Source organism: Flavobacterium sp. CF136 (assembly GCF_000282055.1).
GTDB lineage: Bacteria > Bacteroidota > Bacteroidia > Flavobacteriales > Flavobacteriaceae > Flavobacterium.
This window is the reverse complement of record NZ_AKJZ01000032.1, coordinates 1-103644: the sequence shown is the minus strand read 5'-3', so window position 1 is coordinate 103644 and position 103644 is coordinate 1. Positions and strand designations below refer to the sequence as shown.

Here is a 103644-nt window from a genome sequence, read left to right as displayed (position 1 = left end):
AGCTTGCCAGCAGGCGGAACAGCAATTGCACCAACAACAGCTTTGGCAAGCGGTATTTATTACGGAGCTATTGTGGATCCGGTAACAAGTTGTCAAAGTGCTGTCAGATTGTTGGTTACTGTCACTGTAACCAATCCGGCTACACCAACAACTACAGATAACACACAAGATTTCTGTATTTCAAACACACCAACAGTTGCTAATATTCAGGTAAATGAGTCCAATGTAGTTTGGTATAGCTTACCGGCAGGAGGAACTGCAATTGCATCAACAACTGCTTTGACAAACGGAATCTATTACGGAGCTATTCTGAATCCGATGACGGGTTGCGAAAGCAGTACAAGATTGCTGGTAACTGTAACTATTAATAATCCAACAGCAACACCAACTACAAATTCAGCAACTCAAAACTTCTGTTCAATAAATACACCAACAGTGGCTAATATTCAGGTAAATGAGTCCAATGTAGTTTGGTATAGCACGCCAACAGGTGGAATGGCATTACCAGCAACAACAGTTTTAGCAACAGGTTTATATTATGGAGCGATTTCAAGTGCAATAGGTTGTGAAAATGCTGTACGATTAGTAGTTACAGTAAATGTAAACACTCCAGGTGTAGTGACTACAACAAGTACAACGCAAACATTTTGTTTATCAAAAACGCCAACAATTGCTAATATTCAGGTGAATCAGTCAAATGTAGTTTGGTACAGTACTCCAACCGGAGGAACACCATTAGCAGCAAATACACCACTTACTGCCACAATTTATTATGCTACATTACTAAGCAATACAACAAATGGTTGTACAAATGCGGCACGTTTAGCAATAACCGTAGGTTTTGAAAACGATGCATTGTATCAAATTACTTCAAGTGATGATACACCATGTGTGTTCCAGGGAGTAACATATTCAATAGCAAATGGAAAATCAAATTATGTATGGTCTGTTACTAACGGTACAATAACTTCCGGTGGAGGAGTTACAGATGGATCAGTAACAATTTCATGGTCTGATATTGGCTCGGGAACAGTTACCGTAACTTACGTCAATACATGTGATGAAACTACTACAAAAACACTAAATGTGACAGTAGCAACATGCTCAGATCTTACCATAACCAATACAGTTAGTAATCCTACACCTAATTTTGGTGATGAAATAGTTTTTACAATAACAGTAAATAATGTTGGTCAGGGGACTATCATAAATACGCTTGTTAGTGAATTAATTCCAAGCGGATACGAATTAGTATCCTCTTCTACAACTGCCGGAGTATATGATCCTGCAACTCAGGTTTGGACAATCCCAACCTTAAATGCCGGAGAAAGTGAAACTCTTGAAGTTAGAGTTATTGTATTGCCAAATGGTAATTACTTAAACGTAGCAACAATTGAAATTTCAACTCCTTTAGATGTTGATCCTACAAACAATACAGCTTCAGCTTCTGTAAATCCTATCTGTTTAACGGTTTATAATGAGTTCACGCCAAATAGTGACGGAGCAAATGATCTTTTCAGAATTGATTGTATCGAATCATATCCAAATAACGAATTAAAAGTCTTTAACAGATATGGTTCTTTGGTATACAGCAAAAAAGGTTATGAAAACGATTGGGACGGAACAGCCAATGTATCGGGAGTTATAAATAGAGGAGATATGCTGCCAACCGGTACTTATTTTTATGTGATAGACATTGGAGACGGAAAAATTAAAAAAGGATGGTTATCTATAATGAGATAATCACCATTTATTAATCGTCTAATTAATTAAACTAAATAAGTATCGTTATGAAACTATATATAAAATCATTAGAAACGTATTTAATCTTAATATGTTCTATTATCACATTTAGTGCGAGTGCACAACAAGATCCGGAGTACACACAATACATGTACAACACTATGGCTGTAAATCCGGCTTATGCCGGTTCTACAGGAGTTTTGGAAGCTACACTTTTACATCGTTCGCAATGGGTTGGAATTTCAGGTGCGCCGGAGACACAATCATTTTCTGTCCATACGCCGCTTCGAAACGAAAAGGTTGGTTTAGGATTAAGTGTCGTTAATGATAAAATTGGTCCGTCGAGCGAATTATACCTTGATGGAAACTTTTCTTATTCTTTGGCATTGGGCTATGAAAAAAGACTGGCCTTTGGTTTAAAAGCCGGTATGCGAATGCTAAACGTAGATTGGTCTAAAGGAAGATACTACAATCCTAATGATGTTCTGCTAAATCAAAATATTGACAATCAGATGAAATTAGCGGTTGGGGCAGGGGTTTATTATTATACTGACAAATGGTATTTAGGTTTTTCAATTCCAAGCTTTATCGCAAATGATTATTATGATGATGTTCAGGAATCTATAAACTACGATCGTTTGCATTATTATTTGATGGGAGGTTATGTGTTTGATTTGAATCCGAATTTGAAATTCAAACCTGCATTTTTAGTAAAAGCAGTAAGCGGTGCTCCGCTTACTGCTGATGTTTCGGCAAACTTTATGCTTTACGAAAAATTTGTTATTGGCGGTTCTTACCGTACAGATGATTCAGTAAGCATTTTGGCAGGGTTTCAAATATCAAAAAGTTTTTATCTCGGATATGCTTTTGATTACACAGTAAGTGAATTGAATAAGTATAATGATGGTTCACATGAGTTCATCTTACGTTATCAGTTTAATAAAAATCAAAGTAAAATCAAATCTCCTCGATTCTTCTAAAAAATAAATCTTATGAAAAAAATATATTTCCTAAGTCTGGTATTGAGCTTTACGGTTTGTTTTGCTCAGACTAATTTAAAAAAGGCAGATGCACTCTTTAAAAACTATTCTTATGCTGATGCTTCAAAAGCATACGAAGAAATTTTACAGAACGTCAAAAATCCTTCGGCACAAACATTAAAGAATGCCGCCGACTCCTATTATTTTATTTCCGATTCCAGAAATGCACTCAAATGGTACGGAAAATTGTATGAAGCTCAAGGTAATAATTTAACTGATATCTACTATTTGCGTTACATTCAATCAATGAAAGCGGTGATGGATTATGATGAAGCAAATAGGATTACTAAAGAATATCTGGATAAAAAAGGCGATAAAAACGAGATAAACAAATACCTCGCTCAAAAAAAGCAAACGGACAGTCTCTCCAAATCGAAATCGCTTTACGAAATAAAAGACATGGATATTAATACCGGTAAATCTGATTTTGGAGCCACTTTTTTTCAGGATAAAGTTGTGTTTACTTCAGCAAGGGATACAACAAAATTCAGCGAAAAATTGTATACCTGGAACAATCAGCCTTTTCTGAATTTATATGTTGCTGAAAGGAATGCGGCTGATGGAAGTCTGTTCAACGAAACAGTTTTTTTGCCAAACGTAATGACAAAATATCACGAAGCAACGGCCACCTTTGATTCTACAGGAAAAACAATTTATTATTCGACCAACATCGTCAAAAACAATAAATTGGTTGTTGACGAGACAAAGACTAATAATTTTCAAATCATTAAGGGGTCTATAGTCGACAACAAATTAGAAAATCCTCAAAAAGTATTTTTCAACAGCGATGATTATTCTGTTGGACATCCCTCTTTAAGTGAAGACGGGCAATGGCTTTTCTTTGCCTCCGATATGCCCGGAGGATATGGGGAAACGGATTTGTATGTAGTAAAAATTGCTGCAGACGGAACAATGAGTTCACCTAAAAATCTGGGGCCAAAGATTAATACTATTGGGAACGATCTTTTTCCGTTTTTCAGTAAAGATGTACTTTATTTTTCTTCTGATGGTCATTACGGATTGGGTGATTTGGATGTTTACGAAAGTAAATTTTTATCTGACGGAAGCTTTTCGAATCCACGAAATCTGGGTGCTCCGATAAACAGTAATAAAGATGATTTTGCTTTTATAATTGATAGAACAGGTCATTTTGGTTATATGTCTTCCAATAGAGAAGGAGGAAAAGGTGATGATGATATCTATTCTTTTACCAAAGGAGATCCTGTTTGCAACCAGACTATTTCAGGGATGGCAATAGATCACAAATCAAAATTACCTCTTACCGATGTTGTAATTATGGGATATAACTCTTTTAGTGATGTTCTTGGTGAAACAAAAACAAATTATGAGGGCAAATATGCTTTAATCGTTCCGTGTGGAAAAATAGTTAAAATGATGGCGGCAAAACCGAATTACAGCAGCGACGAAAAAACCGTTGAAACTACACTGGAAAACGGAGGTGAGATTCCAAATATTAATTTTGAGCTCAGTAATTATGATGATTTGGTTGTGAAAAAGAAAGGGGTTGAAAAGGTAGATGTGAAACCAATTTATTTTGATTACGATAAATATGATATAACACCTTTGGCAATCGAAGAATTAGCTAAAGTAGTTTTTATCATGCAAAAATTTCCTAATATCCGAATCAAAATTGAATCACATACGGATTCCAGAGGAAAAGATATTTATAACCTGAAACTTTCTGATAACAGGGCAAAATCAACCCGTGATTATCTTATTTCACAGAATATTGATGCTTCAAGAATCGAAAGTGCTATTGGTTATGGCGAAAGCCGGTTAATAAATAAATGTAAAAATGGTGTGAAATGTACAGAGGAAGAACATTTATTAAACAGACGTTCTGATTTTATCATTATTCAAAAATAAGTATATTCAATTATCAGTCCTCAATATAAATGTAAAAACCATTTGGAAGTTGGTTTTTGTTTAATTCTTTTTTAAGAATAATGGACAAGAAGAAAATCAAGTTGCATGTTTTTGCAACTTGATTTTTGATTTTTTAAAACTTTCGGTTTTTAGTATTTTTTTCAACGAAAATAATCCTAATTTTGATATTCAGTTATTCTAAATTACAATCAGTATCATTTTAATATTTTATGAGTATTCAAGAGACAATTCAGGCTTTACGAAACGAACTTAATCAGCACAACTACAATTATTATGTACTTGATAATGCCACAATTTCAGATTATGATTTTGATATTAAATTAAAAGAGCTTCAGGATTTAGAAAACAAATACCCTGAGTTTTTTGATGACAATTCCCCAACACAGCGAGTAGGAGGAACAGTTACCAAAAATTTTAAAACCATTCCGCACCAATTCAGAATGTATTCTTTAGACAATTCCTATTCTAAAGATGATTTATTAGATTGGGAAACCCGAATTCAGAGAGTTCTTGGGAATGTTGATTTGCAATATACTTGTGAGCTAAAATATGATGGAGCTTCAATAAGTATTACATACGAGAACGGAAAGTTAGTTCAGGCTTTAACACGTGGAGATGGATTTCAGGGTGATGAGGTTACGAATAACATTAAAACTATTAAATCAATTCCATTACAGCTAAAAGAAAATTATCCGGATAAATTTGATATCCGGGGAGAAATTATTCTGCCTTATGCCGGTTTCGAAAAAATGAATCAGGAATTAATCGAAATAGGCGAAACACCGTATTCAAATCCAAGAAATACAGCTTCCGGAAGTTTAAAATTACAGGATAGTGCTGAGGTTGCCAAACGTCCATTAGAATGTTTATTATATTCGGTAACGGGTAACAACCTGCCTTTTTTTACTCAGTACGAAGGATTAGAATCTGCCAGAAAATGGGGATTTAAAGTGCCAAATGAAGCCAAATTGGTCAATAATATGCAGGAAGTTTTTGACTTCATTGATTATTGGGATGTGCACCGTCATAAATTGCTTTATGAAACTGATGGGGTAGTCGTAAAAGTAAACAGTATTCAGCATCAGCAAGAGCTAGGTTATACGGCAAAATCGCCTCGTTGGGCAATAGCCTATAAGTTTAAGTCAGAACAAGTTTCAACGAAATTAAAGTCAATTACTTATCAGGTTGGCCGTACAGGCGCAATCACGCCGGTAGCAAACTTAGAACCCGTACAATTGGCAGGAACAATTGTAAAAAGAGCTTCTTTGCATAATGCCGATCAAATTGAAAAATTAGATATCAGAATTAATGATACTGTTTTTGTTGAAAAAGGCGGTGAAATTATACCTAAGATTATCGCTGTAGATTTAGATAAACGACCTGAAAATTCTGAACCTACAAAATATATCACACATTGTCCGGAATGCCAAACAGAATTAGTTCGAAACGAAGGCGAAGCCAATCATTATTGCCCTAATTTTTATGGCTGTCCTCCGCAGATTATTGGCAGAATTCAGCATTATATTTCCAGAAAAGCAATGGATATTGAAGGTCTTGGAGGAGAAACGGTTGCTTTACTTTTTAATAACGGATTAGTTCATAATTATGCCGATCTTTATGAATTAACGGTTGAACAAATTTTGCCTTTAGAGAGAATGGCACAAAAATCTGCTGAGAATTTGGTAAATGGAGTTCAAAAATCGAAAGAGATTCCGTTTGAGAGTGTTTTATTTGCCTTGGGAATTCGATTTGTTGGTGAAACTGTGGCTAAAAAACTAGCCAAACATTATAAAAATATTGATGCATTAAGTCAGGCTTCTTTAATGGAGCTAATTTTAGTTGATGAAATTGGTGAAAGAATTGCCAGAAGTGTCATTGAGTTTTTTGAGAATGAAGAAAACAAAAAAATTATTGAGCGTTTAAAAAGCTACGGCGTTCAATTTCAAATTGTAGAAAAATTCAACCCGGATGCAACCGAAAAATTTATTGGAAAAACATTTGTTGTTTCCGGTGTTTTTACTCAATTTTCAAGAGACGAATTAAAGAAAACCATTGAAGATAACGGTGGAAAAGTTGGAAGTTCAATTTCTGCTAAAACAGATTTTGTGGTTGCCGGAGATAACATGGGGCCAGCCAAATTAGAAAAAGCTAATAAATTAAATATCCCGATATTATCTGAGGAGGATTTTATAAACAAACTCAATGAAAGCGAATAGACCTTCACTGATTTTATATTTTACGGCACTTTTTTTTACAATTTTGTTTGATATATTTCAATATGATTATCTCACAATTTGTATGAAATCAATTGTGGTGCCTTCTATTTTCTTTTATTTCTATTCTTCAAATAATTTTAGAATTAATAAAATCCAAATCCTGGTTTTTGCTTTGTGCTTTACAGGCGAAGTTTTTCATCTTATGAATGTAGAAATTTCAGATTTGGGATCAATGTTATGCTTTTTACTGGTTTATTTAACATTGCTTAAAATGATTGTCATTGATGAAAGGAGAAAGATAAAGTTTAAAAAAAATGATGTATTGCCAATTGTTTTAGTTGTATTGCTGATTGTATATTTATTGTTTTCCGTTTTAAGTTTACAGTTTGATAAAATGCGTGATTTCCATTTTTTTTATGGTTTATATGGTATTGTTTTAAGTGCTCTGGGGATTATTTGTTATGCAAAATATATAACCAGAGGAACTTATTTAGGACTGTTGCTTACATTAATGGTAACTTGTTTTATATTTTCGGATATCTTTTTTATTTTTAATGAATATTTTTCTTATTCTTTGGTGTTAACCCTGATTCGGGATGTAACGCAAATTTTATCCTATTTATTTATGGCTAAATACTTTATTTTATGCTCAAAAGGCAAGAGAAGTTCTAAACTATAATTGACTTTGCTTCATTAGTATGTGATTTGCTTTTGTCGAAGTAAAAATCTATTCGTCCTAAATTTATTCCATAACACCCAACCTGATTCACTAACACATTTTCACCCGCTTTATTTTTCACTATCGTTGGTTTATCTAAAAAGGTATGGGTATGTCCACCAATAATCAGATCAATATCCTGTGTTAATTCTGCCAATTTTAAATCACAAATCTTAGAATCATCCTCTTTATATTTGTATCCTAAATGCGAAAGACAAATAATCAGGTCGCATTTTTCTTCTTTTTTTAATAATTGTGTCATATCCTGTGCTATTTCCACAGGATTATTATAAACAGTTTCCTTGTAATTTTTTTTATCAACCAATCCGTCAAGTTCGATTCCTAATCCAAAAACACCAATCTTAATTCCGTCTTTGTTAAAAATTTTATATGGTTTTACAAGTCCATTCATGATTGTATTTTTAAAATCATAATTAGAGTTGATAAATTCGAAACTTGCGTGAGGCATTTGAGCATACAATCCATCAAGACCATTGTCAAAATCATGATTTCCAATTGTAGAAGCATCATATTTCATCATGCTCATTAATTTAAATTCAAGTTCTCCTCCGTAATAATTAAAGTATGGAGTTCCCTGAAAAATATCGCCGGCATCCAATAAAAGTACATTTGGGTTTTCTTTACGAATGCTCTCAATAAGCGCTGCACGACGAGATACTCCGCCTTTATTGGGATTACGGGGATCATCAGCAGGAAAAGGGTCTATATGACTATGAACATCGTTGGTATGTAAAATAGTCAGATGTTTAATATCATCAGTTTCAAAACTGCTTAGTGATACTCGAGGCGCAGCCGAACAGAGCGGAGCTAAACCTAAACTTAATAAGGCTGTACCTGCAGCTGTTTTTTCTATGAATTCTCTTCTTTTCATTGTGTATATTTTATGCGAAACTGTCAGTCTTTTGTAGATTCAATAGATTATTCTTCAGTAATTCGGATGTCTTTAACAATCGGAATTGTGTCTGTTTCTTTAAAATAATCAATCAATACATTTCGGAGTTTATAATTCAAATCAAATTTCTGAGTGTTTTTTAAGAAAAAATTCATGCTGTCGCCGCCATTTGCCAAATAATCATTGGTAGCTACATAATAAATCTTGTTGCTGTCAAGGGGTTTTCCCTGGATTAGAATATTTTTTGCAGTGTTGTCTTTTGCAATAGTAAAAGTCATTCCTGACAAAGGATGCGGTTTTTTTTCTTTAATAATATAAGATGTCATCTCTAAAATCTGTTCTCCTTTTAAAGAAAGTACAACTAAATTATTTTCAAAAGGCATAATTTCAAAAGCCGTTCTGGTTGTCACATTCCCTTTTGGTAAAATCGCTCTGATACCTCCGTGATTCAGGAGACATAAATCAATATCTTTTTTCTCTCTTGATTTAAAAACAAGGTTTCCTCTTTGTAAACATACATCAGCCAGTAAATTGCCAATATTGGTTTGCCATTTTCCCATACTTTTATCGAGAGTTTCAGGACAATATGCCAATACGCTGTCTAAATCTTTATTAATATGATTGCGATAAGGGGCAATAAAATTTTCAATTTCAGCAGTTTGAGTATTGTTTTCAGTTACCGGAATTTGCTTTCCTTCAATCTTAGTAAGGGTGTAATTTTTTTGGCTGCAAGAAATTATAAAAAAAAGTGTTAAGAATATAACAAAAAGTTTTAAAAATCCGTTATACTTTTTTAGTTTTACCATCTTAAATGCATCTTAAATAATTAATTTTGTAATTGGTAAAAGTACTATGTTTTTAAATTATCTAAAGTATTTTTTTATAAAAAAAACATTAAAAAATAATTTACTGAATGTAAAGAATGAAGCTTTTACGAGCAACATACAAAATATTGGGTTGCTGATTGACGAAAGTGATTTTCAGCATTCAGAAGCACTCAGGAAAGAATTAGTTTCTAATGGAATTGATTCTGACAAGATAGAAATTGTTGTATACAGAAGTAAATTTAAAAACAAAGAAACATATGCGCTTCCGACCTTTGGAAAAAAACATATAAACTGGAAAGGAGATGTTTCAATAGATTTTCTGAATGACTTTGCAGAAACAGAATTTGATCTTCTGATTGGTTATTATGATGTTCAGAAACCGGTTTTGAAGTTGGTAACCAGTAAGTCAAAAGCTAAATTTAAAGTTGGATTTGCATCAATTGATAAAAATTTAAATCATTGGATGATAGATACTCCTTTAGAAAATTATAAACTTTTTGTTTCAGAATTGTTTAAGTATTTAAAAAGAATAAAATAAAATATAAATTAGAATATGCAATCATTAATAGGAACTGGTGTTGCCCTTGTCACTCCATTTAAAAGCGATTACTCAATTGATATCGAAGCATTACAGCGAATTGTTAATTTTTCGATTGACGGGGGAATTGAATATCTTGTTGTTATGGGGACAACTGCAGAAAATGCAACCCTGACACAAGCCGAAAAAGAATTAGTTATTACTACAGTAATTGAAGTTAATAATGGGAGGTTGCCTTTGGTTCTTGGAGTTGGGGGCAATAATACGATGCAAATTGTTGAGGAATTAAAAACCAGGGATTTTTCAGCATTTGAAGCTATTCTTTCTGTTTCTCCTTACTATAATAAACCTACGCAAGAAGGAATTTATCAGCATTTTAAAGCAATTTCAGAAGCGTCTCCAATTCCGGTAATTTTATATAATGTTCCGGGAAGAACATCAAGTAATATGTTGCCGTCGACAGTGATTCGTCTGGCAAATGAATTTGATAATATTGTAGCTATAAAAGAAGCTGCAGGTGATATAGTTCAGGCTCTGCAATTGATTAAAAACGCCCCAAAAGATTTTTTGGTTATTTCCGGTGATGATATGATTGCTTTACCGATAGTTTTGGCCGGTGGAGCAGGAGTAATTTCTGTGATTGGACAAGGTTTTCCCAAAGAATTTTCAGAAATGATTCGTTTAGGTTTGAACAGAAAGGTGAATGAGGCTTTTAAAACACAATACTTTTTGTCAGATTGTATCGATATGATTTTTGAACAAGGTAATCCGGCTGGAATCAAGCATGTGTTTCAATCTCTTGGTATTGCTGATAATACAGTGCGTTTGCCATTGGTTTCCGTTGATGAATCATTAGCCGGCAGGATCGATAAATTTGTAAAAAACAGCATTAAATCAGAGTAAAAGCAACGGTATTTTATTATACCAAAAAATATTTTGTAGTAGCTAAATTAATAACTAAATTTGCCACCGAAACTTCGGTGTGATTTTGCTTTGGCATAATTGTCTAAGAAATCATAATAAAAGTAAGAAAATGAAAAAAATAGTATCTCTATTAATTGTTGTTGTCCTTTTTTGTTCTTGTAGTGATTACCAAAAAGCATTGAAAAATGATGATGTTGCTGCAAAATTTGAAATTGCAACAAAAATGTATGATGCAGGGAAATATAACAAAGCAATCAGGCTTTTTGAGCAATTAGCACCAACATACAGAGGTAAGCCTCAGGCGGAGAAATTATTTTATATGTTCTCACAATCATATTATAAAACAAAACAGTATTATTTAGCCGGATATCAATTTGAAAGCTTTGTTTCAGGTTATCCACGAAGTGAAAAAGTTCAGGAAGCTGCTTTTCTTGGGGCTTACAGTTATTCAAAATTATCACCTGTTTATAGTTTAGATCAGGCGGATACAGTTAAAGCTCTTGATAAACTTCAGGCATTTATAGATAATTATCCAAATTCAGAATATCTTCCCCAGGCAAATGAAGCAGTGAAGAAATTAACCGAGAAGCTGGAGAAAAAAGCATACGAGAACGCAAAAGGATATAATACTATTTCAGATTATAAATCAGCACTGGTTGCTTTTGATAATTTTATTGCAGATTATCCGGGTACATCTTTTAAAGAAGATGCCTTATTTTACAAATATGATTCGGCATATCAATTAGCTATAAACAGCGTTCCGTCTAAAATGGAAGAGCGTTTAAATGTAGCCAAAGTAGCTTATAATAATTTATTGAAGTTTAAAGGCGACACTAAATACAAAAAACAGGCGGACGAAATGAATGCCCGCGTTGAAACAGATTTACAAAAATTTACTAAATAAATAAAGTCATGGATTTAAAAAAGACGAATGCTCCTGTAAATACAATAACTTACAATAAAACAGTTATTGAAGAGCCAACAGGAAATGTGTATGAGGCAATTACCATTATGGCTAAAAGAGCAAACCAAATTAATTCTGAAATCAAAAAAGAATTAACAGAAAAATTAGAAGAGTTTGCTACTTATAATGACAGTCTTGAAGAAGTTTTTGAAAATAAAGAACAAATTGAGGTTTCTAAATTTTACGAAAAATTGCCTAAACCACACGCTTTAGCCGTTCAGGAATGGTTAGATGGTAAAACATACCACAGAGGTTCAAACAAATAATATAGTATAATGTCAGTTTTAAACGGAAAAAAGATTTTACTGGGTGTTTCCGGTGGAATTGCAGCGTATAAAACAGCATCATTAGTACGACTCTTTATAAAAGCAGGTGCACATGTCCAAGTGATAATGACACCTGCTTCTAAGGATTTTGTAACCCCACTTACTTTATCTACGTTATCAAAAAATCCTGTTTATTCTACATTTTATAATGAAGATGATCAAAATGCAGAATGGAACAACCATGTTGAATTAGGTCTTTGGGCCGATTTAATGCTAATTGCTCCTGCGACTGCAAATACCTTGTCTAAAATGGCTAATGGAAATTGTGATAATCTTTTAATCGCAACTTATTTATCAGCCAAATGTCCTGTTTATTTTGCACCTGCAATGGATCTGGATATGTACAAACATCCTTCTACAATTGCCAGTTTTTCTGCTTTAAAGCAATTTGGTAATAGTATGATTCCTGCAGAAAATGGGGAATTGGCAAGTGGACTGTCGGGTGAAGGAAGAATGGCAGAACCTGAAAATATAATTGCATTCTTAGAAGCCGATTTAGAAAGTAAATTACCATTAAAAGGGAAAAAAATTCTAATTACTGCTGGCCCAACATACGAAGCTATAGATCCTGTGCGTTTTATAGGAAATCATTCCTCAGGAAAAATGGGATTTGATATTGCAAATGAAGCAGCTAACTTAGGAGCATCGGTTATATTGGTTTCCGGACCAACAAATTTTAAAGTCAGGAATACTTCGATTGAGGTTGTTAATGTAATGACTGCTCAGGAAATGTTTGATGCTTGTCATTTGTATTTTAATGATGTTGATGTGGCTATTGCAGCCGCAGCGGTTGCAGATTATAGACCGAAAGAAGTAGCTTTGCAAAAAATAAAGAAGACCTCACAGGAATTTTCAATTGAATTAGAAAAGACAAAAGATATATTATTATCGTTAGGGGAAATCAAAAAAAATCAGTTTTTAATTGGCTTTGCTTTGGAAACTGAAAATGAAATTGAAAATGCCAAGCTGAAAATTCAGAAAAAAAACTTAGATTTGATTGTTTTAAATTCTTTACAGGATAAAGGGGCTGGTTTTAAAATGCCAACTAATAAAGTTACTTTTATAAGTAAAGATTTTAAAATTGAACCAATGGACTTAAAATCGAAAGAATCTGTTGCAGTTGATATTTTAAACAAAGTTATAGAACATTTTTATGCGTAAATTAGTTGTCTTTTTAGCATTTTTGATTTTTAGTTTTGCACAAGCACAACAGTTAAGCTGCACAGTAACAATTAATACCGAGAGATTGCCAAATCCGAACCAGCAGGTTTACAAAACGCTTCAGTCATCATTGTCTGAATTTGTTAATAAAACGGATTGGAACGGGGCAATTTTAAAACAAAACGAACGCATTAACTGTTCGATGTACATTACACTTTTTACAAATAGTTCAGACCAGTTTAGCGGAACAATCCAAATACAATCATCAAGATTAATTTATAATTCAACCTATTCTTCACCTGTTTTCAATTTTAATGATAAAGATTTTAATTTCAGATATACAGAGTTTGAACCTTTATTATACAATCCAACTTCTTTCGAGTCTAATTTGGTTTCTGTGATATCATTTTACAGTTATATGATTTTAGGTATTGATGCAGATACATTTCAGTTCGGAGGAGGAACCTCTTATTTTGAAACTGCACAAAATATTGCCAATATAGCCCAGCAAGGAGGCTCTAAAGGCTGGAGTCAGTCTGATGGTGTTCAAAATCGTTATTTTCTGATAAATGATATGATTTCTCCAACTTATTCTGATTTGAGACAAACAACTTTTGCTTATCATGCAGGATTGGATATAATGAATCAGGATCTAAAAGGAGCAAAAGAAAAAATTAAATCTTCGTTATTGTTAATAGGTAAATTGAATTCGGTTAAACCAAATGCTTTTTTAACAAGAGTATTTTTTGATGCGAAATCAGACGAAATAGTCTCTATTTTTTCTGGAGGGCCAAGTATTACAATTACAGATTTGACAGAGACTTTAAATAAAGTTTCGCCGTTGAATTCTACTAAATGGTCACAAATTAAGTATTAATTGATTTTTATCAATTTATTACCTACTTCAATAATTTTTACTTTTAAAACTATATGATTACTTCGCTGTCAATTAAAAACTATGCACTGATTGAAAAACTAACAATAGATTTTTCGAAAGGTTTTTCTATAATTACAGGAGAAACGGGTGCTGGTAAATCAATTATTTTGGGAGCTTTAGGATTGGTTTTAGGAAAAAGAGCCGATTTGACCTCTCTTAAAAATAAAGAAGAAAAATGTGTGATTGAGGCACAATTTGAAATTTCCAAATATAATTTAAAAGAATTTTTTGAGACAAATGACCTGGATTATGAAGATGAAACTATTATTAGGCGTGAAATTCTTCCTTCTGGAAAATCACGCGCATTTATTAATGATAGCCCGGTAAACCTTCAGGAATTGCAGGATTTAAGCCTTTTTTTGATTGATATTCATTCACAGCAGCAAACTCAGGAGCTTTCGGAAGAAGGTGTTCAATTTAAAATTATTGATGCTATTGCGAATAATTTCGAAACAATTTCATCTTATCAAAAATTGCTTAAAACATATAAGTCAGATAAATCTAAACTGAATGCTTTGCTAAAAAAACAAAGTGATTCAGGAAAAGAACAGGAATACAATACTTTTTTGTTAAATGAATTGGTTTCAGCTAAATTAAAATCAGGGGAACAGGAAGAATTGGAAGCTGATTTTGAAAAACTGAATAATGTTGAAACAATAAAAGAATCAATTGATAAATCTTTGGTAATTGCTAATGAAGAGCAATTTGGAGTTTTTCATAACCTGAATGAAATTAAAACTTCATTGCAAAAAATAGCTCTTTTTTCGCCGGAATATCAAAGTTTATTTGAAAGAATTACAAGTGTAGCAATCGAGTTTGATGACATTTCGAGAGAATTACAAAATGCTTCTGAAAAATTATTAAATGATCCTGAGAAGTTAGAACTGACTAATCAAAAGTTACAATTGATTTATAATCTTCAAAAAAAGCATCAGGTGATTTCAGTTGATGAGTTACTTCAGATTCAGGCTGATTTAGAAAGTGCTGTTGTTGAACTTGGCAATATTGAAGAAGAAATAGTTGTGTTGTCACAATTAATTGAACAAAAAACACAAGAATTGGATGCTTTAGCGGCAACAATTCACCAAAATAGAAAGAATGCAATTCCGGTTTTAACAAATCAATTGATTTCAATTCTTGAGACATTAGGAATGCTGAATGTTCGTTTTAAAATAGAACTTTTACCATCTGAAACTTATTTCCAAAATGGGAAGGATGAATTACAATTTTTGTTTTCTGCCAATAAAGGAACTGACTTTGGATTGCTGAAAAAAGTAGCTTCAGGTGGAGAAATGTCACGTATTATGTTGGCAGTTAAAGCAATTTTGGCACAATATTCTAAATTACCTACCTTGATTTTTGATGAGATAGATACAGGAGTTTCCGGTGAAATTGCCATCAGAATGGGAGAAATTATGAAAGGAATGAGTAATAACATGCAAATATTTGCGATTACGCATTTACCCCAGATAGCTGCAAAAGGGGATTCGCATTTCAAAGTTTTCAAATCTACAGTTGATGATGATACACAATCAGAATTAAAATTATTAGCTCAGGAAGAAAGAATTCTGGAAATTGCCCAAATGCTTTCGGGAGCAAATATTTCTGATTCTGCATTAAATCACGCAAAAGAATTACTAAATTAACATAACTTCAAATATGGAAAGTTTAAGTTTTTATGAAAATCAATTTATTAAAGCTGATTCATTGATTTCTGAGGGAAATATTGCTGACGGAAAAGAAATGCTTGAAGAAATATTATCTCAATATCCTGATTTTGGCAAGGCTCATAATCATCTGGGGTGGATTTATTATAATAAGTTAAGTAATTATGATAAAGGGATTTATCATTATAAACTGGCTATGAAATTCGAGCCAAAATATCCTGCACCTTATTTAAATTATACTTATCTGCTTATTGATATTGGTCGGTATGCTGAGGCAAAAGAGCATATTAATTTTACAATGCAAAATTTAGAAAATGTTGATCATTCTTCTTTTAATAGTGAATTAGGGAGAATGGCAGAGTATGAAAGCGAGTATATCCCGGCTTATAATTATTATAAATTGGCAAAGAAAAATGCCCTGAACCCAAATTTTATAGACAATATGGATGCCAACATGAAAAGGGTTAAGGATAAAATGTCTATTTTTGAAAAATTAAAACTCAAATTGAATTAATACAATAAAAATTACAAGATGATTATAGAACCTAGAATGAGAGGATTTATTTGTTTGACATCTCACCCAAAAGGATGCGAGCAAAATGTAAAAAATCAAATAGAATATATAAAATCAAAAGGGCCAATAAGCGGAGCAAAAAAAGTACTGGTTATTGGTGCTTCAACAGGTTTCGGGTTGGCTTCAAGAATAACAAGTGCTTTTGGATCTGATGCAGCTACAATTGGTGTATTTTTTGAAAAACCACCAGTTGAAGGCAAAACTGCTTCGCCAGGCTGGTATAACTCAGCAGCTTTTGAAGCTGAAGCCCATAAAGCAGGTTTGTATGCAAAAAGTATTAATGGAGATGCTTTTTCTAACGAAATAAAAAGACAGACCTTAGATTTAATCAAAGCTGATTTAGGTCAGGTTGATTTGATTATTTACAGTTTAGCTTCGCCAGTTCGTCAGCATCCGACTACGGGAGTTTTACATCGTTCAGTTTTAAAACCTATCGGACAAACATTTACAAATAAAACAGTAGATTTTCATACAGGAAATGTTACTGAAGTTTCTATTGCCCCGGCAAATGAAGAAGATATCACAAATACAGTTGCTGTAATGGGGGGTGAAGACTGGGCTATGTGGATAGATGCTTTAAAAAGTGAAAATTTATTAGCAGAAGGAGCTACAACAGTTGCTTATTCTTATATCGGACCATCATTGACAGAAGCTGTTTACCGTAAAGGTACAATTGGCCGTGCAAAAGATAATTTAGAAGCTACTGCATTTACTATTACTGATAGTTTAAAATCAGTAGGAGGAAAAGCCTATGTTTCTGTAAATAAAGCTTTGGTAACACAAGCAAGTTCTGCAATTCCTGTTATTCCTTTATATATTTCTCTTTTATATAAAATTATGAAGGAAGAAGGAATTCATGAAGGATGTATCGAGCAAATTCAGCGTTTGTTTCAGGATAGATTATATAAAGGATCAGAAGTGCCTGTAGATGAAAAAGGAAGAATTAGAATCGACGATTGGGAAATGCGTGATGATGTTCAGGAAAAAGTGGCTAAACTTTGGTTAGAAGCAACAACAGAAACATTACCTGTAATTGGAGACTTAGCAGGATATAAAAATGACTTTTTAAATCTTTTCGGATTTGAATTTGCAGGAGTAGATTATAAAGCTGATGCAAATGAAGTAGTTGAAATAGAAAGTATCAACTAAATATTTGTAGTATTATAATGAAAACCATCAACCCAAAGTTGATGGTTTTTTTGTGACAATAGCGTATCTTTGCACAAAATTTGAAATTTATAAGATTGTCATTTTAATACCGCAAATTCTCCTATGATTTTTTCTTTAATTATACCCGTGTATAATCGTCCAGATGAAGTCGATGAACTTTTAGAAAGCTTATCGAAATCTGATTATAATGAAGCTTTTGAAATTGTTCTTGTTGAAGACGGATCATCAATTCCATGTAAAGAAGTGGTGAAAACTTATCAGGGAAAACTAAATATATCCTATTATTTCAAACCTAATTCAGGACCGGGAGATTCAAGAAACTTCGGAATGTTAAAAGCTGTAGGTGACTACTTTATTATTTTTGATTCGGATTGCATTATTCCGTCTAATTATTTAACGGAAGTTCGAAAAGAATTGGATAAGGAATATGTAGATTGTTTTGGAGGACCGGACAAAGCCCTGGATAGTTTTTCGAATATTCAAAAAGCAATTAATTTTGCAATGACTTCTTTTCTTACCACAGGAGGTATACGTGGCGGTTCGGAGAAGATTGGTAAATTTCAGCCAAGAAGTTTTAATATGGGGATTTCAAAGAAAGCTTTTGAGGCATCAAAAGGTTTTGGTAATATCCACCCTGGAGAAGACCCGGATTTATCAATCAGATTATGGAATTTAGGTTTTGAAACCAGATTATTTCTAAGCGCATTTGTTTATCATAAACGTAGAATCGATTGGGAGAAATTTTCTATTCAGGTTAATAAATTTGGCCTGGCAAGACCCATTTTAAACAGCTGGTATCCAGAACATAATAAACTGACTTTTTTCTTTCCCACCTTCTTTATATTGGGTTTATTATTAGCTTTTTTACTATTAATTTTTAATTTTGATATTTTATTACAATTATATTTTGTATATTTCGTTATAATTTTTCTTACATCCAGTATTCAAAATAGAAGTATTAAAATTGGATATCTGTCTGTAATTGCAGTTTGGAAACAATTCTATGGCTATGGAACGGGATTTTTAGAATCTTTTATAAAAATTATTCTTTTGAAGAAAAAACCACAAGAGGCTTTTCCTCGTATGTTTTTTTAATATGATATGACAAAAATTATTGGCTTAACAGGCGGAATAGGAAGTGGTAAAACGACTATAGCAAACTATTTTAAGGAAATGGGCGTTCCGGTTTATATAGCAGACGATGAAGCCAGAAAATTGATGCAGTCAAAATTCATAATAGAAGAAATTAAAAAAATATTTGGTGATTCTTTATTTGAAGATGATATTTTAAACAGGGCTAAACTGGCAGAAATTGTTTTTAATGACAGTCGTAAGCTCGATCAATTAAATGCTATTGTGCATCCTGCCGTAAAAAAGGATTTTGTAGCATGGCTGGAAGCAAAGAAAAATTATGCTTATGTGATTTATGAAGCAGCAATTTTATTTGAAAGCGGAAGGTATAAAGACTGTGACGTAGTTATAACGGTTACTGCACCAGAAGAAACAAGAATTGAACGGGTTATAAAGCGTGATAAAACGAATAGAGAACAGGTCTTAGACAGAATGAAAATGCAATGGAAGGATGAAGAACGTATTTCTAAAAGCGATTTTATTATTTTAAATGATAATCTTAAAAATGCTAAAGAAGAAGTTGTTAAAATTCTTAAAATTTTAAATATTAAACAAAATCAGTCTTAAATGTTAATATTTGGTTAATGTATTATTTAGTATATTGTTAAAATATTAATTTTGTCTCGATGAATAAATTATTTTTTAGAATACTGGTTTTGCTTATGAGTTTATCCCTGATTGGGATAATTTTAGTTCAGGTATATTGGTTTAATTCTTCATTAGAAAATAATGATGAGCAATTTAAATACCACGTCAACCAGGTAATCAGTGATGTTTCTGATAAACTTGAACAGCAGGAAGAGTATAGTTTTTATGATAAAATCAACCATATAAAAGACAGTACCGGTAAAATTCCTCAAAAAGAAGACTTATTAGAAATTTTATTTGTTCAAAGAAATACTAAAACAAATAAAACTATAGTTTATAAAAATAGCATTACATCTGAAAAATTCAATATTAACAGTCCGCTGTTTAATAAAAAATTCAATTCGGATGGATTTAAAAGCTTTAGTTCAAAAAGGCTGACGGAGATATACAACAATAACAATATTATTGATAATTCAGTCTTAAATCAAAGTACAATTCCGGATATAAAAATTGAAAAAGACGGAAACCTTGATATTTTAAATAAGGCCCAATTACAAATTTCATATAAGGATTATGCTTCAGCATTACCAATAGACGAAAGAATTACAAAAGAGAAATTGAGAAATCTCTTGAAAAAAGAACTCGTTGAACATTTAGTCAAAACCAAATTTGAATTTGGGATCTATAATAATGGAATCCCGACAAAAATCAAATCAGATGGTTTTCATTACGATAAAGATGCTACTTATAATATCCCTGTTTTTGCTGATAATGAGGGTAATAGCAAATATCAGTTATTAGTAACATTTCCGCAGAAAAAGAAATTTTTATTGTCACAGCTTGTAAGCATTACAATATTATCTATAATTTTTACATTGATTATAATAATTGCTTACACCAGTGCTTTAAACCAATTAATACGTCAAAAACAAATATCTGAAATTAAAACAGATTTTATAAACAATATGACGCATGAGTTTAAAACTCCGATAGCTACAATAAATTTGGCTCTTGATGCGATTCGAAACCCTAAAATTATTGAAGACAAGGAAAAGGTATTTCGATATCTTCAAATGATCAGGGATGAAAATAAAAGGATGCATGCTCAGGTTGAAAATGTCCTTAGAATTTCCAAACTGGAGAAAAAAGAACTTGATATTACTAAAGAGCCTACTGCTATTCATGATGTAATTGAAGATGCGATTGAACATGTGAATTTAATTCTTGAAGATAAGCATGGTACAATTGTAAAACATTTAAATGCTGCAAGAACAACCTGCTTAATCAATGAAGTGCATTTTACAAATGTTTTGGTTAATATATTAGAAAATGCAATTAAATATTCGCCGGATGTTCCTGAAATTGAGGTTTTTACAGAGAATATTAAAGATATGATTCTTGTGAAAATAAAAGATAACGGTTTAGGAATGAGTAAAGTGGCTCAAAAAAGAGTTTTTGAAAAATTTTACAGGGAACATACAGGAGATCTTCATAACGTAAAGGGACATGGTTTAGGTCTTGCTTATGTAAAAAGAATTGTTGAAGACCATAATGGTCAGGTTTATGTAGAAAGTGAAAAAGGAAAGGGTAGTACCTTTATAATAAAAATACCACTAATAAATTAAAAATATGGAAAATATTAATAAAAGAATACTTTTAGTAGAAGATGACCTTAATTTTGGTGCAGTTCTTAAAGATTATTTAATGTTAAATGACTTTGAAGTTACTTTGGCAAAAAATGGTATGGAAGGTTTTGAAAAATTTAAGAAGGATGTTTATGATTTATGCATTCTTGATGTAATGATGCCTTATAAGGATGGTTATACATTAGCAAAAGAAATCAGAGAAAAGAATAGTGAAGTGCCAATAATTTTTTTAACAGCAAAATCTATGAAAGAAGATGTGTTAAAAGGATATAAGGCAGGTGCTGATGATTATTTGAACAAACCTTTTGATTCTGAGGTTTTATTAATGAAAATTAAAGCTATTATTCAAAGAAAATCTTCTGATACAAAAGCAGAACAAGTTCAGTTTGAATTTAATATTGGTAAGTTTCATCTAAATTCAAAACTTAGATTCCTAACATTTGAAAATGATGAGCCAATAAAACTTTCTCCAAAAGAGAATGAATTGCTTAAAATGCTGATTTTGCATGAAAATGATTTAATGCCGAGAGAATTAGCTTTGACAAAAATTTGGAGAGATGATAATTATTTTACTTCAAGAAGTATGGATGTTTATATTGCCAAACTTAGAAAATATTTAAAAGCAGATGAAGATGTTGAAATTTTAAATATTCATGGAGAAGGCTTTAGATTAGTAGTCAAAAGTAAAGCAGTATCTGAATAAATAAAAACATTTTACAATATTATAAAAAGCCTCCAAAAAGTTAGACATTTTTTGGAGGCTTTTTTACAAATTAGTAAGAGGTGATAATTAATTAGGGAAGTTGTCTAAACTAAATTGACACTTAATGTAATTTCAGTTTTCAATAACTTCGAAATTGGACAAATTTCTTTAGCTTTAGTTGCTATTTCAGTAAATTTTTCAGCAGTTATAGAAGGTACTTTTCCATTTAATTCTAAATGAATTAAAGTAATTGTCCCGTCTTCAAAAGTAACTGTGGCTTCAGTTGATAGATCATCAGCAGTAAAACCTCCTTCATTTAATAAAAAACTTAATTGCATCGTAAAACAGCCTGAATGTGCCGCTGCAATAAGTTCTTCGGGATTCGTTCCAACTCCATCTGCAAATCTTGTTTTGAATGATAATTGAGCATTATCCAACGTTGTACTTTGTGTACTAATCGTTCCCTTTCCTTCCATACCGGTTCCTTTCCAGTTGGCATTTGCTTTTCTTGTAAATTTCATTTTCTAGATTATAAAAGTTAATAAAAGTATCCGTTTTTAATATTAAAACCAATTTTTGGTTACTATCAAATATAAGAAATATTTTATATTATCGTTTTATTAATTTGTTACCTTAAAAGTTAAATACAAAAAAAAGGGTATAATAAATAATTTTATTATACCCTTAAAATTTTAATTTTAGAAACTTTTATTCCTGGTTTAAATTTCGCAATTGTTTTAGTTTGTCTTTCCAAACAGCAAGACTTTCTTTATGAATAGCTATGTTTTTACGAACTTCAAGCACTATTGAATTTTCTTTTTTAGCATTTTTTGTATTGGTAAAAAACTGAATATTGTTCTCCAGCTGAAAAATTTCGTTTTGTACTTCTTCAATTTTACGCATCAGGAAAATCTTTTCGTTGTCTAGTTTTCTTGAATCATTACTTTCAGATAATGAATCAATTCTATTAGAAAAACGCATCATATCAGTTTCTTTTTTACTTAGGCTTAATTTGTCAAAAAGGGCGTCAAGGATTTTATTGAATTTTCCTTCTATATGGCGTCTTGTAAAAGGAACTTTTCCAAATCCTTTCCAGGTTTCAATATGCAGTTTAATAGCGTCTAAATCTGTTTTGTGATCACCGGTCAGCTGATAATTTCTCAAAGTATCCAAATATGCTTTTTTATTATCAAATGCAGCAACTTCATCAACGTTTTCTTCTGATTTGTGTTCTTTTAATTTGTCGAAATAATGATTGCAGGCGTCCTTAAATTCTTTCCAGATTTTGTCTGAATACTTTTTAGGGACATGTCCAATTTGCTTCCATTCTTCCTGAATTTGTTTCATAATCGGAGTAGTGGCAGCAAAATCAGTACTTTCCTGTAATTCTTTGGCTTTTGCAACAAGAGCCATTTTTTTATTTAAATTGTCGTTCTGATCTTTTTTAATGTCTTTATAAAATGAATTTTTAAAAGAATTGAAATTTCTAACGGCAGTTTTAAATGAAGCCCAGGTTTCCTCGTTAACTTCAGATGGCACTTTTCCGGCAGCGAAAAACTCATTTCTAAGCGCTTCTACTTTTTGTATCTGAACCAGCCATTGTGAATGAGAGTTTACTTTTTCAGTACCTAAAACTTCAATTTTTGCAATAATTTCTTTTTTAACTTCAAGATTTTGTTGCTCATTTGCTCTTTGACTTTCAAATAAAACTTCTCTTTTGTCATGGATTTTTTTAGTCAGTTCACTAAATTTATTCCAGATTGCATCACGGTGCTCTTTAGAAACAGGGCCAATATCTTCTTTCCAAATTCTATGTAAATCTTGCAGTTCTCTAAATGATTTAGTGATATCTGTTTCATTTACTAAAGCTTCAACACGTGAAATTATTTTTTGTTTCTGCTCTAAATTATATTTAAAATCTAAATCTCTGGCTTCACGATCTAAATGAAGATAATCATAAAAATTCTCTACATGAAAGTGGTAGTTATTCCAGACATGGTTGTATTTGTCTTTTGGTATTGCTCCCGCATTTCTCCATCTGTCTCTTAAATCATTAAAATGTTTAAGTGTATCCTTAATGTTTTCCTGAGGGTTTATAAGTTCTTTTAGTTCCTCAACGATGGCAAGTCGATTTTCTAAATTCGATTTTAAATTGGTTTGCAGATGCTTAAAATGGGCATTTCTTTTTTCTCTAAATACGTTGTAGTATTCGTCAAATTTAGATTTTAAAGGAGAATGATATTCAAATTCTTCATTCGGATCTTGGTTTGAAGCGTTAAATTCTTCTTTTTTCTCTTCTAAAAGGTGGTTGTAGTGTAGTAAGAATGCTTTTTTAATCTCTTCAATATGATCTTTTACAGACATTACTTTATCTATATTGATCAGTTTTTTTAATTCGTCTACAAGGGCATCCAGTGAAAACGTATTATAATCCTGCATAGGAATATCATTACGCTCTTTTAGCGTCTCATCTTCACTTTCTTCTGCGTTAGAATTAGCTATGGCATCTAATGCAACCTGATGACTGTTATCAGTACTTTCAATGTCATTTTCTTCAACAGTAATCACATTTTCAGGTGCTGCTTCTAAACCTGAGATTTCAGTTGATACATTAGTTTGTGTAGAATCAATTGCATTGATTTCTAATTTTCCATCTGCTTCTTGCAGGTTATCATTCTTTTCTTCTAACATTTTTAAATGTATAAGGTTTTTATTTTAAACAATGCGAAAGATAGTAAAGGTGTTTCTAAATACAAAATAAATCGTTTGTTTATCCTGTTTTTGATTTAAAAATCTTACTTATTAATTGGTTTTGAAAGCATAAAAAGCGGTTTAACTCTTAAGAATGAACAAAATTATGAAAATTATTTTTCAAGTTTTTCTTCCGGACTAAGATTGATTTATAAGAGGAACTTTTTTACAATGGGTTTGATTTTTTTGAATTCGGTTAAAATAAAAAAGACTACATTGAAATGTAGTCCCTGGTCTCAATTATTAAGATGCTATATATTATTTATTCCAGATTTTCCATGCTTTCTCTGCCTGGAAAATTAACATGTCATATCCGTTTTTTATTATGGCTCCATTTTCTTTGGCTCTTTTCAAAAATGTGGTTTCTGCAGGATTATAAATCAAATCGTATGCAATATGTTTGTTTGTAAAAAACTCGTATGGAATATTTGGTGAAGCCTCTATGTTAGGGCTTGTACCTATAGGAGTACAATTAATGATAATTTGAAAATTATCAAAAGTGGTTGCATTAATTAAACTATAATCAATAATGTTTTCTTTGGCTTCTCTGGAAACAAAAGTATAAGGAATATCAAGTTCATCTAAAGCAAAAGCAACACCTTTTGAAGCGCCTCCGGTACCTAAAATAAGTGCTTTTTTATGATGTGGTTCAAGTAATGGTTTTAATGATTTTTTGAAACCGTAATAGTCTGTATTATATCCTTTTAATTTTCCTTTTTTGGTAAACTTAATAGTGTTTACTGCACCAATTAAAGCTGCTTTTTTTGAAAGTTTATCTAAAAATGGAATTACCTGTTCTTTGTATGGAATCGTAACATTAAGACCTTTTAGATCGGGATTATTTTTTACTAATTCAGTAAAATAATTAATTTCCGAAATATCGAAATTTTCATAACTGTTGCCTGCGAAAACTTCATCGCTAAATTTTTCAGTAAAATATCCTTTTGAAAATGAGTAACTAATATTACGGCCTAATAAGCCAAAACGCCTCCTTAAAATATCAATCATTATTGTTTTCTATGTTTTTCAATATAATTTTTCACCATTTTTTTTGCCCAGACAACAGGGAATAAATCTTCGATTAAGATATAATTGTCAAAGTTTAAACGTAATCCGTTGCTTAAATGGAATTTAGCTTTTGTGTTGTCCTGAATCATAAAATATAATCCGGCAAGACGATACTCGATTTCATTTTCTTCCGGAAAATATTCAGAAGCTTGAAGTAAAGTTTGAACTGCACTGTCAAATTCTCCTAAAAATTGCAAGATATCAACCCAGAATAACCAGGTATCTAATGCATAATCACCAAATTCTACTGCTTTTCTATAACCAAATTCAGCTTCTTCAAAAAAGTTCATTTGTTTATTAATGGTTGCATAGCGTTTCCAGTACAAACGATTTTGATTGTCAATTGCCAATGCTTTATTGACAAAAAATAATGCTTTCTGGAAGTTTTTCTGACGAACGTAGAAATCGGTTATGGCAATCCATCCTTTGTCTAAAAGAGGATCTTCATGAACTGTCTGATTGAAATATTTTAAGGCTAAAATGGTATTGCCTAATTTTTCATAACATTTACCAATTCGTAAAAGAGCATAGGAAGTTGCATCGTCTAACTCGATTGTACGATTATAGCTTTCAATAGCTTCTGTATATTTTTTTAGGCGCTCATAAGCTTTTGCTTTTTCCATAAAGGCCCCTAAAAACTCATCATCAATCAGTGTAGCATAGTCAAATGCACGAATTGCATTTTCATATTCTTTTACGCCGTAATGTAAGCGGCCAAGCTGATGCCAGGCAATTTCACTGTAAGGGTTTTTATTGATATAGTCATTAAGATATAAAATGGCTTCCTGATTCTGATCTAAAAATTCAAAACAATAAACCACATTATACAAAGCAGACTGATCTTCTAAATCTTCTTCAAGACATTTTATGAAACTGTCTTTTGCCATCTCAAGGTTATCCATGAAAAGATATTCCATTCCGATTAAGTTGTACACGTCAGCGTAATCGTCAGTATATTGCAAAGCAATTTTAAGCAATTCTACCGCTTTTTCGTGTTGGTCTCTTTTAGAACAGATATTAGCTTTCTGGATGTAGATTTCCTCGTTGTTAGGTTCAATTGCATATAACTCATTTAAAAGTTTCTCGGCGATTTCTAATTTATCGTCGTAAACCAACATTTCTACTTGTACTAATTTTAAGCCCGTAGATTTTGGGTGTTGGTCTAATGCAAGTTTTAAGGCCTTTTTTGCTAAATTAGCCTTGCCTATATCTAAATAATGAAGAATAATTTCTTCGAATTCTTCAGAATCAAAAAAGAGTACTTTGTTAGTTTTTAACATCGACTCAAATTTGGATAGGGATAGGTTATAATCTTCTTCTTCGTTGCTTAATTGCATACTTTGTTTTTTTGAAATTAGCCTGTTATAAATTTAGGCAACCATATTATTTTGTGAGGAAAGGAAATTAATTGTTTTGAACAATTTAATTAACAATATGGACAGAAATTATATCCTGTTTTTAGTCATAATCTTCTGATATGTAAAAGATTATTGAATTATTATTCTAATTTTATTTTTAACTCAGCGGCCTAGCCCAGATAGGAACGATATCCTTTTGTTTTTTCTTTAAAAACAAAAGATATAGTGGATAGCTGGAATTAGCTCCTAATTCTTATTATGCTTTTTGTTTGAGGATTTCATCCATAACGTTTAAAATTATGGCACAGCCTTCTTTTATTTCTTCTTCAGAAATGGTTAACGGTGGTGTTATTCGTATGGCGCATCCTTCAAACAGCAGCCAGAATAAAATGAGCCCTTTGTCCTGACAGTTTAAAATTACCTGATTTGTTATCTCGGCAGTTTCAGTCATTGCGGCAAGCATTAATCCTTTTCCTCTAATTTCTTTTATCAAAGGGTGTACCAAAAGTGATCTGAAGAGTGTTTCTTTCTCTAAAGTTTCCAGCATCAAATTAGTCTCAGTTAATTCCTTCAAAGTCGCCAAACAGGCTGACGCAATGACAGGATGGCCACCAAAAGTAGTAATATGTCCTAATTTCGGGTTTTCGGTTAAAAGATCCATTTTTTCAGCTGAAGCAGTAAAAGCACCAACCGGCATTCCGCCTCCCATACCTTTTCCCATTACAACAATATCAGGAATGACATTGTAGTTTTGAAAGCCGAAAAGCTTCCCGGTTCTTCCGAAACCCGGCTGGATTTCATCAACAATCATCATTGCTCCAACTTCATCACAACGTTTGCGGACTTTTTGCAAAAAATTATCCTGAGGCTGAATAAAACCGGCGCCGCCCTGAATGGTTTCCAAAAGAATTGCAGCAGTTCTGGAGGTTATTTTTTGTAAATCTGCTTCATTGTTAAAAGTGATAAAATCAATATCCGGAAGCAGTGGGCGAAAGGCTTGTTTGCGTTCCTCAAATCCCATAACACTCATCGAACCCATTGTATTACCATGATAGGCATTGTGACACGAAATAAGCTGACTTCGTCCGGTTGTTCGTTTTGCTAATTTAAGAGCACCTTCAATTGCTTCTGTACCGGAATTTACTAAATATGTTTTGTTTAAAGATTCAGGCAGGAGCGAAGCCAGTAATTTGCAATATTCAACGGCCGGACTTTGAGAATATTCACCGTAAACCATTACGTGCGAATATTTATCTAATTGATCTTTAATAGCCTGATTGACTCTTGGGTGTTGATGTCCAAGTGTGCAGGCTGAAACTCCGGCCACGAAATCTAAATATTTTTTATTATTTGTATCGTAAATATAAGATCCAATAGCATGTGAAACTTCCATTCCGAGTGGATATGGGGAAGTTTGCGCCTGGTATTTTATAAAATCTGGATTCATTTTTTGAGGTTCTGAGTTTAAAGCTGGCTGAAAACTGTGACAGAGAACTTATTTCTTTGTTTTCTCTCTTTCAGCATCTTTTTCTGCGGCTTTTGGTGTTCCCTTCGCTTTAGCTTTCGGGTTCTTTTTATCGTAATTTAAAGTTTCCTTCCTGACTTTCATCGGAACATTTTCTTTAGCGTTTTCGTCTTTTCCCTCTTTGATTAGTTTATCGTTGAGTTCGTTTTCTTCCGCTGAAAATATATCATCTTTAGATTTTATTCGCTCATCTCCACGCCAGACAAACCCTTTTAATTTACGTGCATTTTCGGGTAAATCGGCTTCAGGATAAATATCGCCATCAACATTGTTGAAAAAAGTAATGGTTTCGACAGCATTATTTTCTAAAATAAGATTGATTTTACTGCTTACATTTTTATTGATTCCGATAAGTTCATTGGCGTCATTCCGCATATAATAAATAACTTCGGTGTTTTTAACCACATCTACATCATGCAGTTTTCCTTCTCTGAATTTTCCATATAAATTGAGCCCCTTGACCTGATTATACCCTGTACCCAGAGTATCCTTGGAGACGAGAAAAGTATTATTGAGTACTTTAAGGGAATCTAATTTTCGGGTTGTGTTATCGCCAATTAAGTGCATTATATCGCCTGTAATCTGGCTTTCTCCATTCCATATAATTGGGTGTCCAATTAATTTTGTTAACGATATTTTGGTGCTGGAATGAAGTGAATCACATTTGCCGCTCATGTCGGTTTTGTAAAAGCGAACATTGTTAAAAGCCCTGATGATCCTGTCACCTTCCTTTCCTGTTACCATCAATTTTTTTCCGTGGATATAAACAGAGTCATTTTCAACAAAGTTTACCGCAACTGCTCTCTTGGTTACAAACATAGAATCTTTTAGTTTGTATATTTCAGCATAATGACCTTTCACGATTCCGCGATTAATTGAATCGGTAATTTTTACATTTCGGGTTGCTGAGGCAAATTCTGTATTACGATTATAAAATAAGCTATCGCCTTCAATTAGCCGGTCATCATATTTTATATAGGATTTTCTGAGGAAATGCGCGACGTTTTTCTTGGTGTCATAAAAGCCTTTTTCGGTATAGATATAATTGGTCTTACTTGTAATGGTGGATGGGCCAAATAAATAACTGTGGCCTGAGTTGCTGTAATAATCTAGATGATTCGATTTTATGACATATTTAGGGTTGGTAATTGTTACTTCCGTCAAAAATTGAAATTTCTTTTGTGCTACATAATACCTGCCTGATTTACTGACTAAAACATTGTCTTTGTTGACAATTGTACCTTTAGTATTGTAAAAAACTTCCTGGACATTTCTGTCAAAATTAATAGTATCGGTTTGTAAAGTTGCATCCGGAGAGGTCATAACGGCATTTCCTGTGGCAAATGCTTTTTTTACATTTCCGCTATATTCGGCATATTTACTGTTTAAGAATAAAGTGTCTCCTTGTACAAGCTGTACATTTCCGAAAGCTTTGATGTAATTTTCTTTCTGAAAGAAATAGGCTCTGTTACAAGTCATAACTACACCATCATGATTTATTTTTACATTCCCGGTCAGCAAAAGCGCACCGGGAATTTCTACTTCGTTGACATCTGAAAAGTCTGCGTTTTCAACGATTATTTTTTTAGGCGTCTGTGCAAATATGCCTTGTACGCTTAATAAAAGCAAACAATAAGATATGAAAAAGAGTGATTTCTTCAATTGATTTAATTTTTGTCAAATTTATGAAAAAGGTTAGAACCTTCACCGATATTAAGATTTATTTATACTGCTAAAAATTAGTATCGGTTTAAAAATTAAAAATTGATAAGTGCAGTTTTTTTTCTTCTGAAAAGTATTAAATTTTATTTTTTAATGCTTCAGCGTCAATATCGCTGTGTGAAACATCATAAATCGCTTTTCCGTCTTTGATTAATATCAATTGAGGGGATTCATGATAGACGTTAAATCTGTCTGCAATTTCGTTGGATACATCACGATGCACAATTAAATCCAGAAAAAAAGCATCGACTGTTTCTTCTAAATCATATTCTCTTTCAAATTGTTTCAACGCCATTCGGCTAATGCTGCATCTTGTACTATGTTTAAAAATTACAATAGGCTTAACATTAGACATACTCTCTATATCATTTAACTGTGCTAAATTTGTAAGAGGAATCCAGTTTATATTACTTTTTTGAGAATCCGAGCTATCCGAATTTCCGAAGATTGAATTTAAAAAACTCATATTTTGTCTTGTTTTATGACTTTTTGACATTTAAAAGTGATATATATCATAGTTTTGATGTCATTTTGTCTTTATTTTTACTATGGAATATAATTTGAACATTGCTGCAAAGTTATATCATTTAAAGTTAAATTTTAACGCTATAAATTCAAATTTTGATGATATCGAAATATTTAATAATTAAAATCAAACCTAAATCATACAAAGATGAACATAAATAAATTTACGACTAAATCTCAGGAAGCCATTCAGCTATCACAGCAGCTGGCTCAGCGATATGAACAACAACAAATAGAAAACGAACACATTTTTAAAGCTATTTTTGAGGTTGACGAAAATGTAGCGCCTTTTATTTTGAAAAAACTCAACGTAAATGTGCCTTTGTTTTTACAAATTTTAGACAGTACAATTCAGAGTTTTCCAAAAGTTTCCGGAGGCGATATCATGCTTTCCAGAGATGCAAATAAAGCTTTGAATGAAGCTGAAATCATTGCGCAAAAAATGAACGATGAATATGTTTCGATCGAACATTTAATTTTAGCCATTTTTGATTCAAAAAGTAAGGTAGCCCAAATTTTAAAAGATCAGGGGGTAACCGGGAAGGCTTTAAAAGCGACTATTGAAGAACTAAGAAAAGGGGAAAGAGTAACTTCGGCTTCAGCTGAAGAAAATTATAATTCATTAAATAAATATGCTAAAAACTTAAATGAATTAGCACGTACAGGAAAACTGGATCCCGTTATCGGGCGTGATGAAGAAATTCGACGTGTGTTACAGATTTTGACCCGTAGAACAAAAAATAACCCGATGCTGGTTGGTGAACCCGGAGTTGGTAAAACAGCTATTGCCGAAGGTTTGGCACACAGAATTGTTGATGGTGATGTGCCTGAAAACCTAAAAGACAAAATTGTTTTTTCTCTGGATATGGGAGCATTGATTGCCGGAGCCAAATATAAAGGAGAATTCGAAGAAAGATTAAAATCGGTAGTGAAAGAAGTTACTGCTGCCGAAGGTGATATCGTTTTATTTATTGATGAGATTCACACACTTGTAGGAGCGGGTGGAGGCGAAGGCGCTATGGATGCTGCTAATATCCTGAAACCGGCTTTGGCCCGTGGAGAATTAAGAGCCATTGGAGCGACAACTTTAGATGAATATCAAAAATATTTTGAAAAAGATAAAGCGTTGGAACGTCGTTTTCAAAAGGTTTTAATTGACGAACCGGATACTGAAAGTGCGATTTCAATTTTGCGTGGTATCAAAGAAAAATATGAAACCCATCATAAAGTTCAAATTAAAGATGAGGCCATTATTGCGGCAGTTGAACTTTCGCAACGTTATATTACGAATCGTTTTTTACCAGACAAAGCTATAGATTTGATGGACGAAGCGGCTTCTAAATTGCGTATGGAAATCAATTCGAAACCAGAAGAATTAGATGTTTTGGATCGCAAAATCATGCAGCTGGAAATTGAAATTGAGGCCATTAAACGTGAAAAAGAAGAGAGCAAACTTAAAATCCTGCACATGGATTTGGCAAATCTGAAAGAAGAACGCAACGAAATCTACACTAAATGGAAATCAGAAAAAGATGTTGTAGATGGAGTTCAGGCAGTAAAATTAGAAATTGAAGATTTTAAACACGAAGCTGAGCGTGCAGAGCGAGAAGGTGATTACGGAAAAGTAGCTGAAATTCGTTACGGAAAAATCAAAGAAGCGCAGGAACGTTTAGATGTTTTATTGAAACAATTGCAAGAGTACCAATCAGGACATTCTTTGATCAAAGAAGAAGTAACCCGCGAAGATATTGCAGAAGTAGTTGCAAAATGGACCGGAATTCCGGTAATGAAAATGCTTCAGACCGAAAGAGAAAAACTCTTGCATCTGGAAGACGAATTACACAAACGTGTAGTGGGGCAGGAAGAAGCGATCGAAGCTGTAAGTGATGCTGTCCGCAGAAGCCGTGCCGGTTTGCAGGATATAAAAAAACCTGTTGGAACGTTCCTGTTTTTAGGAACAACCGGAGTTGGTAAAACAGAGCTGGCAAAAGCTTTGGCAGAATATCTTTTTGATGACGAAAATTCCATGACCCGTATCGATATGAGTGAATATCAGGAACGTCATAGTGTAAGCCGTTTAGTTGGTGCGCCTCCGGGATATGTAGGTTATGATGAAGGTGGACAATTGACGGAAGCTGTTCGTAGAAAACCATATTCTGTGATTTTGTTAGACGAAATAGAAAAAGCACATCCGGATACTTTCAATATTTTATTGCAGGTTTTAGATGAAGGCCGATTGACTGATAATAAAGGCCGTTTGGCTGATTTTAAAAACACGATTATCATCATGACATCTAATATGGGAAGTCATATTATTCAGGAGAAATTCGATAATTTAAAAGGAGGAATTGAAGCTGCTACCGAAGCTGCAAAAGTGGAAGTTTTAGGTTTATTGAAACAAACGGTTCGTCCGGAATTTATAAATCGTATTGACGAAATCGTATTGTTTACGCCTCTAACAGTCGAAAATATTTCGAGAATTGTAGGCTTACAACTTAAGAGTGTGACCAAAATGCTGGCTTTGCAAGGTATCACAATGGATGCAACTCCAGAGGCAATTCAATATCTGTCAGACAAAGGTTATGATACTCAATTTGGTGCAAGACCTGTAAAACGTGTTATTCAAAGAGAGGTATTGAATCAGTTGTCAAAAGAAATTCTGGCTAACAATATTACAACCGATAGTATCATTCTGATAGATGCATTCGATGGAAAATTGGTTTTTAGAAATCAAACTCATAAAGTTTAATGATTTTTGTTTAGTTAATTATTAAAATGAAAGAACATCAGTCGAAAGGCTGATGTTCTTTTTTGATATCTATGATAGTGGAGTGTAACAACCAGGAAGAAGAAGGGGGCAACTTTAATTAAAAAGCCAATCCCCTTATTTTAAACTTACACACGCATTATTTCGATTATACTTTTTTATTTTACAATAATCTTTTTTGTTTGTTTGAAATTTTGGGATTCTATAGTTACAAAATAAATACCTTGTGATAAGCCTCCTGTGTAATATTGTTCTTCGGGATTATAATTTTCTTTTTCGAATATTATTTGCCCCTGAATATTGGTTATTTTTAAACCGAATGTACCAGAGTCTATATTTGGCACTTTAATATTAATTAAAGAAGAAATATTTGTTGGGTTTGGATAAATAATAAAGTTTGAAGCTGAACCTGAATTGTCAGCAACTGAAAGATTTTCGGAAATAGTAGCTTTCCAATCCCACCAATTTTTATTTACGCTGGCCGTACTTATAGCTCCTTCTCCAAGTTTAATTTTATAATTAAACTTAGCAGTACGAGTAGATTCTCCCTGAAAAATATAATCTGAATTACAGATTACTGCAAATATAACACCATTTGCCGGCTGACCTTGCCCGAAAGAGATTGTGCAGTCTCCTGCATACACTGGCTGAGAATAAATGGTTTTTCCTTCTTTGGTACGATAGCATAATTGTAAAGACATGTTTTTTCCCAAAGGCTGAAAAAATACAGTAGCTTGATTTCCTTCAACATGAATTGGAATAAAGTTAGCTCCGGACCAGCCAGGCAGAGTTTTTTCTTCCGGAATTAGATAGTCGTTCTCATCTGTTGTAGTTGTGGCATAAGGCGTGGCTGTCCATTTCTCTACATTTATAAGAGCTGGTTGTTCAGGACCTAGTTCACGCCCCATATTATTGCGATACAAATTTAAAATTGGCTGTTCGAATTTTCCAAAATCAGCCAATGCCAATCTGGCTCTATATTCCTGAACCATTTTACGCATTTTAGTATCTCCAATACCATTAACAGTTCCATTGCCATTAGCTATGCCTTCCAGTACGCGGCCTTCACAATAATTCCATACCCATGGTAAACTTTTTTCACCTACAATTTCTCCTAAGAATGTTGGAAATACAGAACTATATTGAACACCTCCAATAATATCCCGGGTCAGTCTTAAAGTAACTCCATTTGCATCCTGAACTCCGGAATCGACACCTTCGGCAGACGGTCCTCCGAAAGTTCCGTCCTGAAGCCATCCGCTATAACATTCTATTGGAATAAAAGGGGCAATAACAGAACCTGCACTTAGCCATCCTAAATCAACATTGCTATAGTCTTCGCTCCCGGATTTTTTGATATCTAATACTGTTTGCAACCAAACGTTAGAGCCTTCGTGAAACCAGGCAGAATTTCTGCACCCGGGCAAAGAGGCATATATGGCATGAATACCTTCATGTGTACAAGCGCCGGTTTGATATTTGGCATCCGGAAAAGTGGTATTAGGATCAAAACTGGCAACAGGATAATAGGACAAAAGAACCATCGGCCAGCTTTGTCCATCTGGAGTGCCAACACCACTTTGCCAGCCTCCTAAATCTGTATTTGATGCAGTATCGGTACATAACCCTGAACCATACAAATATACCGAACTGCGATATCCTTCTCTGTATAATTTGTCTGGAGGCCAGCCCATATTATCTCTCAGGAAAGTGAAATCCCCATCTAGGCGTTTTAGCAGTGCGTCTACAGCAGCATCTGTCACCAGTGAGTTTGCATTAGGTCCTTTAACAAAGGTCCATGAACCATAATTTCGTGACGAAGCACCATTACAGCCGTCATATCCAGGGTAGTCATCCTCTAAATTTTTTAATGGTTTTGGAAAATCCGGATAATCGCTTTTAAAATCGTAATGAAGTGTAGTGTCGTAGGCAGGCCAGGAAGTAAAATCGCTATTTTCACCTTTGAATGTTAAGTAAAAATCAATGGAACTCTCGGTGCCACAGCTATTAACATATAAAAAGGTATAGGTTCCTGAGTTTACTTCCTGTAAATTTGATAAAGTGATATTTTGATCCAAAGATTCAAAATTATTGGGACCAATCCATTTCATTTTGGCACCGGTTTCATTACCTGGCACAGTAGCTTTGAACTGCACACTTTCCCCTGAAGAAATGACGGCATAATTTAGGTTTTTTTCTTGTCCATTGTTTACTATGACACTAGAGGTTAATGAAGTAGGATTACATTCAGTAGTCTCAGTTCCAAAAGCTTGAAATTCAGTTACACCCGTAGCTGTTGTGCTTTTCATGTAAATTCTTAATTTCCTGGATTTAAAATTTAAATTTCCGACAGTATTGAATTGATTTAAAGCCAATCCAATAGTACCGCCATTGACCCAATTAATTCCGTCCCAATATTGAATGTATGCATCTGTAGGTTGTCCAATACCGCCATAATCGGTAAACCAATACACTCCCACAGAATTTATTGCATGAGCAAAATCCCATTCATATTCAATCCAATTATAAGTATTGTAAGCACCCTCTCCGTCCCAGTTTCCATAAACAGGGTTGGTTCTGTCTTCCGAACTAATCGGTACAAAACCATCATTCACAGCATTAAGACTTTCCCAGGGAGAAACATGGGAGGTAGTAATCTTTGTTGAATTTAGCATAGCTAAATTGGTTTGAGCATTTAATTCTCCTATGAATAGCATAAAGGTGCTAAAAAATAGAAATGGCAGAAAGTGGAGTAGTTTTTTTTCTTTCATTGTGAAAAATTTTGGTTGTTAATTTTTTGAAATAAAATCTTTGGTACTGTATGAATAAGTATTTTAAATCTCTTTCTGTTTATTATGAGAAATGTTTTTAAATAACTTACTAATTTTTAACTTTCATTGATAAAGCAAGTTAGGAGTATTTTTAATTTATTAATAGGTACGTAATTACCTAATAATTAGTAAAAGTTATCCAGTATTAATTTTGTAGTAATAAGAATCTTCCTGATATAACTGATTTCTCGGTAACCTAAAAAAATGTAGCCTTTTTTAATTCAGAGCAGAAGTGCAAATCATATTTTTTTTAAATCCGTGAATAATGAAACTTTTTTTAAAAGTGATATAAATAAAACGATTCGTAAAATCCTCAAATTTACAGTAACTAAAAACATATTATTATGAACAACATATTTAGAGGATTAATAGCGGGTTACGGTGCGAAAAAACTTGGCGGAGGATGTTTTGGAACTATTTTAGTTTTTGTAATTATCTGGTTACTTTTAGGGCAATGCAGTTAATTTTAGAAAAACATTTGGCAAAAAAGTAGTAGATTCGCACCTATAAAAAATGATATGCATAGATAAATCTGGCGCTATTAGCTAGCGGTTTATGCAATTCTTAAAATAAAAAATTTATAATGGCATCAGGTTTTTTCGTACTATTAGATGATATCGCAGCAATCATGGATGATGTTGCAGTAATGAGTAAAGTTGCAGCAAAAAAAACTGCGGGTATTTTAGGAGATGATTTAGCCGTTAATGCCGAAAAAGCCTCAGGATTTGCTTCTTCAAGAGAGCTTCCTGTTTTATGGGCTATCAGCAAAGGTTCACTGCTTAATAAAATCATTATTTTACCAATCGCATTTTTATTGAGTGCTTTTTTTCCGTTTGCTATCATTGTAGTCTTAGTGCTTGGAGGTCTTTTCTTAGCTTATGAAGGAGCTGAAAAAATATATGAATTTATATTTCCTCATTCACATGAAGAATCAGAAGGAATAACAGAAGAAACTTTTACCGAAGAAGAAATTCTGGCAATGGAAAAAGGAAAAATAAAATCAGCAATCATAACCGATTTTATTCTATCGGTAGAAATCGTAATCATCGCTTTAGGAACGGTAATCGGAAAGTCTATTTCACAGCAAATAATTGTCGTATCAATTATAGCAGTAATCGCAACAATTGGCGTTTACGGGATTGTAGCATTAATTGTACGTATGGATGAAGCAGGTTATAAGCTTATTAAATTTAGTAAAAGAGAAAAAAGTATATCAAAATTTATTGGTAATATTTTGGTAAAAGCCCTTCCGTTGGTTATAAAAAGTCTAACTGTAATTGGTACAATTGCATTACTATTAGTTGCAGGAGGTATCTTCGTACATTATATTCCATTTTTCCATCATTTGGCGACTAAAATAAATATCCCATCAATTATAAAAGAATTTGTACTAGGTTTAGTATTAGGGCTTATAGTTTTAGGGATTGTGAATTTGTTTAAAAAACTGTTTAGAAAAGGCTAACTAAAGAATATCTTTTACATTATATAAAAAAAAACACCAGCATTTGCTGGTGTTTTTTTATCATCTTATCTTAAACTTGCTCCAAGCTCAGTTTCAAATGTCTGTTGCAATTTCGACATGATCTTGTCAATTTGAGAATCCGTAAGTGTTTTGGTACTGTCCTGAATTGTAAAACTCAACGCATATGATTTTTTACCTTCCGGAAGATTTTTACCTTCGTAAACGTCAAATAAATTTACATCTTTCAAAAATGCTTTCTCTGTTTGTTTGGCCAGATTATAAATACTTTCGTATGTTGTGTTTTGGTCAATTAATAAAGCCAAATCTCTGCGTACTTCAGGATATTTTGGGATTTCGGTATATTTAATTTTTCCGGTAATGATTTTTAAAATCAAATCCCAGTTAAAATCAGCATAATAAACATCCTGTTTTATTCCGAAATGTTTCAAAATCGATTTTTTAACAACCCCCATTTCAACTAATGTATCGTTGTTGTAGCAAATTGATGTCCCTTCAGAAAAAACATCTGATTGTACCGGAGCATTAGAAATTTTATCGATTCCTAAACGGGCCAAAATTGCTTTAGCATATCCTTTCAATAAAAAGAAATCAGTAGATTTTTGTGGACTTGTCCAGCTTTCTCTATTTCTGTCTCCTGAAATTGATAAAGTTAAATGTTTGTGTTCTTCGTAACCGTTAAGGTATTTATGATATGTCTTTCCGAATTCAAACAGTTTTAAATCAGAATTTCTTCTATTGATATTATATGAAATCGCTTCTAAAGCAGAGAACAATAAAGACTGACGCATGGTTGCCAAATCACCACTTAAAGGATTAAGCATCGTAACATTATGTTCTTCCTTAAGAACAGTTGACAATTTTGCGTAAGCAGCTGTAGTTAAAGAATTGGCCATCATCTCATGAAAACCTTGTGAGTTTAACTGTGAAGCGATGATATTCTGTACTTTATAATCTTCTGTTCTTGGAGAATTCGAAACGGTTGCATTGAACTTTTTAGAAAATTCAATATTGTTATAACCATAAACTCTCAAAATTTCTTCGATTACATCTATTTCACGTTGTACATCTACACGATAAGCCGGAATAGTTAATCCTAAACCGGAATCAGAAACACTATTGACTTTGATATCTAATGAAACTAATATTTTTTTGATGGTATCTTTTGGAATTTCCTGTCCAATAATTTTTGATACATGGCTGAAGTTCAGTAAAACAGAAAAATCTTCTATTTTTTTAGGATATACTTCAACTACGTCAGATGTAATTTTTCCGCCTGCTACTTCCTGAATCAAAAGTGCAGCACGTTTCAGGGCATATTCAGTAATAGTTGGGTCAATTCCCCTTTCAAACCTGAAAGATGCATCAGTGTTTAATTGATGTCTTTTAGCTGTTTTACGAATGCTAACGGCATCAAAATAAGCACTTTCTAAGAATATTGAAGTTGTTCCTTCAGAGACTCCTGATTTTTTTCCGCCAAAAACACCAGCAATACAAAGCGGTCCTTTTTCGTCACAAATCATTAAATCTTCTGCATGCAATGTTCTTTCGACATCGTCTAAAGTCGTGAATTTTGTACCTTCCGGCAATGTTTTTACAATTATTTTTCCATGGATTTTTGCAGCATCAAAAGCGTGTAATGGCTGTCCTAATTCATGTAAAACATAATTAGTGACATCGACAATATTATTTTTTGGAGTTAATCCGATTGCTTTTAAGCGGTCTTGCAACCAGGCTGGTGATTCCTGAACAGAAATTCCGGAAATCGTTACGCCACAGTATCTTGGTGCCAATGCAGGTTCTTCTACACTCACATCAATTTTTAGAGTACGCATATCAACTCTGAAATTACTAACTGACGGAGTAATCAATTCTACATTTACGCCACGTTGCAGCATTCCTGCTCTTAAATCACGGGCAGTTCCAAAATGGCTCATTGCGTCTGCACGATTTGGAGTTAGTCCAATTTCGAAAACTTCATCATTTGCAAGCTTAAAAACTTCTGAAGCAGGTGTTCCGGGGATTAAAGTATCCTCCAAAACCATGATTCCGTCATGTCCTGAGCCAAGACCTAATTCATCTTCTGCGCAAATCATTCCGTGACTTTCCTGTCCACGAATTTTACCTTTTTTAATAGTAAATTCTCCTCCTTCTTTATCATATAAAATTGTTCCAATAGTGGCTACAGGAACTTTTTGTCCTGCTGCAACATTTGCAGCGCCACAAACTACCTGAATAGGAGCTTCTAAACCAATGTTTAAGGTTGTAATTTTTAATCTGTCTGCATCAGGGTGTTTCTCGCAAGTCAGTACGTGTCCTACAACAACTCCTTCTAAACCACCTTTTATCGATTGGTATTTTTCGACAACTTCAACTTCCAGGCCTAAATCCGTTAGTAATTCGGAAGTTTGTTCAGATGTCCAGTCTGTTTTAATGAATTGTTTTAACCAGTTGTAAGATATTTTCATGTTAACTTTATTGTTCTTGAATAAAGGTGTAAATATAAGGATTGATTGCGGGAGTTGGAAACTATTTTTTTATTTTTTGTCTTTAAAAAGTACCGTTTAACGGAATTGTAAAGAACAAAAATGAGTAAAAAAGTTATCGCAATCGACTTAATAATCCATTTAAAAAAATTAGGTTGAAATTTTTAAATCAATTCTTCCACATGTTTTTTAATGTTTTCTGAAATCTTTCTGATTGGCAGATCATTTTCATCATCACCAAACGGGTCTTCAATTTCTTCCGCAATTAATTCCAGACTTGCCAAAACATAGAAAATAAAAACCACAACAGGAGCAACATAATATCCTATGCTTAAAGAATAACCAAATGGTAAAGTCATCGTGTAGAAAAAGATGAATTTTTTAAGAAAAGCACTGTAAGAGTAGGGAATGGGTGTGTTTTTTATGCGTTCACAAGCACCGCAAATATCTGTAAAAGCAACTAATTCAGCATTTAAAATAATAAGCTGGTCGCCGGTTATTTTTTTTGCTTCATATAAGTCATTTATTTTATGGGACATCATTCTTTTTACCTGATTAGGCTTGTGTTTATGATGATCTAATTCTAAATCAACATCATCAAAAAGCTGTTTTGCAGTTTCAGAATTGTTTAAATGTTTGTATAGAGTTGAGGCATATGCGGGGATAAATTTTCTAAAAAACTTTCGGTCATTTTCATCTTTTAGAATACCTGAAAGTTTTATGGCAAAATTCCGGCTATTATTTACCAATCCTCCCCAGAGTTTACGTGCTTCCCACCAACGATCATAAGCAGTATTGGTCCTGAAAACTAATAATAAGGAAATTACGAAACCTAATATTCCGTGCATGACTGGAATATTTTTAATGTAATGATTTTCGTCAATTCCCAGGTAAACTACTTCAAAGTATCCAACAAATGCAGAGTAGATACCAATTCCAATCATGACAGGAAATAATTTTCTTACTGTATCAGATTTGTGAAAATGAAAAATAAAAGAGAACCAGTCTTTAGTATTATATGAAATCATTTAAATGTATTTTCAAACAAAATTAAACTAAAAACTAATATTTCCGGCTAATTCTTTCAATGCAATTTCAGATAATTTTGCCTGATATTGAGCATTGCTGTAACTAACTTTTGCATTGACATAATTCAGTTGAGCCGTTCTGAATTCTAAGGTGGTGATTGTTCCAATTCTAAATTTATCCAATGTGATAGACAAATTCTGTTTAGCTATTTCTACATTATCATCTACCAGGCCTATTAATTCAATATTGGTTAAATACGTTTGAAAAGCAGTACTTAATTGTGTATTCAAAATCATATTTTGCTGATCGATTGCAATTTGAGAATTTTCAATCTCTAATTTGGCTACTTTTTCATTTCGATGCTGATTGAATCCATCGAATATATTCATTGATGCGCTAAAACCATAACTTAAACCATGTGAAGAAGCCTGACTGGTAAAGCCCAGGCTTGACTCACTTTTAGCAAAATTGTAACCTGAATTTAATTGTACAGTAGGATAACGACCGGCTTTTACTTGCTTTAATTGTAACTCGGCAATTCGTTTATTAATGATTTGTTCTTCTAAGTCAGGATTTTGTTTTTGTGCCAAATTCAATAAATCGGCAAGAATTAATTTATCATCAACCGTTACTGCATCCGTTACTCTGAAGTCAATTTTAGGATCACGGGCAAGATATTGGTTCAATAGAATTTTGGCATTGGCATAAGATTCTTTTTGGCGCAATAAAGTTACCTGATCTGAATTTAAATCGACCTGAGCATTTAAAACCTCTAATTTAGAAGCTTTTCCGATCGTAAAACGGTTTTTTGCCAAATCTAATCTCTGATTTGAAATGACAATTGTTGTATCTAAAGCAGCCAATTGCTGTTGTTGCTGTACCAAATCATAATAAGCGGAATTAACTTGTCCGATTTTTTCTAAAATGGTTCTTTTTAACTCAGTGTCACCTAATTTTTGAAGTTCTTTTAATTGGTCTAATTTCGCAAACATCTTCATTCCGTCAAAAATCGTCCAGTCAAGACTTACACCATAATTTAAACTATTGTTTTTTGCATTATTCAATGATGTCGTTGTTCCGTCCTGACGTGTCTGAGATGAATTTTGAATACTGTTGTTATCGACTATCGAAGCCGAAGCGACTGGTAACATACCGGAATTTCCGACAGTTACATTGGTTTCGTTTATTTTTGAATTGTTTTTGGCAATTTTAATTTCAAAATTATTTTCTAATGCAATTTTCATGGCATCTTCAATAGTGAGGATTTCTTGCGCATTACTTTTTGCTATACAAAACAAAAATAAAATCAGGCTTTTTAATATTGTTTTAGTTTTCATAACTATGAATTATTGACTGCGAATTACCATTTTAAAACGAAACCCGCAGCTTTTAATATTATTTCAAATTTAGAATCTACGATTTACTTTCTTTTTCATATTCTTCGATATGGTCAAATTCCGGATAATGTTTTCGGGCTTTAGACCACATTAAATAAATTGCAGGAATTACAAAAAGTGTTAATGCCAATGAAAAAATAGTTCCTCCAACAATCACAACTCCCATTCCGATTCGACTGGTAGAAGCTGCCCCCAGTGACAATGCAATTGGCAAAGCTCCTAATGCAATTGCTAAACTCGTCATTAAAATAGGCCGTAAACGGGCTTCCGAAGCTTCTAAAATAGCTTCTAATTTAGGTTTCCCCTGTTCTCGCAGCTGATTGGCGAATTCTACAATCAAAATACCGTTTTTTGTTACCAGACCAATAAGCATTACAGTTCCGATCTGACTGAAAATATTCCAGGTCTGATTGAATAACCATAATGAAAATAAAGCTCCTGCCACCGCCATTGGTACAGTCAGAATAATAATAAAAGGATCTATAAAACTTTCAAATTGAGCAGCTAAAATTAAAAATATTAATAAAAGTGCAAGCCCGAATGCGAAAGAAGTATTAGAACTGCTTTCGACAAAATCCCGGGATTCTCCACTTAAATCGGTAGTGAAACTTTCATCCAAAACTTTAGCTTTTATCTGATCCATCGCCTGAATACCATCGTTGATACTTTTTCCCGGCGCCAGACCAGCCGAAACCGTAGCTGACATATAACGGTTATTGTGATACAATTGCGGAGGATTACTTTGTTCTTCAACATGAACAACATTGTCCATCTGAATTAGTTCTCCTTTACTGTTTTTTACAAACATCGATGTCAGGTCCAATGGTTTTGAGCGGTCTTTTTGATCAAATTGTCCAATAACCTGATATTGTTTTCCATTTTTGATAAAATATCCAAAACGCTGTCCACTTAATGAAAGTTGCAGTGTTTGTGCAATATCCATAATAGAGATACCCAAACTTTCGGCTTTTGCACGATCGATACTTACATTGATTTCAGGTTTGTTAAATTTTAAATTTACATCAGTAATAGAAAAAACATCACTTTTACCAACTTCATCCATAAAAACAGGAATTTTTTCTCTTAATTTTTCAAAAGTAGGTGCCTGAATAATATACTGTATCGGTAAGCCTCCACGTCTGTTTACAGCAATGGTAGGTTGTTGGGTTACAGAAGTTTTGGCATTTGGATATTTTTTGGTCCATTTAGTTAATTTATCTGCAATATCTTTTTGAGATGCTTTTCTTTGATCAACATCTTTTAATGCAAGTCTGACTAAACCACTATTTACAGAAGCTGAATTAAAGCTGGGTGAAGTAATAACCAAACTTACCTTTTTCTCAGGTATAGAATCGTCAATTAGTTTAGAAATTTCCTGCATGAAACGATCTGTATACTCATACGAAGACCCCTCCGGAGTTGCCATACGCATAGTTACGGCACTACGATCGTCATATGGGGCAGTTTCTTTAGGGAGTATAGTAAAAAACAAATAAATTAACCCAAAACAAACAATCAAAATAGGGAAACTGATCCATTTTTTTGCCATGAAACGATTTAAAGCATCGGCATAACCACCATTTAATTTTTCGAAAAAAGGTTCTGTTTTAGTATAGAATTTCGACTTTTTTTGCTCTCCGCCTTTCATTAAATAAGCATTCAGCATTGGAGTTAAAGTCAATGAAACAAAGGCTGAAACTAATACAGCGGCCCCTATTACTACTCCAAACTCCCTAAAGAGGCGTCCCACGAAGCCTTCCAGGAAAATAACAGGCAGGAATACAGCTGCAAGAGTTATTGAAATAGAAATTACGGCATAAAAAATTTCGTTGGAACCTTTAATTGCCGCTTCAATTGGCGACATGCCCTCTTCGACTTTTTTAAAGATGTTTTCGGTTACTACAATTCCGTCATCCACCACTAAACCAGTAGCCAAAACAATGGCTAATAAGGTTAATACATTGATTGAAAACCCGAAAAGCCACATGATAAAAAAGGTAGCAATTAGAGAAACCGGAATATCAATTAAAGGTCTAAAAGCAATTGCCCAGTCCCTGAAGAATAAGTAAATAATAATGATTACAAGAATAATTGAAATCCCTAAAGTTTCGGCAACTTCAAGTACCGATTTTTTTACGAAAATAGTGTTGTCAAGAGCAACATTTAATTTGATGTCTTTTGGAAGGTCTTTTTGTAAAGTTTCATATTTTTTGTAAAATTCTTTTGAGATATCTAAGTAATTTGCACCCGGCATAGGTACAATCGCCAGACCAATTAACGGAAGTCCCGATTGGCTTAATTTTGTTTCAATATTTTCAGGACCTAATTCAGCACCTCCAACATCACTTAAACGAACGATTTTATCTCCGTCTGTACGAATGATAATATTGTTGAACTCTTCCGGTTTAGAAAGATTTCCAACCGTTTTTACTGTTAATTCGGTATTGTTTCCGGTTAGTTTTCCGGAAGGTAATTCTACATTTTGTGCATTCAAAGCATCGCGGATCTCGGCAACCGTACAACCGTAAGCAGCTAATTTTGCAGGATCAATCCATAGGCGCATAGCGTAACGTTTTTGACCCCAAATCTGAACGCTGCTCACACCCGGAATAGTTTCTAATCGCTGTGAAATTACATTTTCGGCATAATCACTTAATTCTAAGGAATTTCGCGAATCACTCTGAACAGTCATCGAAATAATAGCATCACTATCGGCATCTGCTTTAGAAACTACCGGTGGTGCATCAATATCCTGAGGTAAACTTCTGATGGCCTGCGAAACTTTATCACGAACATCATTCGCAGCTTCTTCTAAATTTTTATCTAAATTAAACTCAATTGTAATATTACTGCTTCCCTGATTACTGGAAGAAGTTATGTTTCTGATTCCGTCGATAGCATTTACGGCTTTCTCCAGAGGTTCTGTAATTTGTGATTCAATGATGTCAGAATTGGCTCCGGTATAGTTCGTCCTGATAGAAACCTGTGCCGGATCAATTGAAGGGAATTCCCGAACGCCCAAAAAGGTATAACCAATAAAACCGAATAAAATAATCAAAAGATTCAGTACAATGGTTAAAACGGGTCTTCTTATACTTGTAGTTGATAAACTCATTATGATGTGTGATTTTAAAGTTCAGATTTTAGATTATAAAAATGTGGAATACATTGTCCAAATTCAAAACTCATAACTTAAAATTGCTATTTTTTTACTTTAACTTTTATTGGAGCATCATTTTTTAATGACATAACGCCACTGGTAATTAAGGTATCGCCAGCTTTTAATCCTGATAAAATCAAAATAGAAGCATCGGTTCTTGTAGTAGCATCCACCATAACTTCTTTGGCTTTGCCAATATTTGCTATATAAACTTTTTTACCGTTTTGAACAGGAACAATAGCTTCTGAAGGTACTACTATTGCATCTTTGATAATGTTTAAAGGTAATTTTACATCAGCGAAAGTACCCGGGAAAAGTTTTCCATCAGTATTGTCTGCAATAGCACGAATTTGTAAAGTTCGGGTTGCAACAGCAATTTCCGGTTCTATCGCATATATTTTTGCGTTATACACTTTATCTGATCCTGAAACAGTAAAATCTATCGTTGACCCTGATTTTACTTGTGTTGCGTATTTTTCAGGAATAGAAAATGTGATTTTTAATTTGCCTGTATTTACCAATTTTGCAACTACAATTGTAGGAGTGATGTAAGTTCCCGGAGAGATAGAACGCAGACCGATTTTTCCTGAAAAAGGAGCTTTTACAGATGTTTTGGAAATTTGAGCCCTAATCAATTGGCTTTGGGCCTGCGCTGAAGCAAAACCTGCATTTGCAACATCAAATTCTTCCTGACTGATAGCTTCTTTCTGAAGTAATAATTTGGCTCTTCTTTGATTTTCAGCAGCCAGGTTTTCCTGGGTGGAAGCTTGTCTTAATTGAGCTTTCAGTTCAATATCATTTACCTTAAAAAGAACCTGCCCTTTGTTTACATAACTGCCTTCTGTAAAGTAAATCCCTTCTACAATTCCTGAAACTTCACTGTGGATTTCTATTTGTTCATTTGCTTCAATAGAACCTGATAGCGATAAATTATTATCAAAAGTGGTTGTTTTAACAATAATTCCGGTTACAGTTGTTGGTGTGTCTTTATCGCCGGATTTTTTAGATTCGTCATTTTTACTTTTGTTAGATATCACTCTGTAGGTAATAAATCCTCCTAGTACGATAATCAGTAAGGCGTAAATTAGGTTTTTTACTTTCATAAATTAAGGTAAATGTGTTTTATAATTTCGAGTTTAGTAAGTATACAAATTTAGTTTTTTGAAACCAAAACTTGAGATATTGGCAGTTATTTAACATTTGTATGTACAACTATTTTTAGCCCGTCTTTCGATATAAAAAAGCTTGGACTTTCATTTTAAAAAAAGGTTTAATCAGAATGTTTTTTTTATTAAAAAAAGGATACAGGCAATTTGAGACTTTAAGATAAAAATAATTAATCAATGAGTGTAATGATAACTACTCTTATTTCATAAAGAAAAGGGCTTCGACTAAGTTTATCCTGAGCGAAGTCGAATGAACTCTGCCTGACACTATATTTTTAGACACATGGTAATAAAATTCAAAAAAAAATGCAATAAAAGCGTTTTCCTTTTATTGCATTTAAAGTTTTTGATTTTCAGTTTTGCTATGAATTGCTGAACTGAAGATTGCTTAGGTTCTTATAAATTCCATTTTCAAGATTTATTAATTCCTGATGGGTTCCTTCTTCGGTAATTTTTCCGTTATCTAAGACTAAAATTTTATCAGCGTTTCTAATTGTCGAAAGACGGTGCGCAATAATAATGCTTGTTCTTCCTTCCATTAAAACCTCCAAAGCTTCCTGAACCAGTTTTTCACTTTCACTATCTAAAGAAGATGTGGCTTCATCTAAAATCAATATGCTTGGGTTTTTTAACAATGCTCTTGCAATTGCAATTCTTTGACGTTGACCGCCTGATAATTTTACACCGCGTTCTCCAACCAGAGTTTCGAATTTTTCAGGGAATCCTTCAACAAAATTTAATGCATTCGCTTGTTTTGCAGCCAGCATTATTTCTTCATCAGAAGCGTCCGGTTTTCCGTAGGCGATATTTTCTCTGATTGTTCCTCCAAATAAAATAACATCCTGAGGAACAATGCTCATGTTTCCTCGAAGGTTTTCTAAATCGTAATCATAAATACTTTTTCCATCAACCAGAATTTCACCTGATGTAATATCATAGAAACGCAGTAATAACGAAGAAATAGTCGATTTTCCGGCACCACTGGGACCAACAATAGCTATTTTTTGGCCGAATTCGGCTGTAAAGTTTACATTTTTCAGAACTTCAACTTCCTTACGGGAAGGATAACTAAATGCAACATTCTGAAAAGCAACGTTTCCTTTGATTTTTTCTAAAGAAGTCGTCTTTGGATTTGCATTAATTTCTTCGGGAGTTTCCTCTAATAATTCAAAAACGCGTTCAGTCGCTCCAACCGCTTTTTGAATCTGGGCATACATTTCGGCTATTCCTCCAAAAGAAGCGCCAATAAAGGTTGTATAAAGTACAAACGAAATCAAATCTCCAACGCCTTGAACTTCGCCTTTTATAGTTAAGGTAATTCCGTACCAAACAACGGCAACTACGCATCCGAAAAGGCATAAAATAATAAACGAAGCAAAATAACCTCTGTATTGACCGCCTTTGATAGCAATTTTTACAATTTCCTTAATTTTGTTTTTATAACGCTGAATTTCGTACCATTCGTTGGCAAAGGCTTTTACATTGCTGATACCCTGCAAAGTTTCTTCGACAATTACCTGGCTTTCGGCTACTTTGTCTTGTGTTTTTTTTCCGTATTTACGAATAAATCTTCCAAAAATTACTGCTGCAACAGCAACAACCGGAACTATAGCCAGCATCATCAAAGTTAATTTTGGACTAATGCTTCCTAGAATTACGAAACCTCCAATAATCAATATAAACTGGCGTAAAAATTCGGCAATTGTAGTGGTAAAAGTATCTTGCAATTGCGAAATATCAGCGCTGATTCGGCTATTTAGTTCACCAACACGTTTTTGAGAGTAAAATGACATTGGAAGTTTAACAAGGTTCTCATATAATGCAAAACGAATATTTGATAATGAATTTTCAGTGAAATTTACAAAAAGAGAAATTCTGAAAAACGAGAATATTGCCTGTAAAACCAGAATTCCCATAAGAGCAACAGCAATTTCGTTAGCCTTATCAAGATCTTTATTTGTAACACAATCTACTAGCATTCCCATCAATTTAGGAAAGGCGAGGGCAGTGGCGCTGGTTAATAATAAGAAAACCAAACCCAGGAAAAATTTCCATTTATGGTTTTTAGCGTATTTAAAAATTCGAAGTGCTTTTTGAAGTGAGTTAGAGTCTAATTTAGCTTTCGGTAAATCATTTTCTTGAAATCTTGCCATGTGAGTATACATTTAAGGTATGCAAATGTATGACTATAGCAAATGAATACAAAAGATTATTCTAAATTAGCTTTCCGGATTTCGTTTTTTAACTAAATGCTAAGAAAATATCAAGTTTTATTTGTTTTTTAAGAAGCTGAAATATAGATTGATAAACGAAAACAGTAAAAAATATTTCACTTTTTTCTAAATTATGTTTGCAAATACAAATTCTAGCTGTATATTTGCACACCTTTAAACAAAGGGCGATTAGCTCAGCTGGTTCAGAGCACCTCGTTTACACCGAGGGGGTCGGGGGTTCGAACCCCTCATCGCCCACAGAAAACTCCATTAGAAATAATGGAGTTTTTTTATGTTTATACTTTTCGAATCTTAAGAATGTAATGCTACAGCCAATAAATCAGATCTTTTTTTATTTTCAGTCTATCCCAGTTTTGAATACAAATTCAGAATTCAAAGACTTTATAGCTTCTAAAATGCTGTAATAATTTTTTATTACATTTGACATAGATATTGTTTTGGCAATTTTATTGCTAAAAAAGGAATCAAAGTATAAAACCCAAATTTTAAAAATGAAACAAAAACTAATAACTCTTTTATTTGTATTTACGGTTATCAATATATTTGGGCAAACGCCAACCGTGTCAGAACCTGGCAAAACTAATTCTCCTAATAATGAAGTTTTACCGCTTAATGATATGGTCTCTAATAAAGTCATAAATCCACTTACAAAAGTTCCATTAGATGAAGCTTCAATCCTAATTTATGATTATGATGGCTCCCTTTTCTCATTTGATTTAGAAACTGAAACAACTGGCTGGACCGTAAAAGCTACGGATTCCCATACTGAAATGTGCGCAAATGCAGTGACACTACACGATGGAGTTATATACGTTCCGTTTATTAACGGTGAAATTTTCGCAATTGATAACCAAACCGGTGCTGTTTTTTGGAAATCAAGGTTAGGTAATGTTAAAGATCAAATTATATTAAAAAATCAAATTCCAACCATAAATGATGGAAAACTGTATATAACAACTCAAAATAGTAACATTTATGCTCTTGATATAAAAGATGGCAGTTTAATATGGAAATACAAGCTGGATTCAGTAAATAATGATATTCCTGTTCTCTTTTTTGACAACAAAGTTTTTACCCAAAGTGGCTCCAATTTCTACAGTTTTGAAGCAAATACAGGAAAAGTTTTTTACCAAAAAAGCTTTGAAGAACCTATATACGGAAAGCCTGTAACGGATGGTGAAAATGTATTTATAGCAAATGGAAAAAATGTGCTTTTTGCCTTAAGCCCTGATAAACCAGATGTTTTATGGCAATTTAAATTTGATGAAAATCAATATAATATCAAGGAGCGTATTTTTTGCAAAGACAAAAAAATATATTTTGCAGCTCAAGGTGCAACAGTTTCTTCTGTATATGCTGTTGATTCAAAAACAGGAACTCAGCTATGGAAAACTGACTTTAAAGATGACAATGTCGAATACATCCAAGAGGAAAGTGATAACGTTTGGGGATATACCCGTAAGGGAAGACTTTTTCAATTAGACATAAATAATGGCGAAATAGCATTCGAAGCAAATTTAACAACATTGCCTATTTCAAATCTTGAATTTCCTGATGATGATAATTTATTATATTATTATTGTGATGCAGGTTTAATTCAATTTGATTTAAAAGAAAAAGACGAAAACGTATTTTATATGCGAACTTCTATTATGGACAATGTCTATAGGGCATATCTAAAAATAATTCGATAATAAAACAAGAAGTTGTTTCGTGAGCTTTTACAATAAATCAGGTTGAATTTTCTCAAGACGGCTGTTTTCTTGGGGCCTGCTTTATTTACTTCAATTCAAAAGTTATACTAACACTTCCGTTGCCGAGTGCTGCAGAAAGTCCGGTTGTATCGTCAATACGGCCAAGTCTTGTGTAGCTATAAGATGTAGCTCGTTGAAATTTTCTTCAAATCAAATATAAAATGTTCGTAAACAAGGTCATAAGGACCACAAAAAAAACTCCATTATAATGGAGTTTTTTTATACTTTAGTTTTTTCTATTCATAAAATAGTTGTACATGATATAATAAAGAATCTAAATCAAAATGAATACCCAAGAGTCAGCATCCAGTTTCTTGGCGCTCCGGGGAATAATCGTATATAGTCATAACCACCAACCCAGTAGGTTTTATTGGCAAGATTGTTGGCATTTAACTGAAGTTTGAATTTGTTAATAGTATAATACAAAGTTGCATTTGTAACAGCATAACCCGGTAAAGTTTGTGTGTTGGTCTGACTCATAGTCCTTGTGGTAACATAGTTAGCTCCAAAGGCAATTCCAAAATCTTTCAAAGTTCCATTTGTAAAATTATATCTGGTCCAAAGATTACCTTGATTATTGGGAGTATTTGGTTTTTGCCTTCCTACCTCTTCGACTATAGGACTGTCGGTAATATGAGATTCATTATAAGAATATGCAGCCGAAATACTCCATTGAGGTAAAATATTACCAGTAATATCTACTTCGATACCTTTCGAGTTTTCTTTACCTACAGCTCTCATTAAATCCGGATTAGTTGCATCATTGGCAGTATATAATGTATTTTTTTGTTCAATTTTATAAAGTGCCAGGGTAACAAATAAGTTATCATTAAACCAGGATGATTTTCCACCCACTTCGATCATATTATTTTCTAAAGGATTAAAAGGACCTCCCGCATTTGGATTTGCAATAACCGATGCTGTTTGTGGATTGTATCCTTTTACATAGGTACTATAAAGATTGATATTAGGATTTAAGGTATACGTAAGACCTACACGAGGAAGAAAAGAGTGTTGTTTTACTTTTTCTTCGTTTGGTTTTTCATAATTTGTTCTGTCTATATATTCGTCATAACGAAAACCAATTAATGCCTGCAATGGTCCCCATTTGATATGATCTTGCAAATAAACGCCGTAAGTTGAATAATAAGACTGGTCGAATGGTACAGTTGTGTAAAAATATTTGCTTATATCTTTTAATTGCTGCGATGAAGAAGGGTTAGCCAAATCAAAATGTGCCACATTGGGAACCGGATTTCCTTTTGAATCTAATAAATAAGCACTTTTATTATTTGGATTGTACGTAGCAATCGCTCCGGTATTACTGGCATTTCTGTATCCTCTTGCCTGTAATTGAGATCCTCCGGCAGGAACTTGTTCTTGTGCGTAATCATAACCTAAAATTAAATTATGAGTAAGCGCTCCGGTTTCTGCTTTATAATTCATAAAACTGGCTATGTTATCAATATAGCGTTTTCTTTTTCGCATAAAAACCTGCATCTCAATCTGTGTTGGAATAGTTGCTCCATTGCCATCTACTGCATATTTATTAGCGCCGCGATGTTCTAATAAATCTTCACTGTAACCTGTTCTGATATAGGAACTGGAAAAGCTTAATTTATCAGTAAACTGGTGATTTAATGATGTTGTTAAAATGTATGTTTCTTCATTTAGATAATCATTTGTCGAATTGAGTGACTGGCTTGTTTTAGTAGAATATAAATCATTTTCATAAGTAGACTGGCCACGATCCAAAACACTTTTAGAGCTGGTATAAATCAAATCCAGATTAACACGTGTTTTGTCATTTGGTAAAAATGACAGGGAAGGAGCAATCACAGTGTTTTTATCAAATTGTAAATCTCTAAAAGAATTGGCATTTTCATAACCAAGATTAAGACGGTATAAAAGTGTTTTTTCTTTGTTTAATGGTCCGGTAAAATCCGCTAATGCCCTAAGTGTATTAAAGCTGCCGGTAGAAAAACTAACGCTGTTTGCTGCTTTATCAAGTGGCTTTTTAGTTACCCTGTTTACAACTCCGCCCGGAGAAGCATTACCAAACAGAGCAGATGATGGACCTTTTAAAACTTCAACCCTTTCCAGATAATTAGCCAGAGGCTGTTTCCAGAAACCGGTAGAAGTTCGCAATCCGTTAAGTAACTGCGTATTGCTTTGACCATTTATTCGGAAACCTCTAATAGAAATATCGTCATAAAAAGTAAACTGACTCACCCCGCTAAAGTTTTTTACAACTTCTCCAACACGAATGGCACCTTGGTCGGCTATTAATTCTTTAGTTGCATAAGAAACTGCTTGTGGTAAATCTTTTAATGCGATTTCTGTTTTTGCTCCAATAAAGGATTTAGTATTTTTATATGACTTCTCTTTTCTTCCGGTAATTTCTACAGTTTGCAGTTGATTAATGTTTTCCTCCATTACAATGGAAAGATTTATTTTTGAATCTTCCTGCAATTCTATTTCTCTTGTTTGTGAAGTATGTCCTAAAGAAGTGATTAAAAGGGTGTATTTGCCGGGTTTTATATTATAAAATTCAAAATTTCCCTTGTCGTCTGTGGTAGTTTTTTCACCAGTGTTCTTTATTGTTACCGAGGCACTAAAGCTTTCGATGTTATTTTCGGATGTTATTTTTCCTTTGATTTCGGTATTTTGGGCCCGAATAAAATTAACAAAGAGTACAAATACCAGGATGTAAAGTGATTTCATTTTTGATTTCTAAAATTTCTGCAAATATATATTTATTTAGAATAAATAAAAATAAATTAAAATAGTGTGATATTTTTGACGAGATTGTTATATTTTTTTATTAAGATGTTGAACTATAAATGTTTATGATTGTATAGTGAAATGTATATATTTTATTGTCGCCTAATAACATTTTTTGCCAAATGACAAATCTTCAATAAAAAGATATTCCTAACTTGCCATCATGAAAGAATTGGTAGAATATATTTTGCAGTTTGGCAATTTAAATCAGCAGCAGATCGAGTTAATCTCAAAGAAAGCAACGGAATTAGAGCTTCGTAAAGACGAATATTTTTCTGAAGCAGGAAAAATTGCTGTACAGGTAGGTTTCATTTTAGATGGAATCATGCGGGTTTGTTACTATGATAACAAAGGAGAAGAAATCACTAAATATTTCATCGAAGAAAATAATCTTGTAGTAGATTTAGAAAGTTTTGAGAATAGCATTTGTTCTTCGGCATATGTGCAGGCTGTCACAAATTGTAAACTTATTGTGTTTTCTAAACCCGATTGGGAAGAACTTCTGCAGACCATTGTGGGCTGGGATACTATTGTACATAAAATTATCTCCAGAGCATTGATTCAGAAAGTAGCCAGAAGGAGTCCTTTGGTTTCAGAAGATGCTACGACACGTTATTTGTCTTTTATGGAAAAATATCCTAAGGTTATCAATAGAATTCCGCTTTCATATTTAGCTTCTTATTTAGGAATTACACAGTCTTCTTTAAGTCGAATTAGAAAAAATATACGCTAAAATCGCTTTTTGTCATATGGCAAATGATTTCGTTTTTTATCGATGCAACTTTGTACTCAATAATTTTAAAAGAAAAAAAAATGAATTCTAAGAATCACGAACAGAAAGAAAGCAATAAAAAAGGGATGAACAAATCAGTACTAATTACAGGAGCAAACAGAAGCATCGGTTTAGAAACAGCTAAACAGCTTTCAGAAAAAGGATTGTTTGTTTATTTAGGAAGCCGTGACCTCGAAAAAGGGGAGGAAGCTGTAAAAGAATTAAACAAAAAAGGGCTTAATAACATTAAAGCGATTCAAATTGATGTTAATAATCCTGATAGCATTTTAGCTGCCAAAAACATTATAGAAAACGAACAGGGCAAGTTGGATATTCTGATTAACAATGCGGGTGTACTTGGCGTTTTGCCACAAGAACCTTCAATAACTTCAATAGAAGATATTCAGAAAACATTTGACACTAATTTTTTTGGAGTCATAAGAGTTACTCAGGTATTTCTGGAACTGCTTAAAAAATCGGATAGTCCAAGAATTAGCAATATTACTTCGGGACTTGGTTCGCTTACTTTACACAGCGACCCAAATTGGAAATACCATGCTATAAAAGGAGTTTGTTATGTTCCGTCGAAAGCGGCTTTAAATGCATTTACCATTACATTAGCTTATGAACTGAGAGATCTGCCATTTAAAGTAAATGCAATCGATCCGGGCTATACTGCAACAGATTTCAATCATTTTAGCGGTCCCGGAACTGTAGAAAGTGCAGCTGGTTTTATAATTAAACATACTTTAACTGATGAAAATGGGCCAACAGGAAAATTTTTCAGCAATGATATTGAAGACGAAAGCGAAGAAAGTCCCTGGTAGATATAAGTTATTGAAAATAAAGGTGATAGTACTTGTGAAAAAACTAAAGGTTTCTTAAATTGATTTGAAGGTGTTTTAAGTTATTGTAAATTAGTAATATTAATAACGCAAAATTCACGAATCATGAAAAAGATAATCACAATTGTCGTTTTATTACTCGGTTTTGTAATATCGGCGAATGCTCAAAAGAAAATAGAATTTAAAGAATTACCAAAAACATCACAAGACTTTATAAAAAAATATTTTAGCCATACATCCGTAGACATCGTTAAAAAAGATGCTGAACATGGTGAAAAAGGTTATGAAGTCAAACTTAAAGATGGCACAGAAGTAGAATTTTGGAAAGACGGATCATATAGGGAGGTTGACGGAAACAACAAACCGATTCCGACGGAGTATATTCCTAAATCAATTAAAGATTATGTGGCAAAAAATTATCCGAATGAAAAAATCACACATATTGATTACGGACACAAAGATCTCGATGTTGATTTAACAAATAAAATTGATTTGGAATTTACGAAAGACGGCAAATTTTTAAAAGGCGAAAAAGATTAAAAAACAAAAAAACTCCATTATCTAATGGAGTTTTTTTGTTAAGCTTTTATGTTTAAGCTAATGCTTATCTAAAAATTTTCTTATTGTTTTTTGCTGTATGTTTCAATTTCAAAAACTAAAGTTGCATTTGGCGGAATTACTCCTCCGGCACCTTTTTCGCCATATGCTAAATTTGCAGGAAGAAAAAATACCGCTTTTTCTCCGTCAGACATCATGCCTAAAGCTTCTAAGAAACCAGGAATCATGCCGTCTTTTTTACCTGCAACAAATGGAAAAGGCTGATATCCTTTTTGAGCATCTCTGTTTGCATCGTATTTACCGTATGCTTTTGCAACTTCAGCAATACTGCTGTCAAAAAGAGTTCCATCTTCAAAGTAACCTGCGTAATGAAAATAGAAAGTAGTTCCTTCTGCCGGTTTTACATCTGAACCTTTTTGTGTTATTTTATATTTTAAACCTGACTCAGTTGTTGTAGCACTGGCTTTAGCATCAGCGAAATAAGCAGCTTTTGCGGCAATTACTTTTTGACTTTCTGCTTTTTTAGACAGTTCTTTTTTAGCATCTTCGTTTATAACTTTTACAGCATCAAATTTTTTGGCAGCAGAACCTTTGCGTGTAATAGTAATTTTTGTCATGATATCATCCTGAACAATTTTGTTTACATTGTCCATTCCGGAAACTACATGGCCAAAAATAGTATGTTTTCCATTTAACCATGGTGTTTCTTTATGTGTGATAAAAAACTGGCTCCCATTAGTGGCAGGGCCTGAATTGGCCATTGCCAAAACTCCGCCTTTTTCAAATTTTAAATCTTCTGTAAATTCATCTTTGAATGAAAACCCCGGACCTCCAGAACCATTTCCTTCGGGATCACCACCCTGAATCATAAAGTCATTGATAACCCTGTGAAACTTTAATCCGTCATAAAATGGTTTTCCTTTCAGTTTCTCCACTTTTACATTAGGATTTTTACCTTCTGCCAAAGAAATAAAGTTAGCTACGGTTACAGGCGCTTTTACATATTCTAAAGACAAAACAATATCGCCTTTAGTGGTAGAAATTGTAGCAAAAATTCCTTCGCCAGGATTTGATTTTGGAGTTGCTTTTGTTGTTTTATTTGATTTTACAACAGGTTTCTTAGTTGTTTGTGCCTGAATGGTAAACATTGTTGCCAGGCAAAATAAAAATAGAAATTTAAACTTCATTGTATTTCGATTTATGTCTATGATAATTGTTTAAAAATGGTGTTATTACGGCTTTTCTAATAATTGAATTTCGAAAATAATATTGGCATTTGGCGGAATAACATTTCCTGCACCCGTTTGTCCGTATGCTAAATGTGACGGAATAAAAAGAACTGCTTTATCTCCAAAAGAAAGTTGTTCGATTCCTTCAATAAATCCCGGGATCATACCGTCTTTACGACCTGCCTGAAACGGAATAGGCTGATATCCTTTTGCTTCGGCCCTTGCTGGATCAAATTTTCCAAAAGCTTGTGCAACATCAGCAATACTAGTGTCAAATAAAGTTCCGTCTTCTAAAAATCCTGCGTAGTGAATGTATATTTGAGTTCCTGTTGCAGGTTTTTTACCAGTTCCTTTTTCAGTAATTATATATTCTAGTCCGGTAGCAGTTTTTGTAACTTTTGATTTTAAAGACGCATAATAAGCCACTTTTTCTTTTTGAACTCCTGCGTATTTGCTTTTTTCTTTAGCTATTTCTGAAAAATAATCATGAAATACTTTAACAGCATCAAACTTTTTAGCTGCTTCACCATTTCTGATAATTTTTATAGAAATTAGCTGATCATCTTGTTTAACTTTATTTACAACTTCCATTCCTTTTTCTACCACATGACCAAAAATAGTATGTTTTCCGTCTAACCACGGAGTTTCAACATGGGTAATAAAAAATTGGCTGCTGTTTGTACCTGGACCATTATTTGCCATTGCTAAAACGCCGCCTTTGTCAAATTTTAAATCGGTAATTTCATCTTTAAATTTATATCCGGTATCTCCTGAACCCGTTCCTAACGGATCGCCTGTCTGAATCATGAAGTCTTCAATAACTCTGTGAAATTTTAATCCATCAAAAAAAGGCTTGCTTTTAAGGTTTTCATCGGTTACAAATTCATTTTTACCTTCGGCTAAGGTTACAAAATTGGCTACGGTGACCGGAGCTTTTTTATAATCTAATTCAACGATGATATTTCCTTTATTGGTTTCAATTTCGGCATATAAACCATCAGGCAAATTGCTGTGCTCGTCTTTGCAAGAATAAAATGAGATGGCTAATAGTAATAATAAAATACTTTTTTTCATTTTTTTAATGTTGTTTTTACGGGGTTAAAGTGTCTTTTTTAGTTTCAACTGCTGCTTTTGGCACTGTTGGTTTTAGGGTTTGTGTGGCTGTTTCCGGTGTTTTAGGAGCTTCTTCGGGTACAAAATTTCGAAGTGTAACAGTACAGATTAAGGATTCATTAGTGCCAATTTTTTTATTGTCTCCGTGATATCCATAAGCGATATGCGAAGGGAATAAGAAGGTTACAATTTCATTTTTATGCATTAATTTGATACCATCACGCAATCCCATCATGATATCTTGTTTGTCAACATGATAGGTTTGTGGACCAAGTTCTGCTTCTGAATAAATAATCTTACCATCTATGTCTTTAACTTCTAAACTGTAATAAGCAATGTCTCCTTTTTTAGGTGTTGAAAGATCGGTTGTGTTTTTTTCTTCATAATAAAGCCAGTATCCTTTTCTTGTTGCGAAATATTTTATTTTCGGATTGCTTTTGATTATTTTTTTAATAACATCTTCTTCGCTGGCTACTAATTTTTTATTTCTGTCAGCTGATTTTTTCATAAAAGTGCCTGACGCCCTTGAAATAGGTCTTCTGGCTTCTTCATGATGTTTACAGCTTACCAATAAAACAGCAAAGAGTAACGTGTAAATGCTTATTTTTAAGTAATTCATTGTTTGGTTATATTTTTAGTTTAGTTACTAAATCTTCAAATTTTTTCAGAGTTTCTTCCATTGAAGTTTCCGATTTTCCACCTGCAGCATTGCTATGGCCTCCACCGTTAAAATGATCTCTGGCAAATTGATTGACATCAAACCCGCCTTGTGAACGGAATGATATTTTGATGATTTTCTCGTCTTTATTTTCAATAAAAATAGCAGTAAAAACAATACCTTTTATGCTTAATCCATAATTTACAATTCCTTCAGTATCACCTTTTACGTAATTAAATGAATCCAACTCGTCTTGTGTAAGCGAAGTATACGATGTTTTATGCTCTTCAAAAACTTTCATATTCTGCAACGCACGACCTAATAATTGCAAACGACTGTAGGAACTATTATCAAATAATAAAACCGGAATTTCTGTGTTTTCCGCACCTAAATCAATCAATTTCGCAACGATACGATGCGTATTTCCTGTTGTTTTTGGAAAACGAAAGGATCCTGAATCTGTCAATATTCCGGTATAAAGGCAGGTTGCAATTGTTTTGTCTAAATCTCCTTTTTTATCTAAAAACGATATAAAGTTATACACCATTTCGCAAGTCGATCCAAACGAAGTGTCTGAGTACGTATAGGCTGCATAATCATCAGGTTTTTGATGATGATCAATCATAATAAATGGCGCTTTTAGTTTGGCTAAAGTATGCTCCATTTCTCCTGTACGATGTAAAGCATTAAAATCAAGTGTGAATATTATTTCAGCTTCCTCTAATATTTTAGTGCAGTTCTCAGTATCTTTTTCAAATATTTTTACAGATTCAGAACCTGGCATCCATGCTAAAAAATCAGGAAAATCATTAGGGGCAATTACTGTTGGCTGATGATTATTTTTTAATAAAAAGTGGTATAAACCCAACGTAGAACCCATAGCATCACCATCAGGACCTCTATGTGGAATTATAGCGATTTTCTTTGGGGCTGCGAGTAATAATTGTATCGCCTGAATATCTTGTATTTTCATAGTGTGCGAATTTACATTTTTTTAATGTAAAGTTGAAATCATTTTAGAGATTAACACACTTTTATTAGTTGTCAGTTTTCGGTTGCAGTTTTCAGTTCAGATTGTGACCAAAAACTGTGACTGTGACTAACTTAAAGCCATTTCTGATACAATTTATATTTCGCACCCTTTACAATCTGAGACTTATAAATACCTACAGAACCTGAAGAAAAATAAGCAATACTACAAGCAATTGCGATAAAAAGCCCTGGTGTTATTCCAAATAATTCCATTCCCATAATAGTGCAGGCGACAGGAGTGTGTGTTGCGCCGGAAAATACGGCAACAAAACCCATTCCGGCCAAAAGTGCAATTGGCATTGGAACTATCACTGATAAAGCGCTTCCTAAAGTTGCTCCGACAAAAAATAGAGGTGTTACTTCACCACCTTTAAAACCAGCTCCTAAAGTAAATCCGGTAAATAAAATTTTAAGCAGAAAGTCATACCAGGGATTGGTATTTGAAAACGAATCTACAATTACCGGAACACCTAATCCCGAAAATTTTGTAAGTCCAAAACCTGCAATGGCAATGGCTAAAATAATCCCTCCAATAAAAGGACGTAATGGCGGATATTTAATGTTTGAAAAAAGAGAACTCCAAAAATGTGTGCTTCTGGAAAATAATAAAGCAGCAAGACCAAATAAAATACTGATTATTATGGTATAAAATAAGTTTGTCAGATTGATTTCAGGAACGTCAGGAATGTTGTAATGCGTATGTTTAACCTGCCAGAATTCTACTGTAAAATAAGCTGCATAAGCGGTTAGAAAAGATAAAACAATACTTTTGAAATTGATTTTACTAAAATACAAAACTTCCAAAGCAAAAATAGCTCCAGCTAAAGGGGTACCAAAAACGGATGCAAAACCGGCACTGATTCCGAGGATAATTAAAATTTTTCGTTCGGAATTATCTAGATTGAAAATTTTTGTGAATTGATCGGCAATTACGCCCCCCATTTGTACGGCTGTACCTTCACGTCCGGCAGAACCTCCAAATAAATGTGTGAGTAAGGTTCCTGAAAGAACTAAAGGAGCCATTTTAAACGGAATTACTTTCTTCGGATTTTCGTATTCTTCAAGTAATAAGTTATTGCCTTTTACAACAGATTCTCCCCAATAATAATAACTCAAACCAACAAGAAATCCACCAATTGGCAAAAGCCAGATAATCCAGTCATGGTTAATCCTGAATTGTGTAACCCATTCTAAAGAAACTAAAAAAAATGCTGATGCAGATCCGGATAAAGTCCCTGTCAAAATACAAATGAGAATCCATTTGAATATTGTCAGCAGTATTTCCTTAGGTTTTTGAAAATTCATTTAAATAAGTTTGCCACGAATTTCACTAATAAAAACGAATTTTAAAAGGCTTGACTATAAAATTTTTAATTCGAGGGAATTCTCTTAATTTTTAATCTGTTGAAAATAAATAATTAGAGATAATTTGTGAAATTCGTGGCAAAGAAACTATTCCTGTACTACGGCAGTGAATTCAATTTCAACTAAATATTCAGGAGCAACTAATTTGCTGATTTCATAAAAACCGGTTGTTGGTTTTACATCTTTAAAAAAGGCTGCATGTGCTCTGGCAACCTCTTCAAAAGTAGTGATGTCAGTAGTAAAAATGCGTGTTCTGATTACGTCTTTCATTCCAACGTTTAAATCCTCCAGTACTTTTTCTATACGTTCTAAAATGTTATAAGTTTGTGCATAAGCATCATCGGCCTTTACCTTTTCGCCATCAACAATAGCCACAGTACCAGAAACCTCAATAATATTGCCAATTCGTACAGCACGGCAATATCCCATTTTGTCTTCCCATGGTGATCCTGTTAAGATGTTTTCTCTTTTCATTTTTTATATTTTGTGAATTTATTTTTATAAATCTAAAAAAAATTCGGGTTAATTAATTTGCTGCAATTTATAAAATATACAAATCATAAAGAGGTAAATTTGTTTGAAATCATGTTGTAAATCATTCTTTTTTGTGATATTTTGAAAGTACATATTTCAATTCAGTTCCTCTGTTTTTTCTTCATAAAGACGCAATTTGTTTTGAGAAGCGATAAGATTCTGCTGTAAAAGTTCAATTCTGTTTAATAAATGAGCAATAGCGTCAATTCCTTCCAGATTGATTTTAAGATCATAATGCAGGCGAATCATTTTTTCTACAGCAGGCAATTGCTCAGGTTCTAAATACTCATCTTCTTCCTGAATAATAATTTTAATCAAACCATAATTATGCAGTTCAGTTATAAAGGTATTTTCAATTTCGTGATACAAACAAAATTCTCTTATCTGAATTAAATTTTTATTACTCATGATTTCTGATTTTAGCTAATTCTTCGAATAATTCTTTTTCTTTTACTGATAATTTTGTTGGAATTTTTAAAGTATAAGTAACGTATAAATCTCCAAATTGATTCTCTTTTTTGTATACAGGAAAACCTTTTCCTTTTAATTTTACTTTAGTTCCGGTCTGTGTTTCCGGTGGTACCTTAATTTTTACTTTTCCGTCAAAAGTGTTTATATAAATTTCTCCGCCTAAAATTGCGGTATACAAATCAAGATTAATTTCAGCGTACAAATTATTGCCCTCTCTTTTAAAATCCGGATTATTTGCAATTAAGAAAGTAATGTATAAATCGCCATTCGGACCACCGTTTACACCAGGACCGCCATGTCCGGGAATTTTTATAATCTGCCCGTTTTCTACACCCGCAGGAATCGTAATTCGGATATTTTTACCATTTACGGTTAGGTTCTGCTTGTGTGTAGTATAAGCAGATACCAAATCCAGTTCAAGTTCAGCATTAAAATCCTGTCCTCTGTATTTTGATTGGCTTCTGCTGCTTCTTGCCGAACCGTACATCGAATTGAAAAAATCAGAAAAATCACTTTCTGAGAAATCACCACTGGAAAAATCTGAAAAACCCCGACCGCTTTGTTGTCCCGACCGTTGCTGTTGATTCGGATTATAGCCCGCTTTTTCAAATTCATCAGCATGCTTCCAGTCTTTTCCGTATTTATCGTATTTTTTACGATTTTCCGGATTACCCAAAACTTCATTAGCTTCGTTTATTTCTTTGAATTTTTTCTCCGCTTCTTTATCATTCGGATTTAAATCCGGATGATATTTCCGGGCTAATTTTCGATATGCTTTTTTTATTTCGGCTTCAGTCGCAGATTTTGTAATTTCCAATGTTTTATAGTAGTCGATATAATCCATTTTTTTGAAATTTTGTAAAAGTGGGTTAAAATATTGAAGTTATGAATAAGTTGCTAATTATCAAAATGATGTGGTTTCTTTTAAGATAATATTTTAAAAGGAAGTTTAAAGATTCTTTAGTCGGGTAAATGGTTTTAATTTAGGCTCATTTTTTTGGCAGGTTTTTTGATTCCAAAAAATAGCCTAATATATTGTTATAAAACTCTTAAAGTTGTAGAGCCTAATTAAATTATGCTATTTTTGCGATGTTATGTTATTTATAAAATTTAAAAGCCGATTCGATAATACTTTTTCAATGAAGCATATTTTATTTTTCATATTGTTTTTTACTGTTTTAACAGTTTCTGCCCAAACCGAATTTAATTCTGGTTTTAAGTCTATTCCTGCCCCAAAGTTTAGTGCAAAACCTAAAAAAACACCACTTCCGGAAATCAAAGACCCTCAGGCGGATAAAACAGATATGCCAAATATTAAAACGCCGAATGTATTTGATAATACCAGCATTACTCCAAAATCCAAATTTCAAATAGGGGAACAAAAAAGTACGTTTACTATGTCTACAGAGAATGATTTCGCCAATCCAGGAGATCGTTATGTGGCAAAAATGGAAAAAGATCTGGACAAAGCCTTAAAAGCTGAGGGATTAAAAGAAGGAAGGGGGGAATTAGTCAAGAAAAATATTTCATTAGGTGATTTTAAAACTAAATCAGCCTATTTTATTGTAAAGTTTAGGGATTTTGGGGCAATCGATGGTGATTTAGTCAGGGTTTCCTCAAATGACAAAATAATTCAGGATCAGTTATTCCTGGATGTAAATTTTAAACAGGTAAAAATTATACTCTCTGACGGTTTTAATAAGTTAGATTTTGAAGCATTGAATATAGGATCTTTAGGAGGTAATACCGCCGAAATTCAGGTTTTTGATGACAAAGGGGTATTAATTACCAACGATTATTGGAATAATCTTGCTGCTGGTTTTAAAGCTTCGATTGTCGTTACGAAAGAATAAAAAATCTCAAGAAATATTTTGGTTCTGTTTATTTTCTAATTTAATAATGATTAGAAGGCATTGCGCTTGCAGCTATTGCAAGAAACAAAATAAAAGAAAAAAAGACCGACAGCATTACAGTAATTGCAAAATTAATTAAATAGGCTATCCATACTGCCCGATTTTTAGATTTTGGATTCTTAATTAATAAAAAAGTCTGAAACAGTAAGTTTATTATTAGTAATGTAAGAAGTATGTATACATTGATGTCAATGAAAATTATTCCAGTAAAGAAAGCTAACAATGCACAAAAAATCCCTAAAAGAATAATTTTTGCCCGGCGGTTTTTAATTTTAAGGATGAGATAAAAAGCATAAATAAAATAAGATATTCCGCCAATAAATTCAAAATCATTATATTGATGATCTGCCATAAATTCATATACAATAACAGGAAAGATTGTCACAATAAGAATAATTGTAAGGTGTAACAATATTTTTTGGATTATTTTTTTCATGGCATATTGATTAATCAGTAATAATATTTCTTTTTATAGTATTTTCTAAATGTATTAAAATATTCCTGATTTTTAATGCAGGTTCAAAGTCACTAAGTCTTTTTATTTTTATGGATCAAAAAACTCAGAACCTTAGCGACTTAGAATCATAGAATCTTTAAAGAAAAAAAAATCAAAAATCAATTTTTCAAATTCGAATATAAAAAGTATTTTTGCGCATGCAACACAACGTACTTATTTTAGATTTCGGATCGCAATATACACAGCTTATTGCGCGTAGAGTTCGCGAATTAAATATATTCTGCGAAATTTTCCCTTACAATCACTTTCCTAGTGATTTATCACCTTATAAAGCCGTAATTTTAGGAGGAAGCCCATTTTCTGTTCGTGCAGAAGACGCTCCACATCCTGATTTATCTCAAATTCGGGGCAAGCTTCCAATGTTGGCAGTTTGTTACGGAGCACAATATTTAGCTCATTTTAGTGGAGGTGAAGTAGCCGCTTCGAACACCAGAGAATATGGCAGGGCTAATTTATCTTATATTAAAGAGAATGAAGTTTTCTTTAAAGGAGTTTCAGAAAACAGCCAGGTTTGGATGAGCCACAGTGATAGTATTAAAGCTTTGCCAACAAATGCGGTGAAATTAGCCAGCACACATGACGTAGAATATGCAGCTTACAAAATTGAAGGCGAAACCACTTATGCTATTCAATATCACCCGGAAGTTTTCCATTCTACTGATGGATCAAAAATGCTGGAAAACTTTTTAGTAAATATTGCAGAAGTTCCTCAAAACTTTACACCAAATGCTTTCGTAGAAGAAATGGTGGGAGAATTAAAAGAGAAATTAGGTAATGATAAAGTAGTTTTAGGACTTTCCGGCGGAGTAGATTCTACTGTAGCAGCAGTTTTATTGCACCAGGCAATTGGTAAAAACTTATACTGCATTTTCGTAAATAACGGTTTGCTTCGTAAAAATGAATTCCAAAATGTGTTAGATCAATACAAAGGAATGGGATTGAACGTAAAAGGAGTAGACGCCGGAGATCGTTTTCTGGGTGAATTAGCCGGAATCAGTGATCCTGAAACCAAACGTAAAACGATTGGACGTGTATTTATTGAAGTTTTTGATGATGAATCACACTTGATCGAAGATGTAAAATGGCTTGCTCAGGGAACAATTTACCCTGACGTAATCGAGTCGGTTTCTGTAAAAGGGCCATCGGCAACAATTAAATCTCATCATAATGTGGGTGGATTGCCGGATTATATGAAATTAAAAATTGTAGAACCGCTTAGAATGCTTTTCAAAGACGAAGTAAGAAGAGTTGGAGCTACTTTAGGAATAGACCCTGAATTATTAGGAAGACACCCTTTTCCGGGACCAGGATTATCCATCAGAATTTTAGGGGATATTACTCCTGAGAAAGTTCAGATTTTACAAGATGTTGATTCGGTATTTATTGAAGGATTAAAATCCTGGGGATTGTATGATAAAGTTTGGCAGGCCGGAGCAATTTTGCTTCCTGTAAACTCTGTTGGTGTAATGGGCGATGAGCGTACATACGAAAAAGTAGTAGCACTTAGAGCTGTAGAATCTACCGACGGTATGACTGCTGATTGGGTTCATTTACCTTATGACTTCTTAATGAAAGTGTCAAATGATATTATTAATAAAGTAAAAGGCGTAAATCGTGTGGTTTACGATATAAGTTCAAAACCACCTGCAACAATTGAGTGGGAATAGTATTTTTTTTCAAATTAAGGCGTTACATTTGTAATGCCTTAATTTTTTATACCTACTATTTATGAGAGAACTTTTAACGATTTCACTTGTGTTTATTTTGTTTTTTAACAAAATAACTGCGCAAGATTCATTTATTGAGCACAAAATTCAAAAAGGAGAAACAGCCTATTTTATCGCCCAAAAATATAAGGTTTCAGTCGATGAAATTTACAAATTCAACCCCGAATCTCAAAGCGGAATCAAAGACAATCAGATTATTAAGATTCCTGTTCATTCTGCAGGAAAGCAAAACCAGCAAATAACTCATATAGTTGGTGCAAAAGAAACACTTTATGGTTTGTCTAAGCAATATAATGTTTCGGTTGAAGCTCTTCAAAATGCAAATTCCGAAATTCTTGCCGGCGGACTTCAAATAGGTCAGGAATTAATTATTCCGCAGAATTCTGCAAATCTTTCAAAAACTGAAATTAATGCTTCTTCAAAAGTGACTCATCAGGTAGTTGCCAAGGAATCGTTATTTAGTATTGCCAGACAATATAATGTATCGGTTCAGGATTTAGAAAATCTAAATAAAGATTTACTTCAAAACGGATTGCAAATTGGCCAGACAATTGCAATTCCAAACAAAAGAAAAACTTTAGACGGAAGAGTTCGCGTGATTAACCAGGAAACTGTTTTTCATGTGGTCGAAGCCAAAGAAACTAAATTTTCGATTGCTAAAAAATACGGAATTTCAATTGACCAGTTAGAATCTCAAAACCCCGAAATTGTAAACGGATTAGTTGTTGGAAATAAATTAGCCATCAATGCCAAGGAAATTAAACCAACAAACGAAAGTGAAGAATTGATGCTGGCTTTGGCCGAAAAGCAAGTAGTTGTTGAAAAAACAAAAGCTAAAACTGTTGAATTAGAAGATTTAAAAGACCGGCTTGTTGTTCAGAAAGAAATGAATCAGAAGATTATAAAAATTAATGATTTAAAAGTTAACCTGAATGATTTGAACGGTTCGAAAGATAATTCAGTTGAAAAATTACGTTTGGTTTTAGAAACTAATAAAAATGTTCAGGATATTTTAATGGCTAAATTAGATTCGTTGGTTAATACAATGAATAATGATTTAATAGAATTGAAAAGAATGGATGTTTTGAATATAAATGAATCAAAACGTCTGGAGAAACAATCATATGAAAGTATTAGTAAAACAAGCGATTTGTCTTCTCAATTAAAGAAAGAATTAGCTGAAAACCGAAAAGTTTACGCAGGTTTAATGAACAAAGTGGAACGAATTGCCCTTGAGGAAAACCAGGAATATAAAAAGAAAATCCGCGAAAGCGAAAAAAATAATAATGTTACTTCATTGCAGCAAAGACTTTCATTAGAGGAGATTAAACGTTATAAAATAGAGCAGGAACAGGGCGATGCACAAAATCAACTTTTAATTGCCAAAATTGATTCACTGGATATTCAGAAAACAATTGAAATAAAACGACACATCAGCAAAGCTTCCTATTATAGTATGGAAGCCAGGAAATTTGATGATAAAGTGGCTTTGATGAAGTTGAAGAAATATCAGGATGAAGCTATAAAAAATCAAAATAAAACAGATTCGCCTGAAGTTTCAAAATCCATTTCAGTAGAAGAAATGAAGCAGGAATTGAAAGAAAATCCGTTTAAAAATGAAAAGAATATAAAGATTGAAGTTTTTGATAATCTTAAAGAAGTTTCAAATGGCTATTACTTGGTTTTAGGTACATTTACCGATGCAGTACCAAGAGATAAATTAATTATGAAACTGATTGATTCGGGCGATTTTAATGCTAGTTTCTTCTTTAATATTAATAGTCTTTCTTACTATGTTTATTCGAATAAATACAATAATATGGAAGAAGTTTTATATCAATGCAAGAAAAAGGAAGAAGATGAGTTATATAAAAATATCATTATCGCTAAAGCGGAAATTGACCTCAGGTAATAATTACCAAAGAATTAACTATTGGACTGATTTTTGTTTTAAACATAAATTAGTATCTTGTTCGCATTAAAGAATAATTGTTTTTAATATCTATTATGAAATATTTCTTCACCATTTTTTCTCTTGTTTTTTTTATTACCTGTACTGCTTTTTCACAGGAAAAGGTAGTTAAATATACGGTTTCAAACGGAGAGACTGTTAACCAGATCGCACAGAAATTTAAGGTTACACCTTATGATATTTACAAATTAAATCCTGATGCGAGAACCGCTTTGAAGCCCAATACTGTTTTATTGATTCCAACTAAAGATGTGAAAGCTAAAACAGAAGTTGCGAAAGTAAAATCGACTGCACGTACAAAAGAAGTGATACATGAAGTACAGCCCAAAGAGACTTTTTACAGTATTGAAAAAAAATACGGTGTTTCTGATGAGGCTTTAAAAGCAGCAAATCCCTTTCTTGAAAAAGATGGAGTTCAGATTGGTCAGAAATTAGTAATTCCGGCAAAAGGTGCAGCGCCAAAAACAATAACAGCGGCTAAAACAATTAAGGAAAAAGCCCAGGAAAAATATTTATATCACGATGTTCAGGCGAAAGAAACTAAATATTCGATTGCAAAACAATACAAAACTACTATTGAGGATTTAGAAAAGCGTAATCCGGATATTGTGGCTAGTTTACCTGTTGGATATCGGGTAACGATTAAAGGAACAGCTCCAAAAACAGAAGTGACTGCCCCAATTGCTGAAAGTACAGCTAAACCGGCTGAAGCTAAAAAATCAGTTGAAACTCCAAGAAAAGTGACAACTTATATGGAGTATCAGGTAAAACCAAAAGAGACTTTTTATAGTTTATCAAAAACATTTCATATCACTCAGGAAGAATTAACGGAATTAAATCCGACACTTTCTGAAGGAGTAAAAGAAGGAATGGTTTTAAAAGTACCGGCAGGATTTGTGGCGCCAATTCCAATTATTGCACAACAACAGCCAGTTGAAAAATCTCCGGAGAAACCTGTAGAAAAAGCCTCAGAAAAAACAGAAGATAAACCTGCTGACAAACCGAGAGGGATAAAAATTGTAGGAACAGTAAAATCAGAGACGGTAGAAGTAGATCCTGAAGTGGTTGAGCTGACTAAAAAGAAAGGACAGAATGAGCGTAAAAAAATAGTTTTATTATTGCCTTTTAATTTAGCTAAAATGCAAAACGACACAGTGAGTTCTGCTAACCGAATAAAAAATGATAAATTTTTGAACATGACTCTTGATTTTTATTCAGGGGCTTTAATGGCAATCGATTCGGCGAAAACCTTAAAATTACCAATTGATATTTCGATTTACGATTCTCAGGAAACTAAAACAACATCGAATATCTCCAGTTTGATTTCTCAAAATAAATTGCAGGATGCAGATGCCGTTATCGGACCATTTTATCAAAATAATGCCGAAGCAGCTGCAAATACATTACGTTTATATAATGTACCGGTAATTTCACCATTATCAAAAGATTCTGCCAATCCAATAGATAATTTATATCAGTCGATACCAACTAATGACGTTGTCAGAAATTCGGTTTTTGATTACATGCGTTCTAAAAACGGAAATATCGTTGCTGTTGTTGATAAGAAAAAAGAATCGGTTATAAGTTATATCAAACAAAATCAAAAAGGTGTTGTTTTTGCTGCTTTGACGGAAACAGGAGGTTTGGACGTTGCGAATTTAAAAAGTTTATTATTGCCAAACCGAATGAATTATGTCGTAATGGAAACCGGTAATACAGCAATGGTTAAAACAATTATTAAGGCTTTGATTGACGCACAAAAAACATGTCAGATTCAATTAGTAATTTTGGAACCTAACAGTACATTGGATACTGATGAAATTAATTTTGAAAATTTAGTAAAATTAAAATTAATGTATCCTTCTGTGACAAGAGAAAGTGATGAACAGCCGGTTTTGATTTTTGAAAAAGAATATCGATTGAAAAACAAAGTGAATCCTAATACATATGCTACCAGAGGATTTGATGTGACTTTTGATACGATGATGCGTTTGGTTCAGGGAAAAACATATCAGGAAACAGCAGATTTAATGACAACAGAACAAGTTGATAATAAATTTCAATATTATAAAAAAGAAGATGGAGGACACGCTAACAAAGGTGTTTACATTTTATATTACGATTCAGACTTAACTTTAAAAGTAGCAAATTAATGACATCAAAAGTAACCTATTTAGGAGATTTAAGAACAAAATCAATACATGTACAATCCGGAAGTGAAATTATTTCGGATGCACCACTAGACAACAACGGAAAAGGAGAGGCTTTTTCCCCAACGGATACTGTTGCTAATGCTTTGGCAAGCTGCATGATGACTATTATGGGAATTAAAGCCCGTGATATGGATATAAATTTAAATGATTCAACTGCTGAGGTAACAAAAATAATGAATGCTGAGCCAAGAAGAATTGGAGCAATAGAAATTGCTTTTGAAATGAAAGGCGAAGCAGACGAAAAAAGTAAAACGATACTGGAGCGCGCAGCAATGACTTGCCCGGTGTTTTTGAGTTTAAACTCAGAAATCGAAAAACGAATTACTTTTAACTGGAAATAAAAAACAGATTTATAGAATTTAAGGAAGCAAGAAAGAAATCTTATTGGTTTTTTTTCTTGCTTCTTCTCTTTTAAAATGGAACAAGACAAAAAACTTCTCATAAAATTAGCCCACACTAAAATGCCTTTCGGAAAATATGAAGGACGTTTTCTAATTGATTTGCCTGAATATTATGTGGTTTGGTATCATAACAAAGGTTTTCCAAAAGGAGAATTAGGACAACAATTGCAACTTATCTATGAGCTAAAACTAAATGGGTTAGAAGAATTAATCCGAAATATTAAAAAGCAATATCCAAAACCTAATTAATGGGAATATTCAAAAAAATCTCTAATTAAAAGTTAAAATTATCGATTACGGAAACATGTAATCGTTCTATTTAAAAATTTGCAAATTATCTCATTCTCTAATTGATAAATTATCTAATTAAATTTGTACTTTTGCCAAGTTTTTTACACAACTACAATACAAACAACAACAGAATGAATCAAACAAAATATATTTTTGTTACTGGCGGTGTGACTTCTTCTTTAGGAAAAGGAATTATCGCGGCATCTTTAGCAAAATTGTTACAAGGAAGAGGGTATCGGACAACTATTCAAAAATTCGATCCGTATATAAATGTGGATCCAGGCACCTTAAATCCATATGAGCACGGAGAATGTTATGTAACGGATGATGGTGCTGAAACTGATTTAGATTTAGGTCATTACGAACGTTTTCTTAATGTTCCTACTTCTCAGGCTAATAATGTTACTACAGGAAGAGTTTATCTTTCGGTTATTGAGAAAGAAAGAAGAGGAGAATTTTTAGGAAAAACGGTTCAGGTTGTTCCTCATATTACAAACGAAATCAAAGACAGAATGCAATTGCTGGGTAAATCCGGCGATTATGATATTGTTATCACTGAAATTGGCGGAACTGTTGGTGATATTGAATCTCTTCCATATATAGAGTCGGTTCGTCAGTTGGTTTGGGAGTTAGGAGAAAATAACGGAATTGTTATTCATTTAACATTAGTTCCATTTTTGGCTGCTGCCGGTGAGTTAAAAACAAAACCTACACAACACTCTGTAAAAACTTTGATGGAAAGTGGTATCAAGGCTGATATTTTGGTTTGCAGAACTGAGCATGAGCTTTCTGATGAGTTGCGTAATAAATTAGCATTGTTTTGTAATGTAAAAAGAGAAGCAGTTATTCAGTCTATTGATGCTTCAACAATATATGAAGTTCCGAATTTAATGCTTGAAGAAGGATTAGATGTGGTAGCTTTGAAAAAATTAGACTTACCTAAAAAAGCAGCTCCTGATTTAAAAAACTGGAATACTTTCTTGCGCAGGTTAAAAAACCCGAAGCATACTGTAAATATTGGTTTGATTGGGAAATATGTAGAAATGCAGGATTGTTACAAATCTATTTTAGAGGCGTTTATTCATGCAGGAGCTTCAAATGAAACTAAAGTAAATGTAATTTCTATACATTCAGAACATATTAATATTGACAATGTTGCAGAGAAATTAGGAGTTCTTGACGGAGTTTTAGTAGCACCGGGATTTGGTGAAAGAGGTATTGAAGGAAAAATTGAAGCAGTTCGTTATGCACGTGAGAATAAAATTCCGTTTTTTGGAATTTGTTTAGGAATGCAGATGTCAATTATTGAATATTCCCGTACTATTTTAGGATATACTGATGCAAATTCGACTGAGATGAATGAAAAAACCAAACATCCGGTTGTAAATTTAATGGAAGAGCAAAAAACAGTTACCGATAAAGGTGGAACAATGCGTCTTGGAGCCTGGAAATGTGAGATTAAACCAAACTCTTTGGCACATAAAATTTACGGGCAAACAACCATTTCGGAGCGCCACCGCCACCGCTATGAGTACAACAATAAATATGTTGATGAGTTGCAAAAAGCAGGTTTGATTGCTTCAGGGGTTAATCCTGATACTGGATTGGTAGAAATTGTAGAACTTGAAAACCATCCATTTTTTATTGGTGTACAATATCATCCTGAATATAAAAGTACCGTTGCCAATCCACATCCGATTTTCGTAAACTTTGTGGCTGCTGCAGTTAATTCGCATAAAAAATAATATTAATATTCTAAAAGGATGTAACTTTTGAGTGAAACTCATAACTAATAACCTTGTAACGAATGACTTTTTAAAATTATAATGGAAGAAAAAAAATTTGACCTGAATTCAATCATTGGTTTTGTATTGATATTTGGAATTTTGATTTGGATTATGTACCAAAATCAACCTTCTGATAAAGAGATTGCCGCTGAAAAAGCCAAGAAAGAATTAGTAGCTAAACAGGAAGCGCAATCTAAAACTGATAAGACAAAAACAGTTGTTTTGCCAGTAACTGCAGTAACTCCTGGTGATACTGTTCAGTTAGCACAATTACAAAAAACTTTAGGTGGGTTTGCTTACTCTGCAACACTTCCTTCTGCAAAAGAATCTTTTACAACTATCGAAAACGAAAAGATTAAACTAAAAATCGCTAATAAAGGTGGTTATATCGTTGAAGCAACTCTTAAAGAATTTGAGAGATTTGAAAAAGGTTCAAAACAATTAGTTGAGCTGATTAAAGACAATAACTCTAATTTGAATATTCAACTGCAAACGACTGATAACAGAACTTTAAATTCTAAAGATTTGTTCTTTGAACCAACACTGACTAAAACTGGTGCAGATCAAGTTTTGACAATGCGTTTGAAAGCTGGAGCTAATGAATTTTTAGAATATAAATATGTATTAAAACCTAACGATTATTTAGTTGGTTTTGATGTTCGTTCTCAAGGATTGAATAAAGTTTTAAATTCTTCTAAACCATTAGATTTACAGTGGGATTTAAAAACTTATAGAAACGAAAAAAGTATTTCTTATGAAAACCGTTATGCCGAAATTTATTATAGCTATGAAGAAGGAAAAGAAAGCTATGTAGGGCAAGGTTCAATAAAAGAAGAAACTCCTGAAAAGGTTGATTATATTGCGTATAAACAACATTTTTTTGCAGCAATTTTACAAACTAATACTTCCTTTGAAAAAGCACATTTGGTTTCTGAGAATTTAGTCAAAGACGAAAAAATCGATACTGTTTTTACAAAACAATTTAAAGCATCAATTCCTTTAGCCTTTTCTAATGGAGAAGTTAATTATAAAATGAATTGGTATTTTGGACCATCAGATTATAAGGTTTTAAAATCATACGATAAAAATTTCGAGAAAATTATCCCATTAGGCTGGGGAATTTTTGGATGGATTAATAGATGGATTTTCATTCCTTTATTTGGGTTCTTAAGCTCATTTATTGCTTACGGAATTGCAATTATCATCTTTACTATTATCATTAAATTGGCAATGTCGCCAATTACCTATAAGTCATTCCTGTCTCAGGCTAAAATGAAAGTTTTGCGCCCGGAGATTACAGAGTTGGGAGAAAAATTCAAAAAAGACCCAATGAAGAAACAACAGGAGACAATGAAGTTGTACAACAAAGCAGGGGTCAACCCAATGGCAGGATGTATTCCGGCATTGATTCAGCTTCCGTTTATGTATGCATCATTCCAGTTCTTTCCATCTGCATTTGAATTAAGACAGAAAAGTTTCCTTTGGGCAAATGATCTATCTTCTTTTGACTCAGTGATAAAACTACCATTTCATATTCCTTTATATGGAGATCATATTAGTTTGTTTCCAATTTTGGCCGCAATTGCGATTTTCTTCTACATGAAAATGACATCCGGAGATCAGCAAATGGCAGCTCCTCAACAGGAAGGCATGCCGGATATGGCAAAAATGATGAAAATCATGATTTATGTTTCGCCATTAATGATGTTGATTTTCTTCAATAGTTATGGTGCAGGTTTGAGTTTGTATAACTTTATCTCTAACTTAATTACTATCGGAATTATGTTTGTGATTAAAAACTATATCGTTGATACAGATAAAATCCATGCTCAGATTCAGGAGAATAAATTGAAAGAGCCTAAAAAACAAGGTAAGTTTCAGCAACGTCTTCAGGAAGTAATGGAACAGCAAGAAGCTGCTAAAAAACAAAATAAAAAGAAATAAATTTTCTTGATAAGATTAAAAAGGGTCGAAATTAGTGTTAATTTCGACCCTTTTTTAGTTTATGGTTATGCTTCCGATAACTCTTTTCGGAATGTTTTTCGCTGGCAATGAACTTTAGGATCAAAGTTTTTCCATAATAAATGAATTGCGGTATTTTCAGCTAATTCAGGTGTTCTAATACAGTTTTGGATTCCTTTCTCTGAAAAAGTTTTAAAATATTCATCAAAAATAATTGCTGTAACGCCTTTGTTTTGGTAATCAGGATGCACTCCGATAAGGTAAAAAACAACATCTTTACTTTTTTTTCTTGCTTTTAGAAGATGAATAAATCCAAACGGAAATAATTTACCTTTTGCCTTTTGCAAAGCTTCTGAAAAACTTGGCATTACAATGCTAAAAGCCACTAAGTTATCGTCTTTGTCAACTACAAATTTGATGTATTCCGGATTAATAAAACTTATATATTTCTTTTTAAAGTATTCTTTCTGAATATCTGAAATGGCTACAAACGAAGCTAACTTTTCGTATGATTCATTAAAAAGATCAAACATCTTGTCAACATGAGGCATAATGTCTTTTGTCTTTGTAAATGTCAAGGCTCTTAATCCATATCTTTTTTTGATTAATTCTTGTGCTTTCAGAAAAAAATCTGGTTTTACATTCGAAAACGGAAAAATACTTTCAATATATTCTTTCTCTATTCGGAATCCTAATTGTTCAAAATGAGTTACATAATAAGGATTGTTATACCATGTAATCATGGTGCCAATTTGGTCAAACCCCTCAGTTAAAACTCCAACTTTATCTAAATTTGAAAATCCCATTGGGCCTTCCGTATATTCCAGATTGTTTTGTTTTCCCAGTTCATAGACTTTTTCCAGAAGGGCTTTAGTGACTTCGATATCATCAATAACATCGAACCAGCCAAAACGGACTTTCTTTTTATGTTGATCATTTACTTCTGACCAATTAATAATAGCAGTAATACGTCCAACAATTTCGTTGTTTTTGTACGCCAGATAAAAATAGGCTTCTGCATTTTCAAAAGCAGGGTTTTTTGTTTTATCAAATGATTCTAATTCATCAGCAATAATAGGAGGTACCCAATATGGATTGTCTTTATATAAAGAGAAAGGAAATTTGATATAATCTGTTAGTTCTCTTTTCGTTTTGGCTTCTTTAATTGTAATCATTAAGCTTGTTGTTTATTTTAAAATTCTCAGATTAAGAGATTAAAAGTATTCTAAAGAAAGCTATTCATATTTTGCTTTTCTTTTACGTTCTTTTTCCTGATAGTCTTCTTCTTGTTTTATTTTATCTTGATCTACTGGTTCTTCTTTGGTGATTTTGTCTTTTTTATTTTTCTTTTTAGGCTTTTTTACTTTACCAAGTCTTGTTAGCTCTTCTTTATGTTTATCATCATAACGTATTGAAAAACCAATTCCTCCGTAAAGTAATGAAGGTGTGTTTTTTAAATTTTTGCTTATAGAAGCATCAATTTGCACGTTTCTTGACAATAAATAAGCTGCGCCGCCTCTAAAAATTGCATCACTATATAGATCGCTTTTGTATCCCTGATTTTCTACAAAACCAGACCATTTACTATTGAAACCTCTTGTTAAAGTTAAAATGTATCCATATCCAGAATTATCAGTACCTATATAATCTGCAATGATGTTAGATACTAATACCCATTTGGGGCCAAAATGGTTTTGAGTAATCAACATTATTTTTGGAGAAATACCTGATTTGGTTGAATAAAAATTGAGTGTATTTGAACCATATGCATAAGGATTGTCCTTAAAAACAAAATTAGCTCCGGCAAATATTGAAACAGCAGGAATTAATTGACGCCAGCTAAATTTTTTATTTGCATCATAACTGTAAATATTAACATCTCCTTTATGGTTCTTAAACGGATCATAAATTAAATATTTTGCTCCTAAAACTGTTTGTCTAAAGTCATTTTTCTTAAAACTGGTTGCCGGGGTAGTAAACTTTTCATTTTGATATTGAATATCTGCGATAAATTCCAGCTGTTCAAGGAAAAGGCCCCATCGAAGTGTGAAATCACTACCAAAACCTGAGGCGTCATAATTTTGTGTATCATGCTTTTCATTGATTCCATAAAAACCAACTTCAGCCTGAATCACGGATTTTCCAACAGAGAATGCAGACATAGTTTCGCCTGGGCGATTAGAGTTAATAACATCTGTGTATTGAGCAAAAAAGAATTTTGGAAATAAAAATAAACCTAGTATAAAAAAGTTTTTAATTTTTAACATATACGTATTTTTTGATTAAAAAGTAATAACGCATTTCAAATGTACTATATTTTATTATTTATTTAAGATTGATATTTTAATTTTAAACAATGGATTTATTAATTTTGAAAAAAATTATATGATTATGCAAGAAGCATCTTTTTCAGGTTTAATGAGAGCCATTGTTTTTATGATAGCTTTTTATTATATTTTTAAATTTTTAGCAAGAATCTTTTTGCCGGTTTTGGTAAAAAAAGCAGTTGAAAAAGCGGGAGAAAATTTTCAGAGACAACAACAATATAGCCAGGGTAATACATGGCAGAACAATCGTAATAATAATGATGAGATAATCATCGATACAGCGAATGTAAAAAATCCTCGCGAAACCAAAAAAGTTGGAGATTATGTTGATTACGAAGAAATAGATTAAGTTTGTAATCAAAATAATTAATTATCCCTTAACCAAACCTGCCAAAATTGAAAATAATAAATAAATTCTACCCGCATGCCCTTGTTATCCTGGGTTTTATTCTCGTTTCTTTAATTTATTTTTATCCTGTTTTACAAGGAAAACAAATTTTTCAGTCGGATATTGCCCAATATACCGGTATGGCAAAAGAGCAAAATGATTTTAGGGCAGCAGAACATTCAGAACCATATTGGACGAATTCTGCTTTTGGCGGTATGCCTACTTACCAGCTTGGGGCTAATTATCCAAATGATTATGTGGGAAAAATAGATGATGTTTTACGTTTTTTACCTCGCCCTGCGGATTACTTATTTTTATACTTCTTAGGATTTTACGGGCTGTTATTGGTTTTGAAGACGGATCCTTTAAAAGCATTTATCGGAGCAATTGCGTTTGGATTCTCAACGTATCTTATTATTATTCTCGGAGTTGGTCATAATGCAAAAGCACATGCAATTGCTTATATGCCACTTGTTATTGCAGGATTTATACTGGTTTTTCAGAAAAAATATATTTGGGGAGGTTTGCTCACCATGTTTGCGGTTGCGTTAGAAATTAATGCAAATCACTTTCAGATGACGTATTACTTACTGATTTTCTTATTGATACTTTCAGGTTATTTTGCTTTCAATTTTATTAAAGACAAAGAATATAAGCCGCTTTTCATTTCGATTGGTACTTTGACGATAGCAGGTATTTTTGCTATTGGAGCCAACGCTGGAAATTTATTAGCGACTAGTGAATATGCTAAATATAGTATTCGTGATAAAAGCGAATTGACTTTTAATCCTGATGGATCTAAAAATGAAACAACGGCCGCAATGACAACTGATTATATAACCGAATACAGTTACGGAATTGCAGAAAGCTTGAATTTAATCGCACCCAGAATTTTTGGAGGTTCAAGTCATGAAAATGTAGGTACAGATAGTCGTATGTATTCGTTTATGATTGAGCAGGGAGTCCCTTCTGATCAAGCACAAGACTTTGTTTCGGGAATGCCAACTTATTGGGGAGATCAGCCAATAGTTTCAGCTCCTGCTTATATAGGAGTTGTGGTTTTCTTTTTGGCTGTTTTAGCTTTGTTTATTGATGAAAGAAAAATAAAATATGTATTTCTTGCAGGAGCATTGTTTACTTTGATGCTATCTTGGGGTAAAAATTTTTCCGTTTTAACGAATTTCTTTATTGAGTATGTTCCAATGTACGATAAATTTAGAGCAGTTTCTTCGATACAGGTTATTCTTGAATTGTGTATTCCTGTTTTAGCTGTTATGGGCTTACAATCGTTTTTTAAAGCTAAAGACGAACCAAAACTACAACAAAAAGCCTTAATACAAACTGGAGTTTTTGGGGTTGGGGTATTAGCTATTTTAGTGCTTGCTAAAGGAATGTTCCACTTTACAGGAATGAGCGATAGTAATTATATGCAAACATACGGACCAGCTTTTGTTGATGCTTTAAAAGATGATAGAATGAGTTTGTATTCTGCTGATTTATTGCGCTCGGGATTTTTTATTGTGGTTACATTTGGAATTTTATGGTTGTTTATTAAAAACAAGTTTTCACAGAATACAACTTTAATTATTGTTGGCATTTTGATGATTTTTGATTTGTTTTTTGTGGATAAAAGATATGTTTCGGCTAAAGATTTTGTAAGCCCGGTTCAAATTGCAGCTCCATTTCAGGAAACGCCTATAGATGCGAAAATTCTGGAAGATAAATCAATTTATCGTGTATTTGACGTTCAGGGACAACTACAGGGAAGATCTTCTTATTTTCATAAAACAATTGGAGGTTACAGTGCTGTACGACCACGCAGAATGCAGCAATTAATGGATTATCAAATTCAAAAAGGAAATATTGAAGTTCTTAATATGTTGAATGTTAAGTATGTAATTCAAACAGATAAAGAAGGAAAAGAATTTCCTGTTGCTAATCCTGAAGCTAACGGAAATGCATGGTTTGTGAGTACAGTAAAACTTGTAAATAAACCAGACGATGTCATGAAAGCTTTAGACCATATTGATACTAAAAATGTTGCTGTATTTAATGTTCATGAGTATGAAGGTAAATTTAAAAATGCCCGTTTAAAGAAAAACTGGGACACAACTGGAACTATTAAAGTTGTCGAGTATAAACCAAATTACATTAAATATCAATCTGATAATGGAAGAGATGGTTTGGCAGTATTCTCTGAAATATATTATAAAGATGGTTGGAATGCTTACATTGATGGTAAATTAACAGATCATTTCCCTGTAGATTATGTGTTGAGAGCAATGGAAATTCCAGGCGGAAAACATACCGTTGAGTTTAAGTTTGAACCTCAGATTGTAAAAACCGGAAGTACAATTACATTAGCAAGTTCAATTGGAATGCTTCTTTTATTGATTGGTGGAATTTATTTTGAAAGAAAGAAGCAAGAAAATAGTAAATAAAGGAAAAGATACTATGTTTTTTTAAATCGTATATTTGAATATGAAACCAAAAGGCATAAATAAAAGTACGATTCAAAATAAAGAATCAAAATCTATAACTTCTGATTTACAAAAGTTGTATTCTGAAAGAATAGAGCGTTTTATGGCATTGGTTGAACTTTCTTATGCCTTAAAAACGTCTCCTAGAATTATTCAGAAAAAATAATGCTTCAAGAAATTTTAAATATTTGGAAAGTATTCAACGAAAATAATGTTCGTTATTTAACTATCGGTGGTTTAGCAGTAAATATTTATGGTTACATTCGAAATACCGGGGACATTGATATTCTAATAGAAGATACTTTAGAAAATAGAAAAAATCTGCGATTGTCTTTTGCTTCAATTGGAATTGGTGATTTTCCTCAAATTGAAACAATGCAATTTGTTGCAGGTTTTACAGATTTTACGATTTCTTATGATTTAAGATTAGATGTGATGACTTCGGTTAAAGGTTTAGAGAATGAAAACTTCGAGAATTTATTTCAAAATGCAACGATTGTAATTTTGCAGGAAGTACCTGTTTATTTTTTAGATTATACCAGTTTGATTAAAACGAAAAAGGCTTGTAACAGACTAAAAGATCAACTGGATATTGAAGAATTGAATAAACTTAACGACAAAAAAGAATAAAAAAAAATATACCTGGCTTAAATTCTTAAACTTGAAATCAAAAAAAATTTTAATAATTACTTACTATTTTCCACCAGCTGGAGGTCCGGGTGTACAGCGTTGGCTTAAATTTGTAAAATATTTGCCTGAATTTGATATTCAGCCAATTGTTTATGTTCCTGAAAATCCAACTTATCCAATTATTGATGAAGGTTTGGTTAGTGAAATATCTGATAAGGTAATTGTTCTTAAAAATAAAATTTGGGAGCCTTATCAATTGGCTTCGGTTTTTTCAAAAAATAAAACAAAGAAAATCAGTTCCGGAATTTTTCCACATCAAAAAAAACAGACTTTTTTAGATAAAACTTTTCTTTGGGTCAGAGGAAATTTATTTATTCCGGATGCACGTGTCTTTTGGGTAAAACCTTCAGTTTCTTATTTGGAAAAATACATTAAAGAAAATAATATTGATATTATTGTTACGTCTGGACCACCCCACAGTCTGCATTTAATTGGTTTAGAATTAAAACAAAAGTTAAATGTAAAGTGGTTTGCTGATTTCCGTGACCCCTGGACTACGATCGGTTATCACAAAGCTTTGCGATTATCGGGTTATGCAGCAAAAAAACATAAAAAATTAGAACATAAAGTACTTAATACAGCTGATACGATTATTGTGACGAGCAAAACTACCAAAACGGAGTTTCAGGCCATAACCAATAAACCAATTTCGGTAATCACAAACGGTTATGATATTGAGAATGTAGAGAAGCAGACTTTAGATACCAAATTTACTTTAGCACATATCGGATCGTTTTTATCAGACAGGAATCCTCAGTTTTTATGGGAATGTTTAGTTGAATTATTGAATGAATTTCCAGATTTTAAATCGCATTTGGAAATTAAATTAATTGGTGCAGTAAGTCAGGAAGTGCTTGATTCTATTGCTAAATTTAATCTAAATGATTATCTGAATCTTTTAGGATATGTTTCGCATCATGAAGCAATTGCGCATCAAAAAAAATCACAGGTTTTACTTTTGATAGAGATTAATTCTGAAGATACTAAAAGTATTATCCCGGGGAAATTATTTGAATATATGGTGTCAAATCGTCCAATTATTGCGATAGGTCCGCAGGGTTCTGACTTTGCCGATATCATCACGCAGACAAATACAGGAGTATTTTTTGATTATTCTGAAAAAGCGAAGCTAAAAAGTGTAATTTTGGACTTTTATAATCAATTTTTGGAAGGAAAATTACAAGCTAATGGCATTGGTTTACAACAATATTCCAGAAAAAACCTCACCAAACAATTAGTGCAATTGATTAATGAATCATAGCTTGCAAAAAATTAAAATCTAAATTCAGAATTCCAAAAATGGGTATTGTCTTAAATCAGTCTTTCAAAAACACTATTATTACATATTTCGGCTTCGGAATTGGAGCTATAAACACACTTTATTTGTATCCTGTTTTTTTGGGAGCAACTTATTATGCATTAACCAATTATATTCTGTCTGCAGCAAATGTAATCATGCCTTTGTTTGCTATTGGAATGCAGAATACACTGGTCAAATTTTATTCGCAGTACAAAACTGAAGAAGAAAGAGAGCAATTCTTATCGTTCACGGCGTTATTTCCGATATTGATGTGCATTCCGTTGGGAATTATCGGAATCTTTTTCTTCGATGATATTACAGCTTTTGTGTCTAAAGAAAATCCTGTTGTAAAAGAATTTATGCTTTTAATTCCGTTTATAGGAATTTGTATGGCCTATTTCGAAATTTTTTATGCCTGGGCGCGAGTACATATGCATTCGGTTTTTGGGAATTTTATAAAGGAAGTGGGACTTAGGTTGTTCTCCTCTTTTGCATTGGTGGGTTTGTATTTTCATTGGATAAGTTTAGTCCAGTTTGTTTACATAACTGCAGTAATTTATTTCATTGCCTTTTTAATTACCATGTTTTATGCCTTTTATATCAAACGGCCTAATTTTCAGATCACAATTCCGGAGAATGTAAAAAGCGTAATGGAATACACTTTTTTTATTATTCTGTCAGGAAGTGTTGCCAATTTACTTTTAGACGGTGATAAATTGATGCTAAACCAGTATATGAAAATTGAGAATATTGCTTATTATTCTGTTGCCACTTATATTGCTTTGGTAATCTCAGTTCCGAGTCGTGCGATGCATCAGATTGTATATCCTATTACAGCTAAATTAATGCACGATAACAAACATGACGAACTGAATACATTATACAAGAAAACCTCAATAAATCTGCAGTTTGTAGGTGGTTTTGTAATGCTTTGTATTTTTGTAAATATCAGCCAGTTATATGAACTGGTTCCTAAAGAATACAGCGGCGGAATCCCGGTTGTATTTATGATTGGTTTGTCTAAATATTTTGATTTGATTTTAGGGAATAATAATGCCATTATTTTTAATACCAAATACTACCGAATGGTCTTATATTTAGGATTGCTTTTAGTGTTTTTAACCTTTGTTTTAAACATGATTTTTATTCCTATTTGGGGAATTTTCGGTTCGGCCTTTGCTACTTTATTGTCGATTACCTTATATAGTTTGGCTAAATTGCAATTTGTGGTTAAGAAACTTCATCTATATCCATTTACAAACCAAACCATACATTCTATTTTACTAACCTTTGCCTTGTTTTTGTTATTTTACTTCTGGGAATTTCCTTTTTACCAACTTATTAGTATTGCTTTAAAGTCAATTTTAGTAACAATTCTATATGTATACCTGAATTATAAGTTTAAAATTTCACCGGATATTAATAATGTTATTGATTCACTTTTGAAGAAAATAGGAATTAAAATTTAGTATGATTTCATTGGAAAAAACAGAAAGTGAATTTTAAATAAAAATAAAATTTATTAGTTTTTTAATAATAAAGAGAATTATAACCCGTTGATAAGTAATTACTAATATTATAAATAGGGAGTTGTTTATTTTGCAATTTATGGGGTAAAAACGAACTTTATGTTTTCAAATTATTATAGAATCCTCTTTTATGCTGAAAAATCACTTATAAATCACTAAAAGTTGGTATTGTTTGAGGCAATGAGTTTTTGTATTTTTGTAAAACCAAATACTCAAAGTAAAGCCTGATTAATTTAAATTAATGATTATGAAAAGCACTCAGTTCAATACAGAAGAAAGTTTACAAGTATTTTCTAATATGATTTCTAAGAAGGTTCATAATGGATTTGTACTTGAGGAACGTAACGACAAAATGCTTTTTGCTGTACTTTCAAAAGGAGGGAAAACTGTAAATCATGGATTCAATTTCATAATTTTTTGTTTAACATTAGGTTTATGGTCGGTTGCATGGTTGTATCTTACCATTGAATCAACAAAACAAAAAAAGATTTTAGTAGCTATAGATGAAGATGGTATTCCTTTTGAAGAAAGATGTTTAGTTGCTTAGCAATTAAAGGATTAAAAAAATAGCCACGAATTATTTCTTATTACAATTATTAAGTAAAAAAGAAGTAGTTCGTGGCTAATTTATTTTAGTTAAGTTTTTCTTTTAAATAAATTCCTGTAACGGATTTTTTCACTTTCACAATTTCCTCAGGAGTTCCCACAGCTAATAAATGCCCTCCGTTTTCTCCGCCTTCAGGGCCTAAATCAATAATCCAGTCGGCACATTTTATAAGATCAAGATTGTGTTCGATTACTATTATTGAATGTCCTTTTTCTATCAAAGCATCAAACGAAGCCAATAATTTTTTGATGTCATGAAAATGTAAACCCGTAGTAGGTTCATCAAATACAAATAACGCTTTATCTTTTGTAGCGCCTTTTACTAAAAATGAAGCAAGTTTAATACGTTGCGCTTCACCTCCGGAAAGGGTAGAAGAAGATTGCCCTAATTGTACATATCCTAAACCTACATCCTGAAGCGGCTGCAGTTTTTGAGTAATTTTTGCCTGTTTGTTTTTTTCGAAAAAAGCAATAGCATCATCAATAGTCATAGTCAGGATATCGTTGATATTTTTGTTATCAAAAGCGATTTCTAAAACTTCTTTCTTAAAGCGTTTTCCGCCACAGGTTTCGCATGGCAATGAAACATCGGCCATAAAAACCATCTCAACATTTATAGAGCCTTCTCCTTTACAGGTTTCGCAACGTCCTCCGTCAACATTAAAAGAAAAATGTTTGGCCTGATAACCTCTTACTTTAGATAATTTTTCTTTTGCATACAAATCACGAATATCATCGTAAGCTTTAATATAAGTTACAGGATTTGATCTCGAACTTCTTCCAATCGGGTTTTGATCCACATATTCGATATGTTTTATTTGAGAAAAAGAACCGTTTATTTCGCTAAACTGACCTGCTTTTTCGGATGCACTTTCCAGCTTTTTTTGCATTGCCGGAAACAAAATCTTTTTAATCAGCGTACTTTTTCCACTTCCTGAAACTCCTGTTACCACAGTTAAGACATCTAAAGGAAAAGTAACATTAATATTTTTTAAGTTGTTTTCCCGGGCACCAATAATTTCAATATGATTTTTGAATTTTCTTCTCTTTTTCGGAACAGAGATTTCTAAATCACCATTTAGATATTTCGCTGTTAAAGACTCTGATTTTAAGATTTCATCATAAGTTCCCTGCGCAACAAGATGTCCTCCAAAAGTACCGGCTTCCGGTCCAATATCGATAATCATATCGGCGGCTTTCATAATATCCTCGTCATGTTCTACAACGATAACAGTATTGCCCAAATCACGAAGTGAAAGCAAAACCTTTATCAATCGTTCAGAATCTTTTGGATGTAAACCAATACTTGGCTCATCCAGAATATACATCGATCCTACTAAACTGCTTCCTAAAGAAGTTGCAAGGTTTATACGCTGCGATTCTCCTCCTGAAAGTGTTGCTGAATTTCTGTTTAAGGTTAGATAATCTAAACCAACTTCAGTCAAAAATGACAAACGATTGTTGATTTCTATCATTAAACGCTTTGCAATTTGCTGTTCATAGACGTTTAAATCTATGTTTTTGAAAAAAGTAACCAAATGTTTAATCGGTAAATCAACCAAATCAGAAACCGTTTTACCATTAATTTTTACATACGATGCTTCTTCACGCAAGCGTTTTCCGCGGCAGGCGTAACATTTTGTTTTCCCACGATAACGGGACAACATCACACGATTCTGAATTTTATAATTTTTTTCTTCGAGTTCTTTAAAGAAATCATTCAAACCCTGAAAATATTGATTTCCTTTCCATACTAAGTCTTTTTGATCTTCAGTAAGTTCAAAAAAAGGTTTATGAATAGGGAAATCAAACTTGTAAGCATGTTTTACCAACTCATCTTTGTACCAGCTCATGCTTTCTCCTCTCCAGGGATAAATAGCACTTTCAAAAATTGATAAAGAAGTATTCGGAATAACCAGATCTGCATCAATTCCAATAATGTTTCCGTAGCCTTCACAAACAGGGCAGGCTCCATAAGGATTATTAAAACTGAATAAATGAACGTTTGGCTCTAAAAATGTAATGCCGTCCAATTCAAAATTATTGGAATATGAAAATCTTTTATCCGAATTTAATTCCTGCAAGTAACAAATCCCTTTTCCTTCAAAAAAAGCAGTTTGTACAGCATCGGCCAAACGGTTATAGAATTCTTCCTCTTCTTTGACTACGATTCTGTCAATGATAAGCAGTATATCTTTATTGTCTAACTGATGAAGGTTTGCACCAGCAAATTCATCCAAACGAATCATTTCGTTATTAACGAGAATACGGGCAAAACCTTGCTGTAAAAGTACTTTTAGTTTGTCTTCGAGCTGACGGCCCTCTTCGAGATGAATAGGGGATAAAAGAAGCCATTTGCTATCAAGCTCAAGAGTTTTTACATCTGAAACAACATCGGTAACGGTATTTTTTTTGACTTCCTGACCGGAAATGGGCGAATAAGTACGACCAATTCTGGCATATAAAAGTTTCATGTAATCATAAATCTCAGTCGAAGTTCCAACTGTCGAACGGGCATTGGTCGTATTTACTTTTTGCTCAATCGCAATTGCAGGCGCAATTCCTTTGATGTATTCGACTTTAGGTTTGTCCAGACGTCCTAAAAACTGACGTGCATATGATGATAAACTTTCAACATAACGACGCTGTCCTTCAGCATATAAAGTATCAAATGCCAGGCTCGATTTTCCTGATCCTGAAAGCCCTGTAATTACGACAAGTTTATTTCTGGGAATAGCAACATCTACATTTTTTAAATTATGTACCTGCGCGCCTTTAATGATAATATTATGTTTTGGGTCGAGTGTAGAAAGATCAATTTGCATAAAAAAGTCAATTTCTACAAAAGTAATCAATTTTGAATTTAGTTTCGTTAAGGAGATTGTTCCAAATTTTAACTAATTGTTCCAAAATTGCCATGTTTTTTGGATTGCTGTTTTTTTTGATAAAAACTTGTTATTTCAACATAAAATAAGCTATTTTAGAACTGTTTTTGTAATAAATTAATACCACAACCAATTTGAAATCAAAATTGTATATACTGTTTATTTTGGTGAATTTTAGCCTGTTTTCTCAGGAACTTCCGCCAATTGTAAAATATCCATCAACTGTTTATGGTGCAGGAAACCAGAGCTGGATGATATCTCAGGATGGACGGAATTATTTATATTTTGCTAATAATGAAGGGCTTTTGGAATATAATGGTACAAATTGGCAATTGTATCCGACTCCTAATGAAACAATAATGCGATCTGTGAAAGTAATTGATGATAAGATTTACACAGGCTGCTACATGAATTTTGGTTACTGGACAAGACAATCAAACGGAAAACTTAAATATACGTCTCTTAGTGACTCCATTAAAAATAAAATACTTGACGATGAACAGTTTTGGAATATTCTAAAGTATGATCAATGGATCTTGTTTCAGTCGTTAAACAGGATTTATATTTATGATACAAAAACGAAAACGTTTAAAATTATTTTGCCTAAAAATGGTGTTGTAAAATCGTTTAGTACTAAAACTTCTATTTATTATCAGACTATAAATGAAGGACTTTTTGAAATTGAAGGCGGAAAGGGCAAACTGATTTCGGATAATCCTATTTTAAAAAAATATACGATTGTAAATGTTTTCACTCTCGACGATGGTTTATTGATTCAGACTCAAATAGATGGATTTTACAAGCTGACAGGGACATCTTTATCACCTTTTAAAACTGATGTTGATTCAGAATTAAAATCGGGTTTTGTCTATAGCAGCCAGCACCTTCAGGATGGGAGTTATGCATTAGGAACAGTTTCTAATGGTGTTTTTATTTTGTCAGGTACAGGAAAACTTAGATACCATATTTCACAAAGTAAAGGCTTGAGCAATAATACAGTTTTGTCTTTGTTTGAAGATAAAGATCAAAATGTGTGGGTTGGTCTTGATAACGGGATCAATTGCATCAATCTGCAGACGCCTGTACATAGTTTTACTGACGATACAGGAGTTTTAGGAACTGTATATGCTTCTATTGTGTATAATGGAATGTTGTATGTAGGAACGAATCAGGGATTATTTTGTAAAAAGTATCAGAGTAATGGTGAATTTCAATTTATAAGCGGAACAAAAGGACAGGTTTGGTCTTTATTTGCTTATGATAATACGCTTTTTTGCGGTCATGATTCGGGAACTTTTATTGTAGATAATGCATCGGCAAGAAGTATTTTTTCAGGTTCAGGAAGCTGGAAGTTTGAACCTGTTCCAAATACAAAAAATCAATTGATTCAGGGGAATTATTACGGAATTTCGGTTTTAGAAAAAGTAAATAATCAATGGAAGTTTAAAAATAAAATACAGGGTTTTGATTATTCTGCACGTTATTTTGAAATTGCCAATAATTTAGATGTGTATGTTAGTCATGAATACAAAGGTATTTTTAGATTTCAACTGGATAAAAGTCTTTTAAAAGCAAAAGATTTCTATGCTTATTCTTCTCCAAAAAAAGGAAAGAATGCGAGTCTGACAAAATTTAATAATTCGATTTATTACGCTTACAAAGAAGGGATTTTTAAACTAAACCCGAAAACAAAACAATTTGAAAAAGATAAGTTACTAAGCTCTATTTTCGAGAAAGATGAATATACTTCGGGTAAGTTAATTGTAGATGATTCTAATAAAATATGGCTTTTTTCTAAAAATTATATCCATTATTTTTCTGCAAGTAAACTTAGCAACCAACTGAAACAAAATGTGATTCCGATTCCGTCTTCATTGACCAATTCGATGCTGGGTTTTGAGAATATTACTCAAATTTCAAAATCAACCTATTTAATCGGAACTACAGACGGATATTATATTCTTGATATTGATGATTTAAGTTTTAAAAACTATACAGTTTCTATTTCGGAAATTTCAATAAATAAGCAAAACCAAACCTTAAAAGATGTTATATTAAATCAGGAAGGGCGTTTTAAATCAAATGAAAATAATATCACTTTAAATTATACAGTTCCGGAATACAATAAATATATCAACACTGAATATCAATATCTTTTAGAAGGGTTTCAGAACGACTGGAGTGAGTGGAGTACGAAATCTTCTGTGAATTTTAAAAATTTATCACCGGGGAAATATACATTCAAAGTAAGGGCAAAATTTGCTAATACCATTTTGCAAAATACAGCTGTCTATACATTTGTTGTTTTAAAACCATGGTACCTGACAAACCTGGCCTGTTTTATTTATTTCCTTATGATGCTTGTGCTGGCATATTTTATAAACAAGGCATATCGTAATTTTTATCAGAAGCAAAAAGAGAAATTGATTGAAGAAAATAATCTTTTATTAGAAATTAAGGAGCTTGAAAATGAACAGCAGCTTATGAAACTAAGAAATGAGCAATTGTCGCAGGATGTAGATAATAAAAACAGGGAGCTGGCAGTTTCGACAATGAGTTTAAACAGTAAAAACGAGCTTTTGGCTTTTATAAAAGAAGATTTAAAGAAAACAACCCAGGATGATAATAAAAATATTAAATCAGTTATCAGAACCATAAACAATAACATTACAGAAGAAGATTCATGGAAAATCTTTAAAGAAGCTTTTGATAGTGCCGATAAAGATTTTCTTAAAAGAATCAAGCAACTTCATCCTCTCTTAACTCCAAACGATTTAAGGCTTTGTGCCTATTTGCGATTAAATCTTTCCTCAAAAGAAATCGCTCCGCTATTCAATATTTCTGTCCGAAGTGTTGAGATAAAAAGGTATCGTTTACGCAAAAAAATGGATTTGCAGCACGAAATTGGTTTAGTAGAATATATTCTGGCTGTATAGTAGAATATAAATCATCTCAAAACACCTATACATTACCACAACATTAACGTTTTATTGTGTTTTTAACACTTAAAACGTTAACAAAATTAACATTCTCTATTGGTTATAAAACAGAGAGTATTTTGTGATATATTAAAATTAAGTTGTGTTTTTTTATGATGTATGTTTTTTGTTGAGGTTAATTTTGATTTATTCTTAAAAGGATAAGATAAATTTAGCATCAATAAAAACTAACTAATTATGAAATCTAAATTATTACTAATGGTATTGTTACTGTTTACATCTTTTGCATTTTCGCAGAACATTGATGTAACAGGAACAGTACTCGATGCTTCAGGCTTATCATTGCCCGGAGTGAATGTTAAGGTTAAAAGTTCATCGCAAAGTACAACCACAGATTTTGATGGATCTTTTAAACTATCCGGAGTTCCAAAAGGAACTACAATTGTTTTAAGTTACATTGGCTTTAGAACACAGGAAGTTGCAGTTTCCGGCAACAAGATTACTGTAAAAATGAGCGATGATACCAAATCATTGGATGAAGTTGTTGTGATTGGTTACGGAAGCCAAAAAAAGAGAGAAGTTACAGGTGCCGTAGCAGTTCTTGACAGCAAAACACTGGATGTTTTAAAACCGGCAAGAATTGAGCAGGCATTACAGGGTACTATTTCCGGTGTAAATGTAACTACTCAATCCGGTGCTCCGGGTGCTCCGCTGGATATTCGCATACGTGGTATTGCTACCAACGGAGAAAATAGGCCAACAGTAATCATTGATGGTTATGTGGGAGATTTAGGTTTATTAAGTCCGAATGATATTGAGACTATTACTGTTTTAAAAGATGCTCAAGCCGCTATTTATGGTACAATTGGAGCAAACGGAATTATTTTGGTTACTACCAAAATGGGGAAAAAGAATTCAAAAACAAGAGTTTCTTTTAACAGTTATACAGGTTTTCAGGAAACCTCCAGAAAGCTGCCAACTCTAAACGCTACAGAATATGCACTTTTATTAAATGAAAGTTATGCTAACGGCGGTAAAGCACTTCCTTATCCAAATGTTAGCGGATTAGGAAAAGGTACTGATTGGCAGGATGAAGTTTTCATGAAAGGGGTTCCCATTATTAATAATGATTTAACTATTTCAGGAGGTTCAGAAAAAATTACCTATTCTATAAGCGGTTCACATTTAGATCAGGAAGGAATTGTTGGCGGAGGTAAATCAGGCTTCCTGAGAAATACGGCCAGAATTGGATTTGGAGCTGATTTAAGCGATAAATTTAAATTAAAAACGAATGTTATTTATACGTATTTCACAAGAAACACATTGAATGAAAATGGCCTTGGATCTGTTTTGTTTAATGCTTTGAATGTTCCTGCAACACTTAGTCCCTACAATGCAAATGGCGATTTTACTTTAGTGCCAGGTACTACAGGATTAGGCACAGAAATTATAAACCCGTTAGCACAAATCGCAAATACGTATAATGATTATAATTATAAAAAATTAAACGGGAATTTTGGATTGGATTATAAAATTTTCAAAGGATTTACATTGTCAGGTGCAATTGGTTTTAATACATCAAACAGTGAATCAAAAACATTTGCAAAACAAATTAGCTACGGCGGAAAAGTATTTGATGTGCAAAGAAGCTCTGTTACTCAGGGAGCTGTAAATGATAATAACTATTCATTTGATCTTTTTGGAACATACAATACAAAAATTGCTGAAAATCATAACATTACAGGAACTGTTGGTACAACAATCTTTAAAGAATGGGGCAACGGACTTTTCGCAACTGGTTTTGATGTTCCCAATAACTCATGGGATTTTGCAGATATCTCCTTAACTAAAGGCATTTCGGAAACGCTCACAAACAGCTCGTATGTTTATGACCAGAGAAGGCTTTCGTATTTTGGAAGATTACAATACGATTACAAAGGGAAATATTTGTTTTCTGCAATGATCAGGCGTGATGCTTCGACTAAATTCGGACCAGGAAACAAGGTAGGTTATTTTCCTTCTTTTACAGGAGGCTGGGTTGTTTCTGATGAAGGTTTCTTTGGAGAACCTAAATTTCTGAATTTCTTAAAATTGAGAGCCAGTTACGGTACTTTAGGAAATGACCAGATTCCGAATTATGGTTATATCGGACTTCTTACCGGTGAAGCGACTTATGTTTTTGATGGCACTCTGGCTAATGGAACAGCAACAGGACAAGTTCCAAATCCCGACTTAAAATGGGAAGAAGCAAGGAAGTTTGATGTTGGTTTGGATATAAAATTATTAAACAATAAAATAGCTCTTGTAGCAGATTATTTTATTGATACCAGAAAAGATTTATTAATCCCAAATATTCCGGTTTCAGGAATTAACGGTACAGGAGCACCGGGAGCAAGTTCTCCTACTTTGAATGCCGGGACAGTTAGAAATTCCGGATTTGAATTCTCAATCGATTATAAAGAAAAATTCTCTGATTCATTTTCAATGAGTGCAGGTTACAATGTGACTTTTCTTAAAAATGAAGTGCTGGAAGTAAATAACGGAACAGGTTTTATTGAAGGAGGTGCTTTTGGAGTAGGACAGCCTGCGCCTTCACGTATGGAAGTTGGAAAACCAATCGGATATTTTTATGGATATAAAACTGAGGGGATTTTTCAAAACCAAACCGAAATTGATGCACATCCTTCTCAATTAGCTTTAGGGGCAAATGCTGCACCGGGCGATATTCGTTACGTAGATGTAAATGGCGATGGTGTAATTGATACTAAGGATAAAACAAATATTGGAGACCCAATTCCGGATGCGACAATGGGATTCAATTTACAAATGAATTATAAAAATCTGGATTTTGCTGTTTTCACCTTTGCCTCTGTTGGGAACGATATGGTTCGTAACTACGAAAGAACACTTTCAGATGCTAATCGCTTAAATTATGTTTTAGACAGATGGACGGGAGAAGGAACAAGTAATTCTACACCAAGAGTAACAACCGGTGCAACTGCAAACAATGTTTTCTCAGAGTACTTTATAGAAGATGCTTCGTATATAAGAATTCAGAATGTACAATTAGGCTATACATTAAACTCCAATGTATCTCAGAAAGCAGGAATCTCGAAATTAAGACTTTATGCAGGTGTAAATAATCTGTACACCTTTACAAAATACAAAGGTTTTGATCCGGGAGCTTCAAATGGAGCCCCAATTGGAGGAGGAATTGATTATGGATTCTATCCAGTGCCAAGAACCTATTTATTGGGCTTAAACATTAATTTTTAATTTCAATTAAAATGAAAAAATATATTTTTACAACTTTAGCAGCAATAACATTCCTTTCGATCGTAACGACTTCTTGTTCGGATGAATTTGTTGACCCTGCTCCGGCATACTCTATCGACTCCGAGAACTATTTTAATTCTAAAACAGATTATGATAATGCTTTGATTGCAGCTTACGACTTGCTTCAATCTTCTTATGTAAATGTTTTGTTGGGCGAAATAGCTTCAGATAATACACTTTGCGGAGGAGAAAGCCCTACAGACGTTATTGGTTTTCAGCAAATAGACGATATGATTCATACTCCGGTAAACAGTAATCTGAGAGATATCTGGAACTGGATGTTTGCCGGAGTTCAAAGAGCCAATTATATTCTTGAATTTCAAAATAAAACCGATTTTGAAGGAAAAACACAACTTATAGCCGAAACACGTTTTCTTAGGGCTTACTACCAATTTGAATTAGTAAAATGGTTTGGTGGTATTCCGATGAAAGGCGATGCCAGATTTAAAATTGGAGACGAAAAAACAATTCCGCGCTCATCAGTCGAAGAGGTTTATACTTCTATTGAAGCTGATTTAATTTTTGCGGCAGAAAATTTATCTCCCACTGCCGCACAAAAAGGAAGAGTTACAAAAGGTGCCGCTCAGGCATTATTAGGAAAAGCATATTTGTATCAAAATAAATTTACACAAGCTGCTGCAACATTTGAGAGTTTAATAAGTACCTCACCATATTCTTTACAAACAGATTATAATGCATTATTTGAATTGGATGGAGAAAACGGAACAGAATCAGTTTTTGAAGTACAATATACAGATGTTGAAGGTGCTGGATTTGGATGCCTGCAATGTAGTGAAGGAAACGTTGCCGTAGGTTTCAGCGGAATACGTAATTATGACGGGCCTCAGTTTACATCCGGTTTCAGTTTTAATATTCCAACCCAGGAAAGTGCCGATGCTTTTGAAGTTGGTGATAAACGTAAGGATGTAGCCATTTTGGATATTAATGCATGGGCTTTGGCTAATGCAAATTATGACAATGGTAATGGAATTAAATTTGGAAAAGGAAATGAAGACACAGGCTTCTTTAACCGAAAATATTTACCAAGAAAAAGAAGCAGCAATGCTCAGGGCGATTTGAATTTAACAAACCCAAATAATTACAGAGCGATACGTTATGCTGATGTACTTCTAATGGCAGCAGAAGCTTATAATAGAGGAGGGATTGATGATGGTAAGGCGAGAGGATATCTCAATCAGGTCAGAAGACGTGCTTTTGGAGACAATAATCATGATATTTCAGCTTCCGGAGCGGCACTTACTGATTTTATTTTAGCCGAAAGAAGATTAGAGCTTTTTGGTGAAGGACATCGTTTCTTTGATTTGGTGAGAACAGGAAAAGCAGTAGGAACAATACCTGGTTTTAAAGCCAATAAAAACGAATTATTTCCACTTCCAATCGAAGAAATTCAATTTGCTAACGGAAACTGGCAACAAAATCCAGGATATTAAAAACATCAATTATGAAAAAAATATATTTTATTATAAATCTGTTCGTTTTGGCAATGCTGATAGCTTGTTCAAACGATGGCCTCGATATTGATTTGGATAATGTAGCTCCACCGGCCAACATTTCAGCACTGACAACTGTTACACAGGATAATACAGGAAAGGTTACTTTTTTGCCTAAAGGCGAAGGCGCAACACAGTATAAAATTAATTTTGGTGACGGCAGTGCAGAATCCGATTATTTGTCACCGGGTGCAACTGTTACACATACTTATGCGGAAGGAGTGTACCATACGAAGATTATTGCGATGGGTATCAACGGAAAAACAACTGAGGCAGACAAAGAAGTTATAGTTTCTTTTAGGGCCCCTGAAAATTTAGAAGTAGTTATTACAAATGATTTATCAGTATCCAAAAAAATAACAGTTATTGCAACTGCTGATTTTGCATTGTTTTATGATGTGTATTTTGGAGAGGCCGGAAAACCCGATCCTGTTTCGGCAAACAATGGAGAACCGGTTTCATATACCTATAAAGAAGCAGGAGTTTATACCATTCGTGTAGTTTCAAAAAGCGCCGCGATTAAAACAACCGAATATACAACAGAAGTTACGGCAAAACTTGTTCTCAATCCAACAGCATCAGCACCGACACCACCAAACAGACAGGCCGGAGATGTAATTTCTATTTATGGATCTAAATATACCAATGTAGCAGGAACTAATTATTTCCCGGATTGGGGTCAGGCCGGACAAGGAAGCAGTTGGACAGAGTTTGATTTGAATGGCGATAAAATGCTGAATTATATTAAATTAAGCTATCAGGGAATTGCATTGGCAGATAATGTAACAATAGACGTTTCTGGCATGGAATATCTTCATATGGATGTTTGGACTGCTGATTTACAGAAAATTGAAACTTCTCTGATCAGTAAAACTAATGGAGAAAAACCTGTCGTAAAAGATCTTGTAGCCAATCAATGGACAAGTATAGACATTCCGATTTCGGCATTTACCAGTCAGGGATTAACGGTTGCTGATATTTTTCAATTAAAGCTTGTCGGAACTCCTTGGGCCGGAGGGACTGTCTTTGTCGATAATATCTATTTCTATAAAACCCCGGCTCAGTCAATTGAATTACCTCTTGATTTTGAATCTGCTGCCTTAACTTATACCTGGAGTGGTTTTGGGGATGCAGGTTTTGGACCTATTCCGGTTGTAGTTGTAACAAATCCGGATAAATCCGGAGCTAATATGTCTAATAAAGTTGTTAAAATCGAAAAAACTTCAGGGGCACAGGTTTGGGCCGGAGCAAGTCTGAATTTAGAAAAAACAATTGATTATACGAAAGGAACAACTGTAAAAGTAAATGCCTGGTCCCCAAAAGTTGGGGCTGACATCTTATACAAAATGGAAGTATCAACATCTCCAAAAGATGGAAATGGTAATCCAACAGTTTTTATAGAAGTACATGCGACAACAACCGTGGCTAATGCCTGGCAGGTATTGACTTTTGATCTTACAAGTGCAGCCGGTTTTAGTACTGCTAATAAATATGACAGAGTAATTTTATTCCCGGACTTTGGACAAATGGGAGCAGGGGCAATCTATTACTTTGATGATATTAAACAATCCAATTAAAAAAAGAAATCATGAACAAAAAAATAATTATAAAGATAGTATCCTTATTTACGATTCTTTTGATGGCAAGCTGCCAAAAAGATGATTTTACTTTTGGAGACATAACTGCCCCGACAAATATTCAGATTACGGCTGAAATTGTTGGAAAAACTGCCAGTACTCCTTATGGCGATGGTTCAGGAACAGTAAAACTTGTAGTGAAAGCAGATAATGCGATTTCATACAAATTTGTATTTAGTGATGGAACTTCGGAAAATTCCCCAAACGGAAAATTCGATAAACGATTTACCAAAACAGCTGTCAATACTTATACTGTAACAGCTATTGCTTACGGAAAAGGAGGAATTGCGACCAATGCTACAATTGAAGTAGAGGTTTTAAGTGATTTCAGTGATCCGGAGGCTGTTCAGTTTTTAACAGGAGGAACTTCTAAAAAATGGTATTGGTCAGCTTCAGAACCCGGACATTTGGGTGTCGGTCAAAATGATGGTGATGCCACTAAAAATTATTATGCAAATTATTATCAGGCTGCCGCTTTTGAGAAAGCAGGTTCACCAGCCAGCAGCTGCTTATATGAAAATGTGCTGACTTTCTCTCTTGATGGAGAGCAGTTAAAATTTGAATTGGATAATGGCGGGTCTACGTTCTTTAATGCTGCTTTTGCAAGTGTAGCAGGAGGCAGCTCTCCGGATGATGCATGTTTGGCTTATGATGCAAGTGGCGTAAAAACAGTTTCTTTAAGTCCTTCAGAATCTGTAGTCATGTCAAACCCAAATCATGCAACGCAAACAAGAGGGACAACTATGAATTTCTCCAACGGTGGATTTATGGGGTACTATATTGGTCAGACTTCTTATGAGATTTTATCGATTACAGCAAACAGAATGACAGTCAGGGCCGTAATGGGAGGGAATCCGGCATTAGCCTGGTACCATACTTTTACCACAACGCCGCCTGTTCAGAATCCGGTAACAGATTACACAAATTTAGTATGGTCGGATGAATTTAATACAGATGGAGCGCCGGATGCTGCCAAATGGGGGTATGATTTAGGAAACGGAGGTTTTGGCAATAATGAAAAACAAAACTATACCAATGCCGCAGCAAATGTAATTGTACAAGGAGGAAATTTAAAAATTACTGCTAAAAAAGAAGCCTCAGGAGGTTCTGATTATTCTTCGGCAAGATTAAAATCTGATGGTAAATATGCATTTACTTACGGAAAAGTTGAGGTACGTGCAAAATTGCCAATAGGTGGCGGAACCTGGCCGGCAATTTGGATGTTAGGACAAAATTATGCAACAAATGCATGGCCTGCCTGCGGAGAGATTGATATTATGGAGCACGTTGGCAATAATCAGAATGTTATTCTGGGTACACTTCATTACCCCGGGCATTCAGGAGGGAATGGTAATTCAGGTTCTAAAACAATTGCAAATGTTTCAACAGAATTCCATGTGTATAAAACGATTTGGAGTCCGTCATCAGTAAAAATTTATGTAGATGATCAATTAATTCATTCTGTTCCTAATGATGCTTCTTTGCCTTTCAATAAAAGCTTTTTCCTGATTTTGAATGTAGCGATGGGAGGTACTTTCGGTGGCAACATTGATCCTGCTTTTACACAATCTTCTATGGAGATTGATTATGTGAGAGTTTATCAATAAATATAAATTAATTAATAAGAATGAAATGAGAAGGTCAGTTTCAGGCTGACCTTCTTAATTTTAGAAATTTTAAAAAAAAAATTAGCATGAAAAAAGTAGTATTACTATTTATGATAAGCAGTTTTTGTCTGGGACAACAAACAAAAAGAAAACTCATTTGGGAAGAAAATTTTAGTAAAAAGAACTTAAACGAATCTGTCTGGAATTTCGAACTAGGTGATGGCTGCCCAAATCTTTGTGGTTGGGGAAATAATGAAAGACAGCTTTATACTAAAAATAATCATAGGATTAAAGACGGTAATTTAATTATCGAAGGCAGAAAAGAAGGCGAAAAATATACTTCAACAAAAATTACAACAAAAGGTAAAAAGGAATTTTTGTACGGACGAATTGAAGCCAGGGCCAAACTGCCTGTTGGACATGGCTTATGGCCTGCATTTTGGATGTTGGGAGCCAATATAGATGAGGTGAAATGGCCAAAAACAGGAGAAATAGATATTCTGGAATATATAGGCAGAGATCCACATATGGTTTATACAACCCTGCATACTCAGGATAGCCATGGAAACTCCATCAACACAAAAAAAACTGCATTTCCTGCTATAGAAGAAGGTTTTCATGTATATGCAATTGAGTGGAGTAAAGAAAAAATTGACTTTTTCGTAGATACTGCTTTGGTTTATACTTTTGATCCTATCGTTAAAAATGAAGATACGTGGCCGTTCGATAAACCTTTTTATATTATTGTAAATTTAGCAATAGGAGGGAATTTTGGAGGTCCGGATGTTGATGATACTATTTTACCTCAAAAATTTTATATTGACTATATTCGTGCTTATCAATAAATACTACAAATAGTATTAAAAAAACAAACACAACTTATTTGTAATGAATGGTTTATAATGAGTTGTGTTTGTTTTTTAATTGTTAAAACATTTTAATTATTTGATGTTTTTAAGCACTTTTTAACCAAAGGTTAATTTTAATTTAAATTATTTGCTATTTTATTATTAATTGTTTCCTATTCATTTGCATTTTAAAATAATTATTTGTTAAATTTGGAGACGTTTTTAACATAACCTAAAAAAAAAAGAAAAGCCTATACAATAAAATTACTTTTTAGAAAAATTACCCAGATTTAAACAAAAACTAAAAAAGTAAGTATTATGGCTGATTTACATATTCCAGACTCTCTATTGGTTAAAAATTATGTCGAAGGCAACGAAAAAGCTTTGTCGACATTAATAAAAAGACATGAGTCTAAAATATACGGATTTATATATTCAAAAATTGCAGACAGAGACATTTCAAATGATATTTTTCAGGATACCTTTATTAAAGTAATCAAGACTTTAAAAAATAATTCTTATAATGAAGAAGGCAAATTTTTACCTTGGGTTATGCGTATTTCTCACAATCTGATTGTGGATCATTTTCGTAAAACCAAAAAAATGCCAATGTACAGAGAAACAGAAGAATTTTCGATTTTTTCGATTATGTCTGATGATTCCCTGACTATCGAAGGTAAAATGATTGTAGATCAGGTTGAAGTTGATCTTAAAAAATTAATTGAAGAACTTCCTAATGATCAAAAAGAAGTTTTGGTGATGCGTATGTATCAGGATATGAGTTTCAAGGAAATTTCAGAACTTACAGGGGTTAGTATTAATACTGCATTAGGCAGAATGCGCTATGCTTTGATGAATTTGAGAAAAATTATTGACAAACATCAAATTATTTTAACCAACTAATACTATTTTGAATGTTAGCTCGTTATACTATAATAAAACATTTTCATAGTATGGCGAAAATTTACTCTAAAAAAGCATTAGCTTCTAAAAATCTAAAACCTAAAAAAGAAGTCGTTTCTTTTTTATTAAGTTACTCACAAGCTTTAACAGTTGTGAAAATTGATAATAAAAGTTTTGAGATTATAGCTAATTAAACAGCCCACTACTTTTGTCGGATGTTTATTTCAAAGAAAACCAAATGGTCGTTTTGGTAAAAACTCACTATTCGTATGTAAAATACTGATAGTGAGTTTTTTTTGTTTAAAAACTTAAAAATAATGCCTTAATATTCTGATTTAAAAAATATTGGATTTTAAGTTTAAGGATTTATTTATATGTTGGCATAATAATTCTGTAGTCGATAATGTTGTAAAATTGCAATATTTGTAAGTTAATATTTATTTTATTTTAATATAACGATTTAGATAAAAAATTGCTTCTTTTTTATTTGTGTATTCAATTTTTAATTTTATTTTAGATAAAAAATAAATAGTTTGTAAAAAATAATAAGTAAAAAAACATTTATAATTTAAATACTGTTAAAAAGCTTTTTTTATTTACAATGTCAAGAAGGAGAGATGCGTTTAACCCCATAAAAATTATTTAATATGATAAAAAACTACACTAATTAATTATTCAGTTTGATGAGCTTTTAAATCTAAAAAGATTTGAAAGTATGGTGCAATTTTATTAAAAAAGTTATAAGACATAGAAAGATTTTTCATTAAAAAAATATTGAAAATTACTTTTAAGTCTTTGTATTTCTGCTAAGAGAATGCACATAAAATAAAAAACCAAAAATCTATTTTAACAATCAAACTAATCTAAACATGAAAATAAAATTTATAATGTTATCAATAGTATTGATAAATGTTGGAGTATATTCTCAAAAGAGTCAAATAAAAGACGCCCAGACTCTTTTTGAAAAAGGAAAACCTGAAGAGGCAATAGGGATTTTAAAAAAGACAGAATATCTTATTCTTAATGCACCGGATGAAGAGAAATCAGAATTTTACTTTTTGAAAGGAAATGTATTAAAGGATTTAGCTATCAAAAATATAGATGCAGCTAATAATTTTACGCTCGCCTCCGAGTCTTATCAGGATGTAGTTTTATATGAAAACGAATCCGGTAAATATAAATTTTCCGTAAAAGCTACTTTGGCATTAAAAGATATGAAATCTAAGCTTGTTAATGGTGCCATGAGTGATTTTAAAGCAGGTAATTTCAAGGAAAGCGGAGAAAAGAGCTATAAAGTTTATTTGTTTGATAAAAAAGATACACTGAACCTCTTTAATGCTGCAGCTTCATATATGAATGCAAAAGATTACGATTTGGCAATTCGATATTTGGAAGAACTAAAAAAAATTAAGTATTCAGGAAAAGGTACTATTTATTACGCTACTAACATAAAAACAAAAGAAGAAGATGCTTTTATTTCACCAAAAGCAAGAGAATCGTTTATTCAGGCAGGACTTTACGAAAAACCTAGAAATGAGTTTGTTCCTTCTAAAAAGTTTGATATTGCAAGGCATTTAGCGTATGCTTATCTTGAAAAAGATGATTTAGCTAAATCTGAAATTGCTTATAATAATGTTTTAGAAATAGATCCTAATTTTATAGATGCCTATATTAATCTTGCTTATATAAAGTTACAATCTAAAAAAACCTTAGTTGATAAGATGGATGCTTTAGGAAATTCCAAAAAAGAAATGCTGGAATATGATAAATTAAATGCCCAGAAAGATGATATCGTCAGAAGTGCAATTCCATATCTTAAAAAAGCACTTGTCATTGATCCTAAAAGTATCGATGTAAAGAAAACACTTTTAGGAGTTTACAGAGCTCTTGATATGACAAATGAGTATAATTCTTTAAAAGCGGGGATGTAGCTGTCAGGTACAAAAGTTCAAATTTGTTAGATTTAAAAGTTGCTGGAGTTCTAAGAGAATTTTAGCAACTTTTAAAACTTTATGGACTAAAACTGAATTCTAAACTTTAGTCATCTCATCGATAATAGATTTTTTCCCAATAGTTCTCGTAATGATATCTTTTTCCAGACTCCAGCCACGTGCAGGTGAGTACTCACGTCCATACCAAATAATCTGAAGATGCAAATCATTCCATAAATCTCTTGGAAATAATCTTTTAGCATCTTTTTCTGTCTGCACTACATTTTTTCCGTTCGAAAGATTCCATCTGTACATCAATCTATGGATATGCGTATCAACAGGGAAAGCAGGAACTCCGAAAGCTTGTGACATAACAACGCTGGCTGTTTTATGACCAACGGCAGGCAATTCTTCAAGAGCCTCAAAACTCTGTGGAACTTTTCCGTCATGTTTGTCAATCAAAATGTGTGACAAACCATGAATACCTTTCGATTTCATTGGTGATAATCCGCAGGGACGGATAATTTCCTTGATCTCTTCTACTGACATTTTAATCATATCATACGGATTATCAGCCTTTGCAAAAAGCAATGGCGTAATTTGATTCACACGCACATCCGTACATTGTGCCGAAAGTAAAACCGCTATCAATAATGTATAAGGATCTTTGTGGTCAAGCGGTACAGGGATAGTAGGGTAGAGTTCTTTTAACGTATTTATAACAAATTGTACGCGTGCTTCTTTATTCATTTCCGTATTTTTAATGACGTAAAAATAGTATAATTTTCATCATGTGCCTAATCCGGTTTTCCGTTGCAACTCCTCGTTCTGTCAGTAACATTTTTAAGCATTTGCAAGAGCTTCCGCTGGTCGCTTTGCCAATGCAAAAAATGTAAACTCCCATAACTCCGGGGTTTTCACTGCAACCCGGGGCAAAACACCTGCCATTTTCAAATTAACGATAGTGGTAGAAATCTAAAATCTAAAGTCAACAATCTAAAATAAAAATATGACAACATTACAAAAAGGGGATAAAGCCCCAAATTTTTCAGGAACTGATCAGGACGGAAAAACACATAAACTGGCAGATTATGCCGGAAAAAAATTAGTAGTTTTCTTTTACCCAAAAGCGAGTACTCCTGGTTGTACTGCTGAGGCTTGTGATTTAAGAGATAATTTTGAACGTTTTAAAGCAAATAATTATGAACTTTTGGGCGTAAGTGCCGACAGTCAAAAAGCACAGGAAAAATTCAAGGATAAATACGAATTCCCTTTTCCGTTATTGGCTGACGAAGACAAATCAGTAATCAATGCATTTGGCGTTTGGGGACCAAAGAAATTCATGGGAAGAGAATACGACGGAATCCACAGAACTACTTTTGTAATTGACGAAAAAGGAATAATTGATGAGGTTATTTCGCAGGTTAAAACGAAAGAACATGCTGCTCAAATTTTAAAATAAAAATCATTGTTCAAAAAAATGCCCTTTCGAAAAGGGCATTTTTTATTTATTATTAAACAAATAATGTTAACACGTTTGGTGTAATTAAAGATAGTGTCAGGTTGAGCGGAGTTGAAGCCCTTTCCAATTGACAAGCCTTCAACTAAGTTTATCCTGAGCGAAGCCGAATGGACT

Annotated in this window: 79 protein-coding genes and 1 tRNA gene; 50 read left to right on the top strand and 30 right to left on the bottom strand. The window is 33.1% G+C overall.

The features are described from left to right. The 5 genes from PMI10_RS11580 to PMI10_RS11560 all read left to right on the top strand — a co-directional run. The coding region (locus PMI10_RS11580; RefSeq protein ID WP_007807962.1) for a T9SS C-terminal target domain-containing protein at positions 1-1743 on the top strand (1743 nt) is incomplete at its 5' end. A 47-nt stretch (positions 1744-1790) separates the two neighbouring features. After that, a complete protein-coding gene (locus PMI10_RS11575; RefSeq protein ID WP_007807961.1) occupies positions 1791-2723 on the top strand; it encodes a PorP/SprF family type IX secretion system membrane protein in 933 nt (310 codons plus the stop codon). A 12-nt stretch (positions 2724-2735) separates the two neighbouring features. Continuing rightward, positions 2736-4670 carry an OmpA family protein gene (locus tag PMI10_RS11570; RefSeq protein WP_007807960.1) on the top strand — a complete coding sequence of 645 codons (1935 nt, stop codon included), beginning with the start codon at positions 2736-2738 and terminating at the stop codon, positions 4668-4670. Between the two features lie 230 nt (positions 4671-4900). Next, complete coding sequence (ligA, locus tag PMI10_RS11565) at positions 4901-6907, top strand: NAD-dependent DNA ligase LigA (RefSeq protein ID WP_007807952.1); 2007 nt, start codon at positions 4901-4903, stop codon at positions 6905-6907. Next, complete coding sequence (locus tag PMI10_RS11560) at positions 6894-7586, top strand: hypothetical protein (RefSeq protein ID WP_007807950.1); 693 nt, start codon at positions 6894-6896, stop codon at positions 7584-7586. Before ligA ends, PMI10_RS11560 begins: the two co-directional genes overlap by 14 nt. Here the strand turns inward: PMI10_RS11560 and PMI10_RS11555 are convergent. Further along, positions 7576-8517: a bifunctional metallophosphatase/5'-nucleotidase gene (locus PMI10_RS11555; protein WP_007807948.1), complete on the bottom strand. Its 942-nt coding sequence runs from the start codon at positions 8515-8517 to the stop codon at positions 7576-7578. The two genes, PMI10_RS11560 and PMI10_RS11555, sit on opposite strands and share 11 nt — an antisense overlap. A 47-nt stretch (positions 8518-8564) precedes the next feature. Further along, a complete protein-coding gene (locus PMI10_RS11550; RefSeq protein ID WP_007807945.1) occupies positions 8565-9344 on the bottom strand; it encodes a 5'-nucleotidase C-terminal domain-containing protein in 780 nt (259 codons plus the stop codon). 46 nt (positions 9345-9390) lie between these two features. Between PMI10_RS11550 and PMI10_RS11545 the strand changes: the two genes are divergently transcribed. The 13 genes from PMI10_RS11545 (at position 9391) to PMI10_RS11485 (ending at position 21694) form a co-directional block, all read left to right on the top strand. Beyond that, complete coding sequence (locus tag PMI10_RS11545) at positions 9391-9903, top strand: DUF6913 domain-containing protein (protein ID WP_007807943.1); 513 nt, start codon at positions 9391-9393, stop codon at positions 9901-9903. 15 nt (positions 9904-9918) lie between these two features. Beyond that, positions 9919-10806 carry a 4-hydroxy-tetrahydrodipicolinate synthase gene (gene dapA, locus PMI10_RS11540; protein WP_007807942.1) on the top strand — a complete coding sequence of 296 codons (888 nt, stop codon included), beginning with the start codon at positions 9919-9921 and terminating at the stop codon, positions 10804-10806. Between the two features lie 130 nt (positions 10807-10936). Continuing rightward, positions 10937-11731 carry an outer membrane protein assembly factor BamD gene (locus PMI10_RS11535; RefSeq protein ID WP_007807940.1) on the top strand — a complete coding sequence of 265 codons (795 nt, stop codon included), beginning with the start codon at positions 10937-10939 and terminating at the stop codon, positions 11729-11731. Between the two features lie 8 nt (positions 11732-11739). After that, a complete protein-coding gene (locus PMI10_RS11530) occupies positions 11740-12057 on the top strand; it encodes a DNA-directed RNA polymerase subunit omega (RefSeq protein WP_007807938.1) in 318 nt (105 codons plus the stop codon). A gap of 9 nt (positions 12058-12066) precedes the next feature. Then, a complete protein-coding gene (gene coaBC, locus PMI10_RS11525; protein WP_007807936.1) occupies positions 12067-13278 on the top strand; it encodes a bifunctional phosphopantothenoylcysteine decarboxylase/phosphopantothenate--cysteine ligase CoaBC in 1212 nt (403 codons plus the stop codon). Further along, positions 13271-14155 (top strand): type IX secretion system protein PorD, encoded by an 885-nt coding sequence (locus PMI10_RS11520; protein WP_007807934.1) that lies wholly within the window; start codon positions 13271-13273, stop codon positions 14153-14155. Before coaBC ends, PMI10_RS11520 begins: the two co-directional genes overlap by 8 nt. A gap of 53 nt (positions 14156-14208) precedes the next feature. Next, the gene (gene recN, locus PMI10_RS11515; protein ID WP_007807932.1) at positions 14209-15861 is read left to right on the top strand and encodes a DNA repair protein RecN; all 1653 of its coding nucleotides are present in this window, start codon (positions 14209-14211) and stop codon (positions 15859-15861) included. A gap of 13 nt (positions 15862-15874) precedes the next feature. Further along, entirely contained in the window at positions 15875-16396 is a 522-nt protein-coding gene (locus tag PMI10_RS11510; protein WP_007807930.1) for a hypothetical protein, read from the top strand. A gap of 18 nt (positions 16397-16414) precedes the next feature. Further along, a complete protein-coding gene (gene fabV, locus PMI10_RS11505; protein WP_007807928.1) occupies positions 16415-17605 on the top strand; it encodes an enoyl-ACP reductase FabV in 1191 nt (396 codons plus the stop codon). A 123-nt stretch (positions 17606-17728) separates the two neighbouring features. Beyond that, positions 17729-18721 (top strand): glycosyltransferase, encoded by a 993-nt coding sequence (locus PMI10_RS11500; protein WP_007807926.1) that lies wholly within the window; start codon positions 17729-17731, stop codon positions 18719-18721. 6 nt (positions 18722-18727) lie between these two features. Then, a complete protein-coding gene (gene coaE / locus PMI10_RS11495; RefSeq protein WP_007807924.1) occupies positions 18728-19324 on the top strand; it encodes a dephospho-CoA kinase in 597 nt (198 codons plus the stop codon). A 59-nt stretch (positions 19325-19383) separates the two neighbouring features. Continuing rightward, positions 19384-20970 carry a sensor histidine kinase gene (locus tag PMI10_RS11490; RefSeq protein ID WP_007807922.1) on the top strand — a complete coding sequence of 529 codons (1587 nt, stop codon included), beginning with the start codon at positions 19384-19386 and terminating at the stop codon, positions 20968-20970. A 4-nt stretch (positions 20971-20974) separates the two neighbouring features. Continuing rightward, the gene (locus PMI10_RS11485) at positions 20975-21694 is read left to right on the top strand and encodes a response regulator transcription factor (protein ID WP_007807916.1); all 720 of its coding nucleotides are present in this window, start codon (positions 20975-20977) and stop codon (positions 21692-21694) included. Between the two features lie 104 nt (positions 21695-21798). Here PMI10_RS11485 and PMI10_RS11480 read toward each other — a convergent pair whose 3' ends face one another. The 7 genes from PMI10_RS11480 to ytxJ form a co-directional block, all read right to left on the bottom strand. Continuing rightward, a complete protein-coding gene (locus PMI10_RS11480) occupies positions 21799-22215 on the bottom strand; it encodes an OsmC family protein (protein ID WP_007807915.1) in 417 nt (138 codons plus the stop codon). A gap of 187 nt (positions 22216-22402) precedes the next feature. Beyond that, positions 22403-24385 carry a DUF349 domain-containing protein gene (locus tag PMI10_RS11475; RefSeq protein ID WP_007807912.1) on the bottom strand — a complete coding sequence of 661 codons (1983 nt, stop codon included), beginning with the start codon at positions 24383-24385 and terminating at the stop codon, positions 22403-22405. A 318-nt stretch (positions 24386-24703) separates the two neighbouring features. Continuing rightward, positions 24704-25453, bottom strand: coding sequence for a shikimate dehydrogenase family protein (locus tag PMI10_RS11470; protein ID WP_007807910.1), 750 nt, complete (start codon positions 25451-25453; stop codon positions 24704-24706). Further along, the gene (locus tag PMI10_RS11465) at positions 25453-26850 is read right to left on the bottom strand and encodes a tetratricopeptide repeat protein (protein ID WP_007807908.1); all 1398 of its coding nucleotides are present in this window, start codon (positions 26848-26850) and stop codon (positions 25453-25455) included. The genes PMI10_RS11470 and PMI10_RS11465 overlap by 1 nt, the downstream gene beginning before the upstream one ends. Before the next feature lie 277 nt (positions 26851-27127). Further along, the gene (locus PMI10_RS11460; RefSeq protein ID WP_007807907.1) at positions 27128-28318 is read right to left on the bottom strand and encodes an aspartate aminotransferase family protein; all 1191 of its coding nucleotides are present in this window, start codon (positions 28316-28318) and stop codon (positions 27128-27130) included. A gap of 48 nt (positions 28319-28366) precedes the next feature. Further along, positions 28367-30058: an OstA-like protein gene (locus PMI10_RS11455; RefSeq protein ID WP_007807905.1), complete on the bottom strand. Its 1692-nt coding sequence runs from the start codon at positions 30056-30058 to the stop codon at positions 28367-28369. Positions 30059-30194: 136 nt separating this feature from the next. Next, positions 30195-30584: a bacillithiol system redox-active protein YtxJ gene (gene ytxJ / locus PMI10_RS11450; protein ID WP_007807903.1), complete on the bottom strand. Its 390-nt coding sequence runs from the start codon at positions 30582-30584 to the stop codon at positions 30195-30197. A gap of 207 nt (positions 30585-30791) precedes the next feature. On the opposite strand from ytxJ, the gene clpB reads away from it, so the two are divergent. After that, positions 30792-33392, top strand: a complete 2601-nt coding sequence (gene clpB / locus PMI10_RS11445; RefSeq protein WP_007807901.1) for an ATP-dependent chaperone ClpB — start codon at positions 30792-30794, stop codon at positions 33390-33392. A gap of 176 nt (positions 33393-33568) precedes the next feature. Here the strand turns inward: clpB and PMI10_RS21680 are convergent, their stop codons facing one another. Beyond that, complete coding sequence (locus tag PMI10_RS21680; protein ID WP_007807900.1) at positions 33569-36181, bottom strand: T9SS type A sorting domain-containing protein; 2613 nt, start codon at positions 36179-36181, stop codon at positions 33569-33571. A gap of 643 nt (positions 36182-36824) precedes the next feature. Between PMI10_RS21680 and PMI10_RS11430 the strand changes: the two genes are divergently transcribed. Continuing rightward, entirely contained in the window at positions 36825-37703 is an 879-nt protein-coding gene (locus tag PMI10_RS11430) for a DUF808 domain-containing protein (protein WP_007807898.1), read from the top strand. A gap of 65 nt (positions 37704-37768) precedes the next feature. Here the strand turns inward: PMI10_RS11430 and pheT are convergent, their stop codons facing one another. The 6 genes from pheT to PMI10_RS11400 form a co-directional block, all read right to left on the bottom strand. After that, entirely contained in the window at positions 37769-40189 is a 2421-nt protein-coding gene (gene pheT / locus PMI10_RS11425) for a phenylalanine--tRNA ligase subunit beta (protein ID WP_007807897.1), read from the bottom strand. Between the two features lie 182 nt (positions 40190-40371). After that, positions 40372-41235: a bestrophin family protein gene (locus PMI10_RS11420; RefSeq protein ID WP_007807896.1), complete on the bottom strand. Its 864-nt coding sequence runs from the start codon at positions 41233-41235 to the stop codon at positions 40372-40374. A gap of 27 nt (positions 41236-41262) precedes the next feature. Continuing rightward, positions 41263-42573, bottom strand: a complete 1311-nt coding sequence (locus PMI10_RS11415) for a TolC family protein (protein WP_007807895.1) — start codon at positions 42571-42573, stop codon at positions 41263-41265. A 76-nt stretch (positions 42574-42649) separates the two neighbouring features. Next, a complete protein-coding gene (locus PMI10_RS11410) occupies positions 42650-45748 on the bottom strand; it encodes an efflux RND transporter permease subunit (protein ID WP_007807894.1) in 3099 nt (1032 codons plus the stop codon). 86 nt (positions 45749-45834) lie between these two features. Continuing rightward, the gene (locus PMI10_RS11405; protein WP_007807893.1) at positions 45835-46896 is read right to left on the bottom strand and encodes an efflux RND transporter periplasmic adaptor subunit; all 1062 of its coding nucleotides are present in this window, start codon (positions 46894-46896) and stop codon (positions 45835-45837) included. A gap of 425 nt (positions 46897-47321) precedes the next feature. Further along, complete coding sequence (locus PMI10_RS11400; RefSeq protein WP_007807891.1) at positions 47322-49112, bottom strand: ABC transporter ATP-binding protein; 1791 nt, start codon at positions 49110-49112, stop codon at positions 47322-47324. 243 nt (positions 49113-49355) lie between these two features. Here PMI10_RS11400 and PMI10_RS11395 point away from each other — a divergent pair. Both PMI10_RS11395 and PMI10_RS11390 read left to right on the top strand, forming a co-directional pair. Further along, positions 49356-49430, top strand: a tRNA-Val gene (locus PMI10_RS11395). Between the two features lie 254 nt (positions 49431-49684). Next, positions 49685-50887, top strand: coding sequence for an outer membrane protein assembly factor BamB family protein (locus tag PMI10_RS11390; protein WP_007807890.1), 1203 nt, complete (start codon positions 49685-49687; stop codon positions 50885-50887). Between the two features lie 339 nt (positions 50888-51226). Here PMI10_RS11390 and PMI10_RS11385 read toward each other — a convergent pair whose 3' ends face one another. Then, positions 51227-53671, bottom strand: coding sequence for a TonB-dependent receptor (locus tag PMI10_RS11385; RefSeq protein ID WP_007807888.1), 2445 nt, complete (start codon positions 53669-53671; stop codon positions 51227-51229). 223 nt (positions 53672-53894) lie between these two features. Between PMI10_RS11385 and PMI10_RS11380 the strand changes: the two genes are divergently transcribed. The 3 genes from PMI10_RS11380 to PMI10_RS11370 all read left to right on the top strand — a co-directional run bounded on the left by PMI10_RS11380 (position 53895) and on the right by PMI10_RS11370 (position 55888). Further along, on the top strand, positions 53895-54464 hold the full coding sequence (locus tag PMI10_RS11380; RefSeq protein WP_007807887.1) for a Crp/Fnr family transcriptional regulator: 570 nt from the start codon (positions 53895-53897) through the stop codon (positions 54462-54464). Positions 54465-54544: 80 nt separating this feature from the next. Beyond that, positions 54545-55330: an SDR family oxidoreductase gene (locus PMI10_RS11375; RefSeq protein WP_007807886.1), complete on the top strand. Its 786-nt coding sequence runs from the start codon at positions 54545-54547 to the stop codon at positions 55328-55330. Between the two features lie 123 nt (positions 55331-55453). Then, positions 55454-55888 (top strand): PepSY-like domain-containing protein, encoded by a 435-nt coding sequence (locus PMI10_RS11370; protein WP_007807885.1) that lies wholly within the window; start codon positions 55454-55456, stop codon positions 55886-55888. A gap of 80 nt (positions 55889-55968) precedes the next feature. On the opposite strand, the gene PMI10_RS11365 is transcribed toward PMI10_RS11370, so the two are convergent. From PMI10_RS11365 to PMI10_RS11330, 8 genes are all read right to left on the bottom strand, one after another. Continuing rightward, a complete protein-coding gene (locus tag PMI10_RS11365) occupies positions 55969-57093 on the bottom strand; it encodes a peptidylprolyl isomerase (RefSeq protein ID WP_007807883.1) in 1125 nt (374 codons plus the stop codon). A gap of 45 nt (positions 57094-57138) precedes the next feature. Then, positions 57139-58209: a peptidylprolyl isomerase gene (locus tag PMI10_RS11360; protein WP_007807882.1), complete on the bottom strand. Its 1071-nt coding sequence runs from the start codon at positions 58207-58209 to the stop codon at positions 57139-57141. Between the two features lie 16 nt (positions 58210-58225). Next, complete coding sequence (gene gldI, locus PMI10_RS11355) at positions 58226-58867, bottom strand: gliding motility-associated peptidyl-prolyl isomerase GldI (protein WP_007807881.1); 642 nt, start codon at positions 58865-58867, stop codon at positions 58226-58228. A 7-nt stretch (positions 58868-58874) separates the two neighbouring features. Next, positions 58875-59879, bottom strand: coding sequence for a DHH family phosphoesterase (locus tag PMI10_RS11350; protein WP_007807879.1), 1005 nt, complete (start codon positions 59877-59879; stop codon positions 58875-58877). Between the two features lie 131 nt (positions 59880-60010). Further along, positions 60011-61243: a voltage-gated chloride channel family protein gene (locus PMI10_RS11345; RefSeq protein WP_007807878.1), complete on the bottom strand. Its 1233-nt coding sequence runs from the start codon at positions 61241-61243 to the stop codon at positions 60011-60013. Positions 61244-61390: 147 nt separating this feature from the next. After that, entirely contained in the window at positions 61391-61777 is a 387-nt protein-coding gene (locus PMI10_RS11340) for a RidA family protein (protein ID WP_007807877.1), read from the bottom strand. Positions 61778-61933: 156 nt separating this feature from the next. Further along, a complete protein-coding gene (locus PMI10_RS11335) occupies positions 61934-62245 on the bottom strand; it encodes a chaperone modulator CbpM (protein ID WP_007807876.1) in 312 nt (103 codons plus the stop codon). Then, positions 62238-63152: a DnaJ C-terminal domain-containing protein gene (locus PMI10_RS11330; protein WP_007807875.1), complete on the bottom strand. Its 915-nt coding sequence runs from the start codon at positions 63150-63152 to the stop codon at positions 62238-62240. Before PMI10_RS11330 ends, PMI10_RS11335 begins: the two co-directional genes overlap by 8 nt. A 295-nt stretch (positions 63153-63447) precedes the next feature. Between PMI10_RS11330 and PMI10_RS11325 the strand changes: the two genes are divergently transcribed. Continuing rightward, the gene (locus tag PMI10_RS11325) at positions 63448-64161 is read left to right on the top strand and encodes a hypothetical protein (protein ID WP_007807874.1); all 714 of its coding nucleotides are present in this window, start codon (positions 63448-63450) and stop codon (positions 64159-64161) included. A 40-nt stretch (positions 64162-64201) separates the two neighbouring features. On the opposite strand, the gene PMI10_RS11320 is transcribed toward PMI10_RS11325, so the two are convergent. After that, on the bottom strand, positions 64202-64657 hold the full coding sequence (locus tag PMI10_RS11320; RefSeq protein ID WP_035631772.1) for a hypothetical protein: 456 nt from the start codon (positions 64655-64657) through the stop codon (positions 64202-64204). A 218-nt stretch (positions 64658-64875) separates the two neighbouring features. Here PMI10_RS11320 and guaA point away from each other — a divergent pair, with 218 nt between their 5' ends. The 7 genes from guaA (at position 64876) to yidC (ending at position 75073) form a co-directional block, all read left to right on the top strand. Continuing rightward, the gene (gene guaA, locus PMI10_RS11315; RefSeq protein ID WP_007807872.1) at positions 64876-66405 is read left to right on the top strand and encodes a glutamine-hydrolyzing GMP synthase; all 1530 of its coding nucleotides are present in this window, start codon (positions 64876-64878) and stop codon (positions 66403-66405) included. Positions 66406-66466: 61 nt separating this feature from the next. After that, positions 66467-68377: a lytic transglycosylase gene (locus PMI10_RS11310; protein WP_007807871.1), complete on the top strand. Its 1911-nt coding sequence runs from the start codon at positions 66467-66469 to the stop codon at positions 68375-68377. A 95-nt stretch (positions 68378-68472) separates the two neighbouring features. After that, a complete protein-coding gene (locus PMI10_RS11305) occupies positions 68473-70590 on the top strand; it encodes a PBP1 and LysM peptidoglycan-binding domain-containing protein (protein WP_035631771.1) in 2118 nt (705 codons plus the stop codon). Then, on the top strand, positions 70590-70991 hold the full coding sequence (locus tag PMI10_RS11300; RefSeq protein WP_007807869.1) for an OsmC family protein: 402 nt from the start codon (positions 70590-70592) through the stop codon (positions 70989-70991). Before PMI10_RS11305 ends, PMI10_RS11300 begins: the two co-directional genes overlap by 1 nt. 75 nt (positions 70992-71066) lie before the next feature. Then, positions 71067-71300, top strand: coding sequence for a DUF3820 family protein (locus PMI10_RS11295; protein WP_035631770.1), 234 nt, complete (start codon positions 71067-71069; stop codon positions 71298-71300). Between the two features lie 173 nt (positions 71301-71473). Beyond that, entirely contained in the window at positions 71474-73087 is a 1614-nt protein-coding gene (locus PMI10_RS11290) for a CTP synthase (protein ID WP_035631768.1), read from the top strand. Between the two features lie 81 nt (positions 73088-73168). Continuing rightward, on the top strand, positions 73169-75073 hold the full coding sequence (gene yidC / locus PMI10_RS11285; protein ID WP_007807860.1) for a membrane protein insertase YidC: 1905 nt from the start codon (positions 73169-73171) through the stop codon (positions 75071-75073). A 65-nt stretch (positions 75074-75138) separates the two neighbouring features. On the opposite strand, the gene PMI10_RS11280 is transcribed toward yidC, so the two are convergent. Next, the gene (locus PMI10_RS11280; protein WP_007807858.1) at positions 75139-76266 is read right to left on the bottom strand and encodes a GNAT family N-acetyltransferase; all 1128 of its coding nucleotides are present in this window, start codon (positions 76264-76266) and stop codon (positions 75139-75141) included. A 60-nt stretch (positions 76267-76326) separates the two neighbouring features. Then, positions 76327-77358 carry a transporter gene (locus PMI10_RS11275; protein ID WP_007807856.1) on the bottom strand — a complete coding sequence of 344 codons (1032 nt, stop codon included), beginning with the start codon at positions 77356-77358 and terminating at the stop codon, positions 76327-76329. Positions 77359-77482: 124 nt separating this feature from the next. Between PMI10_RS11275 and PMI10_RS11270 the strand changes: the two genes are divergently transcribed. From PMI10_RS11270 to PMI10_RS11245, 7 genes are all read left to right on the top strand, one after another. Next, entirely contained in the window at positions 77483-77767 is a 285-nt protein-coding gene (locus PMI10_RS11270; RefSeq protein ID WP_035631766.1) for a DUF4834 family protein, read from the top strand. Between the two features lie 47 nt (positions 77768-77814). Then, positions 77815-80247 (top strand): YfhO family protein, encoded by a 2433-nt coding sequence (locus PMI10_RS11265; RefSeq protein ID WP_007807852.1) that lies wholly within the window; start codon positions 77815-77817, stop codon positions 80245-80247. Positions 80248-80287: 40 nt separating this feature from the next. After that, positions 80288-80452 (top strand): hypothetical protein, encoded by a 165-nt coding sequence (locus tag PMI10_RS22075; RefSeq protein ID WP_007807850.1) that lies wholly within the window; start codon positions 80288-80290, stop codon positions 80450-80452. Continuing rightward, complete coding sequence (locus tag PMI10_RS11260; RefSeq protein ID WP_007807841.1) at positions 80452-80916, top strand: hypothetical protein; 465 nt, start codon at positions 80452-80454, stop codon at positions 80914-80916. Before PMI10_RS22075 ends, PMI10_RS11260 begins: the two co-directional genes overlap by 1 nt. 31 nt (positions 80917-80947) lie before the next feature. Then, positions 80948-82237, top strand: a complete 1290-nt coding sequence (locus PMI10_RS11255; RefSeq protein WP_007807839.1) for a glycosyltransferase family 4 protein — start codon at positions 80948-80950, stop codon at positions 82235-82237. A 38-nt stretch (positions 82238-82275) separates the two neighbouring features. After that, complete coding sequence (locus tag PMI10_RS11250) at positions 82276-83745, top strand: lipopolysaccharide biosynthesis protein (RefSeq protein ID WP_007807837.1); 1470 nt, start codon at positions 82276-82278, stop codon at positions 83743-83745. Positions 83746-84052: 307 nt separating this feature from the next. Next, entirely contained in the window at positions 84053-84352 is a 300-nt protein-coding gene (locus tag PMI10_RS11245) for a hypothetical protein (protein ID WP_007807834.1), read from the top strand. A gap of 85 nt (positions 84353-84437) precedes the next feature. Here PMI10_RS11245 and uvrA read toward each other — a convergent pair whose 3' ends face one another. Further along, complete coding sequence (gene uvrA, locus PMI10_RS11240) at positions 84438-87236, bottom strand: excinuclease ABC subunit UvrA (RefSeq protein WP_035631765.1); 2799 nt, start codon at positions 87234-87236, stop codon at positions 84438-84440. Between the two features lie 206 nt (positions 87237-87442). On the opposite strand from uvrA, the gene PMI10_RS11235 reads away from it, so the two are divergent. The 9 genes from PMI10_RS11235 (at position 87443) to PMI10_RS11200 (ending at position 102008) form a co-directional block, all read left to right on the top strand. Next, a complete protein-coding gene (locus PMI10_RS11235) occupies positions 87443-90232 on the top strand; it encodes a triple tyrosine motif-containing protein (protein ID WP_007807830.1) in 2790 nt (929 codons plus the stop codon). A gap of 240 nt (positions 90233-90472) precedes the next feature. Continuing rightward, positions 90473-93511, top strand: coding sequence for a SusC/RagA family TonB-linked outer membrane protein (locus tag PMI10_RS11230; protein ID WP_007807822.1), 3039 nt, complete (start codon positions 90473-90475; stop codon positions 93509-93511). A gap of 11 nt (positions 93512-93522) precedes the next feature. After that, a complete protein-coding gene (locus PMI10_RS11225; RefSeq protein WP_007807820.1) occupies positions 93523-95022 on the top strand; it encodes a RagB/SusD family nutrient uptake outer membrane protein in 1500 nt (499 codons plus the stop codon). A gap of 11 nt (positions 95023-95033) precedes the next feature. Beyond that, positions 95034-96659 (top strand): PKD domain-containing protein, encoded by a 1626-nt coding sequence (locus PMI10_RS11220; RefSeq protein ID WP_007807819.1) that lies wholly within the window; start codon positions 95034-95036, stop codon positions 96657-96659. 11 nt (positions 96660-96670) lie between these two features. Beyond that, positions 96671-98326, top strand: a complete 1656-nt coding sequence (locus PMI10_RS11215; protein ID WP_007807817.1) for a glycoside hydrolase family 16 protein — start codon at positions 96671-96673, stop codon at positions 98324-98326. A gap of 86 nt (positions 98327-98412) precedes the next feature. Beyond that, on the top strand, positions 98413-99171 hold the full coding sequence (locus tag PMI10_RS11210; RefSeq protein WP_007807815.1) for a glycoside hydrolase family 16 protein: 759 nt from the start codon (positions 98413-98415) through the stop codon (positions 99169-99171). A 321-nt stretch (positions 99172-99492) separates the two neighbouring features. Then, entirely contained in the window at positions 99493-100077 is a 585-nt protein-coding gene (locus PMI10_RS11205; protein ID WP_007807814.1) for an RNA polymerase sigma factor, read from the top strand. A 50-nt stretch (positions 100078-100127) separates the two neighbouring features. Continuing rightward, positions 100128-100271 carry a hypothetical protein gene (locus tag PMI10_RS22215; RefSeq protein ID WP_193361696.1) on the top strand — a complete coding sequence of 48 codons (144 nt, stop codon included), beginning with the start codon at positions 100128-100130 and terminating at the stop codon, positions 100269-100271. Between the two features lie 675 nt (positions 100272-100946). Then, on the top strand, positions 100947-102008 hold the full coding sequence (locus PMI10_RS11200; protein WP_035631763.1) for a tetratricopeptide repeat protein: 1062 nt from the start codon (positions 100947-100949) through the stop codon (positions 102006-102008). A gap of 99 nt (positions 102009-102107) precedes the next feature. Here PMI10_RS11200 and nth read toward each other — a convergent pair whose 3' ends face one another. Beyond that, on the bottom strand, positions 102108-102758 hold the full coding sequence (gene nth, locus PMI10_RS11195; protein WP_007807809.1) for an endonuclease III domain-containing protein: 651 nt from the start codon (positions 102756-102758) through the stop codon (positions 102108-102110). A 259-nt stretch (positions 102759-103017) separates the two neighbouring features. On the opposite strand from nth, the gene bcp reads away from it, so the two are divergent. Further along, positions 103018-103470 carry a thioredoxin-dependent thiol peroxidase gene (bcp, locus tag PMI10_RS11190; RefSeq protein WP_007807808.1) on the top strand — a complete coding sequence of 151 codons (453 nt, stop codon included), beginning with the start codon at positions 103018-103020 and terminating at the stop codon, positions 103468-103470. Positions 103471-103644: the final 174 nt, after the last annotated feature.

Bases quoted from the DNA above. Each gene is read 5' to 3' on its own strand.
- PMI10_RS11225 (WP_007807820.1), top strand. From the start codon at position 93,523: ATGAAAAAATATATTTTTACAACTTTAGCAGCAATAACATTCCTTTCG.
- PMI10_RS11460 (WP_007807907.1), bottom strand. From the start codon at position 28,318: ATGAATCCAGATTTTATAAAATACCAGGCGCAAACTTCCCCATATCCA.
- PMI10_RS11295 (WP_035631770.1), top strand. From the start codon at position 71,067: ATGGAACAAGACAAAAAACTTCTCATAAAATTAGCCCACACTAAAATG.
- PMI10_RS21680 (WP_007807900.1), bottom strand. From the start codon at position 36,181: ATGAAAGAAAAAAAACTACTCCACTTTCTGCCATTTCTATTTTTTAGC.
- PMI10_RS11465 (WP_007807908.1), bottom strand. From the start codon at position 26,850: ATGCAATTAAGCAACGAAGAAGAAGATTATAACCTATCCCTATCCAAA.
- PMI10_RS11260 (WP_007807841.1), top strand. From the start codon at position 80,452: ATGCTTCAAGAAATTTTAAATATTTGGAAAGTATTCAACGAAAATAAT.
- PMI10_RS11575 (WP_007807961.1), top strand. From the start codon at position 1,791: ATGAAACTATATATAAAATCATTAGAAACGTATTTAATCTTAATATGT.
- PMI10_RS11550 (WP_007807945.1), bottom strand. From the start codon at position 9,344: ATGGTAAAACTAAAAAAGTATAACGGATTTTTAAAACTTTTTGTTATA.
- PMI10_RS11325 (WP_007807874.1), top strand. From the start codon at position 63,448: ATGAAGCATATTTTATTTTTCATATTGTTTTTTACTGTTTTAACAGTT.
- PMI10_RS11385 (WP_007807888.1), bottom strand. From the start codon at position 53,671: ATGAAATCACTTTACATCCTGGTATTTGTACTCTTTGTTAATTTTATT.
- PMI10_RS22215 (WP_193361696.1), top strand. From the start codon at position 100,128: ATGGCGAAAATTTACTCTAAAAAAGCATTAGCTTCTAAAAATCTAAAA.
- PMI10_RS11360 (WP_007807882.1), bottom strand. From the start codon at position 58,209: ATGAAAAAAAGTATTTTATTATTACTATTAGCCATCTCATTTTATTCT.
- PMI10_RS11320 (WP_035631772.1), bottom strand. From the start codon at position 64,657: ATGAAAAAAATAATCCAAAAAATATTGTTACACCTTACAATTATTCTT.
- PMI10_RS11545 (WP_007807943.1), top strand. From the start codon at position 9,391: ATGTTTTTAAATTATCTAAAGTATTTTTTTATAAAAAAAACATTAAAA.
- PMI10_RS11415 (WP_007807895.1), bottom strand. From the start codon at position 42,573: ATGAAAACTAAAACAATATTAAAAAGCCTGATTTTATTTTTGTTTTGT.
- PMI10_RS11475 (WP_007807912.1), bottom strand. From the start codon at position 24,385: ATGTTAGAAGAAAAGAATGATAACCTGCAAGAAGCAGATGGAAAATTA.
- PMI10_RS11520 (WP_007807934.1), top strand. From the start codon at position 13,271: ATGCGTAAATTAGTTGTCTTTTTAGCATTTTTGATTTTTAGTTTTGCA.
- PMI10_RS11560 (WP_007807950.1), top strand. From the start codon at position 6,894: ATGAAAGCGAATAGACCTTCACTGATTTTATATTTTACGGCACTTTTT.
- PMI10_RS11220 (WP_007807819.1), top strand. From the start codon at position 95,034: ATGAAAAAAATATATTTTATTATAAATCTGTTCGTTTTGGCAATGCTG.
- PMI10_RS11245 (WP_007807834.1), top strand. From the start codon at position 84,053: ATGAAAAGCACTCAGTTCAATACAGAAGAAAGTTTACAAGTATTTTCT.
- coaBC (WP_007807936.1), top strand. From the start codon at position 12,067: ATGTCAGTTTTAAACGGAAAAAAGATTTTACTGGGTGTTTCCGGTGGA.
- PMI10_RS11405 (WP_007807893.1), bottom strand. From the start codon at position 46,896: ATGAAAGTAAAAAACCTAATTTACGCCTTACTGATTATCGTACTAGGA.
- PMI10_RS11420 (WP_007807896.1), bottom strand. From the start codon at position 41,235: ATGATTTCATATAATACTAAAGACTGGTTCTCTTTTATTTTTCATTTT.
- PMI10_RS22075 (WP_007807850.1), top strand. From the start codon at position 80,288: ATGAAACCAAAAGGCATAAATAAAAGTACGATTCAAAATAAAGAATCA.
- PMI10_RS11510 (WP_007807930.1), top strand. From the start codon at position 15,875: ATGGAAAGTTTAAGTTTTTATGAAAATCAATTTATTAAAGCTGATTCA.
- PMI10_RS11290 (WP_035631768.1), top strand. From the start codon at position 71,474: ATGAATCAAACAAAATATATTTTTGTTACTGGCGGTGTGACTTCTTCT.
- PMI10_RS11430 (WP_007807898.1), top strand. From the start codon at position 36,825: ATGGCATCAGGTTTTTTCGTACTATTAGATGATATCGCAGCAATCATG.
- PMI10_RS11300 (WP_007807869.1), top strand. From the start codon at position 70,590: ATGACATCAAAAGTAACCTATTTAGGAGATTTAAGAACAAAATCAATA.
- PMI10_RS11530 (WP_007807938.1), top strand. From the start codon at position 11,740: ATGGATTTAAAAAAGACGAATGCTCCTGTAAATACAATAACTTACAAT.
- PMI10_RS11350 (WP_007807879.1), bottom strand. From the start codon at position 59,879: ATGAAAATACAAGATATTCAGGCGATACAATTATTACTCGCAGCCCCA.
- PMI10_RS11215 (WP_007807817.1), top strand. From the start codon at position 96,671: ATGAACAAAAAAATAATTATAAAGATAGTATCCTTATTTACGATTCTT.
- coaE (WP_007807924.1), top strand. From the start codon at position 18,728: ATGACAAAAATTATTGGCTTAACAGGCGGAATAGGAAGTGGTAAAACG.
- bcp (WP_007807808.1), top strand. From the start codon at position 103,018: ATGACAACATTACAAAAAGGGGATAAAGCCCCAAATTTTTCAGGAACT.
- ligA (WP_007807952.1), top strand. From the start codon at position 4,901: ATGAGTATTCAAGAGACAATTCAGGCTTTACGAAACGAACTTAATCAG.
- PMI10_RS11480 (WP_007807915.1), bottom strand. From the start codon at position 22,215: ATGAAATTTACAAGAAAAGCAAATGCCAACTGGAAAGGAACCGGTATG.
- PMI10_RS11500 (WP_007807926.1), top strand. From the start codon at position 17,729: ATGATTTTTTCTTTAATTATACCCGTGTATAATCGTCCAGATGAAGTC.
- pheT (WP_007807897.1), bottom strand. From the start codon at position 40,189: ATGAAAATATCTTACAACTGGTTAAAACAATTCATTAAAACAGACTGG.
- PMI10_RS11230 (WP_007807822.1), top strand. From the start codon at position 90,473: ATGAAATCTAAATTATTACTAATGGTATTGTTACTGTTTACATCTTTT.
- PMI10_RS11570 (WP_007807960.1), top strand. From the start codon at position 2,736: ATGAAAAAAATATATTTCCTAAGTCTGGTATTGAGCTTTACGGTTTGT.
- nth (WP_007807809.1), bottom strand. From the start codon at position 102,758: ATGAATAAAGAAGCACGCGTACAATTTGTTATAAATACGTTAAAAGAA.
- dapA (WP_007807942.1), top strand. From the start codon at position 9,919: ATGCAATCATTAATAGGAACTGGTGTTGCCCTTGTCACTCCATTTAAA.
- PMI10_RS11470 (WP_007807910.1), bottom strand. From the start codon at position 25,453: ATGATTGATATTTTAAGGAGGCGTTTTGGCTTATTAGGCCGTAATATT.
- fabV (WP_007807928.1), top strand. From the start codon at position 16,415: ATGATTATAGAACCTAGAATGAGAGGATTTATTTGTTTGACATCTCAC.
- PMI10_RS11205 (WP_007807814.1), top strand. From the start codon at position 99,493: ATGGCTGATTTACATATTCCAGACTCTCTATTGGTTAAAAATTATGTC.
- PMI10_RS11365 (WP_007807883.1), bottom strand. From the start codon at position 57,093: ATGAAGTTTAAATTTCTATTTTTATTTTGCCTGGCAACAATGTTTACC.
- uvrA (WP_035631765.1), bottom strand. From the start codon at position 87,236: ATGCAAATTGATCTTTCTACACTCGACCCAAAACATAATATTATCATT.
- PMI10_RS11305 (WP_035631771.1), top strand. From the start codon at position 68,473: ATGAAATATTTCTTCACCATTTTTTCTCTTGTTTTTTTTATTACCTGT.
- PMI10_RS11200 (WP_035631763.1), top strand. From the start codon at position 100,947: ATGAAAATAAAATTTATAATGTTATCAATAGTATTGATAAATGTTGGA.
- PMI10_RS11555 (WP_007807948.1), bottom strand. From the start codon at position 8,517: ATGAAAAGAAGAGAATTCATAGAAAAAACAGCTGCAGGTACAGCCTTA.
- PMI10_RS11380 (WP_007807887.1), top strand. From the start codon at position 53,895: ATGAAAGAATTGGTAGAATATATTTTGCAGTTTGGCAATTTAAATCAG.
- PMI10_RS11400 (WP_007807891.1), bottom strand. From the start codon at position 49,112: ATGGCAAGATTTCAAGAAAATGATTTACCGAAAGCTAAATTAGACTCT.
- PMI10_RS11275 (WP_007807856.1), bottom strand. From the start codon at position 77,358: ATGTTAAAAATTAAAAACTTTTTTATACTAGGTTTATTTTTATTTCCA.
- PMI10_RS11280 (WP_007807858.1), bottom strand. From the start codon at position 76,266: ATGATTACAATTAAAGAAGCCAAAACGAAAAGAGAACTAACAGATTAT.
- PMI10_RS11310 (WP_007807871.1), top strand. From the start codon at position 66,467: ATGAGAGAACTTTTAACGATTTCACTTGTGTTTATTTTGTTTTTTAAC.
- ytxJ (WP_007807903.1), bottom strand. From the start codon at position 30,584: ATGAGTTTTTTAAATTCAATCTTCGGAAATTCGGATAGCTCGGATTCT.
- guaA (WP_007807872.1), top strand. From the start codon at position 64,876: ATGCAACACAACGTACTTATTTTAGATTTCGGATCGCAATATACACAG.
- PMI10_RS11485 (WP_007807916.1), top strand. From the start codon at position 20,975: ATGGAAAATATTAATAAAAGAATACTTTTAGTAGAAGATGACCTTAAT.
- PMI10_RS11490 (WP_007807922.1), top strand. From the start codon at position 19,384: ATGAATAAATTATTTTTTAGAATACTGGTTTTGCTTATGAGTTTATCC.
- PMI10_RS11390 (WP_007807890.1), top strand. From the start codon at position 49,685: ATGAAACAAAAACTAATAACTCTTTTATTTGTATTTACGGTTATCAAT.
- clpB (WP_007807901.1), top strand. From the start codon at position 30,792: ATGAACATAAATAAATTTACGACTAAATCTCAGGAAGCCATTCAGCTA.
- PMI10_RS11410 (WP_007807894.1), bottom strand. From the start codon at position 45,748: ATGAGTTTATCAACTACAAGTATAAGAAGACCCGTTTTAACCATTGTA.
- PMI10_RS11250 (WP_007807837.1), top strand. From the start codon at position 82,276: ATGGGTATTGTCTTAAATCAGTCTTTCAAAAACACTATTATTACATAT.
- recN (WP_007807932.1), top strand. From the start codon at position 14,209: ATGATTACTTCGCTGTCAATTAAAAACTATGCACTGATTGAAAAACTA.
- PMI10_RS11335 (WP_007807876.1), bottom strand. From the start codon at position 62,245: ATGAGTAATAAAAATTTAATTCAGATAAGAGAATTTTGTTTGTATCAC.
- PMI10_RS11270 (WP_035631766.1), top strand. From the start codon at position 77,483: ATGCAAGAAGCATCTTTTTCAGGTTTAATGAGAGCCATTGTTTTTATG.
- PMI10_RS11375 (WP_007807886.1), top strand. From the start codon at position 54,545: ATGAATTCTAAGAATCACGAACAGAAAGAAAGCAATAAAAAAGGGATG.
- PMI10_RS11330 (WP_007807875.1), bottom strand. From the start codon at position 63,152: ATGGATTATATCGACTACTATAAAACATTGGAAATTACAAAATCTGCG.
- yidC (WP_007807860.1), top strand. From the start codon at position 73,169: ATGGAAGAAAAAAAATTTGACCTGAATTCAATCATTGGTTTTGTATTG.
- PMI10_RS11345 (WP_007807878.1), bottom strand. From the start codon at position 61,243: ATGAATTTTCAAAAACCTAAGGAAATACTGCTGACAATATTCAAATGG.
- PMI10_RS11340 (WP_007807877.1), bottom strand. From the start codon at position 61,777: ATGAAAAGAGAAAACATCTTAACAGGATCACCATGGGAAGACAAAATG.
- gldI (WP_007807881.1), bottom strand. From the start codon at position 58,867: ATGAATTACTTAAAAATAAGCATTTACACGTTACTCTTTGCTGTTTTA.
- PMI10_RS11210 (WP_007807815.1), top strand. From the start codon at position 98,413: ATGAAAAAAGTAGTATTACTATTTATGATAAGCAGTTTTTGTCTGGGA.
- PMI10_RS11370 (WP_007807885.1), top strand. From the start codon at position 55,454: ATGAAAAAGATAATCACAATTGTCGTTTTATTACTCGGTTTTGTAATA.
- PMI10_RS11535 (WP_007807940.1), top strand. From the start codon at position 10,937: ATGAAAAAAATAGTATCTCTATTAATTGTTGTTGTCCTTTTTTGTTCT.